The organism is Burkholderia sp. THE68 (genome assembly GCF_009938265.1).
Taxonomy (GTDB): domain Bacteria; phylum Pseudomonadota; class Gammaproteobacteria; order Burkholderiales; family Burkholderiaceae; genus Caballeronia.
This window is the reverse complement of record NZ_AP022318.1, coordinates 340580-455161: the sequence shown is the minus strand read 5'-3', so window position 1 is coordinate 455161 and position 114582 is coordinate 340580. Positions and strand designations below refer to the sequence as shown.

Sequence of the window (114582 nt, the reverse complement as noted above, 5' to 3'; positions counted from 1 at the left end):
ACAAGCCGATGCCGCCGCCGATCGCGAGGCCCGTCGCCGCCCGCATCAGCGACACGCCGATCGCGCTTTGCAACTCGCCATCGGCGATCAGTTCCTTGAGCGCGGCGACGATCACCGTCGGCGGCGGCAAGGTTTCAGGCGCGACGAGTTGCAGCGACGACGCGAGTTGCCATAGCACAACGAGAACGAGCGGCACGCCAACACGCAACCCGCGCGAGCGCAGCACGGACCATTGGAACGCCGTGCGGCGGAGCACGGCGCGCGTTGGCAGATCGATGAGCGCGCGCGGATCGCTGGCGCGGGCGACGGTGCTGGTGGTGCGATCTTGCGCCGCGCCGGGGTCGATTCCAAGCGTGGCCGACGGAAAGCGAGGGACGTTCATGGGCATTCGACGTAAATCGGAAAGGAGTGGAACGTCCGATGTTACGGTTGCCTGTCCTCGCATCAAACCAAGGCTTTGCGAGATGCTATGCGCGCCGCGCGTGATTTGGATTCCTGATATTCTAAAAAGGCGCGACCCGTGCGTGGGGCGCACCGCATCAGGCGCCCTGGTCGCGCTGACCCGCTTCAGTGCAGCGGCGATTCTCCGGGCAACTGGAATGCGTCGACGGTGTAGCCCATGTTGAAATAGCCCGCGCGTGCGTAGACGGAAATATGTTCGAGCTGTTCCGCGCGCGTGGATTCGTCCGGCACTGCTGTGTCATGAGTGAAGTGCTTACGCACGCGCCCCGCCGGGGCTGATAACGCCTGCCAGTAATGAGTCAGGAAGTGCGGCATGGCTCGCCTCCTCGATGCGTGGACAGGTCCAATCTAGTCCGTCAAAAAGGCGTGGGCAAACAAGCTTTTCTGCAATGCATTGCAGCGCGCGCACCGCCGTGAAGCATCAGGCCGCGTCGGTACTGCCGCGTATCGGGCGCGTGGCCTGCGACTGTTCCAGATGCCGCAGCAGCAGCGTGACCATCGCGACGACCGTGAACGCGAGAATCACGAAGAAAAGCGCGAGCGGCGCCAGGATCTGCACCGAAACGAAGCCCGCCAGCGCCATCATCACCGACGACACCAGTAACAGCGCGCAGCCCAGGATCGCCGCCGTGAGGCCCGCGATATGCGGGAAGAGCGAATTACCCTTCGCCATCAGCGTCGGGTACATCGCGCCGGCGCAGAAGCCCATCACGAGCACGGGCGCGGCAAGCGTCCAGATGGTCAGGCCGACCGTAAGCGAAAGCAGCAGCATGACGACCGATGCCCCCGCCATCACGCGCGCACCGATACGCAGCCGTTGCTCCGCACTCGGCAGACGCACGTGATAGATGCGGTTGGACAGGCCGCCGAGAAAGTACATCATGCCGATGGCAAGCGCGAGATAGCCGAAATAGGTCGGCGGCTTGTGCAGCGTGTTCTGCACCATGAAGGGGCCGACGATGTTGAACACGAGCAGAATGCTGTAGCACAAACCCTGCGCGAGAAAGCAACTCTGGAACACGCGGTTCGACAATATCTTGCCCGCGTTCGTCATCAGCGTGCGCAGTTCGAGATGCACGGGCTTCGGCAAGGTCTCGCGATAGCGCCACACGAGCGTCCACATCACGATCGAGTAGATCAGCAGGAACACCAGACACGCTTTCCAGCCGAACCACGTCTGAAGATGCGCGCCGATCACGGGCGCGACGATCGGCGCGAGTCCCCACGCGATCGCCATGTACGTGAATGCGTGCAGCAGCGCCTGGCCCTTGAACGAATCGGTGATGATGGTCTTCGCGAGCAGATTCGTCGCGGCAATGCCGAAGCCTTGCAGGCAACGCGCGAGCAGGAAGGTTTCAAGACTGGTCGCCGCGAGCGACAGCAGGCAGCCGAGCGTGAAGATGACCAGCCCGAAAGCCAGCACCTTCTTGCGTCCGTATGCATCGGCGATGGGGCCGAACACCAGCTGGCCGATCGCATAGGCGGCCATATAGCTGGACACGCTCGACTGGATCGCCTGGGGCGAGGTGGCGAAGTAACGCGCCATCGCGGGCAGCGCTGGCACGTAGATGTCGATGGCGAGTTGTCCGGCCGAAGCGAACAGGCAAACCAGAAACAAAAGGAAACGCGGAGAATTCTTCGAGGGATCGGTGTGGGTCATGACGACGATGAATGGACGGGTCCCGACGGTCTCCGCCGGGCCCGCACGGATGGCGGATTCATCGTATTGTGCCTGTCATCGCGCGGATCGGCATGAAGTCCACGTCACGGAAGCGTCACACGGTTCATGACATCAGCGTTGCGCCGGCGAGCTGAGAATGGGGTGCGACTGCCCCGGAATCGGCCGGCCGCGATTGTCGGTCGGCACGAGCTGCGTCTGGAACGCGACGAAAAGCGCTTGAAACTTGCCGTCCACTTCGACCATCACCGCGCCGTCCTGAAACACGCCGTTCTCGTTCGAGTGGTCTTTCACATGGGCGCCCTTGCCCGGTTTCGGGTTGCCCTGATTCATGTGCGTTTCGTGCAATCCGTTCTTGTCCGGTTCGAACAGGAAGCCGAAGCCGTAGACGGTGACGTCCTTCGCAGGCTTCCATCCGAGCCGGTTGTCGCTATAGCCGGGCGTCTTGTAGACGTAATCGATGCCGTCCGCCGACATATCGAGCTGCAACATCTCGTTGAGCAACGCATTGATATCGTTGCGCTCGGTCTTCGTGTCGAGCGCGATCGGGCGCATCGCGTTCAGATCGAGCAGGCGTTTGTCGTGCACGTAGTCGAGCTTCGGGAAGTTCGACATGGAAACGCCCACAGGCAGTTTGCCGAGATCGGCGGTCATCGGATGATCGAAGTACTGGTCCCAGAGATACAGCACGAGATAGCCCGCTGGCCCCGCCAGCGAGCTGTCCGATTTCACATTGGTGACAATGGCGAACGGCTTGCCGTTCGCGTCCTCGCTGACGATCACATAATGCGGATCGCCTTTATAGCCGTCGAGAAAAGGAACGCCGAGGCTGAGCTTGCCCTTGAAGAGAACGTATTCGTTGCGCGCCATGATGCTGCTCCGTGAAGTGAGCAATCATTTGATGCGGCCAGTGTGACACTTTTCCTGTCGATGGCCACGCATGAACACGCGGAACACGTATCGCCGAATGCGCAATCCGGGAAATGCCGCCGTCATCGAGCGCTCCACAATCCGGCAAGTGTTGAGTACACTTAGACGCGCTCGCAGGACGCGTCCTGCGCATTCATGAAAAGATCCAGATATTCGGAGCCAGTTTGAGGAAGCGAGCCACGGTCATCTGCCGACGAGGCAACCGGATTCTGCTGGTTGCACGACGCCGCGCCAAATGGGCGCTGCCCGGCGGCATGCTCAAGCGAGGCGAGCATTTGCCGGACGCCGCGCTACGTGAACTCAAGGAAGAGACGCGCCTTCTGGGCAAATCGGCGAAATTTCTGTTCCAGCATCGCGGAAGACAGAAGCATCATCACGTCTTTTTCTGCGACGTGCCCAAGAGCGCCAAGCCGCGCGCAAGCAATGAGATCCTTCGATGCCGATGGGTTCACGTCGCGGACATTCAGCGGATCGCCACCAGTGCGCCCACCAGGACGATCGTGAAAGCGCTCAACGGCAAGCGTTGAGCTTTTGTTCACGATAAGTCCTGACGGCGCGCACACCATCCATCGCGGCGCGCGCCGCGTGTGCGTTACTGACCGCCTTCCTGAATCGTCAGTACGTTCTTCACGGACGTGACGCCACTCACGCCCTTCGCGATCGAAGCGGCCTTGTCGATCTGCGTGCCGTCCGCGGCATGACCCGCGAGCGTGACGGCGCCGTTCTTCGCGATCACGTTGATGCCCACGGTATCGATGCCGCCCTTCTGAAGCGCCTGAGACACCTTCTTGCTAAGCGCACGGTTGGCCTTTCGAAGCGCCGATTTCGAGCTGCCCGCACTCGCCGATGGCGTGGCGGACGAAGTCGCAGCCGCATCGCTGGTTTGCGACCATGCGGCGACGGATGAGAAAACCGTCAACGCGACGGCTGCGAGTTTGAGCATATTGATCGTCTTCATCGCTTGCTCCAGTTTGGTGAATGTCGGCCGGGACATGGCGCCCCGAAGCATTCTAGTCGGCGCTGCGTCATAGCGCAGGGATTGTGCCGTTCATCTTGCGAACGCGCGCAATTCCGCAGGCGACAGAAACAGGTCGCCGTTATCCGCGAGCTTCCCGATCATGAAATCAATGAACGTTCGCACGCGCAGCGGCTGCTCGGTCCGATGGCGATAGTAGATGTAGATCGATTCGCGCTGGGTCAGATGCCGCGTGAGCAAAGGCACGAGCCGCCCCGCGCGGATATGCCCGACCGCCGAAAAACTCCCGAGCTGACCGATCGCGAGACCGGCTAGCACGGCATCGGCTTCCGCATCGATATCGTTGGCGCAGAGCGTCGCGGCGATCTCGCGATAGACGATCTCATCGCCGATCATGAATTCCCACGGCGCCTGCTTGCCCGTGTTCGCGCGGCGATATCCGGTGCAGCGGTGCGACGAGAGCGCCTCGACGGTACGCGGCGCGCCATGCCGTTCGATATACGCGGGCGACGCACACACGATCAGTTGTATCGGCGCGAGCCGCCGCGCAATCGCGCCGCCGGCGGGCGGCGAGCCGCCACGCAATCCGACATCGGCGCGTTCCTCGACGAGATCGGTGAAATGGTCGTCGAAACGCACGTCGAGCGCGACGTCGGGTTAGAGCGCGGCGAACTCGAGCACCGATGGCCAAAGCGCACGACCGAGCGCTTTCGGCGCGCTGATGCGCAGCGGACCGGCGATGTGCTCTTTCGCGCTGCGCGCATCCGCGATCGCCGAGGTGAGCATCGCGAGCGCCGGCTCGACATTCTGCAGGAGCCGTTGCCCTTCTTCGGTCAGGGAGAGCTTGCGCGTCGTGCGATGAAAGAGCCGCACGCCAAGCTCCTTTTCGAGCTGCATCACCGCGTGACTCGCGGCCTGCGGCGAAATCCCCTGATCAATGGCCGCACGCCGCAGATTGCCGAGCGTGGCGGCGCGCACGAAGATCGAAATCGCACGGACCTCGTTCATGGAGCGCCTCGATTCGCAAATTTAAGTTGATTATCAGTCTAGCGTTTGACGGCTAGTTCGTGCGAATCGGACAGCCTATGCTTCGTTTCACCTTCACCACCAACACAAACGGAGCACATCATGAGCAACGCCACTCAACAGCAATACAAGCGCGTCTGGTTCATCACGGGCGCATCGCGCGGTCTGGGCGCATTGATCGCCCAGGCGGCGCTGGACGACGGCAACGCAGTTGTCGCCGCAGGTCGCAACGTCGCGGCGATCGTCGAGCGTCTGGGCGAATCGCCCGCGCTGCTGCCGGTCGCGCTCGACGTCACGAACGAAGCGCAAGCGAAGGCCGCCGTGGATGCCGCCATCGCGAAGTTCGGCCGCATCGACGTGCTGGTCAACAACGCGGGCTTCGGGCTGCTCGCGGCCGTCGAGGAATCGAGCGACGCCGACGTGCGCCGCATGTTCGACACCAACGTCTTCGGCCTGCTCAACGTGACGCGCGCCGTGCTGCCCGTCATGCGCAAGCAGAAGAGCGGCCACGTCGTGAACATGTCGTCGATCGGCGGCTATCGCTCGGCAGCGGGCTTCGGCGTCTATTGCTCGACGAAGTTCGCGGTCGAAGGCATCACCGAGGCGATGCATGCGGAACTGGAGCCGCTCGGCATTCATGCGACCGTCGTCGAGCCGGGCTACTTCCGCACGGACTTTCTGGATGCGTCGTCGCTTCTCGTCGGCAAGGACATCATCGACGATTACGATGCGACCTCGGGCAGCGTGCGGCGCTTCGCCGTCGGCATGAATCACAATCAGCCGGGCGATCCCGCGAAGCTCGCGACCGCGCTCCTCACGCTCGCCGATGCACAAACGCCGCCGCTGCGCCTCGCGCTCGGCACCGACACGCTGAAGGCGATCGCGGAAAAGAACGCGTATGTCGCGGCGGAAACGGAAAGCTGGCGCGAGTTGTCCGCTTCGACGGACTTCGCGGTCTGATCGCTTGCACATAACGGCGCGACCATGTTCACCATAATCGCGCGTGCATGAATCAGGCGGCATAAGGCTTCAGCGACAGCATCGGTAGTGGCCCTGCGTTGACCATCGCAATATCCGTCCGTATATTGCGACGGCACAGGGCCACGACGAACACAAGATGCCCCCCACGCCAGAGGTCAAGCCGCACGATGTCCAGGGAAAGCATCGACTCGCACATGATTCGTGTGCTGCATACGCTCCTTACCGAGTCGAGCGTGTCGCGCGCAGCCAGTCTGCTCGGACAATCGCAGCCCACGGTGAGCATCGCACTGCGCCGCTTGCGTGAAATCACCGGCGACCCTTTGCTGGTGCGCAGCGGCAGCCGCATGGTGCCGACGAGTCACGCGCTCACGCTGATCGAGCCCGCCGCGCAGGCGCTCAGCAACATCGACGCGATCCTGCATCCGAACACCACGTTCGATCCCGTCACGAGCACGCGCACGTTTCGCATCGGCTCGCCGGATTATCTCGACGTGTTCTTCGTGCCCGCCGTCATCGATGCGTTTCATCAGGCCGCGCCGCTCGCGAAGCTCGAATTCAAGCATCTGATGATGGTCGACGGCGGCTATGAGAACGGCCTCGAAACGGGCCTGCTCGATCTCGTCATCGGCAACTGGCGAACGCCGCCGGAGCACTTGCATCTGCAGCCGCTGTGCAAGGACGAACTCGTGTGCCTGATGCGCGCGGATCATCCCGTCGGCACCGGCGAGCTCACGCGCGATGCGTACGAAAACGCCGAGCATCTTTCGGTCACGACCTATAACACGACCGCGTGGGGCACCATCGACACGGAACTCGCGCGCAACGGCCTCACGCGCACCGTGACGACCACGCTACCCTATTTCGGCATGGCGCCGTATGTGCTCGTGCGTTCCGATCTGCTCTTCACGACGACGCGCGCGCTCGCGTCGCACTATGCGCGCATTCTGCCGTTGCGCATCGAGCCGATTCCCGGTGCGACCAACGCGCTGACCTACTATCAGCTGTGGCACGAGAGAACGCATCGCAGCGCCGCGACGCGCTGGCTGCGCAAGCTCGTGACGACCGTTTCGCGCACGCTCGTAAGCGACATCGCATGAAAACAAAAAGACGCCGCGTGCGAAGCGCGGCGTCAATGCGTTCATTCGATGATGCAACGCGACAGGCTCTCATGGCGTCACCGTCGAACGCGACGCTGGTCGGTCAGATGCAAGCTGCGTCGTTATCGTTGTTTGACCGGTTCAGAAGGACCCCGCCGTCATCGCCTTGATGAGCGCGGCCTTGCCTTGCGTCGCCGCGCCGAGCAAAGCAAAGCCGAGCGCGCGCTTGTCGTCGGCGTGTTCGCACAGCGCGGCGAGGCCGTCGAGCGGATCGTCGCTTGCCGGAGCGAAACGCCATGTGCCGGTCTCGTTCGGCGGCACGACGACCGTCGGCGCCGCGGGCGATTTCACCGTGACCGGCATGACGGGAAAATCGACGCGCGTCGGCTCGCCGGCGAGCGTGCGAGCGAGGGCGCGCGCCGCATGCATGATCGGCAGGACATACGGCTGCACCTTGCCTTCGATCGCGGCGCAATCGCCCAATGCGTAGATATCGGGCGCGCTGGTGCGGCACCACGCGTCGGTGCGAATGCCGATGTCGATATCGAGTCCCGCCTGAGCCGCCAATGCCGTGCGCGGCGCAAGACCGATCGCCGACAGCACCACATCCGCGCCGATTACTTCGCCATTGTCGAGCGTGACGTCATACCCCGATGCGCGCTTGTCGACAGTCGCGACCGATTGCCCCAGCCGCAAGCGAATGCCATGACGATCGAACGCGCGCGCGAATGCATCGCCCGCCAGCTCGGGAAGCAATCGCGATAGCGGCGTGGCGGCGGGATCGATCAGCGTCACGTCGTAACCCGCGAGCGCGAGATCGTTGGCGAACTCGCATCCGATCAATCCCGCGCCGAGCAACGCGATCGATTTCGCGCCCTCGATGCGCGCCCGGAATCGCACGTAATCGTCGAGACTGTTCACCGAAAGCACGTCGGCCGCGCCATCGCCGACAAGCGGAATGCGGCGCGCGTCCGCGCCCAGCGCGAGCACGAGCTTCGCGTAACGAAGCGGCGCGCCGTTGATGATCACCTCATGCGCATCCACCGCAATGCGCTCAACTTTCCGATGCGCGATGATGCCCGCGTTCAGCTGCGCGCGCATCGCGCCGGCGTCGAACGTGACGAGTTCGTGCGGCGTTTTCTTCATCGCGAGCGCGTTGGACAGCGTCGGCTTCGAATAGAAATCGCCGGCATCCTCGCTGATGAGCACGATGGGCACGTTCCTGTCGAGCTTGCGCAATTCGCGCGCGACCGTATAACCGGCCATGCCCGTGCCGACGATAACCACGCGATCTTCGATATCAGTGCTCATGCCGTCACCGCCTGCATGTCGAAATCCTGCTTGCCGGTGCCGCAATCGGGGCACAGCCAGTCATCGGGCACGTCTTCCCAGCGCGTGCCCGCCACGATGCCCGCTTCGGGCAAGCCTTGCGACTCGTCGTAACGAAAACCGCAAATCACGCATTCCCAGATCTTCATGATGATGTGCTCCGTATGCGTTTCAGCGGACGTAATGCTGGCCGAGCCCGATCTCGGCGAGCGCGCGGCGATACGCACCCGACGAGCGATCGGCGAGGATCGGCGCTTCGGCGGCACGATCGATCGGCAAGTCTTCGGGACATTGCAGCTCGACGATCGCGCGGTCTTCTTCGAACACCTGCCGGTTGAACGCGTAGACATCGTCAAGCGGCAGATCCTTGTCGAAGTTGCGCGCGATCGGCACGAACAGGCGCGTGAGGCGCGCGGAAACCGGGCTTGCCGCGTTGAGGATCGCGAGACGTCCGCCTTCGGGAAACTGCACGGTGAGACGCGCGAAGAACGGCACATCGACTTCGAACACACGCCGCCACAGAAAGCCGTCGGGCGCGCGATGCTGCATCGACTTCGGGAAGTTGCTCACCGTGCTGACGTACTCCGCGCGCATGCCGTTGCCGCTCCGCTCGACCGTATAGCTCGGCACGACGGGATTGCCCCGGTCCGCGAAGCTGTGGTGATGAATCCAAGCGAAGTGCGCGACATCGATGAAGCCTTCGGTCTGACGTCCCGCCGATGCCTTGATGTCGATGGAAGGCGGCAGGATCTGCTGGAAGCCTTCGGTATTCCACGCGGGAAAGTCCGGCAGCGGTTGCGCGCCGCCGCCGAGCGAAACCCAGACGAGACCGTAGGCTTCCTGTGCGGCGTAGGTCGTCAGGCACAGGCGATCGGGAATCGGCCCGCCTTCCTGCGACGGGATGTGATTGCACTTGCCGTCGGCGCCGTACGAAAGGCCGTGATACGGGCACACGAGGTTGCCGTTCTCGACCCAGCCCTGACTCAAGGGCGCGCCGCGATGCGGGCACACGTCGCGTGCGGCCACGAGCGCGCCGTGCGAGCGGAACACTACGAGCGATTCATCGAGCAGTTGCGTTCTGAACGGCTTGTCCGCGATATCCGATGCGAACGCGACGGGATGCCAGTACTGGCTCAGGATTTCCCAATCGTGCTGATCGAACGTGCAGTTGCGAGGAAGGTTGGGTGCGCGCTGAAACGTGAGCGGCGCGACTGTGGGGGTCGCCATGTCGGTTGTCTCCAGTCTGCTGGATCTTGAAGCGGTCTTGCCCGATGCGACCGCGTGAAGACAACGATATCGGCGTGCGGCGTGTCGCCCAATCCCTCGGGCGACATTGAGTCTATGTTTCGAAGGCAATGGGACGCGACGACGCGATCACGTCGCCGGCGCGAATCGCATCGACGGTCGGCGTGCCGCACAGCACCATCGCGCGTTTCGCTTCGTCGAGCAGGATATCGACGGCGCGCAGCGCGCCTTCGTCGCCGCCCACGGCCGCGCCGAACAGCGCCGGCCGCCCGATCGCCGCGGCCTGCGCCCCGAGCGCCACCGCCTTGACGATATCCACGCCGCGCCGCACGCCCGAATCGATGATCAGCTCCACGCCGGAACCGAGCGCGCGACGCACCGCATGCAGTGATTCGAGACTCGACTGTGCGCCGTCGAGCTGACGCCCGCCGTGATTCGAAATCCAGAGCGCGTCGATGCCGAGCGATGCGAGCCGCGCCGCATCGGCGGGATGCTGCACGCCTTTGACGACGATGCGCTTGCCCCATTGATCGCGCAGGCGTGCGAGATCGTCAAAGGAAAACGCGGCGTCGAGCATCGTGCCGACTTTATGCGCGATCGTGAGTCCCGCGCCTTCGCCGGGATCGAGGTCGCGCACGTTCTCGAATTGCGGCGAGCCGTTGCGCGCGTAGTGCATCGTCCAGCGGGGATGACACAGCGCGTCGGCGACATGCGACGCTCGCAGCTTCAACGGAATCGCGATGCCGTTGCGCAGATCGCGCTCGCGCTTGCCGCCGACAGCCAGATCGACCGTGACGACGAGCGCCTCGAAGTCCGCGCCGCGCACGCGCTCGATCAGCTTGCGCATGAAGTCGCGGTCCTTCAGCGTGTAGAGCTGGAACCACAAACGGCCATCGACGTTGCGCGCGATCGTTTCGAGCGCGGTCGTGGACATCGTCGATTGCACGTAGGGAATACCGCGCGCGGCGGCGGCCTTCGCGATCGACAGATCCGCGCCGGGATGCGCAAGCGTGCACGAACCCATCGGCGCGATCAGCAATGGCGCATTGCTTCGTATGCCTAATATTGAGGTCGAAAGATCGGGCGCGGAGACATCGTTGAGCACGCGCGGCACCAGCGCGACGCGCTCGAACGCCGCGCGATTCGCCGCGAGCGTGATCTCGTCTTCCGCGCCGCCGTCGATGAACTCGAACACGAAGCGCGGCAACGCGCGACGCGCAAGCTCGCGCAGATCGGCGATCGACAGCGCGCGATCGAGCGAGAGCGTCATGCGTCGCGTACTTTGCCGGTGCGTGCGAGCCGCGTGGCGAGCGTCGAGAGCGCGTCATAGGCTTCGCGCGATACCGTGTCCCATTCGCCGATCGCCTGCGACTGTGCTTCGACCACCGCGCGGTCGCCACGCGCGGCGGGGCCGGTCAACGCATCCTTTGGCCCGAGCGCGACAATGTTCGCTGCCGCGTTGCGCGACAACGTATGCATCATGTCTTCGATGAGCGGTTGCGGAATGCCCGCGGCCTGCCACATCTCGACGGACATCGCCGCGAGTATCGGCAGAAAGTTCGACGCGACGACCGCCGCCGCGTGATACAGCGCCTTGCTGCCCGGTTCGATATCGAAGCAGCGCGCGCCGATGGCCGCGAGAATCTCGCTCCACGCGGCACGCGCGGCGCGGTCGCCTTCGAGTCCGACCGGCGTGCCTTCGAACTGGAACACGGCCGTGCCGGGATTGGCGAAGCTCAGCATCGGATGCGCGCTCGCGACGCTCCAGCCGATCGCGCGCAAGGGCGCGAGCGTATCGGTATCGAGCGCGCCGCTGCAATGCACGGCAATCGATGGCGCGTCGTCCTTGCGATGCCGCGCGAGCGTCTGCGCCACGTCCGCGATACGCATGTCGGGCACGGACAGCAGCCAGATATCGGCGGGTTGCATCGCCGCGATATCGTCGAGCGCGCGGCCCGCGCCGATGAAATCGACCGCATCACGCGCATGGGCGATATCGCTGTCGCATACATCGCCGATAGCGAGCACGCGATTCGCGACGATCAGATTGCCGAGCGTCGCACCGACGCGCCCCGCGCCGATGATGTTGAGCGTCGCCATCAGCCGTGCCTGATCGCGATGGTCTTCAGGCTCGTGAAGCCATACAGCGCTTCGAAGCCCTTCTCGCGTCCATGCCCGCTCGCCTTCACGCCGCCGAACGGCAACTCGACGCCGCCGCCCGCGCCGTAGTTGTTCACGAAGACCTGACCCGCCTGCAGCTTGCGCGCGAGACGCAGGCCGCGCGAACCATCGCGCGTCCACACGCCCGCGACGAGGCCGTAATTCGTGCCGTTGGCGAGCTTCACCGCTTCGGCTTCGTCATCGAAAGGCATCACCGCGAGCACCGGCCCGAACACTTCTTCCTGCGCGATGCGGCTTTGCGGCGGCACGTCGCGGAACAGGACCGCTTCGTGGAAGAAGCCGTTGCGCGACGCTTCCACCGCGATCTTCCCGCGCGCCGCCACGCGAATGCCTTCGCCTTCCGCCTGCTCGACCATGCTGCGCACGCGCGCCTGCTGCTTCGCGTTGACGAGCGGTCCCGTATCGAGGTCCATCGCGGGCGGACCGGAGCGCAGCGCTTCGAAACGTTGCGTCAGACGTTCGATCACGGTTTCGTAGATGCCGCGCTGAACCAGCAGACGGCTGCCCGCCGAACATGTTTGTCCGGCGTTCTGAATGATGGCGTTGAGAATGACGGGCAAGGCTTCGTCGAGATCGGCATCGTCGAATACGAGTTGCGGCGACTTGCCGCCGAGTTCGAGCACGCTCGGGCAATGGCGTTCCGCCGCCGTGCGTCCGACCAGCGCGCCCGTCGCGGTCGAGCCAGTGAACGAGATATGGCCGATGCCCTCGTTCGCCGACAACGCCGCGCCCGCCTCGCTGCCCAGACCCGTGACGACGTTGATCGCGCCCGCCGGAAAGCCGATATCGGCGGCGATTTCCGCGAGGCGCAGGATCGACAGGCTCGCGTCCTCGGCGGGCTTCACGACGCAGGCATTGCCCGCTGCGAGCGATGCGCCGACGCTGCGCCCGTAAATCTGCATCGGGTAATTCCACGGAATGATGTGCCCCGTCACGCCGATCGGCTCGCGCACCGTCAGCACGGTGAAGCCGGTCGTATAGGGCAGCGTTTCGCCATGCAGCTTGTCGACGCAGCCCGCGTAGTACTGTAGATAGCGCGCGAGCACGGCGGCATCGGTGCGCGCGGTCTTGAGCGCCTTGCCGGTGTCGCGCGCTTCGAGTTGCGCGAGTTCGTCGGCGTTCTCCAGCACCGCGGCGGCATACGCGAACAGCAGGTTTGCGCGCTCGACCGGCGAGAGCTTCGCCCACGGGCCGTCGAGCGCTTCGCCCATCGCGTTGCGCGCGGCGCTCACCGCGACATCGATATCAGCGGCATTGCCGCGCGCGATCGCCGCGAACGGCTCGCCCGTGCTCGGGTCGATGACATCGAGCGATTCGCCGTTATCGCCCGCGCGCCATGCGTTGCCGATGAAGTGACGATATTCCATGCTTACTCCGTGATCAGTGCGTGTTCCGTGACGGCCGCGGCGATCGCCGTGCCGACTTCGATGGTGTTCGCCGTGCCGCCCATGTCCGGCGTGCGCGGGCCGTTTTCGAGCACGCTTTCGATGGCTGCGACGATGGTCTTCGCCGCCGCTTCGTAGCGTGCCTCGCCACGGCCGAGATGCTGCAGCATCAGCGCCGCCGACCAGATCTGCCCGATCGGATTGGCGATGCCCTTGCCCGCGATATCCGGCGCCGAGCCGTGCACCGGCTCGAAGAGCGACGGAAAGCGCCGCTCCGGATTCAGGTTCGCCGAAGGCGCGATGCCGATGGTGCCGGTGCATGCGGGACCGAGGTCCGAAAGAATGTCGCCGAAGAGATTGGACGCGACCACGACATCGAAACGGTCCGGATGCTGCACGAAATGCGCGCACAGAATGTCGATGTGAAACTTGCGCGTCTCGATGTCCGGATAACGCTTTGCGGCTTCCGCGAGCCGTTCGTCCCAGTACGGCATGGTGATCGAGATGCCGTTCGATTTGGTCGCGGCGGTCAGTTGCTTCCTCGGGCGGCTCTGCGCGAGCTGGAACGCGAAGTCGAGAATGCGGTCGACGCCCGTGCGCGTGAACACCGACTGCTGCGTCGCGAACTCGCGCTCGGTGCCTTCGAACATGCGTCCGCCGACCGACGAATATTCGCCTTCGGTGTTCTCGCGCACGACCAGAAAGTCGATGTCACCGGGCTTGCGGCGCGCGAGTGGCGACGGCACGCCGGGCATCAGGCGCACCGGGCGCAGGTTCACGTACTGATCGAAGTCGCGGCGAATCCTGATGATCGATTCCCACACGGCCGTGTGGTCCGGCACGACGTCGGGCGTGCCGACCGCGCCGAAGAAGATCGCATCGTGCTTGCCGATCTGCCTGTCCCAGTCGGCGGGCATCATCGTGCCGTGCCGCACGTAGTGCTCGGTGCACCATGATGCGAATTCGTCGAAATCGAGCGCGATGTCGTAGCGCGCGGCGGCGGCCTTCAGCACGCGCAAACCTTCGACCATGACTTCCTTGCCGATGCCGTCGCCCGGAATGACGGCGATGTGATGCGTTGTTGCCATTGCGCTGTGTCTCCTGTTATTCGACGTGGACTGCCCGTCATACAGGAGGGAAATCTAGCCGACGCGTTGGCGCGGCGGAAGTGCGAATCCGGGAACAGGAGGCTTCGAATATCCGCAAGGGGTTCAGCCGGCGGAGCGTTCGCCGCCCGGCGCGACGAGCGATGCGGGCGCGAAGGCGCTCAGAAAATCGAACAGCTTGCGCGCGGGCAAGGGCGCCGCGCCGGCGCGAATCCCGACCGACATCACGCGCTCGGCCCACGGATTGGTCAGGCGGATGAAGCGCAGATGCATCGGCTCGCGAAAAAGCCGCACCGCGCCTTCGGGCAACACGCCGATGCCCTGCCCGGCCGCGATCAGCCTGCACATCGCCTCGAAGCTTTGCACCTGCACGCGAAAGCGGATGGTGCGGCCCGCGAGCGCGGCTTCCTTCACGAGCATGCGGGTGACCTCGGCTTTATCGTCGAGCCCGACGATATCGTGTTCGAGCAGCGCCGCGAACTCGATCTGCTCGCCCTGCAACACGTGATCCTCCGGCACGACGACGCTGATGCGATCCGCGCAATACGGCGCGAGACGAATGCCCTCCATGCCGACCTGCGAAGTCACCACGCCGACATCCGCGCGCCCCTCGCGCAAAGCCTGAAGAATGTCCATGCTGCGCAATTCGCTGATATGCAGCTTGATGTCCTGATAGCGCTGCGAGAACGCGCGCAGATGATCGGGCAAGTCCTGACTGATCGCGGAGATATTGGCGAAGATGCGTACGCGGCCAACCGAGCCTTTCGTGTAATCGGAGAGTTCGCTGTAGATCGCATCGGTCTTGAGCAGCAGTTCGGTGGCATGACGCGCGAGCGCCTCGCCCGCTGGCGTGGGCTCGACGCCCGCCGACGTGCGGTTCAGCAAGCCGACGCGGAAGTGATGTTCGAGCAGCGCGATGCGCCGGCTCGCCGTCGACAGCGACATATGCGATTGCTGCGCCGCCTTGGACAGACTGCCCATTTCGACTGCGCGCAGAAAAAGAGCCAGCGACGTGAGATCGAACAAAACCGGACGCTCCGTAAAAGATCATGCCGCGCAGTATGGCATCCGGGCGCGATCGGCGCGTCGCGGCGGGATACTGGAAAACCCTGACGTCGCGACGCGCGTGTTCGAACTATTCGAAAGCCCGCTTCAGCGATTTCGCATATCTCTCGCGCTCAGCAGCCGCTACATTTCCTCTGTCCCGCCGCGTCCTGCGCGAGTCGGTACGCAAAAAAACATATACGGAGACAGACGTGGAAATCGATGCGACCAGCATGCCCCAAGGCGCGGCATCGCCCGCCCCGTCACACGACGCCGCGACGGAGGACCGGATCTTCCGCCGCCTGGCGTTGCAGATCCTGCCGATTCTGATGTTCGCGTACATCACGTCGTATATCGACCGCGTGAACGTGAGCTTCGCAAAGCTGCAGATGGCGCAGCAACTCGGCTTTTCCGATGCCGTATTCGGCTTCGGCGCGGGCATCTTCTTTCTCGGCTATGTGGTTTTCGAAGTGCCGAGCAACATGATCCTGCAACGCGTCGGCGCGCGCAGATGGATCACGCGCATCATTCTGTCGTGGGGCATCGTCTCCGGCCTGACGGCCTTCGTCTCCACGCCGATGCAGTTCTACGTGATGCGCTGCCTGCTCGGCGTCGCGGAGGCGGGTTTCATTCCGGCGATCGTCTTTTATATCGGCCAGTCGTTTCCGCGCAACCGGCGCGCGCGCATCCTCAGCATGTTCTATGCGGCGCTCGCGCTCGCGGGTCTGATCGGCTCGCCGTTGACCGGCTTCATCATGCAGTACTTCGACGGCCTCATGCAGTTGCCCGGCTGGAAGTGGATCTTCATCGTCGAGGCGTTGCCCGCGTTTCTCGCGGCGGTCTACACCTGGAGAGGACTCGACGACGACGTCACGAAAAGCCCGCGCTACAGCGAAGCAGATCGCGCGTTCCTGTCCCGCGTGCTCGCCGAGGATCGCGCGGTGACGGCCGAATCGAATCACAAGGGCCTCTTTTCGAGCGCGCTCGTGTGGGCGTTCTGCCTGATCTATTTTCTCGATGTGTTCGGCATCTACGGCTACACCTTCTGGGCCCCGACGATGATCAAGTCGATGGGCATCTCCGGCGACTTCGCAATCGGCGCGCTCGCGGCGCTGCCCAACGCGGTCGCGGTCATCGTGATGGTGATGTTCGGCCGCAGCGCGGACCGGCGCGGCGAGCGGCGCTTGCACGTCGCGGCGCTGTTGCTGATGGGCGCGGTCGGCTTGTCGCTGTCCGTGCTCTGGCATGACAATCTGTGGCTCGGCATGATCGCGCTGTGCATCGCCAATGCGGGATTGCTGTCGTTTCCGCCGCTCTTCTGGAGCATGCCGACGGCCGTGCTCGGCCAGGCCGCGGCGGCGGTCGGCATCGCATGGATCAGCGCGTTCGGCAATCTCGGCGGCTTCTTCGGCCCATACGTGGTCGGCTTTCTGAAGCAGGCGTCGGGCGGCATGACGCTGCCGATCTTCTCGATGGTCGGCTGCCTCGCGCTCGGCATCGTTCTGACGATGTTGCTGCCGAAGCGGCTCGTGAACCGCTGAGCCTTTCTTGAACCAATACGACGACACGAAGAGACACAGCATGAAGCAGCGAATCGGCATGATCGGTATCGGCCTGATGGGGCACGGCATCGCACGCAATGTGATGAAGCATGGTTATCCGCTGACGGTGGTCGAGCATCCCGGCAATCAGCCGCTCGACGAACTGCGCGCGGGCGGCGTGAAGACCGTCGCGAATGGCGAGGCGCTTGCGCGTGAATCGGACATCGTCATTCTGTGCGTGACGGGTTCGCCGGAAGTCGAAGCGGTATTGACCGCGCCCGATGGCGTGCTCGCGGGGCTGCAGCCTGGAACGATCGTGATCGACTGCTCGACGGCCGTGCCCGCATCGACTGCGCGCATGGCGGCGCTCGTCGAGGAAGCGGGCGGCCTTTTCGTCGATGCGCCGATGACGCGTACCGCGAAGGAGGCGCATGAAGGGCGGCTGAATCTGCTGGTCGGCGCTTCAGCCGAATTGTTTGCGCGCATCGAGCCGTTGTTGCGCACGTATGCGGAAAACGTGACGCTCGTCGGCGGCCTCGGCGCGGGACACAGCATGAAGCTGCTGCACAACTTCGTGTCGCTCGGGACGATCGCGCTGATCTCCGAGGCGGCCGCGTGCGCGAAGCGCGCGGGCGTCGATGCGCAGACTTTCGTCGACGTGCTCGCGAAAGGCGGTGGCGGCGGCGCGGCGCTGGAGCGGCTGCGGCCGGCGCTCGTGGACGGCGATCCGTCGGGCATGCCGTTTCATATGTCGAACGCGCTGAAGGATCTCGGCTATTACGTGACGATGGCCGGTGATACGGATGCGGTCGATGCGATCGCTAGCGCCGTGCGAGGGACGTATGCGGATGCGGTCGAGCGAGGGGGGGCGCATCGGACGTTGCTGGAGTTGGCGCAGTTGCTGGGGTCTTGAAGCGCCATGGCGCGGTACGTCGAATCTATCGCATAGGTGAAGCACCGCGCTAACCGGATGGCCGCTGTTCGCCAAACGCGGCGCTCGAATGTCCGTGTGAGTCCGCCCTCCGCGCTCAGCTGGCGTCGCTCTGCATCATGTGCCCGGAAAGAGGCGCTCGAGTCCGCTCCCGACGCCCGAGCCACTGCGCAATCTCCCCGACGATCCCGCGCCGGAACAGCAGCACGCAGGCGACGAACATCACCCCGGTCACGATGCCGACCGATTCACCCAGCCCCTGAAACCACGCGATGCGCGTGAATTCCGCGAGCCACGTGCCGAACGCGGCGAGCCTCGTTTCGAGCCCGACGACGATCACCGCGCCGAGCGCCGGACCCAGCCGCGTGCCGAGACCGCCCAGCAGGGTCATGAGGATCACGGTGCCCGACATGGTCCAGTGCACGTCGGACAGCGTGGCGAAGCCGAGCACGAGCGTCTTCATCGCGCCCGCGAGACCCGCACATGCAGCCGATATGACGAACGCCAGCAGCTTGAAACGATCGACGTCGTAGCCGAGCGACACCGTGCGCGCCTCGTTCTCCTTCAGCGCGCCGAGGATCCGGCCAAACGGCGAATCGATCACGCGGCCGATGAACGCGAACGCCATCGCACCGATGGCGAGCACGACGTAGTAGAGCGTGAGGTCGTCGTCGAGCGGAAGCACGCCGAACAGGCGCCCGCGCGGCACACCCTGCATGCCGTCCTCGCCGCCCGTGAACGGCGCCTGAACGCAGAAGAAATAGATCATCTGCGCGAGCGCGAGCGTGGCCATCGCAAAGTAGATGCCCTTGCGCCGAATCGCGAGCAGACCCATCACCAGGCCGAGCGCGGCCCCGACGACCGCACCGAGCAGCAACGCGCCTTCGGGCGGCACGCCGTGATCGCGCAACGCGCTGCCCGCGACGTAGGCCGCGACGCCAAAGAATGCCGCATGACCGAACGACAGCAGGCCGACATAGCCGAGCAGCAGGTTCAGCGACGTGGCGAACAACGCGAAGCACATGAGCTTCATCATGAAGACCGGATAGGCGCCGAGCCATGGCGCGGCGGCGAGAACGGCCAAGCCGACGACGAATGCGAAGCGGTTATGCATGAGACACCTCATTTCGATTGACCGAACAGCCCGGCGGGACGCACGAGCAGAACCAGCGCCATGACGGCGAACACCACCGTCGCCGACGCCTCCGGATAGAACAGCTTCGTCAGGCTTTCGAGGACGCCGAGCGCGAGACTCGTCAGCACCGATCCGGCGATCGAGCCCATCCCGCCGATCACGACGATCGCGAACACGGTGATGATCACGCTCTGTCCCATCAGCGGCGACACCTGCATGACCGGCGCCGCGAGCACGCCCGCGAATGCGGCGATGGCGACGCCGAAGCCGTAGCTCAGCGACACCATGCGCGGCACGTCGACGCCGAACGCAGCGACGAGACGCGGATTCTCGGTCGCCGCGCGCAGCAGCGCGCCGAGTTGCGTGCGCTCGATCGCCCACCACGCCGTCCCGCATACGGCGAGCGATGCGACGACGACCCATGCGCGATACGCGGGAAGCATCATGAAGCCGAGATCGACGGCGCGCGCCAGACTGTCGGGCGCGGCGAACGACATTCCCGAGACGCCGTAGACGGAACGCGACAGTCCCTCGAAGATCAGTGTTACGCCGAGCGTGAGCAACAGCCCGTAAAGATGATCGAGCTTGTAAAGACGCCGCAGCATCGAACGCTCGACCGCCACGCCGACCGCGCCCACCGACAGCGGCGCGATGACCAGCATCAGCCAGTAATCGAAGCCGAAATAGTTCGTGCCCATCCATGCGAACAGCGCGCCCAGCATGAAGAACGCGCCGTGCGTGAAATTGATCACATTCAAGAGGCCGAAGATGAGAGACAGGCCGAGACTCAGCACGGCATAGAAGCAACCGTTCATCAGTCCGAGCACGAGTTGGCCAGATGCCGCCTGCAGCGGCATACCCAGGATTTCCATGACGTTTTCGCTCCGGTCAGATATTGAGCAGCGCTTGCAGCGTGGCCGCTTTTTCGGGAAGACGCGCCGCCTCGAAGGCATCGACGATGCGTCCGTGCTCCATCACGTAGAAGCGATCGGCGAGCGGCGCAGCAAAGCGAAAGTTCTGCTCGACGAGCAGAATCGTGAAGCCCCGCGACTTCAGCAGCCTGATGACGCGCGCGAGCGTCTGCACGATCACCGGCGCGAGCCCTTCGGAGATTTCATCGAGCAGAAGGATGCCGGCGCCGGTGCGCAGAATGCGCGCGATCGCGAGCATCTGCTGCTCACCGCCCGACAGACGCGTGCCCTGGCTCGTGCGACGCTCGGCCAGATTCGGGAACATCGCATAGATTTCTTCGAGCGGCATCGGCGTGCGCTTAGCATTCGGCAGACGCGGCGGCAGCAACAGATTCTCCTCGCACGACAGTCCTGCGAAGATGCCCCTCTCCTCCGGGCAATAGCCGACGCCGAGGCGCGCGACGTGCTGCGGCTCGCGGCCGATCGTCTCGCGGCCATCGATACGGATCGAGCCGCTGCGCAGATCGGTCAAGCCCATGATCGCCTTCAGCGTCGTGCTTCGGCCCGAGCCGTTGCGTCCGAGCAGCGTGACCACTTCCCCGCGTGCCGCACGCAGGTCCACGCCATGCAGGATGTGCGATTCGCCGTACCACGCTTCGAGGCCCGTGACACGCAACGCGTCCTCGCACGTCACGGTGTCGATGCCGCCATCATCCGGCGCTTCAATGTGCGAGCGATTCATTGTCGGTCCCCATGTACGCTTCCTTCACTTGCGGGTTCGCGGAGACGGCGGCGTAATCGCCTTCCGCCAGAATCTCGCCGCGCTGAAGCACCGTGATCGTGTCCGCGATGCTCGAGACCATCTTCATGTTGTGCTCGACCATCAGGATCGTCCTTCCGCTCGATACCTTCTTGATGAGCGCAGTCACGCGGTCGACGTCCTCGTGTCCCATGCCCTGCGTCGGCTCGTCGAGCAGCATCAGCACGGGATCCATCGCGAGTGTCGTGGCGATTTCGAGTGCGCGCTTATGGCCGTATGACAACTCGACGGTCTTCACATCAGCGTATGCAGCGAGGCCGACCTCGCCGAGCAGATCGAGTGCGCGTTCCCGCAGGCGCGTCAGCATCACGCTGCTCTTCCAGAAACAAAACGACACGCCGAGCGGCCGCTGCAAAGCGATGGTCACGTTCTCGACGGGCGTCAGATGAGGAAACACAGCCGAGATCTGGAACGAGCGGATCACGCCTTTGCGGGCGATCGCCGCGGGCGCCGCGCGCGTGATCTCGCGGCCGTCGAAAAAGATCTGGCCCGAAGTCGGCGTCAGGAACTTCGTCAGCAGGTTGAAGCACGTGGTCTTGCCCGCCCCGTTCGGCCCGATCAGCGCGTGTATCGCGCCTCGCCGCACGCGAAGATCGATGCCCTTGACGGCCGTGAAGCCGTTGAACTGCCTGGTTAAACCCTTCGTCTCCAGAATCATGTCTGCATGCGTCATCGCGCCCTCCTCAGCCCATTACCGGCAGCGTCTCGATCGCATATGCGTGCCGCAGCGTGCGCCCGAGCACCGGGTCTTCGAGCACTGTCTCGAAGCGCTGCGCCGAGCGAATCCCGCCGATCGCGGCAAGCGTCCCGCAGAGCATCGCGGTTCCATCGGCGAACTCGCCGCCGCGTTGCGCGAACTGATCGAGCAGGTCCTGCGGCGAGCGCATCGCGGTCACCTTGCCGTCCTGATAGAGCACGCGCTCACCGTCGATCGTCGCGTACGAACGCAGCAGCAACGCATCCCAGTGATCCGCCACGTCGCTCAGGCGCCAGAGCGTGCCTGAGCACGGCTTGTCGCACATCTGCTTCGACACGGTGATGCCATAGGCCTCGACCTGCCGATCCGTGTGATCCGAAGCAACGCCGACAAACACTTCGCCGCCGTCCTTCAGCAGCACGAATTCCGCTTCGCCGCTGCTCTGCTCGCCCGAGACCTGCATCGTCGATGCCGGCCCGAGGCGATCGGCCGCCACGCGATAAAACACCGGCGTATAGGCGGGCCGTTTGATGCCCAGTTCTTCGAGTTCGCGAATGTGCTTCTCCATCGCTTCGGTGTCGCGTCCGGTCCAGCCCGCGATGACGAGCGTGTCGATTGAAATGGCGCGCTCGAGACTGCCGTCGCGCGTTTCGATGTTGAATGTGATGGCTTTCATCATTGGCTCCGTTTATTTCGATGCAGCGACTTTGCCGCCGACCAGCGGGCATCGGCTCGCGCCGAGCGGCGCATAAGCGTCCTGCGCCGAAATGGTCTGCCTGATCGCGTAGTAATCCCAAGGCTTCTTCGATTGCTCCGGGCTCTTGACCTCGGCGATGTACATGTCGTGCACCATCAGCCCATCCGCGCGGATCACGCCATTGGTCGCGAAGAAGTCGTTGACGGGCGTCTTGCGCATCTGCGCGAGCACGGCGTCGGAGGCATCGGTGCCGCTCGCCTGCACGGCCTTCAGGTAATGCAACGTCGATGAATAGACGCCCGCCTGGATGAAGGTCGGCATGCGGCCTGTCTTCGCGTAGAAGCGCTGCGACCATGCGCGGCTCGCATCGTCGCGGTCCCAGTAGAACGGCGTCGTCAGCATCATGCCCTGCGCGGACTTGAGGCCGAGACTGTGAACATCGCTGATGAACATCTGCAGGCCCGCGATCTTCTGCTTGCCCGGCGCGTTGATGCCGAATTCACGCGCGGTCTTGATCGCGTTGACGGTATCGGCGCCCGCGTTGGCGAGGCCGATCACCTTCGCGTGCGAGGCCTGCGCCTGCAGCAGATTCGATGACAGGTCCGCGGCATGCATCGGATGCTTCGACTCGCCAAGCACCTTGCCGCCCGTCGCGTTCAACGCCGCCGCGGAATCGCTCTTCAGCGAAGCGCCAAGCGCATAGTCGACGGTCAGGAAGTACCACGAATCGTCTCCGGCGCGCGCCATCGCCTTGACGAGGCTCGTGGTCAGCGCGTAGGTGTCGTACGAATACTGGATCGTGTATGGCGAACACGCCTCGTTGCTGAGCTTGGTCGTGCCCGCGCCGCTCGCGATCGCGATCCTGTGTTTCTCCTTCGCCACGTTCGACACCGCAAGCGCGACGGACGACGGCAACAGGTCCTGCACCATGTCGACCTGCTGATTATCGAACCATTCCCGCGCGACGGTCGCAGCGACATCGGTCTTGTTCTGGTGATCCGCGCTGATCACCTTGACCGGCGCGCCGAGCACCTTGCCGCCGAAATCGTCGACGGCCATCTGCGCCGCCACGACCGAGCCCTTGCCGCCGATATCGGAAAAGATCGACGACATGTCGGTGAGCACGCCGATCTTCACCACGCCGTCGCTGATGCCTGCCGCGTTCGCCGTCATCGCAACGGCGGCGCACGCCGCGGTGCACGCGAGTTGTCTGTACATGGAAGTCTCCTGATATGTATTCTTGAAGCACGCCGCGTCATTGCGGACGCGCGACTGACTCGACACCGATACCCATCGCGAGCAACTGGCGATCGCTCATGTGCCTGCCCATCAACATCAGTCCCACGGGTGCGTCCCCGTTCGCGTGACACGGAATCGACAGCGCGCACAGATCGAGCATGTTGGCGATCGACGGATTGCGCAGCAGCAAGCGATTCGTCGACGTGTACGCGGGTTCCTCGTCGAGGTCCGCGATGCGCGGCGCGACTATCGGCACCGTCGGGCAGACGATGGCGTCGAAGGGACGCAACTCTTCGTCGGCCTGACGGCATAGCTGCGCACGCAACATCAGATTGCGCAGGTATTCGGCCGTGCTGTGCTCGCTACCGAGCCGGATGCGGGCGATCACGCGCGAGTCGTACGCGTCGGCATGACGCTTGATCAATCCGACGTGCCACGCCCATGCTTCGGCCGCGACGAGGCCGCCATGCTGGCCGATCGTCGCGAGGTGCTGCCAGCTGTCGAACGAGACTTCGCGCACGATCACACCCGCCGCCGTCAGACGTGCAATCGCGCGCTCGAACGTGGCGGCGACGTGTGCGTCCAGGTCATCGAGCACGATGTCCTTTGGTATCGCGAGCCGCAGACCGCTCAGCGGCAGCGGCAGGATGTCGGCGGGTTCCGTATGGCCCGCCATGATCGAATCGAGCGCGGCGCAGCACGCGACGCTGGGCGCCATGGACCCGATCGAGTCATAGCTCGACGACAACGGCACCGCGCCTGCGAGCGGGTTGCGCGCGGCTGTCGGCTTGAAGCCCGCGAGGCCGCACAACGCGGCGGGAATTCGGCACGAGCCGCCCGTATCCGAGCCGATCGCGGCAGCGGCCATGCCATCGGTTACCGACACCGCCGCGCCCGACGACGATCCGCCGGGAATCCGCCCGGCGCGCCGGTCGAACGGATTCGCGGGCGTCCCGTAATGCGGATTGATGCCGAGTCCCGAGTACGCGAACTCGGTCATGTTGGTGCGCCCGACGAACACCGCGCCCGCCGCACGCAATCTGCCGATCGCGACGGCGTCGCGCGTGGCGGCCCGCTCGGGAAGGACCCGGCTGCCGGCGCGCGTGATTTCGCCCTGCACGTCGAACAGATCCTTCACCGAGATTGGAATGCCCGAGAGCGGACCCGCGACACCATGGCGACGCAGTGCATCGCTCGCCTTCGCCTGGACTGGTGCTGCGGCACTCGCGCCGTGCGGAAACACGCGCTTTCCTTCGCCCGACTCACCGCCGATTCGTTCGATGCACGACGCGAGAAGCGACGCGGCATCGATACGGCCATCGACGAGTTGGGCACGCAATGAATCGAGAGCGGGCAACATGATCAGGCCGGATCGTAGTAGTGCACTTCGAGCAGCACGCAGCCGCCGTTCGACCTGAACGGGCCATGCCACGCGCCCGGCGGACGCACCGCGTACGTGTATCCTTCGAAGGGCTTGCCGCCCTCGCCTCTCTCGTCATTGCCGACCGTCAGATCGCCCTCGACGAGAAATACTTCCTCCCAGTAGTCGTGGACGAAGGGCTTCGTCGTGTACATCCCGGCGGGAAGGCGCAGCAATCGCGTGCGGCTGCCGCACTTGTTGTCGGTGTCGAGCGCGCCGGAAAGGATCAGCTCCTGTGCGCCGGAACCGGGCGCATAACCTTCCGGCAACTGCCAGCCGTCGGCCATGTCGAGTCCGTGGAACTCATCGTGAAGTTTGTTGATTGCCATGTGGTTCTCCTTTGGGGAAGCGTTGATTGCGTTGAGTCGTTCTCAGGCGGCCTGGCGCGTCTTCGCCAGTTCCGAATCGAGCGAATAGCTGGACAACATGGTGTCGACGAGACCGGTGGCACGGCGCCAGTCGTAGCTGCGATACGCATGACCCTTGGTCACGAAGGACGCGCCCGCATAGAACAACTCGTATTGGTTGTGACGCGAGGCGAACTCCGAGCCGACCGCGTCCCACGCGAGCTTGAAGAACTTCACGCGTTCCTCCGCGCTGCAGATGGGCGACTTCTGCGTCTTCTCGATGATGCGTGCGAGGTCCGGGTTCTCGAAGTCGTGCACGCTCGACGGCAGCATGATCATTCCGCCGCCCGCGAGTTCGCGCAGCGTGGTGAGGATCTTCGAATAGAGCTGCTGCGTAAGCACTTGCGAGCTGTACAGCATGTTTCGGTCGGGCACGTAGTAACCGTTGACGACACTGCCTTTCGCTTCCATGCCGTATACATACGCCTCGACCATCGACGCTTCCGATGCGAGCTGCCCCAGCGTCTCGCGCACTTGCGGAACCGCATTCGTGCCGTTGATTTCCGAAATCCTGAGACCGAGCCCGACGAGAAAACGCAGCTTCGTCATCAGGCGCACCTGACATTGATAGTTCTGGTAGACGTGCGCTGGTGTCACATGAAACTGCTTTGCGCACATCGACACATCGCCGGCGACGAAGATCCGCTCCCACGGCACCTTGACGTCGTCGAAGTACAGCACAGCGTCGTTCTCGTCATAGCGGCTCGACAGCGGGTTGTCGAAAACCGATTGCGCGTGTTCCTCGTACGACTTGCGCGACATCACCTTCATGCCCTTCGCGTTCATCGGAATCGCGAACGACAGCGCGTACATCTCGTCGCCTTCACGCAGCGGCTGAATGCAACTGCAGAAGACTTCGTTCGCCATGATGCCGCTCGTCGCGAGCATCTTCGCGCCTCGCACCGTGATGCCTTCCGCGTCCTGATCGACGATGCCCACCGCGAGATATTTGTCCTCCTGCTCATGCGCCGACTTCGACTGATTCGCCTGCGGATTGACGATCACGTAGGTCAGGAAGAGATCGTTGTCGCGGGCATACTTGTAGTAGTCGCGCAGCGCGCCGGCACGTGCCGGGTCGTATTGCTCGAACAGATCGATGCCCATGACCATGCCCGAGATGCACGACGCGACGTGATCCGGCGAGCGGCCCATGAATCCGAAGTGCAGTTCTGTCCACGCTTCGAGCGCGGAGCGGCGCTCGACCAGTTGCTCATACGACGTCGGCAGTTCCCAGATGCGGCTCACGCGATTGCCCGAATCCGGCGAAACGAAAGTCATCTTCTCGACGTTTTCCGGGCGCGCCTGATAGTCGTAAAGGTTCGCATAGCTGCGAATCGAATTGCGGAATGCGGGGTGCGCGGTGACATCGCCGACTGCCTTGCCGTCGAGATAAACCTGACGTCCGTCGCGCAATGACGCGATGTGTTGAGTGCCGTTCTTGATCATGGTGTTCTCCAGGATGAATTCGTCCGCCGTTTCAGGCCGACGCTGCGTGTACGCCGTTGAGCGTGTGATAGCGGCCGCCGAAGAAAATAAGCGGACGCCCTTGCGAGCGCATGCGATGACGCGTCACGCGGCCGACGAAGATCACGTGGTCACCGCCGTCGTATTGCGCGTAGGGCTCGCATTCGAAGGTTGCGAGGGTGTCGGGAAGCAGGACCGGTTCGTCGCCCGGCTCGTTTGCCGCATCGCGCCAGCCCCATTTGTCGCCGCTGGCCCTCGCGAAACGGTTCGACATGTCTTGCTGCGATTCTTCGAGCACGTTGACCGCGTAGCTGCCGGCCACGCACAGATCGGCGAGGCTGAGGCTGCGCCGGTCCACCGAAAACAGAATCAGCGGCGGATCGAGCGACACCGAATTGAACGACGCGACCGTCATGCCGATCGGCGCTCCTTCGCGCCTCGGCGCCGTGATGACCGCGACACCCGTCGCGAACATGGACAACGCGGACCGAAACTGACGCTGCACTTCCGGATCGCCGCTCTGCCGTACGATGCAATCACTCATCTCGTTCTCCTTCGCGCCGCGCCGCCGGCGACGCCTCTTCGGGGCACATCAATCATTGTTTTTTAGCTTTGTTACATAGCTTTTATTAAATGACAACAATCGGCGTCGTTCAAGCTATCGTTTACCCTCGTTAAAAAAGCTTTGTATGAAAGACAACCCTACCCGGAGAATGGGTGTTGGCCAGAGCACGCAAGTGTCCGGGCTACACTGCGGCCAACTTGCGCTACGCGACGCCTCGCGTTGAAGAAGGCACTGCACTGGAGAACGAACGATGAACTCACGCCCCATCTACATGGACTACAGCGCAACGACGCCCGTCGATCCGCGCGTGGTCGAAAAAATGGTTCCGTACCTTTACGAGCGCTTCGGCAATCCGGCATCGCGCAGCCACGGTTACGGCTGGGAAGCGGAAGAAGCGGTGGGAGCAGCGCGCCGCCATGTGGCCGCTCTGCTGCATGCGGACCCGCGCGAAATCGTCTGGACGTCAGGCGCGACCGAAGGGAACAATCTCGCGATCAAGGGTGCGGTGAACTTCTACAAGGCGCGGGGCCGTCACATCGTCACGGTGAAGACAGAGCACAAGGCGGTGCTGGATACGTGCCGCGAGCTGGAGCGGCAAGGGATCGACGTCACGTATCTGGACGTGGGACACGACGGATTGCTCGACGTCGCCACGGTGCGCGCAGCGCTACGCGCCGACACGGTCCTCGTGTCCGTCATGATGGTCAACAACGAAACCGGCGTGGTGCAGCCGATCGCCGAAATCGGCGCGATGTGCCGAGAAAAAGGCATCGTGTTTCATTGCGACGCAGTGCAGGCGGCAGGCAAGATTACCATCGATGTCGGCGCGCTCGACGTCGATCTGCTGACGGTCACCGCGCACAAGGTCTACGGTCCGAAAGGTATCGGCGCGCTGTATGTTCGGCGCAAGCCGCGCGTGCGGATCGAAGCGCAGATGCACGGCGGCGGTCACGAACGCGGCATGCGCTCGGGCACGCTGCCGACGCATCAGATCGTTGGCATGGGTGAAGCGTTCCGGCTCGCGAAGGAAGAGATGGAAGTGGAAAACCGGCGAGTCGGTGCGTTGCGCGACCGGCTGCTCGCGGGCCTCATGGAGCTGGATGAGGTCTACGTCAACGGCGACATGACGCAGCGCATCGCGCACAATCTGAACGTCAGCTTCGCCTTCGTCGAAGGCGAATCGCTCATCATGGGCATCAAGGGTGTCGCGGTGTCGTCGGGGTCGGCGTGCACGTCGGCGTCGCTGGAACCCTCATACGTGTTGCGCGCGCTCGGCCGCAGCGATGAACTGGCGCACAGCTCGATCCGCTTCACGCTCGGCCGCTTCACGACCGAGGCGGAAGTTGACGAAGTGATCCGCCAGGTTCAGGAGACCGTGATCAGGCTGCGCGCGCTGAGCCCGTTGTGGGACATGCATCTGGAAGGCGTCGACCTGAACACGATCCAGTGGGCCGAGCACTGATCATGCTGGCCGCGGCGCTGTCACGACTTTTCCTGCCGCGCGATCAGATGCGAGAGATCGAGCGTCGCGCGATCGCCATTGGCGACAAGCCGGTCGACGACCGAGCACAGCGCCTTGAACTCGGTCTTCGTCACGCCTTCGAACAGCACGTTGTTGATGCGCTGCTGCGTCGCGGCCAGTTCGCGAAGCAGCTTCGTCCCGGCCGATGTCACCGTGAGACGCAGCTTGCGTTTGTCGTCGGGGTCCGAGCGTTTATCGATGAAGCCAAGCTTCTTGAGCTTGCCCGTTTCGATCGTGACGAACGCGCCACTCAGATGGAGATGATCCGCCAGCCGGTTCACCGTCACCGCCTCGCCGTGCGAAAGATGCGCGACGGAAACGAGCAGCGAATACTGGATGCCGGTCAGGCCGATGAGCGTTCCGAAGCCGTCGCGCACGGACAGAAGCCGGGCAGCGAACGGCAGGAGACCGTTGATCAGATGGCGGAATTCCGTGTCCGCCCCGTCGACGAGACACGCTGGATTGGTAATCGTCAGAGCGGATTCGTCGTTCTGCTTCGGCATGACACTCAAACTCCCGGATGCTAATCCATTTACCTTTGTAAGATAATTATACGTCAAAGCTTGAAAAGGAGATTTTAGCCATGAACCCTGCGATATCGGCCTCTTCTGCCCGGTCGTTGCTCGAATGTTACGTCCGCGCGAAGGATCGGAACCGGCCCGAAATGATCCTGGACTGCTTCGCTGTCGACGCCGAACTGACGTTCGACATTGCGACTGACGCAATCGATTTTCCCCGCAGCGTGACCGGCGCAGCGGCGATCGCCAGGACGCTGGTCGCCGACTTCGGCGAGCGGTTCGAAAGTTGCCGGACTTATTACGTCTGTGCCGCGCCGCAAGTGGATGCCGACGGCATCTGCACGATGCCCTGGCTCGTCGCGATGCGACAGAAGGACAACGGCGCGCTGCGGCTTGGACGAGGCGAATATCGGTGGCGCATCGCGCGCATGGGCGATGGGTCCGACAGAATCGTCGGGCTGCACATCGCCATCGAGCGCATGGATACGATCGACGATCCGGGCTCGGCCACGCTTCGGTCCTTGCAGGACACGCTGAGCTATCCGTGGCTGACGCCGACGGAACTGTTGGCGCGAATGGACTCGTCGGCGTTGTTCGCGGGAATTGGACCAACGACCCGCATTCGCGGCGAGCCGGTCTCGGGGACTGGGAACATCGAAAAGCCCATGAGCTGACGACCGGTCTCAGACGTGAAGCAGACTGACGAACAGCGTTACCCAGCGGATCTTGATTCGCGGCTCATGGCTGACTACAGCGTATCCACAAGCGGTCTTCTGGAATCCGCGAAGAACTCGTAAAAATGTATGATCAGCCTGATTTCTGCAACCTCGATCTGTGACCTAAGATAGAAGGGCTTGCGCAAATGTATCCCGCTCGAAATGGGCGCGGATCGGAGCGCCCGGCCCTCGATGAGAAGCCGCACCCAACTATCCTCAAAAACCCCTCAGTCTGCACGACTGGATTTTATGTCGGGTTTTCAATTGGGCCGTGAGCCGTTTGTCTTCATCACAGGTCAGTGGTCGCAAAAGCAGGCGGGCAAGCTGTTCAAGCGATAGCCGGTTGCGCCCGGTACTCGCCACCTTTGGCCAGAATCGCCCAAACGATTCTGGCCATTTTGTTGGCAAGTGCGCAGGCGACGACATTGCTGTGACGGCGACGCAGCAGGGCTCGTAGCCAGCGACCGAGCGCGTCCGTTCGCCGCTCGGCAAACCGCATCACCGCGCGTGCGCCTTGGACCAGCAGGCTGCGCAACTGCTTGTTGCCGCGCTTCGAAATCCCTAGGAGGGTCGCTTGGCCACAGGTCAAATGCTGGCGCGGCACCAGTCCTAAGGAAGCAGCGAAGTCACGACCACACTTGAATGCACGCGCGTCGCCGGCCATGGCCAGCAAGCTGCTGGTGGTGACAGGACCGATTCCCGGAATCGTGAGCAGGCGCTGGCCGGCTTCATCTTCGAGCGTCTGCTGCTTGATTTGCGTCTCAAGCTCGACGATTTCCTGACTCCACCTTGCGTAGCGCTGATGCAAGCGCAGCAACAAGGCCACCATCGTGGGCGGCAATGCATGCCTAGGCTCATCCAGAAGCACCGGCAAGCGCGTGGTGGCCAGCGCGCCGATTGGCAGATCGATGCCGAATTCGAGCAGGAACGCATGAATCTGATTACTGGTTGCCTTGCGTTCGCGCACAAGTGATTCGCGCACCCGATCTAGCGCGAGCAGCGTCTGCTGTTCGGCTGTCTTGACGGCGACAAAGCGCATAGTGGACCGAGAGGCGGCTTCACAAATCGCTTCTGCGTCGGCGAAGTCAGTCTTGTTGCCCTTAACGAACGGCCGGACAAACTGCGACGCAATCAAGCGAACCTGATGCCCATACGACTGACCTTTGCGCCCCAGCCAATGCGCGCCAGCGCAAGCTTCCATCGCTAAAACAGCGGCGGGACACGTAGCCAAACATGCGTAGAGCTGCTTGCGCGTCATCTTCTTGCGCCAAATCTGCGTGCCGCGTGCGTCCTGCGCATGCGCATGCGCATGCGCGAAGAAGCAATGCTTGCCCAGATCAATACCGATGAGCGTCGCGTTGATCATGACGGCCTCCGGAAAAACGAGATGGCCCGATTAGCGTAAGCCGATCGGGCCATTTCGGTCAGGCTGACCATCTCATTAAAGCCGCTCCAGGGAGCGGCTTTCGACACCTGCGGCTAACGCCCCGTCAGTCATCAAGCAACGACAAATCCCTCACCGCGCCCTTGTCCGCCGACATCACCAGCTTCGCATACGCCTTCAGCGCCGCCGACACCTTACGCGGACGCGCCTTCACAGGCTTCCAGCCCTTCGCATTCTGCTCCTCGCGACGACGCGCGAGTTCTTCATCCGACAGCAGCACGTCGATCGTGCGATTGGGAATGTCGATACGAATCTTGTCGCCATCGCGCACGAGACCGATCGCGCCGCCCGCCGCCGCTTCGGGCGAACAATGGCCGATCGACAGGCCCGAGGTACCGCCCGAAAAACGTCCGTCGGTCAGGAGCGCGCACGCCTTGCCGAGACCCTTCGACTTGATATAGCTCGTCGGGTACAGCATTTCCTGCATGCCGGGGCCGCCCTTCGGACCTTCATAACGGACGATGACGACATCGCCAGCCTTGACCTTGTCGTTGAGAATGTTCTCGACGGCCTCATCCTGCGATTCCGTGACATGCGCCGTGCCTTCGAACACGAGGATGCTTTCATCGACGCCCGCGGTCTTCACGACGCAGCCATCCAGCGCGATATTGCCCCGCAGCACCGCGAGACCGCCTTCCTTCGAAAACGCATGCTCGTACGAACGGATGCAGCCTTCCGCACGGTCCGTGTCGAGGCTCGGCCAGCGCGTGTTCTGGCTGAACGCCGTTTGCGTCGGAATACCCGCGGGGCCGGCCATGTAGAAGGTCCGCACCGCTGCGTCCTCGGTGCGCTTGACGTCCCACTGATCGAGCGCGTCCTTGAGCGTCGGCGCGTGCACGGTCGGCACGTCGGTATGCAGCTTGCCCGCGCGATCCAGTTCGCCCAGGATCGCCATGATGCCGCCCGCGCGATGCACGTCCTCGATGTGATACTTGTTCGTGTTCGGCGCGACCTTGCACAACTGCGGCACGGTGCGCGACAGGCGATCGATGTCCGTCATCGAGAAGTCGATCTCGGCTTCGCGCGCGATGGCCAGCAGGTGCAGGATCGTGTTGGTCGAGCCGCCCATCGCAATGTCGAGCGTCATCGCATTTTCGAACGCCTTGAAGCCGACCGAGCGCGGCAGCACGCGCGCCTCTTCCTGCTCGTAGTAACGGCGCGCCAGCTCGACGATGCCGCGTCCCGCGCGCTTGAACAGCTGCTCGCGGTCGCCGTGCGTCGCGACGACGGTGCCGTTGCCGGGCAGCGAAAGGCCGAGCGCTTCGGTGAGGCAGTTCATCGAGTTGGCCGTGAACATGCCCGAGCACGAGCCGCAGGTCGGGCACGCGGAGCGTTCCACTTCGGCCACTTCGGCGTCGGAGTAGGACGCATCGGCGGCGATCACCATCGCATCGACGAGATCGAGCTTCTTCAGTTCGATCGCCTTGGTCTTCGGATTGGCGAGGCGCGTCTTGCCCGCTTCCATCGGACCGCCGGACACGAAGATCACGGGGATGTTCAGGCGCATCGCGGCCATCAGCATGCCGGGCGTGATCTTGTCGCAGTTCGAGATGCAGACCATGGCGTCGGCGCAGTGCGCGTTGACCATGTATTCGACCGAATCCGCGATGATGTCGCGGCTCGGCAGCGAATACAGCATGCCGTCGTGACCCATCGCGATGCCGTCATCGACGGCGATCGTGTTGAATTCCTTCGCCACGCCGCCCGCAGCCTCGATCTCGCGCGCGACGAGCTGGCCCAGGTCCTTCAGGTGCACGTGTCCCGGCACGAACTGGGTAAACGAATTGACGACGGCGATGATCGGCTTCGAGAAGTCTTCGTCTTTCATGCCGGTGGCGCGCCAGAGCGAGCGCGCCCCGGCCATGTTGCGGCCGGCGGTGGAGGTTTTGGAACGGTATGTGGGCATCGTGGTTGCTGTTGAAATGTCGCGGGGTCAGAGCGGGCCACGAGGGTAACGGCCCTTGCGCGCCGGGATCGGCGACCTTTTGGGTCGCTTTTGAGTCGGGAAGGCGCGAATTTTGGGATTATCCCATAACTGTTTCGTCCAATCCGCGCGCCGGCTTGGTCGAAGCACCGCGGATCAAGGCCGCAGAGGTCGCGATGGCCCGACGAGCGAGCGCCAGCGCGCCGCCAGTCGAAGTGCTCCGTCCAGCCAGACATTGCGGGCCGGCGACCCCCGCCCGGCTGAACGGCGCGCATCGAGTTCACACAATATGCGTTCTGGCGTCGTGAACCGGCCGGTCGTCTCGCTGACATACGTCGGGTAGAGAATCAGGGTCGCCGCAACCAGCATGTCGAGCGAGATGCGCCGTTCACGCCGCGCGACGCGATGCCGGTCGTCCGTGAGGCCCCAGCCCGCGTAAAACGGCAGCCCGTGCGCCGTCACCGGCTTGCCGTGCAGAAGTGCTTCAAAGCCCGCGAGCGACGTCATGACGTGCACTGCATCGACCTCGCGGATCACATCGATGATCGAATGATCGTGAAGCACTTCATCGCAAAGACGCGAGCTCTCGTGGCGCGGCACGGCGCCGGGACGCAAGCCCGCGACCACATCCGGATGAGGCTTGTAGACGATGTGGGCATCCGGTTCCTCACGCCGCACCGCTTCCAGAAAGGCAAGATTGGTTCTTATCTCCACGCCGCCATAGGTCAGCGACGCGTCGCCCTCGACCTGCCCGGCGACGAGCACGACGCGGCTCGCCGACGCCGGACGCCGCCACTGCGTGCCGCCCAGGTTGTACTTGGTGAGGCGCCGGGCAACGATGCTCTCGCGCAAACGCGCCGCACGTTCGAGCAGTGCCGAATCGAACTGCGCGTGCGAAAGAATATGCTCGATGCGCGACGCCGCTCGCGCGTCATAGTAGACACCACGATCATCGAGCACCCACGATGAAGGCTTGACGAGCGCCGCGCCCAGTCCGACCGAACGCACGAAGCCGTCTTCGACCCGGATGAGCATGCGGCCAACATCGGGCGAAGCGGTATCGACCGCCTTGCTCCCCCAGACGGCCAGCGCCTGCGCGCCGGCCGGTATTTTTCGGACGTGGCGCACGAACTTCACGTCGCTGCCACCGAAGAAGGCTCGGGCAATCGGCTTCTTCCATCGGGAGAATCCAAGCGCGTGAATGGTCTCAGGGAACCGCGCGCGCATCCGCCTCTGCAATGCGATGTGCTCGATCGCCGTCTCGACCTCGCAGCGCACGCCCTGCTCGGGATCGACATAACGGGGATACGCGACGAGCGCGGCGAACACCAGGTCCTCCAGCGTGACGACCCGGCGACGCTCAGGCGGGACAAGGGCGTCAGCGCTCAGACCCCAGCCCGCGTAGAACGGCATGCCGAAGGTGCGCACCGCGCGCCCCCAGAGGAGCGCCTCGAAGCCAATCTGCGAGCTGACCGCATAGACCGCCTTCGCGTGCTCGATAAGATCGGGCGCATGAATATGCTGCCCAAGGACCTCGACCCGCGACGCCATGCCCGGCGTAAGCGCATCAAAATGTCCGGCTTTGCGGCCCGCAAAGACATCCGGGTGAACCTTCAGAATGACCTTGCTGCCCGGATGTTCGTCGAGCGCGGCCTCGAGCATCTTCCTGAACGCGTCGGATGTCGCGAGCGCGCCGTCGATCGATGCGTCGCCGTTCGTCTGATCGGCCACGAGCACGTAATCGCGCTGCGCAATCACGCAGTCTCGAGCATGGTTGTATTTCGATAGCCGATGCGCGCGCCATGCGTCTATCAGTGCGCGGGTGCGATCGAGCGACTCATGTGGACACCCGGTTGCGATGAGCTGTTCCAGGCGCGAACTCTGCCGCGCGTCGTAATAGATGCCGATGTCGTCGATGGCGAGCGACAGCGCCTGCGTGTCCGTGCCATCCCCCGCTGATCGCAGGAAACCATCTTCGAGGAGCCAGCAGGGCAAACCGCTCTGCCCCGCCAGTTCCCGCGCAAGTTTCCCGCTGCGTTTATTGCCCCAGCCCGCAATCGCCGAATATCGTTCCGCGAGATCGCGTCGGAACCGGCGGAGAACGTCGACAGGCGCGCCAAGGTGCACGTCGATGAACTGACGGCTGACGATGCCAGCCGAAGTAACGGCGATATTCAAGCGATGATCATTCATCTTTATGGAGCGGAAGCCTTCTTGCAGCGATCAAACATGGCCATCGACGTCTACGAACGCCGAACCTGGATTCGGCGCGATCAGCATGGCATTGGGATGCCGGGCGGCGCCGTCATCATCGAATAATAGATAATCGCGCGCGGCCGGGCGACCGATGGTCTTTTCCGACGAAGTCTCGGCCGCGTTGCGGATCGACGCGCCGCCGTGCGTGCAGAGCGTCACGCCCGACATCTGACGTGCTGCAAGTGCAACATCGTCAGCAGCAAGTGCGCTGAAGGCACTCGCTTCGACTTCACGCCACAGGCGCTCGCGTGCCAGCGCCTCGTCGCCCGACCACCACTGGGCGAAAGCGAGCATCCGGGAAGCGTGACGGCGTTCCGACAACGACGCCGCCGCATGCTCCACCCTGCTCCACGTAGCCGCTGCGAGCGTCCAGTCCTCGCGTTCCGTCGCGACTTCACCCAAGGCTCGCATGACGGCGATATCGCCCGGCCTTCTCTCCAGCATGGCCGACAAAACGGTTTGCGCCTCTTCCGGTCGCTCATCGGCGCGCAACGCTTCGACGAGCTTCATCGAAGCGTCATTGTGCGCGGCTGAATCGTCCGGTGAAATCAGCGCGAGTACGCTGCGCCAGCCGTCGCATGCCACACTCCATCGTGATTCGGCAGATGCGATGGACGCGAACGCGCATACCGCCTCCAGATCGGCGGGCCGTTTTGCGATGAGTGCCGAAGCGAACAGATCGAGGCCTTTCAGCTTGCCGAGCGCTTGCCGCGCGATAACGAGGCCGCGAGCGACGCGGCCGAGCCGCGAACCGCAAGGCGTAGCGTCGGCCTTCGCGAATCCCTTTTCCGCGCTCAGGTAGTCGCAGATGGCGAGCGCCAGTTCAGCCGTTTCGAGATGAACGAAAACGTCGTCCGGATACATCGCTTGTGCCATGCCGAGAATCTGCTGCGCAGTCTCGATCTCGCCAAGCCGACGATGCATTGCGCACAGCGTCAGCGCAACGTCGAGTTCATGCGCCGATTCGCTGGCTTGAATGTCACCCAGGCTATCGACGAACATCGACGATGCTTCGTGTGCTTCCGTCCAGCGAACGTCACTCCACGTCTCCTGCTCGTCTGCGAGCGCATCGAATGCGGCCGCGCTGACTTCGCACAGCGGGGTAAGGCGCAGCGCTCGCATCCACGTGCCTCGCGCCATCATGAAATCGCCCTGCGCTTCGGAGAGCGCCGCCAGCGTCGCCATCGCGCGTCCGGTGGTTTCGGCATCGACATCGGGATGCGCCGAGCTGAGCACTGCGAGCGCGAAGCGTCGGGCGAGCGCGAAGTCGTGCATCTCGAATGCGGCGCGGCTCATGTGCGCGAACTCGGGCAGTGCGACGTGATCATCCGCCGGGCCGTCGAGCAGTTGCGCGGCATGCTTCAGCGCGTCGGCGTCGCGCTTCGCATGCATCAGCGCGCGAATCAGTTGATGCCGCGCGTGGACGGACACCTGCGCGTCATTCGCGTCATGCAGGTCCGAAACACAGGTGACGACGTGATCCCAGCGTGCAGCGGCTTCGTCCCAGTCCTCGAACATCGAAGCGATTTCGGCGTATTCGATCGCGGCCGCGATGTCCCTCTGCGGCCCGACGTTCGCGGTATCGAGGACACCTCGTGCCGCATGTGCGTCGCCGAGCCTGCGCCAAGCCTGCGAGCTGCGTAGCGCAGCCTGCGTCCGTTGCTCCGAAGTGAGTCCGCTCATCGCTTCGATGGATGCAGCCCGCTCAACGGCGACGCTCCACTTTTCCGCCGCAATCGCCTGTTCGAGACCTTCGATTGCCTGCTTCGCGGTGAGCGGAGATGCGACGGCGGGTTTGTCGAGCGCCGCGATCGCCTCGTAGGTGCGTTCGCAGTTGCGGCCATCGCGCAACGGCAGGAAAGCTTCGGCGCGAGCGTGATACTCGGGAGACATCTGGCCGCCGTTCGTGAGAATCGCGGATACTGCTTCGAGCACTTCTGCGCGCTGCTCGCATACCGGACCAAAACCGTCGGCGTCGAAGTCGAAATAGCCCTTCTTGACGATATGACTGCCTGAATACACTTCCGCACGATCGAACTGAAAATACACGATGGGCCGTCGCATCAGCGCAAACTCGAAGCCGACCGACGAGTAGTCCGTGATCATCACCGCTGCTGATTCGAATACATCCTGGATGCTACCGTCGTTATGCAATAAGAGTTCAACGTTGTCCGGAAGATCGAATAGATGACCGTAGGACTGCACGTTCGCATGAGGATAAAAAACGATGCGATATCCATGAGCCCGCGCCAGGTCAGAAAGCGCGTCGCTACGAAGCAAACCGTTCCATTCCTGGAAGTAGGTGCTCTCCGCGAAGTTCCGATTCATGTCCCGGCGAGACGTCCCAGGCACCGTTGCGCCCATCAAGGATTTGCGCCACGTCGGCATGACGAGCACGATTTTTTGTTGAAGAGGTGCACGGACGAGCCGGTCATGACGGGGAAATCCGCTCAATACCACTTCCCGAGTCGAGAACTTATATGGCGTTCCTGCACTCGCGATTGAGTCGAACTCGCGCGGAGCCGACGTCACGAGGCAATCGATCGCCTTGGAATTGAACCAGTCGGACATGTCGTGCATCGTCACCCCGTGTTGCAGGAAAGTCAGACGATAATCCAGACTTCCAAACAGCTTGGGCGACACCACGTTGAGAATGTACGCGTCGATGTGCGATGACGCGAAGTGCGAGCAATTCAGCATCAAAAGCTTATGCCGAAGCCCACCGAACGGGACGAGCCGAAACCCTTCGCGCTTGAGCCGCTTCCAATCATGCGATGAGCGCGCCAGCAGGAAAAAAGCATTGATCTCAGGCCGCGATTCTTGCAAGTACCGATACAAATGCTCGGCGTTATCGTCGGCCTGCACCTCGCGATCCATCAACGCCCACGCGCCCTGATATTTAGTCTGCACTGCTGGAAGTCTCGCCAGCCAACGGACGATCCGGGTAGTCAAACCCCGGCTTCCTGACGCATTGCGCCGGTCGGCCTCGAAATGTGCGCGGATTTCGACAGTCGCCAGCGATGCATATCGCTTGCCCTTGAGCGTTAAACGGACTTCCTCGCAATCGAGCATGACCGACAGGCTGGCGTGTTGCCGAAGAGGCAGCCAGACGATCCTCTCCTGCACGAAGGGTGAGCCGGCGAAAATGTGGCTGCGCGAAGTCGCAAATACAGGCGCGATCTCAACGCCGTTCAACCGGAACGATTCAAAGGCCGGCGCCGCCGCGAAGTATCTCAACTTGATCAGTTGACGGGCAAAGTCGACGCCGTCGACATAGACAATCTGATACTTCGGGTTTTCGCCCTTGAACATCGCCATCAGGCCGACTCGCTGCATGAACCAGATGCCACCCAGTTCGAATTTTTCGATCGTGTCCGTATCGATATGAGCGAAGATTTCGTGCAGCAACTCGACGAATCGCGTTCGTTGCTCGGCGCTCAGAAACGCCAGATGGTCGTCCTTGTTGACGAGACGCTTGAAGTACCAAATCAGGTGATAGAGCGCCACGCGTTGTACGAACACCGGCACGCCACCCGTTCGCTCAGACCAGCTGCGCATCAACGCAAGAACGCCATGCTCCAGCACGTCCGCGTAGAGACCTTCCTTTTCCCACGAGGTATCGAGTGTGGAGGAGCCGTCGGCGCGCTTGCGGTAATAGTATTTCGAGGCTTCGCAGAATACCGAGCGCCGATTTTCCGTGTGCAACAGGTAGCTGTTGACGAAGTGGGCGTCCTCGAAATTCGGCTTGATGCGCTCGTCGAACCTGACTTCATTGCGCCCGATCACTTCCGCGTCAAAAAATGCCGTCGGCGCGGACAGTTGAATGTGAGCCGTCGACTTCGAGAAGTCCACGATCTGCGTGCCTTTCGCGAACCGATACTTCAACGGATGCGTGTCGGAGATCCGTTTGCCCTGCATGAAGTAGAGGATCAAGTTACACGACACCATCGCCGGCGGCTGCTTCGCCGCCGCAATGACCTTGTCTACCTGCTCGAAGTAATCGGGCGAAACGAAGTCGTCCGGATCGATGAACGTGACCCAGCTTCCAGTCGCAAACTCGAGTCCGAGATTCCGCGCCGACGCCTGGCCACCGTTCTCCTTTCGCACATACTTGATGCTGTCCGGATACTTGCGCTGCCACTTCCTGATGATGCGCGCCGAGTCGTCCGGCGACCCATCGTCCACCATGACGAGTTCGATGCAATCCCGAAAGTCGAGCGTCTGTGCAACCAGACTGCGGAAATACTCATCGAGATACGGCGCGACGTTATACACGGCACTCACCACCGAATATCGCCGCGCGCTCTTCACCGACCCGGCCGCCGACGGTGTCTTGGAGTTGCCTCGTATCGCGGCAAGCTGGCGCTTGCGATTCTCGATGAAGTCATCGATGAACTTGCCCGGATCGCGGCGAAGCTTGCGAAATTTCTTTCCAAATGTACTCATGTGCGACTCGTGATTTGATGTGCGGCGACGCGGTTATCGGCTGCCAAAAGACACGCGCGTGTCTACGATGCGGGGTTCACCGCTTCAATAACTGCCGAGCAGAAACTTCAGCCGGCGCATGGGTGTATCGAGCCTGTCGGCATGGCCTGGCCGGTTGTCGAACAGCACCGAATAACGGTTCACGTCGACGTTGTAGCGCCGGCACATGTCCGACCATGCGCCGATTAGCGACAGATCGAACGAAGGCACGGGCGCGGTTGCAGTTACCGCCGCCGATGGCAACTGGTCGGCGAGCTTCTGCTTGAACCGGCTCGCATTGCGCGTGCGCGCCTCGTAGTAGATGTCCCGACGCGTCGAATGCCAAAGATGAAATGCCACCTGGCCGCGCAGGAGCGAAGGCAAGGCAAGGCGCGCGAGTTGTCCCCGGAACCCGGAAGCGAGCAGCGGAGCACGGGCGGGCGCGTCGATCAGCATCTCGTTCGAGCGGGGAATGGCGTCGTGAAGCCAGCCAAGACGAATCAGGAAGTCGAGATCTTCATAGCCATGACCACTGAAGTTACTGTCGAACGCACCGGCCCGGCGATAGTCCTCTGTGCGGAACACCGTGACCGAACTTGGAATCGCCATATGCAGGAACGGCGCGCGGCGAAAACGCAAATAGTCGTTCAGCAGAGTGTCCGGCATCACGCGATGGCGAACCAGATCGGCCGAGCCACGGCGCGACAGATACAGGCACGGCAATACCTGGAACGGCCTTTCGTTTGCGAGGACGGACGCACCGACGCTCGCGAGAACATCGCGGTCGACGTACACGTCGGCATCGAGCAAAAGCGTGAGCGGCGTCTTCACGTGTTCGATGGCTTCATTGCGCAGACGCGCCATGTTCACCTCGCCGTCATAGAACGTGCCGCTCACCAGCACCGCACCATGATGCGCACAGAGCCTCTTCAGGATTCGATCGCAGAGTCCGCCGCGATGATTGTGTCCGATGACGACGCGCAGCCCTTGCGCCTGTGCGCGAGCCAGCAGCCGGGCGACGCGTCTCAACAGATCCACGGGCCGGCGCGCGAGGTCGACGGGAACCAGCGCGGTGATCATTTCTCCGCCTCCGCCGATTCACGCGCGGCATGCTCCCCGAAGCGAAAGCCCAGGTTCGTGAGCACGCGGCGATAACCTTTGTCCGGCCCGCTTTCCGATACTTCCTTGCCACCGGGCGCGTGAGAGCGCAGGGGCGCGTCGAGCGAGTGTTGTTTGATCGCTAGCGCCAGCGTGCCTGTCTTCAACGCTTCCGGGTCGCAGACCTGACTGAGCGGAATCGGCTTCAACGCTTTGACCGCGACCGGTTCGAGCGCCGGGGCATAGCTGAAGGTCGCGGACCCGCCGCCGTCGAGGTTGATGGCGTCGGTCACGCCGCACGCTTGCATCACGCTCGCAAGCCCGTTGAGCGACAGACCTTTCGAATCCTGCCGGCGTCCCTCGACCATGACGATCACCAGACGTCCCGTGTCGCGCTGAGCGCCTACCGCGATGCGCGGCTCGAGATCGAGCGTCGGATTCACGTGAGCCTCGTCGACGAGCAGTTCCCGATGCACGACCGCGCCGTCTTTCCCGCGAATCCAGTCACCCGAAACGATCACATCGAAGCGGCTCGCGTCCACGTGATCCGCGTAGCCGATTGCCGGCGCGCCTTTCTTCCTGAGCGCGAGCACGGCCGGCGCATGACCCGCCAACGGCGGCAGGCTGGCCTGAAAGTCATAGGCTTTGTATGGATACGTCGCAGACTGGCACTCGGGAACGTCGTGCGCGGGCATCCAGAAGAATCCGGCGTTGATCGCGAGCAGCGCCCGGGTTCTCGCCTGCCACGCGAGCGTCGTCTCGCGATGAAGCGGCGCGCTTGCACCGCACGCTGCCTCATCCGGTTCGGTCGCGACAGGCACGACATCCGCCGCCATCTCGACGACAGCGACATAGCCCTTCACCGGCACCGTCCCTTCGCCGTTGTCATAGGTGCCTTCCAGCGTCCCGAGACCAAGCCCGCCCGCGCATGCCAGCGCAGGCAGCACTGCACAACACGCGGCCGAAATCCACCTTGCCCACTGCATCTCGTTTCCTCGCTCGTTGCTGGATAAATCTCGCATGCTCGCCATGGCGACTACGCGACGCGCTTACAACCCGAGCGCCACCTTCGCGCTGATCGCAATCTGATAAAGAATTTGCGCAATGTCCTTTACGAACTGACGCGTCTTGAAGTCGACCTTCGGCAACACGATGATCTGGTCGCCTGGCTTGATCGCCTTGTCGCGGCGCGCGTCTGCGAAGGTGCCGTCCAGGTGAGCGATGATCACGCGAGAGCCGTCCGCATCCTGCGAGTAACCACCGGCTTGCGCGATATAGTCGTCGACGGAAAAGCGATCATTGGCCGCGATCGTATTGGGGAACAGCACCTCTCCGCCCACGAGCACGAGACCGTCCTTCGCCGGGACGCGCAGCACGTCGCCGTTTTCCAGCAGCAAGTTGTCCCGCACCTCTCCCGTGCCGATCACGGTTTGTCCGGTCGGCTGAATCTTGCGGGCGCGATCGACCCATTGCAGCGCAAGCGCCGCTTCGTCCTTGCGCAAGCGTGCCTCTTCCTCCGTGCCGGAGCGCGCGGTCAATACCGCGGCTTCGAGATGTTGAAGTTCGGATTCGAGCAACTGCTTCTGACGTTGTTTGACGCTCATGCGGAACAGCTGCACGTCGTCCGTAGCGGACCTTTCGGTCATCTGTACTTGCGACAGCAACGCGCCGAGGCGCGTGCCATAAGGCAGCACGTACTCCTGCTGGCCGCGATGCTCGCCCTCCACCCGTACGGTGATCGTGCCGGGCTGTTTGTCAGCGGTGAATTCGATCTGATCGCCGTTGTGCAGCAAGACCGAAGGGCCATCGGCGAGCGGAAAGTAGTCGACGTTGAGCGTGGTGCCGCCGTTGCGCGTCACACGCACGTGCGTGGCCGCCGCGTCCGGCTTCGCGGCCGAAGCGATCTGCGTGAGCGTCGTTGAGGTCCCGGTAAATTCGAAGCGGCGTGCGCTCGACGCGAGCCCCGTCACGCTGACGGTGCTGTGACGCGGCCCGACGAAAATTACGTCGCCATCGGCAAGCGGCGGCGAGCCGAGATCACCGCGCAGGAGAAAGTCATAGAGGTTGAACGTGCCGCGCACGACGCTGCCACGCTTGACCTGCACATCGAGGAAGGAGCCTCGATCCGGATCGATGCCGCCCGCTTCGTCGAGATATCGAAGAATCGTGTCGCTCGACGTGCCGTCGTACATGCCCGGATGCCGCACGAAACCCGCGACATAGACGCGCACCGGTTGCGCCGCCTGAAGATCCACGTAGATGGACACGCGACTGCTGAACACACGGCGCAGCGCGCTCGTGACCGCCGCCTGCAGGTCGCGGTTGGACACGCCCACGACTCGAAGCGGACCGGCATGCGGCAGAAAGATCGAACCTTGGGAATCGACCGTCAGCACCGCGTCGAAGTCGAAGCCGCCCCACATGCGCAAGCGGATTCGATCGCCGATGGAGATCGAGTAATCGCCGTTGAAGGTGACGGACTTGCCGCGTGCGAACGCGCCGGTGAAGAGTTGCGCGCCGAACACGTCGCTGGCGGAGTTGGCGGCGTAATCGTCGCGCTGTGTCAGCGTCAGAAGGGGCGTCGCGTTATCGGGCAATGCGGGATCGCCAGGCGTGGCGCGCGGATCGTCGAAGAATGGCCGGCCGCTCATCGAAGCATTCGGACCGCCGATCGGGCCCGCTGTCATCGCGCTCGATGCCCCGTTACCCATGCCGCGGCTGAAACCGTCCGCGGGACTCGATGCACTCGCGGCCGACGTGCGCTGCGCATAGACAGACTGAAGCGCGACATCGGTCCCCGCCAGCGAATCCGAACGCGCGGCAAAAGCGCTCAACGCAACCGACGACAACACACCTACTGCAAAGACACGAAACATGACTTCAATCCCGATGGTCGCGAATGATCGCGCCGAGCAAAAAGATGACACCCGCGATCAGCACCGACACCACCGCGAACACAATCACGCTGTATAGCCGCCGCGGCTCGAGCGATTCCTGCGGCAGGTTGGCGGACTGGAGAATGGAGACGCTCTTGATCTTGCGGGTGGCCTCGACGCGCGCCTTTTCGAGCGCGACGAGCGCCGTCTTGTAGACGTCCTCCATGAAGACGGCCTCCGCCTGAAGCCGCTCCTGCTGCTCCACGAGCGCATTGAGCGGATCGCCCTTGCGCGATGCGAGACGGCCCTGCTCGGTTGCAATCTGACGCTGAATGGCGGCGACCTGTGAATCGATCTCGATCATGTCCGGCGCATTGGCCGTGAGATACCCCTCCATTGCGTGCTTCTTCGCGGTGAGGTCGGCGCGTTCGGCTTCGAGACGCGCGACGACTTCCGACACGCTCTGAACCGTCGCCGTCGGCGACACGAGGCCATTGCGGTTCTGAAATTCGAGCAATTTTTTACGCGCGGCCGTCATGCGGTCGCGAATCGTCACCAGTTGCTTTTCGATGAACGAAACCTGTTCTTCCGCGAGCTGATTGTCCTCACGGTTCATATCGGCTTCGCCCTCGCTGACGAGCGCCTGGGCGAGCGCCTGCGCCATTTGCGGCGTATAGCCCTGCGCCCGCACGACGAGCAGCTGACTGTAATCGTCGTAGGTCGCCGACACGCGCGAGAGGTAGTACCTGTAGAAACGCTCATCGGCGGCGTCGCGGTCCCACAGGCGCGAGAACAGATCGCGTCGGGAGTCGCTGAAGTGCTCACGCAAATGAAGCTTCTTGTCCAGCCGCCGCATCATGTCGACCGACAGCATCCGGTCCCTGAATAGAAGCAGATCGCGCGACTCGCTCGAACCCGAGATGACGGAGAGCAGGTCGCCCGACGGTCCGCGCGCTACCGAGTCGGTGCGCGCCACGACGACGTGCATCTCCGATACATAGCGGTCCGACGCGATGCACCCCCAGTAGAGCGAAGCACCGAGGATGGCGATCAGTACAAGCAGTTTCAGCCAGTGACGTCGCCAGGTGCGCACACTGGCCGTCGCGAGCGGAAATGTCTGCGTCACGCGCAGAAGAACATGGGAAGGGTAGAGCTTCATCGAGTGATACTTTCTTTATAGCGTGCGAGGGCCTCGTCGAGATCCTCGAACCAATGCACCTGGCCTTGGTTCACCCAGATGGCGCTGTCACAGAAATTCTTGAGCGTGGACTCGTCATGCGAAACCATCACGAGACCGGCTCGCGATGCGAGGTCACGAAATGCGTCGCGCGACTTCTTGCGGAACGCCGCGTCACCGACCGACGTAAGCTCGTCGACGAGATACAGGTCGAAATCAAATGCAAGCGACACAGCGAACGCAAGGCGGGATCGCATGCCGGAGGACATCGCCTTCACCGGCTTTTCGATGCCGGCCCCCAGTTCCGAGAACTCGCGCACGAACGCAAGCTTCTCTGGCAACTGACTCTCCGGCACGCCGTGCAGCCGCGCGATGAACTTCGCGTTTTGCGTGCCCGACAAGGAACCCTGGAAGCCGCCGGACAGCCCGAGTGGCCAGGACACGCGGCAAGTCCGCCTGATCGTGCCGCGCGTCGGACGATCCATGCCGCCAAGAAGATTGAGCAGGGTCGTTTTGCCCGCGCCGTTTCGCCCAATGACTGCGAGTTTCGCGTGGCTTGGAATCTCGAGGTTCACGCCGTCGAGCACAAGCTCGTTACCGCGATGGCTGCGATATCGCTTCACCAGGTCCTTCACGACGATCATCTTTCCACCAGCCTCCGACCAAATCGCGCATGCAGAAACAAGCCGGTGACGACCAGCACGAGCGACCAGATTCCGAGATAGGCCGGACTCACGAGATCCGGCTCGTGATAAGCCTCGAAGAAACCGGCTCGCATCATTTCGATACCGCTTACGATCGGGTTCAGGAAGAACATCGGACGAACGGAAGCGGGAATCCAGGATGACGGATAGAGCGTCGCCGACATGTAGTAGATCGGCCCGAAGCACATCTTGATGATCTGCCCCATCTCCGGAACGAGTTTCGCGCTGGCCGAGAAGGTCAGGGCCAGTCCGAGACCGAACGACCACAGCATGAAAAACGCGCCCAGCACTTTCAAGGGATCGTTCATCGAGGTGTCGACGCCGAAGAGGCTGCATCCCACGATCAACAGCGCGCAGATGATCAGATAGAGAAAACCCTCAAGGAACGCGCGAGCCAATACCGTATCGATCGCCTTGATCTGTCGATACGAAAACAGCGCCATGTTCGCGGAGATCGCGTCCATGCCACGTGTGGCGACGCTACGCATCATGAAGAACGCCAGCACGCCGACCCCGATGAACAGCGGCGCGTTGATGCCGGGAATCAGGTGATGCTGGATGAGCCCATGCCAGAGCATCAGGAAGACCACGTGCTCGCCGGGTTCCAGCAAGAGCCAGATCCACGCACCGCGTTCCAGCGAAATTCGCGTGACTGCTTCGCGCAGGACGAGTGCATAGAGCACCGACCGCATCACGCTCAATGAGGAGCGCTGCGATCTCAACGGCGTGCTGTCAGACATCGCTTGCCGTTTCTTGTGAGTCGGACTTCCGCCGCGCAAGCTCCGTTGAGGCCGTGCCGCGCGACGATCCGGACGCTAGCGCGCTCGCCGGGCTATCGAAATGAAAAAAGCCGCCCGATGCTTCAATTGCGTGCTGCACTTGGATGCCGATCACCGAATGGAGCGACTGCGCAGAGCACCCGCCGAGTCCCGGAAGCACACTTCCGTTACAGATATATGAATAAAACAAACGCAGGCGAAATATACCTCAGAACCTAAACATCCACTTACAAATTGTGTGACCTTTCGGTCAGCTTTATCATTTTCACAACACTGCCTACAATTCTTTCGGCAAAGATTTAACATGCGGCCGCATTGCGCACGAAGTCGAGCGGCGAAATCACCGTTTCGTGCGGTCATCTTGTCCAGGACGAGACACCGAATCAATGCAGGCACGGAACCACAAGCAAGGCCCATAACCTCGGCTCATGAACAGCCAAACGCGATACCGAAGGCTTGACCAACTGAGCCGATACGAGAATCTTCTACTGCTCCAAGGCCCGAACGGCCCGTTTTTTCGACGGCTCGCTCTTCGCCTGGCCGGACTGGGCGCGCGTATCACCAAGGTCAACTTCAATGGTGGGGATTCGATCTTCTACAGGGATGCGTCCGCGATTCACTATCGCGGCACCCGCGAGGAATGGGCCGCGTTCGTCCGTCATCTGATCCTCGAACGAGAAATCAAAGCCGTCGTTCTGTTCGGACAATGGCGTGCAATGCACCGGACGGCCGTAGGCATTGCGCGTGAGCTGGGCGTGAAGGTTTTCGTATTCGAAGAAGGTTATGCGCGTCCGTGGTGGATCACGCTCGAGGAAGGCGGCGTGAACGACGCGTCTGATCTCATCAACGTGATCCCGAAGTCGCTTCCAGTCTTTCCGCAAATTGCGCGGCCCCAGCGGTTTCGTTTCGCCTTCAGCCGAATGGCGCTCTATTCGCTCACCTACTTCGCGTTCGGAACGCTGGCGAGAAGGCGGTATCCGCATTACGAACATCACAAGCCTTTCCGGCCGCGCGATACCCTGCTCTGGGCTCGGTCCGCCTATCTCAAGGCAAAGCATCATTTCGGAGAGAAGCGCACGCTTGGCTCGCTCATGGATCCCTATGGGCCGGACTTCTTTCTCGTTCCGCTTCAGATCAACACCGATGCTCAAATCGTGCACGCGAGCAACTGGAGCGGGAATCGCGAATTCGTCGAAGCGACCATTCGCTCGTTTGCGCGGCACGCGGCGTCGACGGACATGCTCGTGTTCAAACACCACCCGCTCGAACGCGGACTCGCGGACTATGCTGCGCTGATTCGATCGGTCGCAGCGGATGAGAACGTGGCGCAACGCGTACTCTATGTCCATGGCGGTCACGTGCCGTCGCTCCTCAAGCGCAGCAAGGGCGTAGTGACCGTCAACTCGACAGCGGGCCTGCAGGCGCTTTATCACGGAACGCCGCTTTGCGTGACAGGAACGGCGTTTTACGCGCGGCCGGCACTCGTTCATGCATTCGAACCCGACAAGTTCTGGCAGGCACCAGTCGAACCGAATCGATCGAGCTTCACGCGCTTTTACCGCTACATGATGCACACGACGCAGATCAACGCTTCGTTTTACGCGTCGGACGATCTCGGACCGTCGGGCCTCGTGCAAAGAACCATGCGGGTCGCAACGAGGCTTGCGGGATCGGCTGCCGTGTTGGCCGTCTTCGATTCCGGAGGCGCGCTTGCCGCGACGAAAGTATTCGCCACATGGCTCGTGCGCGCGTTCCGGACGCTGAATTGAGTCTGTGCCTTCACCGGGGTAGGAGATGTGCGCTACGACGGGAATCGGCGTCTTCTAGCCCTCCTCCACACCGCCGCTTCGCCTTGCCGCATCCACCAACGCACGGATGGCCCAACGCTTTACCTTGCGCGTGCGCGCATCATTGAGTTGCAGCACGTCCTTGCAGACCAACATTGCTTCGGTGCCAATCACGAGCGCGAGCGCCTGAGTCAACGTATCGAGCGCAGCGGGTTTGAACTGATCGTGCGCGGGCTCCAGCGCCGCCTCGATCAACGGCGTGCGGCGATTCTGCCGCAACGGAATGTCGTCTCCTGCTTCGCCCTTCGCCACACGCTCCAGCGAATGCGCGAGCATCATGCGCAGCGGCACTTCGTTGGCAAGAATCATGTCGTGAAGCGCCGCATCGACACGCAGCAAACGCGCGACGGGATCACTCGAAGCGCGCGCAGGAAAGAGCTTGCCGGCATCGGGCGTAGCGACGTCGAGCGATGCTTCCAGCAGGAGCGCATCGACACTCGGGAAATGCCGATACGCCGTCGCACGCGACACCATCGCTTCAGCGGCGACCTCCTCCAGACTCGGCTTGTGCCCTTGCTTCATGAGCCGCGATGCCGCCTGCAGCAGATCCTTGCGCGTGCGCTGCTTCTGATTGCCGCGCGTTCTCGTGACCGGATCTGCCATGTCAGGCCTGCGGTAACTGACCGATGATCGCGGCGAGATCGACCCATACGTTCTCTCGCCTGATCTGACCGCCCTCGCTGAACTCGACGACATGCAGCATGCGGAATTCCAGCGGACGCCCACGGCCTTCGAGACCGAACGGCCTGCCCGGCGCCTTGCCGCGCCACAATGATTCGTCGATGACGAAGCCATCGCCATAAAGACGGCGCAAGCACTCGACCCGGCTCTCCGACAGATCGGCGAACAACGCTTCGTAGAACGGCCGCGCGCCCTCGCGTCCATGCGCCGGACCTGCCGGCCAGCCCACGACATCGTGCTCGACCTCCTCCGTAAGCGTCGCGAGCACGCCTTCGACATCGTCGTGGCGCTCGAAGCCGAAGTGCTCGTCGATCTTTCGGTCCATCTCCACTGGAGTCAGCGTCATGATTGCCTCCTTGCGTGCGCGATACTTTCCGATTCATTCTAGTGAGACAACAGTCTCATTACAAGATCGAAATATCGGCACCCGAAGCCAATGCTTAGCTATGCAATCACTTCACTGCGCGGCGAATCTTCATGGATAAAAAAATGGCGCGGTCTCTTTCGAGGCCGCGCCATTTCTTCATTCGATCCGGGAATCAGACAGCCCGCCGCACCATCAATTCCTTGATCTTGCCGATCGCCTTGGTCGGATTGAGCCCCTTGGGGCACACGTCGACGCAATTCATGATCGTATGGCAACGGAACAGACGATACGGATCTTCCAGGTTGTCGAGCCGTTCGCCCGTCGCCTGATCGCGGCTGTCCGCAATGAAGCGATAGGCTTGCAGCAGGCCCGCCGGTCCCACGAACTTGTCCGGGTTCCACCAGAAGCTCGGGCACGACGTCGAGCAGCTCGCGCACAGAATGCACTCGTAGAGACCATCGAGTTCGTCGCGCTCCACCGGCGATTGCAGACGCTCTTTCTCGGGCGGCGGCGTATCGTTGATCAGATACGGCTTGATCGAATGATACTGGTTGAAGAACTGCGTGAAATCGCAGATCAGGTCGCGCACCACCGGCAGACCCGGCAGCGGACGCAGCACAATTCGCTGCGGCAGTTCATTCAGGTTCGTCAGGCACGCGAGGCCGTTCTTGCCGTTGATGTTCATCGCGTCCGAACCGCACACGCCCTCGCGGCACGAACGACGGAACGACAGCGTCTCATCCACCGACTTCAGCTTCACCAGCGCGTCCAGCAACATGCGCTCGTGCTCGAGTTCGAGCTCATAGGTCTGCATGCGCGGCGCCGCGTCCTTGTCCGGATCGTAGCGATAGACTTCAAAAATTCTCTTTGCCATTTCTCTATCCTCGTGCGCTTAGAAGGTACGCGCCTTCGGCGGCACCGATTCGACCGTCAGCGGCTTCATCTGCACCGGCTTGTAATCCAGCCGATCGCCCTCGCTGAACCACAGCGTGTGACGCATCCAGTTCTCGTCGTCGCGATGTTCGTAGTCGCTGTGCGCGTGCGCGCCGCGGCTTTCCTTGCGCGCTTCGGCCGACACCATCGTCGCGCGCGCCACTTCGATCAGGTTCGCCAGCTCCAGCGCCTCGACCTTGGCCGTGTTGAACACCTTCGACTTGTCCTTCAGATGCACGTGCTTCACGCGCTCGGCCAGCTCCGCGATCTTGCCCACGCCCTCTTCCAGCAGCTTCGAGGTGCGGAACACGCCCGCGTGCGCCTGCATCGACGCGCGGATGTCGCCCGCGATGTCCTGCGTGTATTCGCCCGAGGTGGACTTCTCCAGCACCGCGAGACGTTCCATCGCGAAGTCGGCGGCATCGGCCGGCAGCGGCTTGTGCTCCTTCAGTTCTTTCGCGTGCTTGATGATGTGATTGCCCGCGGCGCGCCCGAACACCACCAGATCGAGCAGCGAGTTCGTGCCCAGACGGTTCGCGCCGTGCACCGAAACGCACGAGCATTCGCCCACTGCGTAGAAACCGTTGACCGGATCGTCGTAGCCCTTCGCGGTGCCCACGACCTGACCGTGCATGTTCGTCGGAATACCGCCCATCTGATAGTGGATGGTCGGCACCACCGGAATCGGCTCCTTGATGCAGTCGACGTTGGCGAACTTCAGCGCGATCTCGCGAATCGACGGCAGACGCTTCATGATCGTCTCCGCGCCGATGTGCGACAGGTCCAGCAGCACGTGATCCTTGTTCGGACCCACGCCGCGGCCTTCCTTGATCTCCTGGTCCATCGAGCGCGAAACGAAGTCGCGCGGCGCGAGGTCCTTCAGCGTCGGCGCGTAGCGTTCCATGAAGCGATCGCCGTTGGAGTTGCGCAGAATGCCGCCTTCGCCGCGCACGCCTTCGGTGATCAGCACGCCCGCGCCCGCCACGCCCGTCGGGTGGAACTGCCAGAACTCCATGTCCTGCAGCGCGATGCCCGAGCGCGCGGCCATGCCGAGGCCATCGCCCGTATTGATGAACGCATTCGTCGATGCCGCGAAGATGCGACCCGCGCCGCCCGTGGCGAACAGCGTGGTCTTGCCTTCGAGGATATAGACCTCGCCCGTTTCCATTTCGAGCGCGGTGACGCCGAGCACGTCGCCATCGGCGTCGCGGATCAGATCCAGCGCCATCCATTCGACGAAGAAGTGCGTTTTAGCCGCGACGTTCTGCTGGTACAGCGTGTGCAGCAAGGCGTGGCCGGTACGGTCGGCGGCAGCACAGGCGCGCTGCACCGGCTTCTCGCCGTAGTTCGCGGTGTGACCGCCGAACGGACGCTGATAGATCGTGCCATCGGCGTTGCGGTCGAACGGCATGCCCATGTGTTCGAGCTCGTACACCGCATTGGGCGCTTCACGGCACATGAACTCGATCGCATCCTGGTCGCCGAGCCAGTCGGAGCCCTTGATGGTGTCGTAGAAGTGATAGTGCCAGTTGTCTTCGCTCATGTTGCCAAGCGAAGCGCCGATGCCGCCTTGTGCAGCCACCGTATGCGAGCGCGTCGGAAACACCTTCGAGAGCACCGCGACGGAAAGCCCCGCGCGCGCGAGCTGCAGCGATGCGCGCATGCCCGATCCGCCCGCACCGACGATGACCACGTCAAAGCGACGACGCGGCAGGGAAGTCTTGATTGCAGCCATGTTCTTTAAACTCTCCAGAGAATCTGTGCGGCGTAGCCGGCGCATCCGATCAGCCACAGGATGGTCAGCACCTGCAGCAGCAGGCGCACGCCCATGGGCTTCACGTAGTCCATCCAGATGTCACGAATGCCGACCCACGCGTGATAGAAGAGGCAAAGCAAGGCCACGAAAGTCGCAAGCTTCATCCACTGGGTCGCGAAAATGCCGGCCCAGCCTTCATAGGAGAAGTTATGCGCGCCGAAGAACCAGAACAGCAGAATGACGGTATAGATGGCCATCACGACCGCGGTGACGCGTTGCGCGAGCCAGTCGCGCAGACCGTAGTGAGCGCCGACGACCAGGCGCTTCGGACCAACTCGATTTTGCGTTGCCATGTTTAGAACACTCCGAAGATCTTGAGAGCCATCGCGAGCGTGAGCAACAGCGAAACGATCAGCACGATGAGCGCGGTCTGCCTGCCGCCTTCCTTGTTCACCGCGACGTGGGTGTCGAGCAGCAAAAAGCGAATGCCCGCGCAGAAGTGATGCAGATACGCCCACGACAGCACGAGCGTGATGATCTTGACGATGGGGTTGGCGAGAAAGCCCTTGAACGCGTCGAAGGAGATTTCCGACGTGAGGCTCTGATCGAGCAGATACAGGATAAACGGCAGACACACGAAGAGCAGCAAGCCGCTCACGCGATGCAGGATGGATACTTTCCCTGCCAGCGGCAAGCGATACTTCGCGAGTTGGCCGATTCCGATGTTCCGGTATTCCGGCCTGGGTTTTTTCATTGCTTCAGCCACGTTAGACCCCTTCCCAATCTGATTGACGATTTTCGCGCGTCGTCGATGCTCGACACGGGCGCGACTCGTCCAGCCTGATCCGCCTCGAAAAGCGCCCGGCGATGGTTTTGTGGAGAAGTTTTTAACCCGCGCACTGCGCGATAGCGGTATTTTGTCGCGCGATTGATATACTGTCCAATATCTATCTCGTCTTTCTGAAATATCTTTTACAGATATCGCATGGAACTGCGCCATATCCGCTATTTTCTGGCCGTCGCCGAAGAGCGCAACGTGACGCGCGCGGCCGAGCGACTCGGTATCGGCCAGCCGCCGTTGAGCCAGCAAATTCACGCGCTCGAAGATGAACTGGGCGTGCGGCTCTTTCGGCGCACCGGGCACGGCGTCGTGCTGACGGAAGCCGGCGAAGCGTTCGCCGTCGATGCCAAGCGCCTCATGACCGACGCGCGCCTCGCCATCGAAAAGGCGCAGAGCGCGGGACGCGGCGAGATCGGGCAGCTCAATATCGGCTTCACGGGTTCAGCGGCGTTCAATCCGGTCGTGTCGAAACTCATCCGATCGTATCGTCAGGCGTATCCGAACGTCACGCTAACGCTCACCGAAGGCAACACGGCGCAACTGCTCGCCCATCTCGACGCGGGCCGCGTCGACGTTGCGTTCGTTCGCCTCGGCAGCCAGTCGCCTGCCGGCGTGCAGATTCATCACATCGCGATCGAGCCGATGAAAATCGTGCTGCCCGCCACGCACAGCCTCGGCCGAAAACGCAAGGTCCCGCTCGCGGCGCTGGCCGACGATCCCTTCGTGATGCTGCCGCGCGAAGCGAGCCCGACCTTGCACGACGTCATCATCGGCGCGTGCCGTGAAGCGGGATTCGAGCCGATCGCCGGGCAGCAGGCACCGCAGCTTTCCTCAGTCGTGAATCTGGTCGCGGCGGAGTTCGGGGTATCGCTGGTGCCGGCGTCCGTGTGTCAGATCCAGGTCGACGGCGTCGCCTACACCGATGCCCTCGGCAGCGCCATCACGATTCGTCTGGCGCTCGCCTCGCGCATCGACGCGACTGCCGCCAAGACCGCCAACTTTCTCGACATCGCGCGGCAAGTCGTTACGTCATCGGCGTGACATTGTCATCAGAACAAGCGCGCATTGCATTCGACGCATTTTCGTCCAACACTTCAGTTCGCAAGAATAGCGTCGAGAAGGCCGAATCCCGTTAGATCGAGGAGCAAGGTCATGCGCGAAGAATTGAAGCATCCGCTGCAATGCACGCCCGCGTGCCGCCGGGGTTTTCTCAAATCGATTGCATCCGCGACGATCGCCGGGCTCGCCGCGCCGCCGTTGCTCATGGCGTCCGCGCATGCCGACGCGTTGACGCACGCGCAGCGCGACAGCATGACGCCCGAGCAGATCATCCAGTTGATGAAGCACGGCAACGAGCGCTTTCAGAAAGGCGAGCGCAAGGATCGCAATTATCTGCGCGAGCAGAAAGCGAGCGCGAAAGGCCAGTATCCCGCGGCCGTGCTGCTCAGTTGCATCGACTCGCGCGCGCCTGCCGAAGTCATCATGGATCTGGGTATCGGCGATATCTTCAATTGCCGCATCGCGGGCAATATCGAAAACGACGATATTCTCGGCAGCATGGAATTCGCGTGCAAGCTGATGGGCGCGAAGGTCGTGCTCGTGATGGGACACACGTCGTGCGGCGCGATCAAAGGCGCGATCGCCAATGCGGAACTTGGTCATCTCACGGGCCTGCTCGCGCGCATCAAGCCCGCTGTCGATGCAACGCAATACGACGGCGAACGCTCCGCGACCAACTACACATTCGTCGATAAGGTGGCGCGCAAGAACGTCGAGCTGACCATCGCGCAGATTCGCCGCGATAGCGCAGTGCTGAGCGAGATGGAAAGCCAGCACGCGATCAAGATCGCCGGCGCGATGTACAACCTCGGCACCGGCGCCGTGGACTTCTACGGCGCCTAGCTTTCGACGCGCTCGCGAACCTCGTTCTGCTTCGTCACGACGCCGCGAGCCGCCGCCGTCCAATAGTCGGTCCGCACGCCGATATCCTCGGAAACGAACGGTCCGCCGCGCGTCGACCGGTAGTGCGCGAGCGCCTTGTACACGAGACGTTGGCCGATCAGCAGAATCGGCACGTTGAGCAGCACCATCACGATGTTCATCAGATCGGACAGCGCCCACAGGTTCGGCAATTCGAGCCCCGCGAGCACGGTCAGCGCGCCGAACGGCACGAACACCAGCGAACCCACGACGCGAATGCCGGTGATGAAGCCGCGACTGCGCGAAATGAAGTTCGCCGATATCTCCGCGAACGAGATCATGCCGAGCAGCGTGGTGAACGCGAAGAGCCCGTAGCACACGCACATCACGATCTTGACGACATGCGCGACCGAAACGGGCACGAGCGTTTCGACCGAAGCCAGATAGACCGTGATCTTCGATGCTCTGACCGATTCCCATGCCTGCCCGTCGACGGTGCCGGTCCACACGTGCGCCATCACGACGATGAAGCCGGTCATCGTGCAGATGACCATCGTGTCGAAGAACACGCCGAGACTCTGCACGAAACCCTGCTCGCAGGGATGATCGTTGTCGGCGATGGCGGCGGCCATCGTGATGGTGCCCTGGCCCGCTTCGTTCGACATCAGCCCGCGTTTGACGCCTTGCGCGAGCGCGGTGCCGATCGCGCCGCCGAAGAGCGCATGCGGCGCAAACGCACCGACGACCACCTCATGAAAGAAGTACGGAATCAGCGGCAGATTGATCAGGATGATGACGAACGACATCAGGCAGAACAGCGTCGCCTTGATGGGCACGAGCACATCGGTATAGGCGGTGACGCGGCGAATGCCGCCCATGATGATGAACGCGCACGCCGCGACGAGTACGACGGCGATGACGTAGTACACCGTCGACTGACGCGCGAGGTGCGTGCCGCTCACGGTGTCGGCAATGGTGCCGATCGCGGTGAACACGTTGAACGTTTGCGGCGGCACGTTGAAAAGCGCGTACACGATGAACACGAGCGACAGAAACGTGCCGACGATGCGCCTGTCGCCGAGAATGCGCCGTCCATAGAAAGGCAGGCCGCCGACGAACTCGTCGTGCTTCTTCTCCTTGAAGAGCTGCGCTAGCGTGGATTCCATGAATGCGGTGGCCATGCCGAAGAACGCGGCGACCCACATCCAGAACAACGCGCCCGGCCCACCGACGGAAATCGCGCCGGTGATGCCGACGATGTTGCCCGGCCCCGCGCGCATCGCGAGCCCGAGCATGAACGACGCGAGCGCGCTGACGCCGGTATTCGACGACTGCCGCCGCAGCATGATGCGTATGATCTTGCCGACGTTCATCGTCTGGATGAAGCGCGTTCGGATGGTGAAGTGAATGCCCACGCCGACGAGCAGAAGAATCGCGAACGAGAACTGCCCGAGCACGGGAATGCGCGCATAGGCCTTGAAATTGGTGGGGAAATCCCACAAGAAATCCGAGACGGGCGCAATGAAGGCAAACAATGCATTCACGGATTGGAAGAGACTTTCCACGCGGGGCGTTCCTTTCGTGCTTCGACCTGTTTCGAACAGGCGTTCGGAATGTTAAGAAACCAGCGTTCTTTCAGGCTGGCGCTCGTGCCTGCGCGGGCACGAAAACGAATGAGGCAGCGATTATACGTTTCCGGGCAAACCATCCTCCTATCGCCGATGGCGAAGCCGAAACGGGTGTCGGCGAAGAAGACAGTTAGTTGCGACGCGACGTCATGCTCAACTCATTCTTTTCTCGCACAATCTCGTGCATAACGCGTCTGGAGAACGAGATGGCAGAACGAATCGCCAAACTTCTCGCCGTGGCTTCGATGGCTTTGCTCGCCTCGCTCGTCAGTTTCGGCAATCTGACGGACTACGGCAGCAACCTGCAATTCGTCGAACACGTCCTGAGGATGGACACGACCTTTCCCGGCAACGCCAACATGTATCGCGCGATCACGTCGCCGATGCTTCAGCATCTCGGCTATGACGTGATCATTTTTCTCGAGACGGTCACGGCTCTGCTTTGCTGGGCAGGCGTCGTCGCGATGTGGCGCGCGCTGCGCGAGGAGAATGCAGTGTTCGCGCGCGCCAAGCGCTGGGCGATCGCGGGCCTTACGCTTGGCTATCTCACGTGGCAGGTCTGCTTCATGACGATCGGCGGCGAATGGTTCGGCATGTGGCAATCGCAGCAATGGAACGGCACGGAGAGCGCGTTTCGCTTCTTCATGACCTTTCTGGTGATATTGATCTTCGTGTCGCGCGCTGAATCGCGTCCTTGACGACGATCAGCGCGATCGATGCGCCTCAATTCAACGCCACCGCAGCCGCCGCCCCCACCGGCGACCCTTCGATCTGCACCGACTCTTTCCCATCGGGACCCACCGGCACATCCCCGACGAGCGTCGTGCGATACAACTGCCTGTCGAAATCGAGATCGAAGATATCCGTGGGTGCGAGATGCGCGGTCGTACGGTTATCCCAGAACGCGATGCTGCCCGGCTCCCACTTGAAGCGCACCGTGAATTCCGGCCGCGTCACGTGCTCCCATAGCAATTCGAGCAACACCTGGCTCTCGCGCGGCGCCAGTCCCGCGATGTGCTTGAGAAAGCCCGGACTCACATACAGTGCGCGCTCGCCGGTCTCGGGATGCACGCGCACGAGCGGATGCTCGCTCACGAGCGTGTGATCCTTCACGGCTTTCGCGAACGCATCGGTGCCACTCGCGCCTTGCGGCGGCGCGAAGCGATGCACGCCGCGCAAACCATCGACGAAAGCGCGCAGCGGGGCGGACAGCTTCTCGTACGCAATCACCAGATTGGTCCATTGCGTGTCGCCGCCATAAGGGGGAATCGTCACACCACGCAGAATCGATGCGAACGGCGGATTCACCGCCGCGGTGACATCCGTGTGCCAGCCGGTCCAGGGACGCAACAGCGCCTGACCTTCGAAACGCGTGGCCTTGCGGAACTTCGAGATTGAATAGATCTCGGGATGCCCGTCGACATGACCGAACACCGGATGCCCGACCGTGAGCTGGCCAAATTGCGCCGAGAACGCGATGTGCTGCTCGTGACTCAGAAACTGCTCGCGAAAGAAGATCACGCGCCATTTGAGCAGCGCGGCGCGGATCGCGCCGACCTGTGCGGAAGTCAAGGGACGCGTGAGATCGACGCCGCCGATCTCCGCGCCGATATGCGCCGAAAGCGGACTGATGGTCAATTCTGCTTCGGTTTCGATGGCTGCGGCGTTCACTCTGGACTCCTTTATATTTTGATCAAATAAGAGGCACATTCAGCTGCCCTGCGCGTTCGCACCGTCGGCGAAAAAGTAATCGCGCCACGATTTCGGCTCGTGACGGATCACGCCGACTTTGTGCAAAAACGTGCCGAGTTGCAGCGTGTTTTGCGGCGTCGTCGCGAAGCTGGCTTCCTTATCGCTCAGAATACGCTCGACGAACGCGGGCGAGAGCTTCGAGCCATCCTGACGAATGTAGATGGCCGCGGCCTGCGCCTTGTCCTTCTCGACGAGTCTCGCGGCATCTTCGAGCGCCGCGCGCACCGCCGCATAGGTCTTCGGATTGTCCTTGCGCCATGCGTCCGAGGTCACGGCGACGCTGCCCGTCGACGGTCCGCCCAGTATCTCGGTGGAACTGGTCACCTTGTGAATCTTCGGGTCTTCGAGTTCCTGATACTGATAAGGCGCGTTGGAGAAATGGAGGTTGATGACCGAGTTGCCCGATAGCATCGCGGTCGTCGCATCGGCGTGCGGCATGTTGACTTCGAAGCGGTCGAGACGCGCATAGTTCGCGTCACCAAACGCTCTCGCCGATGCCATCTGCAGCAGACGCCCCTGTTGCGACACCGCGACCGACACTACAGCGATGCGATCCTTCTCGCCGATATCCGTGATGTTGCGAATGCGCGGATCGTTCGTCACGAGATACACCGGCACCGCGCTTTGCGCCGCGATCGCGCGAAAATCCTGACGCCCGCGCGTGCGGTCCCAGATCGTCATCAAAGGCCCGATGCCGATAGTCGCGATATCCGCCGCGCCCGACAGCAGCGCGTCGTTCACCGCCGCGCCGCCCGAGAGCGTATTCCATTGCACGTCGATATCGAGGCCCGAGCGCGCGCCCGCTTTCTCGATGAGCTTCTGATCCTTCGCCACCTTCAGCAGAAGCGAGCCGATGCCGTATTGATCGACGATCTTCACCTTGCCCTCCGCATGCGCGCGATGAGCCGGCAAGGCAAATGCCGCCATCAACGCGAACACGGCGAAGAGGCGCTCCAAGGATGGTGTCGTCGTCATGCGGGGATATCGTGGGGAGAGCGGCAGCAGGCAATCAATGTACTAGCCGCTTCCTCACACGCGAACGAAGAAATCCCGATACGGATAGCTTGGTTCGCGATAAGCGCCGGGAGGCGCTCACGACGATTCGATGCACTGCGCCGTCTCGCCAGGCGCAGTGCGGTAAAACATGCTTACCAGTGGTAGTTCATGCCGGCGAACACCTGACGTCCATAGCCGAACGCGCACCAGCTGCCGTAATAGCACGACGCGACATATTCCTTGTTGAAGAGGTTCTGCGCATTCACGTAGAGTTCCACGCCCTTGAACTGCGGATTCGCGCGGCCGAGGTCGTAGCGCAACGTGGCGTCGACGAGGAAGAAGCTCGATACCTTGAACGTATTGTCGCTGTTATACGTCGTGCCGGTGTAGCGTCCGCCCGCGCCCATCGAGAGACCGGCGAGCGGCCCGCGATTGAGCGTGTAATACGCCCACAACGAAGCCTGATTCGACGGAACCGCCGGCAGGAACTTGCCATCCAGACCGCTGTTGTCCTTCGTGTACTTCGTGTTCAGGTACGTGTAGCTCGCGGTGACGTTCAGCGAATCCGTGAGGCTCGCCTTCGCTTCGAGTTCGAGGCCAAGCGAACGCGCTTCACCGACCGCCGACGAGAACGCCGGGTTGTCCGCGTTCACGGTCAGGAGGTTCTTGCGCGTCAGGTCGAATATCGCCGCCGAGAAGAACGCGTTGTAGCCCTTCGGCGCGAACTTCACGCCAAGCTCATACTGACGGCCACGCTCCGGCTGGAACTGATTGCCGTTGATGTCCGTGCCCGCTTGCGGCGTGAACGACTCGGTGTAGCTGAAGTACGGCGCGATGCCGCTGTCGAACACGTATGACAGACCGGCACGCCACGTGAGTGCGCGGTTGAACTGATGCGACACGATGTTGTACGTCTCGTTGTCCGAGTCACTGCTCGCCCAGTCGCCGCGCGCGCCGAGCGTCAGGATCACGTTGCCCCAGCGCGCCTGGTCCTGCGCATAGACGCCGTATTGCGTGCCGCTCACGGTCTGGTGATACCGGTCGGGCGGCGTCACCGCCTGGTTGTAATTCGGCGCGAACATGTCGAGCGTCGGTCCCACGCCGAAGCCCGCGTCGAAGTTGCTCGCGTAGTGCTGGTAGTCGAAGCCGAACAGCACCGCGTGATCGATCGATCCGGTCGAGAAGTTGCCTTCGAGTTGATTGTCGAGGCTGATCGTGTTGAGGTTGTCCTTCGACGCCGCCGTGCCACGGTCGAGCGTGCGCAGGTCGTCCTCGAGATTGCTTGCATAGACGCTCTTGTAGTCCTGCGCGAGATGCAGCAGGCGGGCGTTCGAGCGGAACGTCCACGCGTTGGTGAGCTTGCGTTCGAACTTGTAGCCGATCGCTTCCTGCACGCGATTGAAGCTCTCGAAATTGTGATCGCCGTCGTAGAAGTCGCTGGGCAGCTTGCCGTTCGGGTTGTAGAGCACCGTGCCTTGTGGCGGCACGCTGCCGTAGGACGTGCTGCGCGGATCGCGCTGATACAGGCCGTAGAGCGTGAGCGAGGTCTTGTTGTCAGGGCGCCACGTGAACGACGGCGCGATCGCGATGCGCTTGTTCATCGTCGATTGCACTTGTCCGTCTTCGGAGCGCGCCAGCGCGGTGATGCGATACAGATAGCGGTCATCGCCCGCGATCGGCCCGGAGAAATCGAAGGTCGCCTGCTTGTGCGCGTAGTTGCCGAACTCGACGCCCACTTCGTGCAGCGGCACGACCGTCGGCATCTTGCTTTCCTGATCGAGCAGGCCGCCCGCGGCCGCCTGACCGTAGAGCACGGAAACCGGGCCCTTCAGCACTTCGATGCGCTCCATCATGAACGGATCGAGTTGCGGCACCGCGTACCACGCGTTGTCGAGCAGCTTGAGACCGTTCCAGTATTTGTCGGCGTCGAAGCCGCGGACCTTCAGCATGTCATAACGCGACGCGATGCCGCCGCGCGTCTCGGGCGTCACGCCCGACACGTAGCGCACCGCCGCGTTGAGCGTCTGCGCGTTCTGCTGATCCATCTGGTCACGCGTGACGACCGAGACGGACTGCGGCGTTTCGAGCAGCGAAGCGGTGTTCTTCAGCGCGGTCGATTCCTTCGCGACATAGCCTTTCGTCGGACCATAAGGCTCATCGACGTTTTGCGCTGTGACTTTCACTGCCGGCAGCGTGCTTTCGGCCGATGCGGACGCATCGGCCGCCGCGGAGTCCGTCGATTGCGCGTAGGCGAGCGGCGCAACCGCGAACAACAGCAGGGTCGCCAGTTTCAAGGGCCGCATCGCGACCGGGCTCGTCGTTCCAGATTTCATGCTCAATTCTCGTTGGATGTCGTTGCGTGTGTGAATGCGAATCGTTATTATTTGCGGTCGAATTGTGACCGGACGTTTTGTCTTTGTAAAGAAATGATTCGAGCGCGTTGGTCCGAAAGTGACACAATCCGCCGAAAGCAGAATGAAATTTATTGGGGCGCGACGTGGCGCGGGCGCGCAGTGACTACCATGAAAGCGGGTCGCCGCCGTGAGCATCGGCTCCGACATGGAACGCACACGCGAGGTCACACCCATGAACTCTTCTCTTTCTTCCACCGGCGCGTACGTGCTCGGCCATGCCGATCTGGAAGTGCAGCGCCTCGAAAACCAGGCGCGTTTCATCGGCGATCTGACCGAGGAAATCCTGCGACGCGCGGGTCTCGCGCCCGGTATGCGCGTGCTCGATCTGGGCTGCGGCACGGGCGATGTCTCGTTGCTGGCTGCGTCGCTGGTCGGGCCGGACGGCTCGGTGCTCGGCATCGATCAGGCGCCGGGCGTCATCGACAAGGCGCGCGAGCGAGCAGAGCGCGCGGGCATCGGCAACGTGCGTTTCGAGGTCGCGAGCATGGCGGATTTCGATCTCGTCATGCCCGTCGATGCGGTCATCGGCCGTCTTATCCTGCTGCATCTGCCCGATCCCGCCGCGACGTTGCGCCGCCTCGCCGCGCAGGCGGGCGCGGGTACGCTCTTCGTGTTCCATGAGATGGACATGAGCACGGCGCGTTCGATGCCCGAGTCGCCGATATGCGCGCAAGGCATGCGCTGGATCATGGAGACGTTTGCGCGCGCCGGCGTCGAGACCGACATGGGATCGAAGCTGTATTCGACGTTTCGTCGCGCCGGACTTCCCGGCCCGCAGATGCTGCTTTCCGCGCGTATCGAAGGCGGGCCTGACTCGTTCGCGTATCAGTATCTGGCTGAAGTGCTGCGCACGCTGCTGCCGCTCGCCGAGCGGTTTGGCGTCGCGAGCGCGGATGAAGTCGGCATCGATACGCTGGCCGCGCGGTTGCGCGATGAGATCGTCGCGCTCGATGGCGTCATTCAGCCGCCTGCTTTCATCGGCGCGTGGGTGCGAGTGGTCTAGCCAGCCGCTTTCTTCTTCCCTTTCGCCTGATTGAATTCGATCGCCGCGCGCACGAGATTCTTCAACGCGCGCGCGTCGATCTTGTCGCCTTCGAAGAAATCGATCGCGCGCCGCGCATTGCCTTCGAGGCCTGCATTGAAGAGTTTGGCGGGATCGGGAAGGCTCGCGCCATAGGCGAACGTCAGCTTGACTTTCCCCTTGTGAGCATTTGCCACCGCGATCATGCCATCGCGGTACCACACCGGGCTGCCCATGTACTTCCACTCCTCGACGATCCCATCATCCGCCGCGAGAATGATCTTGCGCACATTGGCGAAGGTCTCGCCGCGCCAGTCCGCAATGCCCGCGATCAATGCGTCGATTCGTTCCGATGGGTTCATGTGGTCCTCTCGTTATGGTTCCGTTCCCGCGCCGACAATCTAGCGCATGAGACCCGGATTGCCTATCGTGAGTTGCAGTCGATGAGCCTGATCCAGATGAAAGATGAACGACGGTCGCGAGCGAATCAGCAAAGTCCGCACCTCCGCGCTGCGCGCCGTGCGAATGTAGTCGTCGACGGTATTGACCAGCTTCTGCAGAAACGCGACCTCGCGATCGAGATACGCTTCATCGAAATCATAGGTTCCGGTTTCTTCGAGATTCGCGATGTCATCGATGCCTTGCTTCGTCAGCGCATCGCTCGCCGCGCTGCGTTGCGGCTGCGTGCCGACCCGCTGCGTCAGTGCGGCGATTTCCTGATTGACCTGCGCATGCTCTGAAACGAGCCGCCTCGCGAACACCTCAAGACTTTTGGAGCGCGTCCTGCGTAAGGCCAGATTGCCCGCGGCGATTTCCGCCTGATTGGCGACGAACACGACGCCGAGCATCTGTTCATCGGACAACGGCCGATCCTGCCCCTGCACGCGAATCGTCCACGCCAGAAGCAACAGCAGGGCCGCTGCGATACGCATGCATTTCATCGGTGCCCCCCGATTTCGTCGATGCCAATGACTTTACTCCACGCGCGCCTTCGCCCAATCAGCCTTGCGCGCCAGCGTGATGAACGCCGCAAGATAGTCGATACCGGCATCGATTTCGCGCGTGCCGAGAAAGATCCGCTTGGCGATGCCCTTTCTGCCGAGCTTGAGCACGGCGAGCGGCATGCGCTCCGCGTATTCTTCCGCGAGCCAGCGCGGCAGCGCCGCGACGCCACGGCCGCTCGCGACCATCTGCATCATGATGTCGGTCGTCTCGATCACCTTGTGGCGCTTCGGCACCACATTCGCGGGCGTCAGGAACTGCGTGTAGATGTCGAGGCGATCGGTTTCGACCGGATACGTGATGAGCACTTCCTGCGAAACCTGCGCGGGCGTGACGTATGAAACGGCCGCGAGCGCGTGGTCTTCGGGCACGACGAGCACCTGCTCGTAATCGAACACGGGCGTGAAACGCAGGCCCGGCTTCTTCAGCGGATCGGGCGTCACGAGCACATCGATGTCGTAGCCGAACAGCGCACCGATGCCGCCGAACTGAAAGCGCTGCTTCACGTCGACATCGACATCGGGCCAGCGCGCGAGATACGGCGACACGACCTTGAGCAACCACTGATAGCACGGGTGACACTCCATGCCGATGCGCAAGGTGCCGCGCTCGCCTTCGGCATATTGCTTCATGCGCGTTTCCGCCAGTTCGAATTGCGGCAGCATCCGGTTCGCGAGACCGAGCAAATACTGACCGGCCTGCGTGAGCCGCATGCTGCGCCCCTCGCGCGTCCAGACCGGCGTGCCCAGTTGCTGCTCCAGCTTCTTCACGGTATGACTCAGCGCCGATTGCGTGAGATTGAGCACTTCGGCGGCAGCGGTCAGCGAGCCCTGTCGCTCGACTTCTCTCACGACCATCAGATGCGCGCGTTCGAGCATCGGTTTCTCCATGAAGAAAGTTAATCGATGCATGAAATTAAACCATTTTTATTCATGCATCGAAAATTCTATCATCCCAGTCACTCACTCTCATTTCTACAAGAACTCGCACGATGGTCACGACACATAACCTGGGTTTCCCGCGCATCGGCGCGCAACGCGAACTGAAGTTCGCCCTCGAAAACTACTGGAAGAGCCAGTCATCGCGCGACGAACTGAAGGCCGTCGGCGCGCGCTTGCGCGAACGGCACTGGAAGGATCAGGCGCATCTCGATCTCGTGCCGGCGGGCGATTTCGCCTTCTACGATCAGGTGCTCGACATGAGCTTCACGCTCGGCAATTTGCCCGAGCGCGTGCGCGGTTTTCACGGCGACGCGCTCGACAATTATTTCCGTGTAGCGCGCGGACGCTCGGCCGGAAGCGCCGAAGAACATGCGGCGTGCTGCGGCGGCGTGGCCGCGGGCGAGATGACGAAGTGGTTCGACACCAACTATCACTACATTGTCCCCGAGTTCGATGCGGCGACGCAGTTCAGGCTCGATACGTCGCGTCTCATCGAGCAGCTCGGCGAAGCGCGCGCGCTCGGCGTGAACGCGAAGCCCGTCATCATCGGGCCGGTGACGTATCTGTGGCTCGGCAAGACGAAGGACGACTCGGACAAGCTCGCGCTGCTGCCGCGCCTGCTGCCCGTTTATGCGGCGTTACTCGATCACTTCGCGGCGCTCGGCATCGAGTGGGTACAGATCGATGAACCCGCGCTCGTCACCGAACTCGATACGCGCTGGCGCGATGCCTTCATCACCGCCTACGAAGCGCTCTCGGCGCGCCGCGTGCGCCTGCTGCTCGCGACTTACTTCGGCCCGTTGCAGGAGAACCTCGATTTCGCATGCAAGCTGCCGGTGGACGGCTTGCATATCGATGCGATCAACGCGCGCGATGAAGCGCTCGCCGCGGCGTCGCTGTTGCCGGATACGTCGGTGCTGTCGGTCGGGCCGATCAACGGGCGCAATATCTGGAAGACCGATCTGAACGCCGCGCTCGACTGGCTCGAACCGCTGCATGCGTCGCTGGGCGCGCGGCTCTGGCTCGCGCCATCGTGCTCGTTGCTGCATACGCCCGTCGATCTGGCGAGCGAAGACAAGCTCGACGCCGAGATCAAATCGTGGCTCGCCTTCGCGCTGCAAAAGCTCGACGAACTGAGCGTGCTCGCGCGCGCATTGAACGAGGGCCGCGCCGCCGTCGCCGACGCGCTTGCGCTCAACGCTTCGGCCATCGAAAGCCGCCGCACTTCAGCGCGCGTGCATAACCCTGCGGTAAAGGCGGCGATAGCGGAGCTCGACGCGGCGCTCGGCCAGCGCGCGAACGCCTATGAAGTACGCGCGGTCAAGCAGGCCGCGATGCTCGATCTGCCGGCTTATCCGACAACGACGATCGGCTCGTTCCCGCAAACCAACGAGATCCGTCAGGCGCGCAGCCAGTTCAGGAAAGGCGAACTCGATGCAGCCGCCTACAAGGCCGCGATGGAACGCGAGATCACGCGCGCCGTGAAGGAACAGGAAGCGCTCGGACTCGATGTGCTCGTGCATGGCGAAGCCGAACGCAACGACATGGTCGAATACTTCGGCGAGCAACTCGATGGATACGCGTTCAGTCAGTTCGGCTGGGTGCAGTCGTACGGCTCGCGCTGCGTGAAGCCGCCGATTCTCTTCGGCGACATCAGCCGCCCGAAGGCGATGACGGTCGAATGGACCAGCTACGCGCAGGCGCAAACGAAGAAGCCGATGAAAGGCATGCTGACGGGTCCGGTCACAATCCTCAACTGGTCCTTCGTACGCGACGATCAACCGCGTTCGGTGTCGTGCCAGCAACTCGCGCTCGCGATCCGCGAGGAAGTGCTCGACCTGGAAAAGGCCGGCGTGCGCGTTATTCAGATCGACGAAGCCGCGCTGCGGGAAGGCCTGCCGCTGCGCCGCGCGCAATGGAACGACTATCTGCGCTGGGCGGTGGAATCGTTCCGCATCACCGCTAACGGTGTACAGGACGAAACGCAGATTCATACGCACATGTGCTATTCGGAATTCAACGACATCATCGCGTCGATCGCGGATATGGACGCCGACGTCATCACGATCGAAACCTCGCGTTCCGACATGGAACTGCTCGATGCCTTCGACGATTTCAACTATCCGAATCAGATCGGGCCGGGCGTGTACGACATCCATTCGCCCAATATCCCGAGCGAAGCGCATATCGTCGATCTGATGAAGAAGGCGGCGCAGCGCATTCCGGGCGAGCGCCTGTGGGTGAATCCGGACTGCGGACTCAAGACGCGTCAATGGGACGAAGTAATTCCCGCGCTTCGAAACATGGTCGCGGCGGCGCACGCGTTGCGCGCAGCGACGTGATGGTGTTTCAGACGGTCAGCGTATTGCGGCCTGCGAGCTTCGCACGATACAGCGCGACGTCTGCGCGTTGCAGCGCATCGTGGAAGCCTGTCTCGTTCGCCGCGATCTGCGACACACCGATGCTCGTCGTCCATTCCGGCATGCCTTGCGTGTAGGTGCGGCAAGCGGCGTGGATCTGGTTCGCGCAGACCTGCGCATCCGCTGCGCGCGCCGCCGGGAGAATGGCGACGAACTCGTCGCCGCCGAGCCGGCCGAACTCGCCGCCCAGCGATTCGACTTCCGCGCCCGCGAGCCGCGCCAGTTCGATCAGCACGTTGTCGCCCGCGAGGTGACCGTGGCGGTCGTTGATTTCCTTGAAGTGATCGAGGTCGATCGCGAGCACGGTCGCGCCCGGCGCGGCGAGGCGCATCGCGTGGCGATTGAATCCGGCGCGGTTCCACACGCCCGTCAGCGGGTCGCGCCGCGCAGCATCGCGCAGACGTCGTTGCGCGCGCTCGGCGGGAATCGCGAGCAGGCCGAGATTGAGCACGCCCAGCAGCAACTGATCCGAGAGCATCGGAATCAGCGCAAGGTAATTGATGCCTGGTCCGGCCCACGCATAGGCCGCGAGCGTTACCGCATAACCTGGCAGATAGCCCAGCATCGCCAGGCCCGCGATGCGTCGCGCGCGACTGTTCTCGCGCCCGCCGCTCGACCACAGCGTGAGGCCGGTGATCGCGGCCGAGATCGCGACGCCGATCGTATCGCCCGCGTGCGTCAATGCCGAAACGATCGGACCATGACCGCCGATCCATGTCGGCAAAATATGCAACGCCGCACCGCCGGCGACAGGCGCAAGCATCCATCTGCGCCACGGCGGCTTGCCGTCGAATGATCGCAGGCCCGAAATGATCAGCATATTGGTGGCCGCGAGCGCACCGAGCAACGACGCGACGAGCACGAGATTGCCGCGGGCGAGTTCAAAGCCGATCAGCACGGCCGCATACAGGAACGCGCTCGCCGACCAGTGCACGAAATGCCGCTCGATTCGGCGGCCGAAGCGCACCAGCGCGAAGACGAGACCGAACGCGGTGCTCGCGAGCACGCTGCAAAGGCGAAGTGTTTCTGTGTCAGGTGTGTGGAACATGGAAAGCGTACGCGACGGCGCACGGCGCATCGGCGACAAACGGCCGTATCATACCTTTCGCTTTCGAAGGCTGCGAAAACGGCACGCTTGTGTCATCGGCACGGGCGCGCCAAAACTTTAGTCCCGCTCGCGCCGTGCGGCATACGCCTTGCTCGCCGGTTGGAGTGTTCGCACAGCCATAACGGAAAGGAGCCACGCATCATGAAACTCTATTACTCGCCCGGCGCGTGCAGTCTCGCCGATCACATCGCGATGCATGAAGCAGGCATGGATTTCGATCGCGTAAAGGTCGATTTCAAGACCCGGCTCACCGAAGACGGAAAGCCGTTCGACGACATCAATCCGAAGGGCTATGTGCCTGTGCTCGAGTTCGACGACGGCAAACGCCTCACCGAGAACATCGCGATTCTTTCGTGGGTCGCGCAGAAAGCGCCTTCGCTCGCGCCATCGGGCGAAGACGGCAGCCTGCGCCTGCTCGAAACGCTCGCGTTCATTTCAACCGAGATCCACAAGCAGTTTGGCCGCGTGTTCAGGCCGTCTTCCGATGCGGAAGCCACGGCGGCTCGCGAGAAGATCGGCCAGCGGTTCGCGCTCATCGCGAAGATGATGCGCGGCGATTATCTGTTCGGCGACAAAATGAGCGTCGCGGATGCTTATCTTTTCACGATGCTTACATGGGCGCGGAAGATGAGCGTCGATACCCCCGCCGAGCTTCAGGCGTTCTACGCGCGCATGCGCGAGCGGCCCGCCGTAAAGCTCGCGTTCGAGCACGAAGGACTCGAATGATCAGATGACGCGGCGCGCGAACGATCGTTCTAAACAATCATCTCCGCCTCGGCTCGCGCGGTGAGTGGTTTGATACGGAATCCCTATCAAATCCCTCGCCGCATTCCCATTCGCCGACGTCACTCGCATTTCATCGGTAATCGAAGGTAAGCGTTGCTTACACATGCTCACGTCGTTTAATAACGTGATTGCGTAAAGTCCCGGCAACGAAATCAACCCTTTGAGGAAACCCATGAAGAAGAGTCGAATCGTCGCCGCGCTTGTTTGTGCGAGTATCGGACTGATGGCCGGTGCGGCCTTCGCACAGCCCGCGCCGGGCGGCCCGGACGCGTATCACGACACGAATCGTGGACCCGGCGGCCCTGGCGGTCCCGGTGCCCCCGGCCACGCCCCCGCGATGAACGATCACAACGGTCCGCGCCCGCCCGAGCATGCGAACGATGAATCGCGCCATCCGGACTGGCGCAAGGGCGAGCGTCTCTCGTCCGATTACCGCAATCGTCAATACGTCGTCGACGACTGGCACGGCCACGGCCTGCGCCAGCCGCCGCGCGGCTATCAGTGGGTCGGCGTGGGGGCGGATTATCTGCTGGTCGCGGTGGCGTCGGGCGTCATTGCGCAAGTCGTGATGTCGCAATAGCGAAGGCATTAAAGTCTGGCTTGCTCCCGCCGTTATATCGAATCAGGTCGATGGGCCCAAGGTGGCCCGGCCGCGATTCAACGTAACGTAAGAGTGAGCCATGCCCGATGTCCGTCTTTGGAATGCAAGCACCGATATCGGGCGATACCGCTTCTATTTCGCGTCGATGATCCTGCTGGTGGCCATCGTCATCGTGGTGAGGCCGACGCCTCTCGCCTTCCCGCTCGACGACGCCTACATCACGATTCACAACGCGCAGGCGCTGCTGTCCGGCACGGACCGGAACTACGGCGTGTCGCCGCTGATCGGAGCGACGAGCGAGATTCATCTGCTGCTCGTGACGGCGATGATGTCGCTGACCCAGCCGCTCACCGCGAGCTTTCTCGTCGATATCGCGGCCGCGCTTCTTTATGCAATCGGGCTCGCGCGCATCGCGTTTCAGTTGGGCGCGTCGTATTTCGTCGCGGCGCTCTTCGTCGCGCTCGGCCTGCTGACCGGCTACGCGCCGTATCAGCTTCTCAACGGGCTGGAAACAGGGCTCGCGATGGCAGCGGTCACGTGGGCCTTGTCCTTCGCGTTGAATCCATCGCTGTCTGTCGCCCTGCCGATTCTTTGCGGGCTGCTTCCATTCGTGCGCCCCGAACTGGGCGCGTTGTCCTGCGTCCTCCTCGCGCGACAGACATGGCTGCGCATTCGACTCGGCGAACGCGCGCACGCGGCGCGCGATGGCGCGATAGCGCTGTGCGTCGCAATGCCTTTTCTCATCTGGATGTGGTGGTCCGTCGGATCGCCGATCTCGCAGACCGCATCGGCCAAGCAATGGTTCTTCGCCGAACAGGGCGCGCCGTGGAAGGCGAAATCGGCCGTGATGCTCGGCGGATTCGCGCAGGCCGGATTGCTGCCGCTCGTGGGCATTGCGTGCCTTGCGCATCGGTCGAGACTGTGGAAGCCGGTCTGCGTCTATATTTTCGCGCTGCTCGTCGCATGGTTCGCATTCTTTCCGAGCGGCGTCACGCACAATTTCTCGCGTTATCTGTACGTCTTGTTGCCCGCCTTGCTGTGCGTGACGCTCGATTACCTGAGGACATCGCGGCTAGCCGTGCCATGGTTGATCGTCTTGACGGGCTGGCTTGCGCTCAGCTTGCCGGGCGCATGGCGCGCCTATCAATCCGGCGACCACTTCACCGATGGCGAGCTGACATCGCTCGCGCAATGGCTGAATACGAATCTGCCCGCCCGTTCGAAAATCCTGGTCCATGACGCCGGATATCTCGCTTACGCGACGCCCTTTCAGCTTGTCGATGTCGTCGGCCTGAAAACGCCGCAAAGCATGGCCTTTCATCGCGCGTGCACGGCGCCGACGAATGGCCGCGACCGGCAATCGGCCGTTTCGGCGATTGCAACGACTTCAGGTGTTCGATATGCAGTCGTGCTTCACGACGCACAAGGCTATTGGTACGCGCTGAAACACGATCTCGACGCCACCGGCTGGACCTTGCGTGAACTGCGCGCACCGTTGGAACCAAACGGATACGGGGTCTATGCGCTGACGCCGCCGACCGCGACCACTCACGCATGCGATCTTCCTGGCCGTGCCGTCGCGACCGTTTCACACGCGCCATAGTTCTTTAATAGGAAGCGGAAAAAGAAAAGCCCGCCGGTTGCGGTGGCGGGCAAATTGCGCTTAACGAGAGGGGATCGAAGCGCACTTCCAACACAATTCACTTCGGTTGAAGTCGATAATTCAACCACACGCTCAGGCAGTCACGCCTTTCTGCGGATCATGTCGGGCGGAGCAGTTCGTTCCAACGGCTTGCCCGGCCGATCCGGCGCGGTGACTGTCTGATCGAAGATGAAGCCCATTGCGATGTTCTCGGTGTTCCTGGAGCCACAGGCGGGACAGGTGTTGTCTTCGAGCGCATCGTCGGAGTAAATGAGCTTGTTGCATGCCGCACACCGTATGAGCATTTGCACTCCCGAATTCGCCAGAATGATCCTTAATTTATATGTCATAAAAGGGCGTTCAGCCAGGGCTCTGACGCCATGCTTTTACGAGCACCGAACGAACTGCATCGTCAAATCCTATTCAGATGCCGCTCGTTTGAAGCACGCGTAGCAAACGTCGAGCCTGGACGCGGCCCTATCGTTCAGCGCGGATTGGCCGCGACGAAGTTCTTGACTGCCGCATAGGTCGGCTTCTTCGTCATGCCGTCATCCAGCATGACGCCGTATGGACCTTGCCCGGTCGGCGGATCGTCGTACAGCTCATAGACTTGAAGCGACTGAATGTTGTATTGCGGCGCGATCGCAAGCAGCGCGCCCATCATGTTGTTCGCCATGAATGTGGCCGCTTGGTCCGGCGTGCCGGGGAAGTTTGGACGCATGCCCACTTCGTTGATCCAGATCGGCTTGCCGAACGACTGAAGCGTGCCGATCACGTTATAGCAACCCGTCCCGCCGCATGCGTTGCGGATGTCGCCCTGCTCCGAATACCAGTGCCACCCGGTGATGTCCCAGGTGACGGCCGGATGGCCGCTCGTGCCGTCCGGCTGCGTGCCATTCGCGAGCATCACGTCGAAGCCGTAGTGCATCCACGTATTGCCGCCGATGATGATCTTGCCGGCGGGATCGACCGACTTGATGCCCGCAATCAGACCTCGAATGATGCCGCGCGCCTGCTGAAAGCAATCGTTCTCGTAGTCGGTGCTGCGCACTCCGTCGACCCAGCCGACCAAACATTGCGGCGCGAGTTCGTTGGAGACTTCGTAGTAGGCGTAATGCTGCACGTTGACGATCTGCTGAGCGAGCGTGTAGCTGGCCTGATAGGCCGCGTCCTCGTCGGGGAAGACGAGCGATTGCAGGATCACGGGATACACCGTCACACCGGACTTCGCCATCATCTGCGCCACGCTCGCGAGCTTTTGCGCGCCGGCCACACTGTTCACGTCATTGCGATACAACGTGACGTTGAGGTCCTTCAGTTGCGCAAGCTGCTGTCCGGGCGTGGAGGTTACATAAGGGCCCGCTATGTTGATATGGCCGTTCATGCCGTAGAAGATGCTGCCAGAAGGAGCGATCACGGGAATTGGGGTGTCGGCTGCGGCCGTTCCACTCGCCGTGGTCGGGCTCGATGCGGCGGCAGGCGCCGACGCGCCGCCGTCCGGCGTCGCCGCAGGCGACGTGCCCGTGGCAGGTGTCGTCGAAGAACTCGACTGCGACCCGCCGGAAGCTACCGTGCCACCATCGCTGCCACCACCGCCGTCGCACGCCGTTAGCACGAAGGCGACCGCGAGCGCAGGCAATATCGGGGGCCATCGTGAAGAAAGGAAACGGCGAGCCTCGGAGGAAAGAGTTGAAATGAATTCAACCATGGCGCTATCGGAATACTCAATTCGCCATCAGGCACGCGATTCATTGCTGAAAGAGAAACGCCGGCTTGAGCAATGACGCGCCGTCAGTAAGCATTCGGACACCGCGGCCGATGACACGCGGACGCGGCCCGTTTCGATGCAATTGATGACGATCGGAATTTTGTAGCCGGCGTGAAAACGCAATCGGCATACCTGTCGTAAATACGTCAGTACATCATAACGTCAGTACCGGAATATTCAAGCGCCGAGAGCATATCTACAAAAATGCCAATCGATTCCGCTTGATTGTTTCGACAGACGAAACCTGTGCGTGACTTTCACGCACCGTCACTCGTGCGGCCGGACAGCCGGTGAATTTCGCTTCGGAAACCTTACTTTTCTGAAGAAAAACGCTGCCGTCATCGCCCCGCGCCGCGGTTATTTGGTTTCTAGTTCGCGTAGCGCGGCATGAATAAACGGATCAGCGGCGCGCTTCAGTCGCCATTCTCACCGCGAGGCCGGCGAGCACCGTACCCATCAGCCAGCGCTGCATCAGCAGCCATGCGGGCTTGCGGGCGAGAAACAGCGCGATCGATCCGGCCGTCATCGCGACCGTCGAATTGACCGTGATGCTCAGCATGATCTGCACGATGCCGAAGACGAGCGACTGCCCGAGCACGCTGCCGTTCGACGGATCGATGAACTGCGGCAGCAGCGACAGATACAGCACGGCGATCTTGGGATTCAGCAGGTTCGTGACGAAGCCCATCGTGAAGAGCTTGCGCGGGCTGTCGATGGGCAAATCGCGCACCTGAAACGGCGAGCGCCCGCCCGGCTTCACCGCCTGCCACGCGAGATACAACAGATAGAGCGCGCCACCGAAGCGCAACGCGTCGTAGGCGAAGGGAACCGCGATCAGCAGCGCGGTGATGCCGAACGCCGCGCACAACATGTAGAACACGAAGCCGAGCGCGACGCCGCCCAGCGAGATGAGTCCCGCCGTGCGGCCCTGGCAGATCGAGCGCGAAATCAGGTAGACCATGTTCGGCCCCGGCGTGAGCGCCATGCCGAGCGCGACGAGGGCGAATGCGAGCAGTTGCGGTGTGTGAGGCATCGAGAACTCCAGCGCGAAATGGTCGCGCCATTCTCCTGCCGAATGATTCACCATGCCAGATACACAATCCGCACGGCCCGTCGATACACTTGATCGAAGCCGGCAAACGCCCTGCACGAAACAGGGCGCAGCGCCGCCCGCATCAACGCATGCCGCCGCTTGCGATGAGATGTTCGCCGGTCATCCAGCGCGCATCGTCCGAGGCGAGGAACACCGCGATCGATGCGATGTCGTCCGGCTGGCCGAGGCGTCCAAGCGGCGTCTGCGCGAGCGCGGACGTTTCGAAATCGGAACCGATGATGCCCGTGCTGTGCGTGCCTTCGGTCACGACCATGCCGGGATTGATCGAGTTCACGCGGATCTTTCTCGCGCCGAGTTCGCGCGCGAGTACGCCCGTGATCGCATCGACGGCACCCTTCGTGCCGCTGTAGACCGCGCTCGCCGGCGGCGTGATGCGGGTCACCACCGAACTCACATTGATGACGCTCGCGCCCTCGCCGAAGTGCTTCGCGGCGGCTTGCGTCGTCAGCAAGGTGCCGAGCACGTTGATATTGAATTGCTTATGAAAATGCTCTTCGGTGATTTCCTCTAGCGTCGCAAATTCGTAGACGCCCGAGTTATTGACGAGGATATCGAGGCGTCCATACGTTTCGACCGCCGCATTCACAATGCCTTGTGCATCGGCGGCCTTCGAGACATCGCCGCCGACCGCGATCGCCTTGCCGTTCGCCGCGGTGATGTCCGCCACGACCGCGTCCGCGCCCGCCTTGCTGCTCGCATAGTTGACGACGACCGACGCGCCCTCCGCCGCGAGCGCCTTTGCAATCGCCGCTCCGATGCCTTTCGATGCGCCCGTGACGACCGCCACCTTGCCTGCGAGTTTGCTCATGATCGATTCCTTGAAGAGATTGTTTAATTCACTGATAGACCGGTTGCGTATCGAACGAAACCGGCGTGACAGCGCTCAATGTAGACATCCGATCGAGCGCGATAAAGCAGCGTAGAGTGAAAAGACTTGCGGTCTCAGGCGAATAATCGAATGCAGGGGCAACGCATGAACACGAATATACTTCGCACGGACACGAATTTCGCCGGTCAGATCCCCGAGCTTTACGACCAGTTGCTCGTGCCGATGCTCTTCGCACCCTATGCGGAAGATATCGCGCAACGCGTCGCGGCGCACGATCCATCGCGCGTTTTGGAAACCGCCGCGGGCACCGGCGCCGTCACGCGGTCCATCGCGCGTGCGTTGCAGACGCATGTCGATATCGTCGCGACGGACCTGAATCAGGCGATGCTCGATCGCGCCGCCCTGACTAACATCGACAGGCCCGTTACGTGGCGGCAGGCGGATGCGTTGCAATTGCCTTTCGACGATGCAAGCTTCGATATCGTCGTCTGTCAGTTCGGTGCAATGTTCTTCCCGGACAAGCCGGCCGCTTTCGTCGAGGCGCGTCGCGTGTTGCGGCCCGGCGGCACGCTGCTGTTCAATGTGTGGGACCGTATCGAAGAAAACGAGTTTGCCGGCACGATAACCGACGCGCTCGGCACGCTCTTTCCAGCTGATCCGCCGCTTTTCATGAAACGCACGCCGCACGGTTATTTCGATCAAGAAGCGATTGCACGCGATCTCACAGCCGCAGGTTTCGATGCAGAACCGCAATTCGAAAGGGTAACGCGACGCAGCCGCGCGGCATCGGCGGAACTGGCCGCCATCGCGTACTGTCAGGGCACGCCCTTGCGCAACGAGATCGAATCGCGCGCGGGCGCGAGCCTCGACGAAGCGACCTCGGCAAGCGCCGCGGCCATCGCGGCGCGCTTCGGTTCAGGGCCGGTCGATGGACACATTCAGGCCCACGTGATCGCCGTGCAGCGCTGACCTGAGCCACGCCATCAGCGAGTCGGGTGCACAACGCGCGCTCCTGAAGCCTATATGCCCGTCCGGACGTACGGCCCACGCCATGCCGTTCTTCGCGCCGAACGCATCGACGAACGCGCCCGCGTCATCGCTGAGCGTTCGATACGCTTCCCGCGCGGGCTCGAATGACGCCGCGTGCGCGAGCTTCGGCGACACGATCAGCACCGCGCTCGCCGCCGTGCCGAGCGCGCCGCGCCACGCGTCGACGGCCGCATCGAACGTGGCGACGCGAGCGCCATCGACATCGTCGTCGAGATAGCCGACGAGCGTGTGACGCCCGCGCCCGAGATGTTCCTGCAGGCGTTGCGCATGGCCGACGAACGCCTGCACGAGACCGCCGACCTCCGGCACGCGATCGCCGGGCGCGGGCAATTCGGCCGCCATGTCCGCGCATTCATCGGCGACGATAGCACTGCTGCCGCGATAGCCCACGAGCAATTGCGTCTCGCGCATCGCGGGCTTGATCTCGCCGTGCGCGAGAACCGTGTTCAACGCACGGCTCGTCGCTTCGACGACATCGAGCCCGACCGGCCGGCGCTCCGCTTCATAACTGTCGAGCAGCGCTTCGCTGGCGACGCCGCGCGCGACCAGCGCGAGTTTCCACGCGAGATTGTGCGCGTCCTGCAGGCCGGTGTTCATGCCCTGCCCGCCGACCGGCGGATGGATATGCGCGGCGTCGCCCGCAAGGAACACGCGCCCGTGCGAATAGTGCTGCGCGATGCGGTGACTCACGCGATACACCGACGACCAGCGCATCGACGAAAGCCGCGTTCCCTTGGGCAGGATCGGCAGCATGATGCGCTCGATCTCCGCGAAATCGGGCGTGGAGTTCAACGTGTGGCGGGCGGCATCGTCGGCGAGCAGGACCATCGACAGGCGATAGCGGCGCGCCGAGCCGCGCACCGGCAACGCCGCAAGCGTGGTCGATCCGGCATCGCCCTCGCCCGTCACGTTGAAGCGATACATGCGCCCGCGCGGCAGATTCCATTCGACGTCGACATCGGCGAGCATGAAGGTCTGCGGATACTGATCGCCTTCGTAGGCGACGTTCAACTGACGCCGCACCGTGCTGCGCGCGCCATCGCAACCGACGAGCCAGCGGCAGCGGATCGTGCGGCTCTCGCCACATGCGTCCTGGATGCGCGCATCGATGAAGTCGGCGGACACGGTGAAGTCGGCGAGCGTCGCGCCATATTCGACGTGCCCGCCGTGACGCGCGAGCGCCGCTTCCAGAATGCGCTCGGTTTCGAACTGCGCGAGCGCCAGCGCGCCATACGGCAGCCCTCCGCGCGGAACCTCCGCGCTGAATGCGGGCGCGCCGTCCTGAAAGGTGTCGGCGCCGGTGAGCCAGACGCCCGCGTCGATCGCCTCGCGCACGATACCGAGGTCCTCGAAAATCTCCAGCGTGCGCGCCGTGACGCCGAGCGCCTTCACGAAGAAGACGCGCTCGTCATGCGCGTCGATCACGCGCACTTTCACGCCGTCGCGGCGCAGTTCGGCGGCAAGCATCAGGCCGACGGGGCCCGCGCCGGCGATCAGCACATCTGTCGTGTCGAACATGATGCGATTTCTCCCGAGGAAACCGTTGGATGCGTGGGCGCGTGACGAGATCGTCGGCTGCCGTCAGGGAGAATAACCGTTCAGTGCGCGCTTGTGGCGCTTCAGCCGGCGAGCGGCCCGAGATGCAGGCCGATCACGCAGCCCGCGACGATCACGGCGAGCACGGTCGCGGAGATCGTCGCGTAGAGGATGTTTCGCTGCCGCGCGAACACACCGAGCATCAGCACGACGCGCAGCACCGGCAGCAGAATGAACAGCGCGACGCCCGCGGTCAGCGCCTTCGTGCCGAAGATTAGTCCCGCGCCGGTAAGCAGGCACGCGGCCCATGTGCCGCACTGAAGAAATCCGGCGAGCAGGCGATCCAGCGAGGCGGACGCGTGATGTTTCGTCATTCGGCATGCACCAGAGCATCGATGCCGAGACCGTGCATGACCATCTGGCACGCGACGAGCAGCAGCATCGACAGAAAGAGCAGGCGCAGGCGCTCGCTGCGCACTTTCATGAGCACGCGCGCGCCCACGATTGCGCCGATCACCGAGCCGAGCGCGACCGGCCCGGCAATCGCGCTGACGATCTCGCCGCGCAGAAAATACGCGCTCGCGCTCGCGGCGGCCGTCACGCCGATCATGAAGTTGGACGTCGCGGTCGAGACCTTGATCGGCAGGCGCAGCGCGTTGTCCATCGCCGGAATCTTGAGGATGCCGCTGCCGATGCCGAGCAGCGCCGATACGAGTCCGGCCACGTACATCAACGTGAGACCGACGGGTACGCCCCGCACTTCATAGGCGACCTCGCGACGCAGAGCGACCGGGATAACTCGAATGGAGATCGAGCGCGGCGGCGAGCCCCTGTGCCGGCGCGGTGCGCGACAGACTGGCCGGATCTTCGCGACGAATGAACATCTGCCACGCCGACACCAGCAGCACGCCCGCGAACAGAAAATCCAGCGCTGCAACCGGGACGATGCCCGCGAGCATCACGCCTGTCAGCGCGCCGAGCGTCGTGCCCGTTTCGAGAACCACGGCGAGCCGCACGTTCGTCAGGCCGCCGCGCAGAAACGCCGCGGCGCCGCCGCACGAACACGCGATCACCGACACGATGCTCGTGCCGATTGCCGTGTGCATGTCGATGTGGAAGAACATCGTCAGGATGGGCACGATGAACAGACCGCTCGCCATGCCCAGCATGCCGCCCGCCGCGCTCGCGGCGAACCCCGCGCAGAAGAGCCAGCAGGTTGCTTCGAAGCTCATTGGATCGGCCTCGTTCGAAGATCGGCATATGCTTAATATAACATGTTATGACGTATTGAAAAAGCCGGAAGCAAGGTCCGCCGATCGTCTCGCGCTATGATTGCCCCTTGCACGATGACAACTACAGCCGAACATGGCCCGACGAAGCAAACAGGAAGACACGCAAGCGGAGAACCTCGACACCACGGACGAAGACGCATCATCCGGCGGGGGCTCGACGTATCTCGTGCCGGGACTCGAACGAGGCCTGCGCATTCTGGCTGAATTCTCGGCACGTGAGCCGGTGCTGGGCGCGCCGGAGTTGTCACGACGCATCGGCATTCCGCGCACGACGACGTTTCGTCTGCTGCAAACGCTCGAATCGCTTGGCTTTCTGGAGCGCGTGAACGGCGATCGCAATTTCCGGTTGGGCGTGGCCGTGTTGCGGCTCGGCTTCGAATATGTGAACTCGTTGGAACTGACGGATCTCGGCACGCCGATTCTCGAACGCCTACGTGATGCAACCGGTCTTTCCACGCATCTTCTGATTCGCGATCAGCGCGATGTCGTGTTCGTCGCGAAGGCGCAAAGTCACGAGCCGATGTTCAGTTCGGTGAAGGTGCATGTCGGCACGCGGCTACCCGCTCACGCAACCGTGCATGGCCATGTGCTGATGGGCGATTTATCGCTCGCCGCGCTCAAGGCGCTCTATCCCGAGGGGCAACTCGAAAAGTACACGGAGCGCACGCCCGCCACCGTCGACGAACTCTACGAACGCGTGCAGGAATGCGCAGCGCTCGGCTATGGGCTGAGCGAAGCGTCGTTCGAGCGCGGGATTTCCGTCGTCACCGCGCCGGTGCGCGATCATTCCGGCGCGATCGTCGCTGCGGTGGCTGCGACCGTGCCGCGCTCGGATATCGGCGCCAATGACGAGAAAGCGCAACTCGTCGAAACGATCTGCGCCGCCGCGATGGAACTCTCGACGCGGCTCAACTATCGCGCGTCGTCGGACGATCCCACCGTGGCCCTCGCCGCGCGCAGGATGCCCGCCTAAAACGAGTGATGAATGCCCGCAAGCACGATGACCTGATTCGCTGTACTCGAAACACCCGCCGTGAAAAACGCCGCCTTCGCACCGCCGGTCGCGTGCTCGTAAAGCGCGTTCACATAGAGCTGTGTCGACTTCGACAGCATATAGATATCGCCGATTTCGAACTGCGTCCAGCGGCCGCCCGCGAACGTCGTCGTCGCCGCGCCGCCGGCGATCCAGTTCCACGCCACCGGCTTGAAGGTCACGCCCGCGTCGTATGACTGGAACGTGTCCGACTGGCCGTTCGATTGCAGCTTCACGCGCGTATAGAGACCATGCACGACGAACTTGCCGATCTCATACGATGCCCCCGCGCCCATCTCTTCCTGCTTGTCCGCCATGTAGGTCGCCGCGGGCTGGCCCTGGAACGTCGTGAGGCCGGTCGTCGCGATCGCGGGCGTGCGGTTGTGCTCGTTCGAATACGTCGCCGCCGCCTTGAACGGCCCGTTCGCATACGTGATGCCGAAGCCGTAGTTGCGGCCGGTCGAGAAGTTCGTCGTATTGCCGAGGCCCATCATCGCGCCGGCGGAAAAGCCGTAGAAGCTCGCTGAGCGGAACTTGACGGAGTTGTCATAGGGCACGACGCCGGTGTCCGCCAACTGGTCGATGTTGCCCGGATGGAACGCGTACCAGCTCGCCGCAAGATAAGCGGTCGAAAGCGGCCCGAGCATGTCGAAACTGAACGGCGTCTGATGGCCGAGCGTCAACGTGCCGACGTTCTCCTGTTCCAGCCCGAGATACGCCTGACGATTCCATAGCGTGCCGGCCTTCGCGAAGTTGCCGCTGTTCGTATAGAAGCCGTTCTCGAGTTGCGCGACGGTCTTCAGCCCGCCGCCCAGATCCTCGACGACGCGAAAGCCCCAGCGGTCGGGCTGCATGTTGCCCTGCTCCTCCATCCACTTCGGATGGCCACCGACGTTGTTGATATATGCGATGCCGGCATCGAGGCTGCCGTAGAGCGTGACTGTGCTCTGCGCGGCCGCGCCGGTCGCGACCCCGGCTCCGATGAGTCCCGCTGCAATGATGTGCTTCACCCTTCGTTCTCCTAACCGTGTGATTCAAGGGCGGGCCCTGCCCGCTTTTCCTGTTGCAGTCGTGGTGCCTCTATTGCGCTTTGCTCCGGAGGCCGTCCGTTGATCGCTCGTTATGTTCCATATATGGATCAACGTACTGCCTATGGAAAGTATAGTGAGGTTTCCTGCGCCAAAACAATAAATTTGGGATGACTTCGGGTAGACCCCGAGTACGCCCCGCAACGCGCGCAGCAAGTCAAAAAAAGCTTACGAATCAATGTCGAACGGACGTTCTTACGTCTGATGAAACGCGTCGCTCCACTTTTAAACGTCGGGTATTCAGTGTTTTCACCTAGATATCGCGATTTTTATTTTCCCGGCCTCAGACCACTCCTATAATGCCCATACACGAACTGCTGTTCCTTTAGTGGAACGCAGACGAACCAGAGGAAAGGGTGAAAGATGTCTGAACAATGGCGCTGCGCCGGGCATGCCGGCGATCTGTCGGAGGACGCACCGATCGAATTCAAGCTCGATGACGGCGCGGAAATCGGTATCTACAAAGTGGGCGACGAGCTGTACGCGCTCGAGAACGTCTGCCCGCACGCATATGCATTGCTGACGCAGGGTTTCGTCGATGGCGACACCGTCGAATGCCCGCTGCATGAAGCGGTGTTTCACATCCCCACGGGCAAATGCCTGAAAGAGCCCGGCGGCCGCGACCTGAAGACGTATTCGGTGCGCCTTGCCGGCGAAGAAATCCAGATCAAGGTGGCGTGACATGGAAAAAGTCGTGAACTTCAACCCGAATCTCAAGCCGTGGCTCGCGCCGCAGCCGAACAACGTCGCGGGCAAAGGCGTGATCGAGAAGCCGGGTGAAACCGAAAACTTCATCTGGCAGACGCGCCGTGCCGAGCCGACGCAATACGAAAACGACTTCGGCGATGCGCTCGAACGCGTCTTCGAAGCGGGCGCGCTGGAACTGGAGCAAGTGGTCGCGGGCTTGAACAAGGACGGCTTCCGCACGCCGGAAGGCACCGCATGGACCGCCGACCGTCTCGCCGCCGAACTTCGCACGCTCGCTGAATAAAGAAGGAGCACTTCCCCATGACGTCCCCTCAGCAATCCACAAGGATCGCCGCCGATCCCGTTCAGGCTTATCTCGATCGCGGCTTGCGCAACTACTGGTATCCCGTCGCGCCGAGCTGGCAAGTGGCGAATGCGCCCATCGGCCTGACGCGCCTCGGCGATCAGATCGTGCTCTGGCGCGACCACGAAGGCAAAGTGCACGCGCTCGAAGACCGCTGCCCGCATCGCGGCGCGCGTCTGTCGCTCGGCTGGAACCTCGGCGGCAGCGTCGCGTGCTGGTATCACGGCATCGAAATTGACGGCAGCGGCACCGTGCAGAAAGTGCCCGCCGTGTCGGCGTGTCCGCTCGAAGGCCAGAAGTGCGTGAAGTCGTATCCCGTCGAAGAACACGCGGGCGCGATCTTCCTCTGGTTCGGCGATGACGCCAACAAGGAACCCGCGCCGCTCGTGCTGCCGGAAGAGCTCGTCGGCGACGAATACGCGAGCTTCCTGTGCATGTCGCACTGGAAGTGCAATTACCAGTACGCGATCGACAACGTGATGGACCCGATGCACGGCGCGTATCTGCACGCGACATCGCACTCGATGGCCGAAGGCGACAAGCAGGCGGACATGCGCGTGCGCAAGACCGATACCGGTCTGATGTTCGAGAAGGTCAATCAGCGCGACGTGAACTTCGATTGGGTCGAGCTCGGCGAAACCGGCTGCCTGTGGATGCGTCTCGCGATTCCGTACAAGAAGAAGTTCGGTCCGGGCGGCAACTTCGGGATCATCGGCTTCGCGACGCCCGTCGATGAAGACAATTGCCAGGTCTATTTCTGGCGCACGCGCAAGGTGTCCGGCTGGCAGCGCGATGCATGGCGCTTCCTGTATCGCAATCGTCTCGAAGGGCTGCACTGGGCCGTGCTGGAGCAAGACCGCTACGTGCTCGAAAGCCTCGCGCCGAACGCGCGCAATCACGAATTCCTCTATCAGCACGATGTCGGCATGACGCGTGTGCGTCGTATGCTGAAGCAGCGCGCGCAACAGCATCTCGCCGCGCTCGAAGCGCTGCCGAAGAACACGGAGCACGCTCATGCGTGATGCGTCGAATGCGCTCAACGGCCGCCGCGTGCTCGTGACCGGCGGCGCTCGCGGACTCGGAGCGGCGTTCGTGAAGGCGCTCGTCGAGAGCGGCGCCCGCGTCGCGTTCGGCGACGTGCTGCATGCGGAAGGCGAAGCGCTCGCGCGTGAACTGCCGAATGCGTACTTCTTCCCGCTCGATCTGAATGAGCCGCAGAGCATCTCCGGGTTTGTCGAAGCAAGCGTCAAAGCGCTGGGCGGTCTCGACGGCCTCATCAACAACGCAGCGATCACGAACTCGGGCGGCAAGTCCGCCGATGAACTCACGCCGCAAACGTGGGATGCCGTGATGAACGTCAACGTGCGCGGCGCGTGGCTGATGAGCGTCGCGTGCCTGCCGCATCTGAAGGAGTCGGGACGCGGCGCGATCGTGAACATCGCATCGGATACGGCCTTGTGGGGCGCGCCGAAGCTGCTCGCCTATGTCGCGAGCAAGGGCGCGGTGATCGCGATGACGCGTTCGCTCGCCCGCGAGTTCGGCACGAGCAACGTGACCGTCAACGCAATCGCGCCCGGCCTCACCGAAGTGGAAGCCACCGCCTACGTGCCCGCCGAGCGGCACGAGTATTACCTCAAAGGCCGCGCACTGACGCGCGCGCAAGTGCCCGACGACGTGAACGGCCCCGCGCTGTTCCTGCTCTCGGACGCCGCGCGTTTCGTGACGGGCCAGTTGCTGCCGGTGAACGGCGGCTTCGTGATGAATTGATTCGCTCTACATATAACCTGGAGAAGGCAATGGCCGATGCAGACATCGAACGCAAATCGTGGGACCAGCCCGCCGACGCGAGCTTCGATCAATGGATGGACTCGCGCGTCGCGCGCCTCGAAACGCGCCGCTACGACTGGGACGCGCTCAAGTTCCAGGCCGACTACGACCCGAAATATCGCCGCGCGCAGATGCGCTATGTCGGCACGGGCGGCACCGGCGTCGCGAAGGACATGAACACGGTCCCCTCGGGCAGCTTCACGTTTTCGACGATGGTCATTCCCGCCGGCAACATCGGGCCGAGCCACATTCATATCGACGTCGAAGAAATTTTCTTCGTGTTGCGCGGCAAAATGAAAGTGATCTGCGAGAAAGACGGACAAACGTGGGAAGCCGTGCTCGGCGAGCGCGATCTCATCTCCGTGCCGCCGGGCGTGTATCGCACGGAGATCAACATCGGCGAGGAAGACGCGCTGATGTGCGTGATGCTCGGCGCATCGAAGCCGATCACGCCGACGTATCCGCCGGATTCGCCGCTGGCGAATCTCAAGCGCTGAGGCTGCGATGTACATCGAGACGCTCGCCTCGTTCGCCGATATGCGGATCGACACCGCGCACGGCATCACGGGTTATCGCGAAGCAGGTGCAATGCACCTGCGCACCCTGCCCGTCGTGTTGCTGCATGGGATCGGCTCGGGCGCGGCGTCGTGGGTGCGGCAACTCGACGTGCTCGGTGCGAAGCGTCGCGTGCTCGCGTGGGATGCGCCGGGATATGGCGCGTCCACTCGCGTGACGAGTGAATCGCCGATGGCATGCGATTACGCGATCGCACTGTCAGCGTGGCTCGATGCGCTGGGCGTCACGCGCTGCGTGCTCGTCGGTCATTCGCTGGGCGCGATCATCGCGGGTTCGTTCGCCGCCGACATGCCCGAGCGCGTCGCGGGCCTGTTGCTGATATCTCCCGCGGCGGGTTATGGCGCTGCATCGAAGGACGTGCGCGAGTCCAGACGCGACGCACGTTTGAAGATGCTCGCCGAACTCGGCCCGCAACGACTCGCGCAAGAACGCAGCGCGAACATGGTCTCGCAATACGCCGATGAAACCGCACGCGAATGGGTGCGCTGGAACATGGCGCGCATCGTGCCCGAGGGCTACGCGCAAGCGACGCATCTGCTCGCGAACGCGCATCTCGCAGCGGATATCGCGCGCTTTCACGGACGTATCGCGGTGGCGGTGGGCGCAGAAGACACGATCACGCCGCCCGACGCTTGCGCACCCATCGCGCAGGCCGCGCACGTCAGCCTGCAAGTGATTCCGCGTGCCGGACATGCGGGCTATGTCGAATCGCCCGCTGCCTACACGGCGCTGATCGATGCGTTTTGCCAGGGCATCGAATGTCACATGAACGACGGAGTAACACCATGACATCACTCGCCCCAGAAGAAGCCGACAAGAGCGAGCCGACTTATATCGTGCCGGGCCTCGAACGCGGACTGAAGATTCTTACCGAGTTCTCGCCGCGCGAACCCGTGCTCGGCGCGCCCGAATTGTCGCGGCGTCTCGGCATTCCACGCACGACGGTTTTCCGTCTGCTTCAGACACTCGAATCGCTCGGCTTTCTGGAACGCGCGGACAAGGACCGCAACTATCGCCTCGGCGTCGCGGTGCTGCGTCTCGGCTTCGAATACCTGAGTTCGCTCGAACTGACCGATCTCGGCCTGCCGATCATCGAAGCGTTGCGCGATGCGACCGGCCTCACGAGTCACATCCTCATTCGCGATGGCCGCGACGTCGTGTTCGTCGCGAAGGCGCAGAGTCACGCGCCGATCTTCAGCTCGGTGAAGGTGAACGTCGGCACGCGACTGCCCGCGCATGCGACCACGCATGGTCATGTATTGATGGGCGATCTCTCGCTCGATGAACTGCGCGTGCTCTATCCGGAACAACCTCTGGAGCGCTTCACGAAGTCGACGCCCGAAACCGTGGAAGAACTTTACGAACGCGTGAAGGAAGACGCCGAACGCGGCTATGCGACGAGTCAATCGTCGTTCGAGCGCGGCATTTCGGTCGTCACCGCGCCGGTTCGCAACGACACGGGGCGCATCGTCGCCGTCATCACGACGACGATCCCGCGTCCCGAGATCGACGCCGCGCTGCTCGAAAGCGGCCTCATCGACAAAGTTCGCGAAGCCGCCGACGCGCTCTCCATGCGTCTCAACTATCGTCCGGCCGCGCGTGCTTCAGCGTCGAGCCGCTATATGAAGTCTCTGGGGTTGCAATGATTCAGATCGATCTTTCAGGGCAAGTTGCGGCCGTGACCGGCGGTTCGTCGGGCATCGGCTTCGCGACGGCGCGTTTGTTTTTGCAAGCGGGCGCATCAGTGGCCATTTGCGGACGCAACGGCGAACGGCTCGAAGCCGCGCACGCCGCGCTCGCGAAGGAATTCCCGCAAGCGCAATTGCTCGCTTCACGTTGCGATGTGCTCGATGAGAGCCAGGTGAACGCCTTCGCCTCACGCGTGATAGAGCGCTTCGGCCGCGTCGACATGCTGGTGAACAACGCGGGACAAGGCCGCGTGTCCACCTTCGCCGATACCACCGACGACGCCTGGCGCGACGAACTGGAGCTGAAGTACTTCAGCATCATCCGCCCGACGCGCGCCTTTCTGCCGATGCTGAAGGATGCGCCATCGCCCGCGATCGTCTGCGTGAACTCACTGCTCGCGTTGCAGCCGGAGCCGCACATGGTCGCGACTTCATCGGCGCGAGCAGGCGTGCTGAGCCTCGTGAAATCGCTCGCAACCGAACTCGCGCCGCAACGCATCCGCGTGAATTCGATTCTGATCGGCATCGTCGAATCGGGGCAGTGGAAGCGTCGCTACCAGGACTATTTCCAGCAAGCACAAGAGCCGCGCCAGAGCTGGCAGCAATGGACCGCCGAGCTCGCGCGCAAGAAAAACATTCCGCTCGGCCGCTTCGGCTTGCCCGAAGAAGCGGCTCAGGCGCTCTTTTATCTCGCAACAACGCTGTCGTCGTACACGACCGGCAGCCATATCGATGTTTCCGGAGGCTTTGCTCGTCATGTCTAAGAAAACCACGGTCGGCGAACTGATCGCCGCGTTCCTCGAACAATGCGGTGTACGCACGGCGTTCGGCGTGATCTCGATTCACAACATGCCGATCCTCGATGCGATCGGCCGTCGCGGCAATATCCGCTATGTCGGCGCGCGTGGCGAAGCGGGCGCATTGAATATGGCCGATGGCCTCGCCCGGGTCTCGGGCGAACTCGGCGTCGCGTTCACGTCGACGGGCACTGCCGCCGGCAACGCGGCCGGCGCGATGGTCGAAGCCCTGACCGCCGGCACGGCGCTGCTGCATGTCACGGGCCAGATCGAAACCGAATATCTCGATCAGGATCTCGCGTATATCCATGAAGCGCCCGATCAACTGTCGATGCTGCAATCGATCTCGAAGGCCGCGTTCCGCGTGCGTACCGTCGACACCGCGTTGCCGACGATCCGCGAAGCCGTGCGCGTCGCGCTGACCGCGCCTGCGGGTCCGGTAAGCGTCGAGATTCCGATCGACATTCAGGCCGCAGAAATCGAATGGCCCGCCGATCTGGCAGCGCCGCATGTCGGTGTGCTCACGCATGACAGCCTGCGCGTGAAGCAACTCGCCGATGCGCTGACGAACGCGAAGCGCCCGCTGCTGTGGCTGGGTGGCGGCACGCGTCATGCGAAGAGCGCGGTCGAGCGTCTGGTGAAGCTCGGCTTCGGCGTGGTGACGAGCGTGCAAGGACGCGGCGTGCTGCCGGAAGATCATCCCGCGACGCTCGGCGCGTTCAACGTGCATCCGTCGGTCGAGGCGTTCTACAAGACCTGCGATGCGCTGGTGGTCGTCGGCTCGCGTCTGCGTGGCAACGAAACGCTCAAGTACAAGCTCGCGCTGCCGCAACCGCTCTATCGTGTCGACGCCGATGCGCTCGCCGACAACCGTGGCTATCGCAATGACCTCTTCGTGCATGGCGACGCCTCACGCGTGCTCGATGAACTCGCGACGCTGCTCGAAGGCCGCATCCGCGTCGATCCGGCGTTCGCGGGCGAGCTCGCCGCGGCGCGCGAAACGGCGGTCGCGGAAGTAGCGAAGGGACTGGGACCGTACAAGCGCCTCGTCGATTCGCTGCAACGCGCGGTCGGCCGTGACTACAACTGGGTGCGCGACGTCACGATCTCGAACAGCACGTGGGGCAATCGCCTGTTGAAGATCTTCAATCCGCGCGCGGGCGTGCATGCGCTCGGCGGCGGCATCGGCCAGGGCATGCAGATGGCGATCGGCGCGGCGCTCTCGGGCGCGGCGAAGAAGACCGTCGCGCTCGTCGGCGATGGCGGTCTGATGGTCAACGTCGGCGAACTCGCCACCGCCGTGCAGGAAAAAGCGAACGTGATGATCGTGCTGATGAATGATCAATGCTATGGCGTGATCCGCAACATTCAGGACGCGCAATATGGCGGACGCCGCATGTTCGTCGATCTGCATCAGCCGGATTTCGCGCAGTTCTGCGCGAGCCTCGGTCTCGCGCATCGCCGCATCACGTCGCTCGATCAGGCCGATGACATCGTGCGCGAAGGACTCGCCATCGACGGTCCGGTGCTCGTCGAAGTGGACATGCTGTCGGTCGGCTCGTTCGCGACCGCGTTCGCTGGACCGCCGGTGAAGAAGGAAGAGCCGAAGGAGCCGGAATATGCGTGATCCCCGTCATGCACAGCATGCGATCGACATCGCGATGATCGGCTTCGGCGCGATCGGCTCGGCGGTGTTTCGCGCAGTCGATCGCGATCCGCTCGTGCGCATCTCGCATGTGATCGTGCCGGAACGTGATCGCGCTCATGTGCGCTCGGTGCTCGGCGATGACGTCGATGTCGTGTCGCACGTCGATGCGCTTGCGAGTCATCCCGAGTTCGCGCTCGAATGCGCGGGCCATGCGGCGCTCGTCGATCATGTCGTGCCTTTGCTCAAGTCGGGCACGGACTGCGCGGTCGCGTCGATCGGCGCGCTGTCCGAAGCCGGTCTGCTCGATGCGCTCTCCAGTGCCGCCGATGAAGGCGCGGCCACCATCACGCTGCTGTCCGGCGCGATCGGCGGCGTCGATGCGCTCGCCGCAGCGAAAGAAGGCGGCCTCGACGACGTGCAGTACACCGGCCGCAAGCCGCCGCTCGGCTGGCTCGGCACGCCCGCGGAGAACGTCTGCGATCTGCGGTCGCTGACCGAAGAAAGAGTCATCTTCGAAGGGACCGCACGCGATGCCGCGCGGCTCTATCCGAAGAACGCGAACGTCGCGGCGACCATCGCGCTGGCCGGACTCGGTCTCGACGGCACGCGTGTGCGCCTGATCGCCGATCCGGCTGTCGAGCGCAACGTGCATCGCATCGTCGCGCGCGGCGCGTTCGGCGAGATGTCGCTCGAAATGTGCGGCAAGCCGTTGCCGTCGAATCCCAAGACATCCGCGCTCACTGCGTTCAGCGCGATACGTGCGTTGCGCAATCGCGCCGCGCGCTGCGTCATCTGAAGGAGCTTCAGGAACAATGAATCATCCCGACACTTCGCTCGTCACGTCCGGCGATATCTATCTCGGCGGCGAATGGCGCCAGGGGCGCGGCAATCAGTACGCGAGCATCTATCCCGCCGATCAAAGCGTCAACGCGGAGATCAGCACGGCCAACGCCGACGATGCGCGCGAAGCCGTCGAAATCGCGGATCGCGCTTACAGGAAGGCCGATTGGGCCGGATTGAAGCCGCATCAGCGCGCCGCCATTCTGCATCGCATCGCGAATCTGATCGAAGCGCGTCACGAAGCGCTCGCGCAATTGCAGCGGCGCGACAACGGCAAGCCGATCAGCGAAACGCGCGCGCTCGTCGCGAGCGCGGCGAGCACGTTCCGCTACTTCGCGTCGTGCCTCGAAACGCTCGAAGAAGAACTCACGCCCTCGCGCGGCGACTATCTGACGATGAGCGTGCACGAGCCGCTCGGCGTCATCGCTGCGATCACGCCGTGGAACTCGCCGATCGCATCGGATGCGCAGAAGCTCGCGCCCGCGCTCGCCGCAGGTAATGCGGTCGTGCTGAAGCCCGCTGAAGTGACGCCGCTCGCATCGCTCGCACTTGCGCGCATCTGCGAGGAAGCGGGCGTGCCGAAGGGCGTCGTCAGCGTGCTGCCCGGCAAAGGCTCCGTCATTGGCGATGCGCTCGTGCGCCACCCACTCGTGAAAAAGGTCGCGTTCACGGGCGGCACCGAAGTCGGTCGCGGCATCGCGCGACTCGCCGCGGAAAAGCTGATGCCGGTATCGCTCGAACTCGGCGGCAAGTCGCCGACCATCGTGTATGCCGACGCCGATCTCGATCACGCGGTCAACGGCGTGCTGTACGGCATCTTCAGTTCGTCGGGCGAATCGTGCATCGCGGGATCGCGCCTGTTCGTCGAGCGTACCGTGTATGCCGAATTCATGGCGCGGCTCGTCGACGGCGCGCGCAAGCTGCGCGTCGGCGATCCGACGCGCGAGAACACGCAGATGGGCCCGCTCATCACGGGGCAGCATCGCGAAAGCATCGAACGTTACGTCGCGCTCGGTCTCGACGAAGGCGGCACGCTGCTGTGCGGCGGTGAACGTCCCAGCGGCGAGGGCCGCGAGAAAGGCTTCTTCTTTCTGCCGACGATCATCGAAGGCCTCACCAACGATGCGCGCATGTGCCAGGAAGAGATCTTCGGCCCGGTGCTGGCCGCCCTGCCCTTCGACGACGAAGCCGCGTTGCTCGCACAGGCGAACGACAGCGTGTTCGGCCTTGCCGCCGGCATCTGGACGCGCGACTACAAGCGCGCATGGAGCACGGCGCGCGCTTTGAACACCGGCACGGTCTGGATCAACACGTACAAGCAGTTTTCGATTTCCACACCCTTCGGCGGCTGGAAGGACAGCGGCATGGGCCGCGAGAAAGGCCGCCTGGGCCTGCGCGAATACATGCAGCAAAAGAGCCTGTACTGGGGCTTGAACGACGCCCCGCTGCCTTGGGCGAACTGAAGGAGTGGCCATGACGATTCTTGGCATTGAACGCATCACCTACGGCGTGACCGATCTCGACACGTGCCGGCGCTTTTTCGCAGACTGGGGTCTGAAGGAAGTCGCGCACGACGAAACGCGCGCGCGTTTCGAGACGCTGAACGGCTGCGAAGTGCTGCTCGCGCTCGCGAACGATCCCGCGCTCCCGCCCGCGTTCGAAGGCGGTCCGACGCTGCGCGAAGTGACGTGGGGCGTCGCGACGCGCGCCGAACTCGATGCGCTGCGCGGACGTTTCGCGGGTCAGCCCGGTCACATCGAAACGGATGACGCGGTCGGCTGCATCGATCCGAACGGCATGGCGATTCGCGTCGAAGTGACGAAGAAGCGCGATATCGATGTGAAAGGCTCGCCTTCGAACGTGTGGGGACAAACGCTGCGCGTCGATACGCCGAGTCCCGTGTACGAACGCGCCGAACCGGTCGAAGTGGGACACGTCGTGTTCTTCACGAACTGCGTCGCGGAGCAGGAGAAGTTCTATCACGAGCTGCTCGGCTTCGAGACCTCCGACCGCTATCCGGGCCGCGGCGCGTTCATGCGCTGCGCGCCGCACGGCGGTCATCACGATCTGTTCCTGCTGCAATTGCCCGATGGCAAGCGCGGTCTGAATCACGTCGCGTTCACCGTGCGCGATATCCACGAAGTGTTCGGCGGCGGCCTGCATATCAGCCGCTGCGGCTGGACCACGCAACTCGGACCGGGACGTCATCCGGTGTCGTCGGCGTACTTCTGGTACTTCAAGAATCCGGCGGGCGGTCTCATCGAGTATTACGCCGATGAAGACGTGCTCACGCCCGAGTGGCAACCGCGCGAATTCGAACCAGGTCCGACCGTGTTCGCCGAATGGGCCGTCGATGGCGGTCTCGATGGCAACACGCGCCGCCAGAAAGACGCGAAGGCGCCCGAAGGCAATTTCATGACGGAGCGTAAAAATGGCTGATCTTCAGACAGTCGTGGTGATCGGCGGCGGACAGGCGGCCGGATGGATCGTGAAGACGCTCCGCAAGGAAGGCTTCGATGGCCGCCTCGTGATGATCGCCGATGAAATCCATCTTCCCTACGAACGCCCGCCGCTGTCTAAAGCGGTGCTCGCGGGCGAAGCGGATATCGACACCGTACGTATCGTCGATAACGACGCGTTCGCCGAATTGAACGTCGAAGCGTGGCAGCCGGAATGCGCGGCATCGATCGACCGCGACGCACGCATCGTGCGCACCGCGAGCGGACGCGAAGTGCATTACGACCGCCTCGTCATCGCGACGGGCGGCGCGGCGCGGCGTCTTCCCGATGCGCTCGTGAAAACGTCTCACCTCGCCTATCTGCGCACGCTCGACGATGCGATGTTGATCGGCAAGCGTCTGCGCGAAAGCCATAGCAAGCGTCTCGTCGTGATCGGCGGAGGATGGATCGGCCTCGAAGTCGCGGCGACCGCGAAGAAGCTCGGCGTCGACGTGACGGTGATCGAAGGCGCGCCGCGTCTGTGCGGACGTTCGGTGCCCGAAAGCGTATCCGATTTTCTGCTGAAGCTGCATCGCGATAACGGCGTCGATGTGCGGCTGAACGCGTCGCTCGTATCGCTCGAAGACTTCGGCAATGGCGTGCGCGCGCAACTCGCCGACGGCACGACGCTCGACGCCGACTTCGCCGTCGCGGGCATCGGCCTCGCGCCGCATACGGCAATCGCGGAACGCGCGGGCATCGACGTGAACGACGGCATCGTCGTCGATGAATTCGGCGCGACGAACGATGCACATGTGTTCGCTTGCGGCGATGTCGCCAATCATCCGAACGCGTGGCTGAAGCGCCGCGTGCGCCTCGAATCGTGGGCGAACGCGCAGAACCAGGCGATCGCGACGGCGCGCGCGGTGCTCGGCGCGCGCACGCCGTATGCGGAGATTCCATGGTTCTGGTCGGATCAGTACGACGTGAACCTGCAGATTCTCGGCGACATTCCGCCGGGCGCGACGCCGATCGTTCGCGGCGATCTGGAGGCACGGCGCGCGTCGTTGTTCTTCCTCGATGGCGACGCATTGCGCGGCGTCATCGCGATCAACGCGACGCGCGATCTCAAGGTCGCGAAGAAATGGATGAGCCAGGGACGCGCGGTCGATATCGCGGCCCTCGCGGATACGGCGAAAGCACTCGCATAACACACAGACGGGAGCAGGCATGAGGAGCATGGGCAATACAGTCGTCCAACACGGCGGCACTGCGACAACCGTCGCCGACGCGGCCGCTGCCGCTCACGCGGTCACGAAGGGATCGATCATCGCGCGCATCGAAAGGCTGCCCGCCAACGCGATGCAGGTGCGCGCGCGTATCCTGATCGGCGCGGCGACGTTCTTCGATGGCTTCGACGTCATCGTCATCGCGGCCACGCTGCCGTTGCTGATCCAGAAATGGGGACTCACGCCGGCACAGGTAGGCTTTTTGATCGCGTCCGGATCGATCGGACAACTGATCGGTGCGTTCCTGTTTCCGTCGCTTGCGGAACGCTTCGGGCGCGTGCGCTCGATCGCGTGGAGCTCGGGCATCATCGGTCTCACGAGCATTGCGTGTGGCTTCGCGCCTTCGTTCGCGGTGTTCGTCGCGTTGCGGATCGTGCAGGGACTCGGGCTCGGCGGCGAGTTGCCCGTTGCGGCGACTTATATCAACGAGATCACGCGCGCGCACGGACGCGGGCGTTTCGTGCTGTTGTATGAGATCGTGTTTCCGATCGGCCTGCTCGCGTCGAATGCGCTCGGCGCGTGGATCGTGCCGCGCTTCGGCTGGGAAGTGATGTACTTCATCGGCGGCGTGCCGCTCGTGCTGTTCTTCCTGTTGCGCGTGCTGGTGCCGGAATCGCCGCGCTGGCTCGGCGAACGCGGTCGCATGCGCGAAGCCGGCGATGCGCTCGCCGCATTCGAAGCGACGGTCAAGCAACCGTTGCCGCCGCTCGGCAATCTCGCCGACTTCGAAGCGATGGCGAACCGACATCCGAAGCGCCGCCGCCTCGATCTGATCGGCCCGGCGTATCTGAAGCGCACGATTGCGGTCGCGCTTCTGTGGATGACGTGCGGCGTGCTTCAGTATGGTCTTTCGACATGGCTGCCTACGATCTACCAGACCGTCTATCACACGCCCCTGCAACTCGCGCTGAATCTCGCGGTGGCGGCGTCCGTGCTCGGCGTGATCGGCTCGCTGACCTGCGCGTTGATCGTCGATAAAGTCGGGCGCAAGCCGGTCATCAACTGGTCGTTCGTGTTGTGCGCGGTGTCGCTGGTATGCGCGGGCGTGTGCGTCACGCAGTCCGTGTACGTGGTCGCGACCTTCTGTGCGCTCGCGCTCGGGTTCATGGCGTGCGGCTTCATCACCGCGTATGTCTATACGCCCGAGCTCTATCCGACGAGCATTCGCGCGTTCGGCTGCGGCCTCGGTGGAGCATGGCTCAAGATCGCGGCGATCTTCGCGCCGGCGCTGGTCGGCAAGACGTTGATGGGCGGGAATATGAACATCGCGTTCTATGCGCTCGCGGCGGTGCCGCTGGTTGCGGCGGTCGCGGTGCATTACATGGGCATCGAGACGAAAGGCAAGGTGCTGGAGCAACTCGAAGTTTGATGTGTTTGATCAGGCACCAGCGGTGCCTGATCCTTGGCGTTACTGGAATTTCACCGGGACAGGCCGCGTCAAGAGATCGACATAGAACTTGAAGAATCGATCGTTATCGTAGCGCGTGACGTAGGTGATCTTTTGCGGTGATGCGCCCGCCGCCTGCGCATCCGGATAGACCTTCACGTGTCCCTGATCTTCGCCGGGCGTCGTATCGATATCGAGGTACGCGCTCTGCGTCTGCGTCGCGTAGGTCGGGTCGAGGAAGTAACCGATCGTCAGCGTGTCGTAGATATCGGTGTTCGTTGCGAAGGCGCCCGCGTTCGCGATTGCATAGACCTTCGTCACCGCCGTCTGTCCTGTCGGCGGATTGACGATCTGGTTATAGACCGACTCCGTCAATGGCACGGTGTTGGTGACGTCGAGCGGAATGACCCTCTGCGGGATCGACGTTTGTAAAAGCGTTCGCACGGCGACCGGATCGAACCACCAGTTCAGTTCGCCGACTGCGTTTGCGTTGCCCGGCACGTTCATCGCACCGCCCATGTAGACAATGCCCTTGATGAGTGGAACGATCTCCGGCGCTTTTAGCACGGCGGTCGCGAGATTGGTCGGCGGCCCGACTTCGATGATCGTCACCTGGTTCGGATAGTGCTTGATCGTGTCGATGATGAAGTCGGCGGCGCTCTGGCTCTGCAGCTTTGCGGATGTTGCGAAGCCGTCGGGTGGCGCGGTCAGTTGCGCTTGTGTGCTCGGCTCGGGACGCATCCATGCGCCGAAGTAGCCGTTCGGATTCGCGCTCTGCTGGGCGCGGATACTCGCGACGTCGTATTGCAAGGGGTAATTTGCACCGGCGTACACGCCGATCCTGTCCTGCACGCCCATGCGTTCGACAGCCTTCAGCGCGTCGGCCTCTTCTTGCAGGAGCCAGTCATTACCGGTCACGACGCACAGGCCGAGCAGATTGACCTTGCCTTCGGCCATCAGTTGCGTGGACATGGCGAAGAGCTGGCCGTCGTCGCCCATCGTGTTGAAGTCCGAATCGATGATGATCTTCGGCGCGCTGGAATAGGCGGGTTGATCGTCGTCGGAGCCGCCGCAGCCGGCGAGCACGCCGACGATGACGAGGGGAAGGATCAGGAATGCCGCGCTGCAGCGTCGCATGGTGTTGTCTCCCGAATCGATTGTAGTAAGTGCGCCGTTGGTTGGGCGTAATTCATTCTACGATCGATCGGGTGAAGGCGTTCTTCGCTCTCGAAACAAAAAAACACCGAGGCACCCATCAAGCCGCCCCTGCATTTCAATCACACCCTAGCGTAAGAAAATCAGCTCTTCGCCTTCGGCATCTGCGACACCAGCGACAAGCCGATATCCATCCCTTCCACCTGGAAGTGCGGCACGATGAACAGCTTGATGCGGAAGAACCCGGGGTTGTCCTCGATGTCCTCGACCATCACCTTCGCCTCACGCAGCGGGTGCGATGCCTGAAGCTCGTCGCCCGGATCCTTCATCTCGGTGACGAGGCTCTTGATCCAGTTATTCAGCTCAAGCTCCAGCAGACGGCGATCCTTGGTCGTGCCGATGTTCTCGCGCTGAATCAGCTTGAGATAGTGGGCGATGCGCGACAGCAGGAAGATGTACGGCAGGCGCGCGTTGATGCGGCTGTTCGCGGTCGCTTCCTTGGTTTCGTAGAGCGCGGGCTTCTGCGTCGAGCTCGCCGAGAAGAAGCACGCGAAATCGTGGTTCTTGTAGAACGAGAGCGGAATGAAGCCGAGATTCGCGAATTCGAATTCCCGCGTTTCGGGAATCAGCACCTCGGTCGGAATCTTCGGCTGCACGCCCGTGCCGAGGTCATACAGGTGCACCGGAAGATCTTCGACCTTGCCGCCCGCCTGCGGACCGCGAATCTGCACGCACCAGCCGTTGTTCACGAAGCTGCGCGTAATGTTCGCGGCGAACGCGAACGACGCGTTCACCCACAGATAGCGATCGTGGTCCGGGCCCTTCACCTGCTCTTCGTAGTTGAACGCGCGCACGGGCGTCGTGTCCTTGCCGTACGGCAGGCGGCCGAGCACGCGCGGCATCACGAGGCCGACATAGCGTGAATCGTCCGTATCGCGGAAGCTTTTCCACTTGATGTACTCGGCGCGGTCGAAGTAGTTGCCGATATCCTGAATGGCCGCGACTTCTTCCATCGACTTCTTGCCGAAGAAGGCCGCGCCCACCGAGCCGATGAACGGCATATGCGCCGCCGCCGCCACCTTCGAGATATTGCGCAGCAACGCCACGTCCTGCGGCGAATTGGCGAATTCGAAGTCGCTGACCAGCGCGCTGATCGGCTGGCCGCCCGGCGTGTCGTATTCTTCGATGTACGTGAGGCGATACAGTCCGCTCTGGATCAGTTCCGGCGCGTCCTCGAAGTCACGCACGAGCGCATCCTTCGATATGTCCAGCACTTCGATGCGCGCGTTCTTGCGGAAATCCGTGCGCGACACGAGCATTTTCAGGCCGCGCCAGCGGCCTTCCAGCGCCTGGAACTCGGGGTTGTGCATGACCGCGTCGAGCTGACGGCTGATCTGGCGATCGAGCTGACCGATGAAGAAATCGAGCAGCGACTTGTCGAGGCGATCCACCGGCTTGCTCGTCTGCGCGACGAGATCGAGGAAGGCGCCCATGCCGCGCGCGAGGCGCTCGTCGGCCGACGCTTCGGAAAGCATGTCGCTGTCGCGGAATGCTTCGAGCGGGCGCGCCTGCGATACCGGGCTGAGATTGATCTTGCCGCACAGCGACGCGTACACGCTGTCGCCATACGTCTCTTGCGCGGCGTCGAGCACGAGGGTTTCGCATGCCGTACTCGCGCTAGCTTCTTTCTTGTTCATTGATTGTCCTGTCTGGGAAGCGTGTCGGTTGAAGGCTGAAGAAAGCTCAGGCGTGTCCCTCGGGCTGCGTCGCCGCCGTGGCGATCTGCGAGAGTTCGCCGCGCAGCTTGTCCGAAAGTTCCTTGTTCTTCAGGATCTTTTCGAACTCGCGGCGGAACGTGCTGTTGTCCAGCAGGTTCGATTTCAGGTCGCGCAGCAGGTTGCGCACCGCGAGAAGCGCCTGCAATTCCGGAATCTGACGCGCCACCTGCTCCGGCTCGAAGTCCTTGATCGAGCGGAACGAGAGATTCACCGGCATCTCCGAGCCGTCGCTCGCGAGCGTGTTCTCGGCGGTGAACTTCAGGTCCGGGGCGTAATCGGCCAGAACCGCGTCGAAATTGTTCTTGTCGATGTTGACCTTCTTGCGCTCCGAGAGCGGCGCCTGCTCGCGGCCCGCGCTGAAGTCGCCCGCCACGAGGAGCTTGAGCGGCAATTCGACCTTCTTTTGCGCGCCGCCGGTATGCAAATCGAGTGTGATCGAGACACGGCTTTTGGGAATCTCTCTCTGGAAGCTATCCATCAATAATCCTTAATAACTTTATGAGCTGCATCTCGATATTGAGATGCGGGACCAATCTTTCAGCGCATGCCCGAATGGCTTGCAGGCAGCCAGACTCTATGAACGTCATTAGGGACGTATTAGAACAGGTTTCCTGTCGATAAAAAAGCATTCTCAGTTTGCCCAAATATTTTGCAAATCCAATCTTTGGATGTTCGCCGACTTTGATAAACAATGACTTTTTGACCGTGAGGCACGACTTTTCTACCAGCCCTCACTCGCGCGCGATCCGAATCACGACATTAATTCACACATATGAAAGCTTGCGTGCCATCTTGAAAATAGTCCATTCGCTGCCGGCACACGGCAAGCTCTTGCTATCACTCGATTTAAGCCCTTTGATCGCGTGTCAGAGTCTTTTCATCGGGTAGGTATACGAATTAAATTACCGTCTATAGAATCTCGTCCCCAATACGAACCAATAAAGAAATCGAAACATTCATGCGGATCGATCAACCGCTTTGGCATCTCACGCAGCCGACATCCGTGCCGGGTGTCTCGCTCGCACTCTACGCGGTGCCGCGCTCATGAACGTGCTGTCTTCGACCACCGATCGCACGCCCCTTGTCGAACGGGCGCCAGGCGTTGCGTCCGCGCACGCGAGCGGCATCCGCGATCTGCTTCGCGACACCGCGCTGTTCGTCGCGAACCTGTCGGCGGGCGGCGCCGCCGAAAACTTCACCGTCCTGCGTGCGCGTTGCACGTCGATGCTCGCGGACTTCGACGCGTCGCTCGATCGACGGGGCTATCCGGAGGATGTGCGCGAGGACGCGCTGAAAGCGCAGTGCGCGCTGCTCGACGAAACGGCGCTGCAATGGCTCTCCGCTGAGGACAGGCCGCAGTGGTCCGCGCAGCCGCTACAGGTGGAGACGTTCAGGCTGCACGATGCCGGCGAACGCGTGTTCGAGCGGCTGGAGCAGCGCATGCGCGAGCGCTCGCCGCAGGTCGATCTGCTCGAATGCTACGCGGCGATCCTCGGTCTCGGATTCGTTGGCCGTTACGCGGTCAACGGCGAGAATCAACGTCAGACGCTCATCGCGGAGTTGAATGCGCTGATCGATCGTCTTCGTCCCGAAGGCGAGCGCGCGTTGATCTCGGACCGGCCGGGCCGCCGCTTCGGCGACTGGTTCCAGCGCGTTTCGCCGTGGGCGATCGCGGGAATCGGCTGCGCTGTCGCGCTCGTCACGTGGCTCATCTGGCATGCCGCGCTCGATGTGCAGCTCGCCGCGTTGATCCCGAAAGCCGTGAAGCCGTGAGCGCCATGAAAACGTTGGGTTATCCGGCGCGCACGATCATCGTCTTTGCGACGCTCCTCGCGCTCGCCGTACACTGGTTCGTGCAGCCGTTCCGCAAGGAATGGCTGTGGCTCTCCACGCTCGGCATGCTGCTCGTCGCGGCGGGGCTCGTCGGCTGGCGCACGCGGCAACTGTCGCGCGCACGCGAGCGTCGCGCGCCCATCCTGAAAGCGCTCGGCGTCGCGACCGTCGACATTCCTCTGGACCTGCGCACGCGCATGCCGCTCGTGCTCGTGACGGGCGACGCGCTCGGCGCGCTGTTCGATCATGGTGCGCGCGAGCCGCGTCTCGTATTCATCGGTGATGGCGCGATCTGGCTGCGCGTCGATCGGCCCGCCGATCTGCTCGAAGTCGCGCTGGCGATGCGTCAGTGGCGCGACGGCCAGCCGCCCGATGGCGTCGTGCTGAGCATCGCGCCCGCACTGTACGCCGATGCCGACACGCTCTCGCAGCGTCTGCGCCTGGTGCGTCAGGCGTTCGCCGATGCGTCGCGGATCGTCAGTGCGCGCGTGCCCGGCTATGTCGCCGTGTACCAGCGGCTGACGCGGCGCGAGCCTCGCGACGCGAATGCCGCGCGGCAATGGCATTGCGTCTCGGCGAGTGCGCCGATCATCGACGCGCAGCGCTTCGAAGCCGTCCTCCGCCACGCCGAAGCCGACGCGCGCCATCACGCCGACGCGCCCTACGCGGCCGCTCATGCCGCCGCGCTCGCATCGATCATCGGCTGGACGCAGCGTGTCGTGTTCGGCGCGCTCACCGATCCGCGCCAGCCTGCGACGCCGTGGATGCTGTATGGCGCGGGCTGGATCGATTGCGGGCCCGCGAGCGACGCTGCGAAGCCCTGGGAGCAGGTCGTGCAGTCGCAGACGCGCATCGCCCCCGCAAGCGTCGCCGCGACGCCCGCGCCGTGGCCGCTGCCGCAGCCGCTGATCGAAGCGATGCCGCGCCGCGCCACCATGTCGCCGCGCGTGGCCGCGCTGGGACATGCCATCGGCATCGCGGCGCTGGCGGCCGCCGCCGCGTTCCTCGGCGCGGGGCGACACAATGCTGAACTGCTCGAACGCGTTCACGCGGATCTGGACCGCTACGCGTCGATCACGCCGGATCACGACGCCGCCCGGCGCGACGCGCTCCAGGCGCTGGTCGCGGATCGCGACGAACTGGATCGATACGCGCGCACCGGCGTGCCGCTCAGACTCTCATTCGGGCTGTATCACGGCGCGCTACTGCTGCCCCCGTTGAATGCGGCGATCGCGACTTATCAGCCGCCGCCGCCCCCGCCCGCCGTGATCACGCTCGACAGCATGTCGCTGTTCGACAGCGGACGTGCGCAACTGAAGCCCGGCTCCACGCGCACGCTCGTCGAAGCAGTCGAGATGATCCGCGCGCATCCCGGCAAACGGATACTCGTGGCGGGCTACACCGACAACGCGGGCAATGCCGCCAGCAACCTGAAGCTATCGAGCGCACGCGCGGCGGCGCTGCGCGACTGGCTGATCGAAGCCTCAGGCATCGCGGCCACGCAATTCGCGATTCAGGGCTACGGCGACACCCGCCCGATCGCGGGCAACGACACGCCCGAGGGCCGCGCGAAGAACCGCCGCGTGGAAATCACGCTGGTGCCCGACACCAGACAATAGCGCGAACCAGCATCGCAATCGAATCCCCGGGGTTTCGACTCCGGGATCTTGTCGCTCAGGAATAGTCCTGGGCATTGCTTGGCAGTACCAAAGAGGAGCAGTAAATGGCAATTCCCGCATATATGTGGCTCAAGGATGACGGCGGCGCCGACATCAAGGGTTCCGTCACGGTGCAAAGCCGCGAAGGCAGCGTCGAGATCGTCGCGTTCGATTACGGCGTGCACATCCCGACCGATGGCAACACCGGCAAGCTGACCGGCACGCGCGTTCACGCGCCGGTCACGCTGACCAAGGAAACCGATGCGTCGACGCCGTACCTGTACAAGGCAGTGACGAGCGGTCAGACGCTGAAGTCGGTCGAGATCAAGTGGTACAAGATCGACGACGCGGGCAAGGAGAAGGAATACTTCAACACTAAGCTCGACAACGTCAAGATCGTCGCCGTGCGTCCAAAGATGCTCGACATCAAGAATCCCGACTACGAGAAGCACAACCATCTGGAAGAAGTCGAACTGCGCTACGAACAGATCACCTGGTCGTACAAGGACGGCAACATCATCCACAAGGACACGTGGAACGAGCGCACCTAAGCGTCTCATGACGACGTAAGCCGTCGAAGCCGGTCCGCCTCGCGGACCGGCTTTCTCCCTGAAGATCACCCACCCTCGCTTTCATTCCCTTCGTCACCGGATTTTCTATGATCACGCGCGATTCCACCCATCTGCTTCGCCGGCTCAACCCGCACTGCGCCCGCACGCTCGAAGCGGCCGCGAGTCTGTGCCAGACGCGCCTTGCCGACGAAATCACCGTCGAGCACTGGATGCTGAAGCTGATCGAGGCGGACGAAGGGGACATCCCGGCGATCCTGCGCCACTATGAAATCGATGTCGACGCTATCTGGAACGCCCTGCTCGCCGCGATCGATCGTCTGCCGCGCAATCTGCGCGGCATGCCTTCGCTGTCGATCCAGCTCGCGAGCGTGTTGCAGAGCGCGTGGGATCTCGCATCGCGCGAGGATATCGACGGCACGATCCGCTCGGCGCATCTGCTGCGCGCGATCATCGCCGCGCCGCACGTGATGCGAACGGAGGACGCATGGCCGCTCTTCTCGCTGTCGGGCGCGCAGATCGAGCGCGTGCTGCCGCGTCTCGGCCGCGCATCGTGCGAGAACGCGCCGGGGCAGGAAGACGAAGCCGATGAAGCCAGCGAAGCCGCGGCCGAAAACGGGTCCGCGCCCGTGAAGCAGGCGCCCGCCCGCTCGACCGAAGGTGAAGCGCTCGCACGTTTCGCCATCGATCTGACGGAGAAGGCGCGTCGCGGCGAGATCGATCCGGTGTTCGGCCGCGATCGCGAAATCCAGCAGATGGTCGATGTGCTCGTGCGCCGTCGCAAGAACAACCCGATCCTCGTCGGCGAGCCGGGCGTCGGCAAGACGGCGCTGGTCGAAGGGCTCGCGCTGCGCATCGCCGAAGGCAGCGTGCCGTCGCTGCTGCGCGAGGTTCGCATTCTCACGCTCGATCTCGGCCTGCTGCAGGCCGGCGCGGGCGTGAAGGGCGAGTTCGAGCAGCGCCTGAAGAACGTGATCGACGAAGTGAAGGCGTCGGCAACGCCGATCGTGCTATTCATCGACGAAGCGCACACGCTGATCGGCGCGGGCAATTCGGCGGGCGGCTCGGATGCGGCCAACCTGCTGAAACCCGCGCTCGCGCGCGGCGAACTGCGCACCATCGCCGCCACGACATGGACGGAATACAAGGAATACTTCGAACGCGACGCAGCGCTCGAACGGCGCTTTCAGATGGTCAAGGTCGAAGAGCCGGACGACGACGCAGCCTGCCTCATGCTGCGCGGTCTCGCCGCGCGCTATGCGCGGCATCACGGCGTGCATATCCGCGACGAAGCGCTCGTCGCGGCCGTCAAGCTCTCGCGCCGCTACATCCCTGCGCGCCAGTTGCCGGACAAGGCCGTCGATCTGATCGACACCGCCGCCGCGCGCGTACGCATGGGACTCGATACGCCGCCCGCCGAACTGCAGCGCGCCCGCGCGGCCGTGGCTGCGCTGGAACTGGAGCGCGCGACGCTCGATGCGGACGAACGCGCTGGCATCGACGATGCCGTCGCGCGCCGCGACGCGCTCGAAAGCGCGATCACGCAGGCCAGTCAGGAACGCGCGGCGATTCAGGCACGTTACGAAAGCGAACTGTCGCTGGTGCGCGCGCTGCTCGAACAACGCGGCGACGGCCAGACGAAGCCCGATGCGAACGCTTTTGCCTCAGCGCGGCATGCACTCGCCGAAACACAAGGCAAGACGCCGCTGATCTTCGCCGATGTCGATGCGCAAGCCATCGCGCGCGTGGTCGCCGAATGGACCGGCGTGCCGGTGGGCAATCTCGTCGAAGACGAACTGCTGAATCTGCTCACGCTGGAAGATCAGTTGCGAAAGCGCGTGGTCGCGCAGAACGATGCGCTCGGCATGCTCGCGCAAAGCCTGCGCACCGCGAAGGCGGGCCTCAAGAGCGAGCACGCGCCGCTTGGCGTGTTCCTGCTGACGGGCACCTCGGGCGTCGGCAAGACAGAGACGGCGCTCGCGCTCGCCGATGTGCTGTTCGGCGGCGAAGCCGCGCTCACGACCATCAACATGTCGGAGTATCAGGAGGCGCACACGGTATCGCAACTGAAGGGATCGCCGCCGGGTTATGTCGGCTATGGACGCGGCGGCATTCTCACCGAAGCGGTGCGCCAGCGCCCTTATAGCATCGTGCTGCTCGATGAAGTCGAGAAGGCGCATCGCGACGTGCTCGACATGTTCTATCAGGTATTCGACCGCGGCTCGATGCGCGATGGCGAAGGCCGCGAAATCGACTTCCGCAACTGCGTGATCCTGATGACGTCGAATCTCGGCAGCGAACAGATTCACGACGCGACTACGGATACGCCTGACATCGCGCACGCGGCGCTGCTCGACGCCATTCATGATCCGCTCGTGAAGCACTTCCAGCCCGCGTTGCTCGCGCGCTTCCAGACGCTCGTCTACCGGCCGCTGGATGTGAGCGCGCTCGGCAATATCGTGCGTCTGAAGATCGGCAAGATCGCCGATCGTCTGAAGCGTCAGCATGATGTCGCGCTGGCCTGCGACGAATCGCTGATCGCTTCGCTAGCCGAGTTGTGTTTGTCGCGCGATTCGGGTGCGCGCAACATCGACGCGTTCCTCGATCAGCGCATCCTGCCAGCGGTCTCGCGTGAGTTGCTCACGCGCATGGCGAGCGGCGCCGCGCCTGCGGCGATTAATCTCGCGCAATCGGAAGAAGGTAATCTGACGATCGAGTTCATCGATCGCGCGGCCACGGTCTGAAGCAACTGCGAGGGGCGGATCGGAAACCCGCCCCTCGCTCAGCCGCCCTCGCTATTTGTGCCAGTTGCCCGCCCCGCCCGCGAACGCCGGCACGCCCACTTCCTCACGATTTTGCGCCTCGCGCGCCTCATCGGCCTCCACCGTCTTGCTCGTATCGATGAAAAGCGCCGCGAACGCGCCGACCGCGAGCAACCCCGCCGAGATCGTGAACGGCAGGTCATAGCTGCCCGTCTGCTGGATCAGATAACCGAACGCGACCGGCGACACCATCCCCGCGATGCCGAAGCCGGTGTTCATCATGCCGCCCGCCGTGCCCGCATATTTGCCCGCGATATCGAGCGGCAAGGTCCACAACACCGGATTCGTGATCTCGAGAAAGAAGAACGAACCGGTCAGGAACCACACCGCCGCGATCGGGCTCGGCGCGTTGACCATCGGCAGCAGGAAGGCCAGCGACCCGCCCATGCCGACGACCAGAATGCTGCAACGCGCGAGCCGCAACCGGCCCGTCATGCGATAGATGCGGTCCGATATCACGCCGCCGAGCGTATCGCCGATCACGCCCGCAAGCAGCGGCAACGCGGTGAACAGCGCGAGATGCTTCAGATCGAAACCGCGCGCTTCCTTCAGATACGAAGGCAGCCACGTCAGATACACCCACAGCAGCCAGCCGTAGCAGAAGTCGACGAAGGTCACGAGCCACATGCGATGAATCAGCTTGCGCCACGGCGTCGGGTTCTTGCTCGCGCGCGCGCATTCTCCCGCGCGATAGCCGATTTCCGCGATCTCCTCCGGCGTCACCCGGCGGTTCCCATCGGGTGAGTTACTGAACACGAAGAAGTACAGCACCGTCCACGCAAGGCTCGCGATGCCGAGCAGGATGAAGGCCTCGCGCCAGCCGCTCGCCGCGACCACCGCGAGCACCAGCGGCGGCGTCACCGCGCCGCCCAGCCGCGCGAAGCTATGCGTGATGCCCTGCGCGAAACCACGCTCGCGCACCGGCATCCAGAACGTGAACGCACGCGTCGCGGTCGGGAATGCGCCGCCCTCGCCGATGCCGAGCGCGATACGCAACAGCACGAGCACCCCGATGCTGCCCGCGAAGCCCGTCGCGAGCGTCGCCGCGCCCCAGATCAGCGAGAGCACGGTCAGCACGAGCTTCGGCCCGAAGCGATCCGCGAGCCATCCGCCGATGATCTGCATCACCGCATACGGATACGCGAACGCGGAGAACACGAGCCCGAGCTGCATGGACGTCAAACCCATTTCCTGGCGAATCAACGGTCCCGCGACGGCAATGTTCACTCTGTCGATGTACGAGATAAAGTACATCAGACACATCACGCCGAGAATGATATGGCGCGTCTTCACGCGCTGACGATGCCTGTTCATGCTGTCTCCTGTGTCCATCTTATGTGGAATGGTCAAGCCTGCGAATCCGCGCCGCCGGTTCCTCCGGCTACGGGCTCTGCACGAGCTTCAGGCGCTGCACCTTGCCTGAGGGGCCGCGCGGCAACGCATCGGTGAAGCGGAATTCGCGCGGCGTCTTGTAGCGGCCGAGTTCGCGCAGGCAATGTGCGCGCAACTCCGTCACATCGATCGGCACGCCGTCGCTCGCCACGATGTACGCGACGATGTCCTGTCCGTAGGCCGGATCGGGCACGCCCACAGCCGCCGCTTCGAGCACGCCCGGATGACGCAGCAGCGCCTCGTCGATCTCGCGCGGCGCGATGTTCTCGCCGCCCTTGATGATCAGTTCCTTCGCACGCCCGTTGATGTAGAAGAAGCCCGCATCGTCTCGAAAGCCGAGGTCGCCGGTACGCAACCAGCCGTCGGCGGTGAAGGCATTGCGGGTTTCGTCGGGGCGCTTGTAGTAACCGCTCATCAGCTGCTCGCCGCGCAGCACCAGCTCGCCGGTCTCATGCGCCGCGCATTCGCGTCCTTCGAGATCGACGATCATCGCTGCGCCGCCCGACGGCAGGCCGATGCTGCCGAGTCTCCGTTTGGTCATATCGTACGGATTGCTGAATGCAGGTGCGGCGGTCTCCGTCATCCCCATCGTTTCGATCACGCCGATGCCGAAGCGCTCCTCGAATGCGCGATGATGATCGGCCGGCAACGCCGCCGATGCACTGCGGCAGAACTTCAGCGCGGAAAGATCGCAGCCGTGCACGCTCTCGCCATTGAGCAGATAGGCGACGATGGTTGGCACCACGTTGATCCATGTACAGCCGTGAAGCGATGCCTCGCTCCAGAACGTGCGCGCCGAGAAACGTGGCGTCATCACCGCCGAGCCACCGTGCCAGAGCGGCGTCAACAGCGCGACGACGAGACCGTTGATGTGATAGAGCGGCAGCGACACGAGCACGCGATCGTCTTCGTTCAGGCGATGCTCCGCGCTGATGTTGCGCATGTTCGCGAGCAGGCTGCGATGACTCAGCAGCACGCCTTTGGGCGCGCCCGTCGTGCCCGATGTGTACATGAGCAGCGCGGTATCGCCGGGACGCATCGCGCCCGCGTCGCTCGACACGATGTGCGTGCCGGGCGTTTCATCGCGCACGAGCGGAATCGGGGGCGTGGGCAGTGTCGGGATATCGGGTAAGTCGTTCGCGTCGGGCGATGTACGCACCACCGCGATCTCACGCGTCATGCCTTCTCGACGCAACACATCGATGGCATCGGCGATGGTGTCGCAGGTATCGTCGGCGACGAAGATCGCACGCGTATCCGAGTGCTCGACGATATAGCGCACCTGCGAAGGCTGACTCAACAGATTCAGCGGATTCGCCACCAGCCCGCTGTACATCGCCGCGAGCAGCAGACGCGCGGTCTGAATGCCGTTGCACATGAAGACGGACACGACATCGCCCGGGCGCAACCCGGCTGCATGGAAGCGCGCTTCGAGGGCGATGCAGTCATCGCGCAATGCGCCGAAGGTCAGCGCGTCTTCCTGTGTGGTGGACAGCAGGAACGTCTTGTCGTGCGCGTATTCGGCGCGGGTATCGATCAACGCGCGCAAGGTCGGCGCATCGAGCGGCGCGCGGCGAGGCGCGACGATGGGGTCGGCCAGCGCGCTCATCGTCCGACCCTCCGGAAGTAGTCGCCGAGCAGCGCGTCGACTTCGGGCACGCGCTCCGCGATGCGATACGCCACGCGCGTGATGTTCAGGTATTGCCGATAGCCGAGATTCGACGAGAAGTTATTGCCGCCCCAGGTGCCGCAGCCCATCGAGAGCGAGAACGGGAGGCCGTTGTCGAAATTGCCGCCGGTCGCGAGGCAGTGCGCCTGATCGACGATCACGCGCGCGACCGGCAACTGCGTACCGAGCCTGACGGCGAGCGCATCGTCGGCGCCGTGCACGCCGACCGAATGGCCCGCGCCCATGTAGCCGTAGATGCCGCGCACGATGTCGATGGCCGCGTCCACGTCGCGCGCGCGATAGACCGCCAGCACGGGCGAGAGCTTTTCGCCGGAGAACGGATGCTCGAGCCCGTAGCCGCTCTCCTCGACCATCAGGAACTTAGGCTCCCGCGCGGCGATATCGTCGAGTCCGGCTTCGCGCGCGATGGCCGCCGCCGAACGCGCCGTGCAGCGCGCCGAGAGCTTGCCGCCGTGCCACATCGCCGCCTGCAATCGCGCCTTCTGCGCGGCATCGAGCAGCACGCCGCCCTGCTTCGTCAAGGCATCGAGCATGCGCGCGTAAATCGCTTCCTCGATCACGACGCTGTTCTCCGACGAACAGCTCGTCGCGTTGTCGAAGGTCTTGGACACCGCGATCTTGCGCGCCGCATCATCGGGATGCGCGCTCGCCGTGACGATCGATGCGACATTGCCCGCGCCCACGCCGAAAGCCGGCGTGCCGCTCGTATAGGCCATGCGCACATTGGCCTGCGAGCCGGTCGCGACGACGAGATCCGCGAACTTCATCAGCGCGGCGGTGGCCGCCTTGCCGATCGGCTGCGGCAGCATCTGCACGAGATCGGGATCGAGACCCGCCTTCGCGAACTCCGCATGAATGAAGCCGATCAGCAACGCGCACGACGAATAGCCCTTCGGCGAAGGCGCGACGATCACCGCGTTGCCGCATTTGAGCGCGTTGATGATCTTGTTGGCGGGCGTCGCGCCGGGATTGGTCGATGGCGTGATCGCCGCGACCACACCGACCGCGCGCGCGATCTCGACGATGCCGTGTTCCTCGTCGCGCGCGATCACGCCGGTCGTCGCGACGCCGTGAAGATCGCGCAGCAGACCGAGCGTCTTGCGATGGTTCTTGCGGAACTTGTCGTCGGCGTTGCCGAGGCCCGTGTCGCGCACCGCGAGTTCCGCCAGTTGCCGGTTGCGCTGCGGCTCCATGATCGCCCACGCGGCGGCGGCCGCCGCGATATCGAGTGTCTCCTGCCCCGCCTGCGCGAAGTGCTGCTGCGCAGCGCGCGCTCGCGTCACGAGCGCTTCGACGATGCGTTCGACGTCGGCTTGCTGTGGGTCAGGCGCGTTGTCGCGGGAACGCGCGAGCGTCGCGCCGCTTGCCATGTCATTCATGCGATGAACCTCGGCTGGTGAAAGATTGAAGGTGTTATCCAATCTAGTCAGCCGCGCTCATCGCGCGGTCCCGTTTTCTGGACTAACGCATACAGCCAAACAGTCAGCATCGGAAAATCAGGATTTCGGGACTTTCCAGAGTCCCGAAAACCGCCGTTTTCGACGCACAATTAAATGGAAGCGAAAAGTATGTAGACGGAGACAAGCAACGTGACATCGAATCAATCGAATGCCGCCGCAGTGCGCGCGTTTCGCGTGCTCGAAGCACTTGCCGAAGCGAACCGCCCGCTCTCGATGACCGAACTCGTCGATGCGCTCGGCCTGCCCAAGCAGACGGTGCATCGCATTCTCGTGCAACTGATGGATGCCTGGCTCGTCACGCGCGGCGCCAGCGACAAGCTCTACGAATGCTCGGCGCGCGTGCGCTCGCTCGCCATCAACGTGCTGATGCATGCGGGGCCCGCCGCGGCGCGTCATGCGCTGCTGGAACAGCTCGTCGCACGCGTCGGCGAGACCTGCAACCTGACGATGCTCGCGGGCAACGACGTGGTGTATGTGGATCGCGTCGAGACCGGCTGGCCGCTGCGCATGCACCTGCAGCCGGGCTCACATGTGCCGCTGCATTGCTCGGCGAGCGGCAAGCTGCTGTTGAGTTTTCTGCCGAAGGAACGCCGCGAACGGATGATCGAGCGCCTGCCGTTGCGTTCATACTCCGAGCGCACCATCACCGATCGCGATGCATTACGCCGCGAGCTTGCGTTGACGCGCCGCCGCATGCTGGCGATCAACAATCAGGAGCATTTGCAGGGACTCGTTGCGATCGCGGTGCCGGTGATGCTGGACCGCAACCGCGCGTGCGCCGCGATTGCGATTCAGGCGCCGGTCGGGCGTGTTGCGCTGGATCAACTGCTCGCCTTCGAACCCGATCTGCGCCGCACCGCCGAGGAAACCGCCAGAACTTTCAAGGAATGACAGCCGGTTTGCGATGCAGCAAACCGGCTGTCCGTTACTTCGACGCTCAACGTTCGACGGCCTGCAGATGCTGCGCCGAATGATCCTCTGATTCGATCTCGACCTCCTTGCGGCCGCGCTTGAACACGATATACGCGACGATCAGAATGCCGAGACTCGCGACACCCAGCCACAGCGGCTTGCGCTGATCGGGGATGAAGGCCATCGCGACGAGAATCGCGCTCATGCCGAAGATCGCGAGCCAGGTGAGATAGGGAAATCCCCACATACGCACGCGCAGATCGTTGGCTTCGAAACTCGTCATGCGGGCGCGCAGACGCAACTGCGAGAACGCGATCAGCAGGTACACGAAGATCGCCACCGTGCCGTATGAATTGACGAGGAACGCGAACACCGTATCCGGCGAGATATACGACATCACCACCGACACATAGCCGAACACGGTGCCGAGCAGAATGGCGCGCGTCGGCACGCCGCGCTTGTTCACCTTTGCGAGGCCGAGCGGCGCATCACCGTGACGGGTCAGCGCGAACAACATGCGCGAAGCCGCATACAGGCCCGAATTCAGCGCGGAGAGCACGGCGGTCAGCACGATCGCGTTCATCACGTTGGCGGCGGCGGGCATGCCCATCACTTCGAGCGCACTCACGTAGGGCGTCGCCATCTGATGCGAATTCCACGGCACCAGCGCGACGACGAGTGCCACCGAGCCGACGTAGAACACGAGCACACGCGTGATCACCGAATTGGTCGCCTTCGCGACGGCCTTGGCGGGCTCCTTCGCCTCGGCCGCCGCGATCGTGACGATCTCCGCGCCGAAGTAGAAGCCTGTCGCGGCGACCGCTCCTGTCATCACTGGCCCGATGCCGTTGGGCATGAAGCCGCCATGTCCGAGGAAGGTCGTGGCGACGTCGGTCGTGTGCATCGACGCGGGCCAGAAACCGCAGACATACAGGCCGCCGAGAAACAGGAACACGATGATCGCGCCGACCTTGATCGACGAGAACCAGAACTCGAACTCGCCGTAGCTGCCGACCGAAATCAGGTTGGTCAACGTGAGCACGACGAGCAGCACGAGACTGATGATCCATGAAGGCACATCGGGTATCCAGAACTGCACGAGCTTCGCGCCCGCGACCGCTTCGAGCGCGATCACGATGACCCAGAAGTACCAGTACATCCAGCCCGTCAGAAAGCCGGCGAGACGGCCCGGTCCGCGCTGCGTTTTAAAGGCCAGCCGCGCATATTCATAGAACGAGCCGACGGCGGGCATCGCGCACGCCATCTCGCCGAGCATGCGCATGACGAGCACCACGAGGCCGCCCGTGATGAGAAACGAGAGAATCGCGGCGGGCCCGGCCTGCTGGATCACCACACCGCTGCCGACGAAAAGTCCGGCGCCTATGACGCCGCCCAATGCGATCATCGTCATGTGGCGCTGCTTGAGGCCACATTTGAGATCGCCCTGATCCGTGTTCGAGTGCATGTCGTCTCCTGATTTGCTTGTGTCGGTTCTGCGTTCGCCCGCCGGTTCATTGCCCGCGGGTCGAGGCGCCTTCATTCAGTCACGCGATGGCCGGACGATCCTTGCGATACGCATTCTTCACCGCGATCCTGCCGTTCCTGAACGTGAAGACGTCCACCATGCGCGCTTCGATGCGCGAGCCGTCCGCCTTGGTGCCGCGAAACGTCGATTCCGATACGCCGCGCTCGCCGCTCACGAAATGTTCGCCGTCTTGCCACGACGCATCGGGAAAGGTTTCCCACGCGAGCGTGAAGCCCTTGCGCACTTCGTCGCGGCCCTCGAAGGTGCGGCCCAATGCGCCGGGTCCAGCCACGCCGTGAAAGACGCATTCGTCCGCCATGCAGTTCATCAATGCATCGATGTCGTGGCGGTTCCATGCATCGTTGAAGGACTCCAGCAGGCGGAGGTAGTCCTGATTCGTTTGAGTGCTCATGTGTCGATATTGTCAGTGTGTTGCGAAAGGGTTCAACCGGGTCTAGCGCTTCTCGTCCTGCGCCAGATACTTGTGATACAGAAACCGTTGGCCGACCCGGCGGAATGGCGCGAAGCCTTTCCACCGCACCATGCCCATCACGTTCGGATATTCGAGCGCGGAGTCGTAGATCGGCAGATCGTCGCGGCTGTGCTGCCATTTGCCCGCGATGCGCTCGGCCATGCGCCGCCCCGCATGCGCGGAGAACGACACGCCATTGCCGCCATATCCCACCGCATAGAAGATGCTCTGCTGCGGATCGGGCTGCGCGACGCGCGGCATCATGTCGTGACTCACATCGACCCAGCCCCACCACGAGTAATCGATGCGAATGCCCTTCAACGAAGGAAACTTGCGATGCAAACCTTCGATGAGCACGTCCATATGCCGGGGGTTCGCAGCGTCCGCGCCGGTGATCGCACTGCGGCTGCCGATCTGCACGCGGTTATCCGGCAGCAGGCGATAGTAGAAACGCAGCGTGCGCGTATCGGTGATGACCTGGCGCGTGCGAAAACCCGTCGATGCCAGTTCGTCCTGCGTGAGCGGACGCGTGACGAGCGAGTTGGAAAGGATCGGCATGATCTTCGCGGAAAGCGTGCGATGCATGTCGTTGCGCGTATAGCCACCGGTCGCGAATGCCACCGCCTTCGCGCGAATCACGCCGCGCGGCGTGCGTACGTGATGCACGCCGCGAATCGTCTCGACGTCGAGCACGGGCGTGCCCGGATGCACCTTCACGCCGAGCGAGCGCGCCATGCGCAGATAGCCGAACGCGAGCTTGAGCGGATGCACGCCGATGCCATCGGGTTCGAGCAGCGCGCCGCAGCTTTCGCGATCGTCGACATACGATTGCGCGACGTCCTTCGCGCTCAGCATGCGCGTGTCGTAGCCGAACACATCGCGCATCACGCGGCATTCGTTGGTGAGGAAATCCAGTTTGCGCGGACGGTGCGCGATGTAAAGATGCCCGCCCGGCTGCGCATCGCACGCGAATTCGCCTATCAACTGCCGGAACGTGTCGAAGCCTTCGCGAATTTCGGCGTCGAGCTTGAGCGCCGTCTGCTTGCCCCAGCGCTCGACCCATTGCGAGCGGTACAGCCTGCCGCTCGCGTTCTGCCCCTGCCCGCCGTTGCGGCTCGTGCAGCCCCAGGCGGTGCGGTTCGCATCGACGATCATCGCGCGGATGCCGTGCTCGCGTGCCAGAAAGAGCGCGGTCGAAAGGCCGGTGAATCCCGCGCCGACGATCAGTACGTCGACATCGGCATCGCCGGGCAAGGGTCCGTCGTCTTCGGGCGGCGCGCCTGCCGTCGCGACCCAATAGGTGGGCGCGTAGTCCATCGGCTGACGGCCGATGGGCGAGACGAGCGGGTCGTAGAGCGGATCGTATGGGGCGCACGCGCCTCGAAGGGCCGGCGCAGCGTAATCGAGAGTAGCCACCGATAACTCCTTGGAAAGTAGCTCCATGTTGCACCGAACTCCGCAGCGCGCTTAGTGCCACGCCGGAACCATCGTTAGTGCCAGGACGCGGGTTTCACTGGCACGTCACTGGCCCCAGCGATTGGTCCTTTCTGGCACTACGGCCGGCCATTTTTGTAAGGCCATACTGAGCCGCATCCCTTTTTGCCCGCGCATGCCCGTCCCGCGCGGCGCCCATGATCCTGCGGAGTGACCCATGCTGAAACTCTTGATCGGACTCGGTTTGCCGTTTGTCGGCGTCATCGGACTGCTGCCGTGGGCGGCGTCGAACGATTTTTATGTGCTCGGCGTTCCGTTTATCTACGCGTGGATATTCGGCTGGTTCGTGCTGACGTCCGTTTGCCTCCAGCTTTGCTGGATTCTGTTCGACAAAAAAGCGGAACAGCGCGAAGCGCGCGGCGCATAAAGGAGACTTTCGACATGGCTTCCACGGTATTTCTGGGCTTCATCGCGCTGTCGCTGTGGCTCGCGTTGCGCGCGGGCAAAGGGCGCGGCTCGCAAAGCGTGCACGATTTCTTTGTCGCATCGCGTCAATTCGGCGCGTGGCTCGTGTTCTTTCTCGCGGCGGGCGAGATCTACAGCATCGGCACGATGGTGGGCTTCCCCGGCGGCATCTATGCGAAAGGGCCGACCTACGGCGTCTGGTTCCTCGGCTATATCCTGCTCGCGTATCCGATCGGCTATTTCATCGGACCGAAAATCTGGGAGGCGGGCAAGCGCTATAACGCCATCACCCTGCCCGACCTGTTCAAGGGGCACTTCGGGAGCCGCACGCTCGAACTGATCGTCGCCATATCCGCGCTCGTCTTTCTGCTGCCGTGGGGACAGTTGCAGTTCACCGGTCTAGTCGCCGCGCTCAAGGGCCTCGGCTGGAACGTGAATCCGGTCGTCCTCATCATGATCTCGGCGCTGCTCGCGTTCGCGTATATCGCGATCGCCGGCGTGCGCGCATCGGCGTATATCGCGATTCTGAAGGACCTTCTGATGGTCGCGGCGATCGTCATCACGGGCATCGCGGTGGCCTGGGAAGCGGGCGTCGAGCCGGTGTTCAGGGCCGCGAGCCAGCATGTATCGAACGCGATGAGCACGCATCAGCTCACGTTCTCGATGAGCACGATGCTGTTCCAGTCGCTCGGCTTCTACGTGATGCCGTTTGCGATCCAGAACTTCTTCACCGCGAAGAGCGCGAACACGATCCGCCGCTCGCAG

General features: G+C 62.9%; 106 protein-coding genes and 1 pseudogene (2 of these 107 only partly in view). 40 read left to right on the top strand and 67 right to left on the bottom strand.

Annotation, left to right across the window (positions count from 1 at the left end; translation table 11 throughout):
- From BTHE68_RS28030 to BTHE68_RS37020, 5 genes are all read right to left on the bottom strand, one after another.
- A protein-coding gene (locus BTHE68_RS28030; protein ID WP_162069559.1) for an ABC transporter permease crosses the window boundary here: on the bottom strand, positions 1 to 382 show its beginning. It extends 536 nt beyond the left edge of the window; 382 of the gene's 918 nt are visible here — the first part of the coding sequence; it begins with the start codon at positions 380 to 382; its stop codon lies off the left edge, out of view.
- 185 nt (positions 383 to 567) lie between these two features.
- Positions 568 to 777 (bottom strand): hypothetical protein, encoded by a 210-nt coding sequence (locus BTHE68_RS28025; protein WP_162069558.1) that lies wholly within the window; start codon positions 775 to 777, stop codon positions 568 to 570.
- A gap of 106 nt (positions 778 to 883) precedes the next feature.
- Positions 884 to 2122: a multidrug effflux MFS transporter gene (locus tag BTHE68_RS28020; RefSeq protein WP_162069557.1), complete on the bottom strand. Its 1239-nt coding sequence runs from the start codon at positions 2120 to 2122 to the stop codon at positions 884 to 886.
- A gap of 132 nt (positions 2123 to 2254) precedes the next feature.
- On the bottom strand, positions 2255 to 3010 hold the full coding sequence (locus BTHE68_RS28015; RefSeq protein ID WP_174258127.1) for a DUF2278 family protein: 756 nt from the start codon (positions 3008 to 3010) through the stop codon (positions 2255 to 2257).
- Positions 3011 to 3171: 161 nt separating this feature from the next.
- Positions 3172 to 3345 (bottom strand): hypothetical protein, encoded by a 174-nt coding sequence (locus BTHE68_RS37020; RefSeq protein WP_232078162.1) that lies wholly within the window; start codon positions 3343 to 3345, stop codon positions 3172 to 3174.
- On the opposite strand from BTHE68_RS37020, the gene BTHE68_RS28010 reads away from it, so the two are divergent.
- Positions 3277 to 3597, top strand: a complete 321-nt coding sequence (locus BTHE68_RS28010; protein ID WP_232078157.1) for an NUDIX hydrolase — start codon at positions 3277 to 3279, stop codon at positions 3595 to 3597. The genes BTHE68_RS37020 and BTHE68_RS28010 overlap by 69 nt on opposite strands.
- 65 nt (positions 3598 to 3662) lie before the next feature.
- Here BTHE68_RS28010 and BTHE68_RS28005 read toward each other — a convergent pair whose 3' ends face one another.
- Both BTHE68_RS28005 and BTHE68_RS28000 read right to left on the bottom strand, forming a co-directional pair.
- Complete coding sequence (locus BTHE68_RS28005) at positions 3663 to 4028, bottom strand: BON domain-containing protein (protein WP_162069555.1); 366 nt, start codon at positions 4026 to 4028, stop codon at positions 3663 to 3665.
- 90 nt (positions 4029 to 4118) lie between these two features.
- Positions 4119 to 5054 (bottom strand): annotated as a pseudogene (locus BTHE68_RS28000) (LysR family transcriptional regulator).
- A 120-nt stretch (positions 5055 to 5174) separates the two neighbouring features.
- On the opposite strand from BTHE68_RS28000, the gene BTHE68_RS27995 reads away from it, so the two are divergent.
- Together BTHE68_RS27995 and BTHE68_RS27990 are read left to right on the top strand one after the other, a co-directional pair.
- On the top strand, positions 5175 to 6032 hold the full coding sequence (locus tag BTHE68_RS27995; RefSeq protein WP_162069554.1) for an oxidoreductase: 858 nt from the start codon (positions 5175 to 5177) through the stop codon (positions 6030 to 6032).
- Positions 6033 to 6220: 188 nt separating this feature from the next.
- The gene (locus BTHE68_RS27990; RefSeq protein WP_162069553.1) at positions 6221 to 7150 is read left to right on the top strand and encodes a LysR family transcriptional regulator; all 930 of its coding nucleotides are present in this window, start codon (positions 6221 to 6223) and stop codon (positions 7148 to 7150) included.
- 141 nt (positions 7151 to 7291) lie between these two features.
- Here BTHE68_RS27990 and BTHE68_RS27985 read toward each other — a convergent pair whose 3' ends face one another.
- From BTHE68_RS27985 to BTHE68_RS27950, 8 genes are all read right to left on the bottom strand, one after another.
- Complete coding sequence (locus BTHE68_RS27985) at positions 7292 to 8461, bottom strand: NAD(P)/FAD-dependent oxidoreductase (RefSeq protein WP_162069552.1); 1170 nt, start codon at positions 8459 to 8461, stop codon at positions 7292 to 7294.
- Entirely contained in the window at positions 8458 to 8628 is a 171-nt protein-coding gene (locus tag BTHE68_RS27980) for a rubredoxin (RefSeq protein ID WP_162069551.1), read from the bottom strand. Before BTHE68_RS27980 ends, BTHE68_RS27985 begins: the two co-directional genes overlap by 4 nt.
- Before the next feature lie 22 nt (positions 8629 to 8650).
- Positions 8651 to 9706: a Rieske 2Fe-2S domain-containing protein gene (locus BTHE68_RS27975; RefSeq protein WP_162069550.1), complete on the bottom strand. Its 1056-nt coding sequence runs from the start codon at positions 9704 to 9706 to the stop codon at positions 8651 to 8653.
- A 112-nt stretch (positions 9707 to 9818) separates the two neighbouring features.
- Complete coding sequence (locus tag BTHE68_RS27970) at positions 9819 to 10994, bottom strand: alpha-hydroxy acid oxidase (RefSeq protein WP_162069549.1); 1176 nt, start codon at positions 10992 to 10994, stop codon at positions 9819 to 9821.
- Entirely contained in the window at positions 10991 to 11824 is an 834-nt protein-coding gene (locus tag BTHE68_RS27965; RefSeq protein WP_162069548.1) for a Rossmann-like and DUF2520 domain-containing protein, read from the bottom strand. The genes BTHE68_RS27970 and BTHE68_RS27965 overlap by 4 nt, the downstream gene beginning before the upstream one ends.
- Complete coding sequence (locus tag BTHE68_RS27960) at positions 11824 to 13272, bottom strand: aldehyde dehydrogenase family protein (RefSeq protein WP_162069547.1); 1449 nt, start codon at positions 13270 to 13272, stop codon at positions 11824 to 11826. Before BTHE68_RS27960 ends, BTHE68_RS27965 begins: the two co-directional genes overlap by 1 nt.
- Before the next feature lie 2 nt (positions 13273 to 13274).
- Positions 13275 to 14378, bottom strand: coding sequence for a tartrate dehydrogenase (locus tag BTHE68_RS27955; RefSeq protein ID WP_162069546.1), 1104 nt, complete (start codon positions 14376 to 14378; stop codon positions 13275 to 13277).
- A gap of 123 nt (positions 14379 to 14501) precedes the next feature.
- A complete protein-coding gene (locus BTHE68_RS27950; RefSeq protein WP_061178007.1) occupies positions 14502 to 15422 on the bottom strand; it encodes a LysR family transcriptional regulator in 921 nt (306 codons plus the stop codon).
- A 230-nt stretch (positions 15423 to 15652) separates the two neighbouring features.
- Here BTHE68_RS27950 and BTHE68_RS27945 point away from each other — a divergent pair, with 230 nt between their 5' ends.
- Both BTHE68_RS27945 and BTHE68_RS27940 read left to right on the top strand, forming a co-directional pair.
- Positions 15653 to 16981: an MFS transporter gene (locus tag BTHE68_RS27945; RefSeq protein ID WP_162069545.1), complete on the top strand. Its 1329-nt coding sequence runs from the start codon at positions 15653 to 15655 to the stop codon at positions 16979 to 16981.
- Positions 16982 to 17021: 40 nt separating this feature from the next.
- Complete coding sequence (locus tag BTHE68_RS27940; RefSeq protein WP_162069544.1) at positions 17022 to 17894, top strand: NAD(P)-dependent oxidoreductase; 873 nt, start codon at positions 17022 to 17024, stop codon at positions 17892 to 17894.
- Positions 17895 to 18009: 115 nt separating this feature from the next.
- Here BTHE68_RS27940 and BTHE68_RS27935 read toward each other — a convergent pair whose 3' ends face one another.
- From BTHE68_RS27935 to BTHE68_RS27890, 10 genes are read right to left on the bottom strand one after another with little or no spacing between them, the layout of a single operon-like run.
- Positions 18010 to 19026, bottom strand: a complete 1017-nt coding sequence (locus BTHE68_RS27935) for a branched-chain amino acid ABC transporter permease (protein ID WP_162069543.1) — start codon at positions 19024 to 19026, stop codon at positions 18010 to 18012.
- A gap of 8 nt (positions 19027 to 19034) precedes the next feature.
- Complete coding sequence (locus tag BTHE68_RS27930) at positions 19035 to 19919, bottom strand: branched-chain amino acid ABC transporter permease (protein ID WP_162069542.1); 885 nt, start codon at positions 19917 to 19919, stop codon at positions 19035 to 19037.
- Between the two features lie 16 nt (positions 19920 to 19935).
- A complete protein-coding gene (locus BTHE68_RS27925; RefSeq protein WP_162069541.1) occupies positions 19936 to 20700 on the bottom strand; it encodes an ABC transporter ATP-binding protein in 765 nt (254 codons plus the stop codon).
- Positions 20681 to 21451 carry an ABC transporter ATP-binding protein gene (locus tag BTHE68_RS27920; protein ID WP_162069540.1) on the bottom strand — a complete coding sequence of 257 codons (771 nt, stop codon included), beginning with the start codon at positions 21449 to 21451 and terminating at the stop codon, positions 20681 to 20683. The genes BTHE68_RS27925 and BTHE68_RS27920 overlap by 20 nt, the downstream gene beginning before the upstream one ends.
- Positions 21452 to 21461: 10 nt before the next feature.
- Positions 21462 to 22151, bottom strand: coding sequence for a DUF2848 domain-containing protein (locus BTHE68_RS27915; RefSeq protein WP_162069725.1), 690 nt, complete (start codon positions 22149 to 22151; stop codon positions 21462 to 21464).
- Between the two features lie 12 nt (positions 22152 to 22163).
- Positions 22164 to 23390 (bottom strand): ABC transporter substrate-binding protein, encoded by a 1227-nt coding sequence (locus tag BTHE68_RS27910; RefSeq protein WP_162069539.1) that lies wholly within the window; start codon positions 23388 to 23390, stop codon positions 22164 to 22166.
- A gap of 37 nt (positions 23391 to 23427) precedes the next feature.
- Positions 23428 to 24771 carry an amidase gene (locus tag BTHE68_RS27905; RefSeq protein ID WP_162069538.1) on the bottom strand — a complete coding sequence of 448 codons (1344 nt, stop codon included), beginning with the start codon at positions 24769 to 24771 and terminating at the stop codon, positions 23428 to 23430.
- A 2-nt stretch (positions 24772 to 24773) separates the two neighbouring features.
- Positions 24774 to 25160: a cupin gene (locus BTHE68_RS27900; protein ID WP_162069537.1), complete on the bottom strand. Its 387-nt coding sequence runs from the start codon at positions 25158 to 25160 to the stop codon at positions 24774 to 24776.
- 42 nt (positions 25161 to 25202) lie between these two features.
- Entirely contained in the window at positions 25203 to 26684 is a 1482-nt protein-coding gene (locus tag BTHE68_RS27895; RefSeq protein ID WP_162069536.1) for a 4-hydroxyphenylacetate 3-hydroxylase family protein, read from the bottom strand.
- A gap of 31 nt (positions 26685 to 26715) precedes the next feature.
- On the bottom strand, positions 26716 to 27246 hold the full coding sequence (locus tag BTHE68_RS27890; protein WP_162069535.1) for a flavin reductase family protein: 531 nt from the start codon (positions 27244 to 27246) through the stop codon (positions 26716 to 26718).
- Between the two features lie 271 nt (positions 27247 to 27517).
- On the opposite strand from BTHE68_RS27890, the gene BTHE68_RS27885 reads away from it, so the two are divergent.
- Positions 27518 to 28729: an IscS subfamily cysteine desulfurase gene (locus BTHE68_RS27885; RefSeq protein WP_162069534.1), complete on the top strand. Its 1212-nt coding sequence runs from the start codon at positions 27518 to 27520 to the stop codon at positions 28727 to 28729.
- 20 nt (positions 28730 to 28749) lie between these two features.
- Here BTHE68_RS27885 and BTHE68_RS27880 read toward each other — a convergent pair whose 3' ends face one another.
- Positions 28750 to 29292 carry a MarR family winged helix-turn-helix transcriptional regulator gene (locus BTHE68_RS27880; RefSeq protein WP_162069533.1) on the bottom strand — a complete coding sequence of 181 codons (543 nt, stop codon included), beginning with the start codon at positions 29290 to 29292 and terminating at the stop codon, positions 28750 to 28752.
- Positions 29293 to 29372: 80 nt separating this feature from the next.
- On the opposite strand from BTHE68_RS27880, the gene BTHE68_RS27875 reads away from it, so the two are divergent.
- Entirely contained in the window at positions 29373 to 29981 is a 609-nt protein-coding gene (locus tag BTHE68_RS27875; RefSeq protein ID WP_162069532.1) for a nuclear transport factor 2 family protein, read from the top strand.
- A 370-nt stretch (positions 29982 to 30351) separates the two neighbouring features.
- On the opposite strand, the gene BTHE68_RS27870 is transcribed toward BTHE68_RS27875, so the two are convergent.
- The 10 genes from BTHE68_RS27870 to BTHE68_RS27825 all read right to left on the bottom strand — a co-directional run bounded on the left by BTHE68_RS27870 (position 30352) and on the right by BTHE68_RS27825 (position 46706).
- Positions 30352 to 31389 carry an IS110 family RNA-guided transposase gene (locus BTHE68_RS27870; RefSeq protein WP_162069531.1) on the bottom strand — a complete coding sequence of 346 codons (1038 nt, stop codon included), beginning with the start codon at positions 31387 to 31389 and terminating at the stop codon, positions 30352 to 30354.
- 124 nt (positions 31390 to 31513) lie between these two features.
- Positions 31514 to 33373: a dihydroxy-acid dehydratase gene (gene ilvD / locus BTHE68_RS27865; protein ID WP_162069530.1), complete on the bottom strand. Its 1860-nt coding sequence runs from the start codon at positions 33371 to 33373 to the stop codon at positions 31514 to 31516.
- Between the two features lie 174 nt (positions 33374 to 33547).
- Positions 33548 to 35584 (bottom strand): capsule polysaccharide biogenesis protein, encoded by a 2037-nt coding sequence (locus BTHE68_RS27860; RefSeq protein ID WP_232078116.1) that lies wholly within the window; start codon positions 35582 to 35584, stop codon positions 33548 to 33550.
- A 30-nt stretch (positions 35585 to 35614) separates the two neighbouring features.
- Positions 35615 to 40093, bottom strand: coding sequence for a CDP-glycerol glycerophosphotransferase family protein (locus BTHE68_RS27855; protein ID WP_162069528.1), 4479 nt, complete (start codon positions 40091 to 40093; stop codon positions 35615 to 35617).
- Between the two features lie 84 nt (positions 40094 to 40177).
- Entirely contained in the window at positions 40178 to 41191 is a 1014-nt protein-coding gene (locus tag BTHE68_RS27850; protein ID WP_162069527.1) for a hypothetical protein, read from the bottom strand.
- The gene (locus BTHE68_RS27845; RefSeq protein ID WP_162069526.1) at positions 41188 to 42195 is read right to left on the bottom strand and encodes a phosphodiester glycosidase family protein; all 1008 of its coding nucleotides are present in this window, start codon (positions 42193 to 42195) and stop codon (positions 41188 to 41190) included. The genes BTHE68_RS27850 and BTHE68_RS27845 overlap by 4 nt, the downstream gene beginning before the upstream one ends.
- 63 nt (positions 42196 to 42258) lie before the next feature.
- On the bottom strand, positions 42259 to 44085 hold the full coding sequence (locus tag BTHE68_RS27840) for a polysaccharide biosynthesis/export family protein (protein WP_232078115.1): 1827 nt from the start codon (positions 44083 to 44085) through the stop codon (positions 42259 to 42261).
- A gap of 4 nt (positions 44086 to 44089) precedes the next feature.
- Positions 44090 to 45244 (bottom strand): KpsE/RkpR family capsule polysaccharide export protein, encoded by a 1155-nt coding sequence (locus BTHE68_RS27835; protein WP_232078114.1) that lies wholly within the window; start codon positions 45242 to 45244, stop codon positions 44090 to 44092.
- Positions 45241 to 45906: an ABC transporter ATP-binding protein gene (locus BTHE68_RS27830; protein ID WP_162069525.1), complete on the bottom strand. Its 666-nt coding sequence runs from the start codon at positions 45904 to 45906 to the stop codon at positions 45241 to 45243. The genes BTHE68_RS27835 and BTHE68_RS27830 overlap by 4 nt, the downstream gene beginning before the upstream one ends.
- Positions 45903 to 46706 (bottom strand): ABC transporter permease, encoded by an 804-nt coding sequence (locus tag BTHE68_RS27825; RefSeq protein ID WP_232078113.1) that lies wholly within the window; start codon positions 46704 to 46706, stop codon positions 45903 to 45905. Before BTHE68_RS27825 ends, BTHE68_RS27830 begins: the two co-directional genes overlap by 4 nt.
- Before the next feature lie 467 nt (positions 46707 to 47173).
- Between BTHE68_RS27825 and BTHE68_RS27815 the strand changes: the two genes are divergently transcribed.
- Entirely contained in the window at positions 47174 to 48514 is a 1341-nt protein-coding gene (locus BTHE68_RS27815; protein ID WP_353622667.1) for a capsule polysaccharide biogenesis protein, read from the top strand.
- A gap of 54 nt (positions 48515 to 48568) precedes the next feature.
- On the opposite strand, the gene BTHE68_RS27810 is transcribed toward BTHE68_RS27815, so the two are convergent.
- From BTHE68_RS27810 to sdhC, 6 genes are all read right to left on the bottom strand, one after another.
- Positions 48569 to 49195 carry a TetR/AcrR family transcriptional regulator gene (locus tag BTHE68_RS27810; RefSeq protein ID WP_162069522.1) on the bottom strand — a complete coding sequence of 209 codons (627 nt, stop codon included), beginning with the start codon at positions 49193 to 49195 and terminating at the stop codon, positions 48569 to 48571.
- 1 nt (position 49196) lies between these two features.
- The gene (locus BTHE68_RS27805) at positions 49197 to 49619 is read right to left on the bottom strand and encodes an ester cyclase (RefSeq protein ID WP_162069521.1); all 423 of its coding nucleotides are present in this window, start codon (positions 49617 to 49619) and stop codon (positions 49197 to 49199) included.
- A 193-nt stretch (positions 49620 to 49812) separates the two neighbouring features.
- Positions 49813 to 50514, bottom strand: coding sequence for a succinate dehydrogenase iron-sulfur subunit (locus tag BTHE68_RS27800; protein WP_162066993.1), 702 nt, complete (start codon positions 50512 to 50514; stop codon positions 49813 to 49815).
- A gap of 18 nt (positions 50515 to 50532) precedes the next feature.
- Positions 50533 to 52308, bottom strand: a complete 1776-nt coding sequence (gene sdhA / locus BTHE68_RS27795) for a succinate dehydrogenase flavoprotein subunit (RefSeq protein ID WP_162066992.1) — start codon at positions 52306 to 52308, stop codon at positions 50533 to 50535.
- A 5-nt stretch (positions 52309 to 52313) separates the two neighbouring features.
- Positions 52314 to 52682: a succinate dehydrogenase, hydrophobic membrane anchor protein gene (gene sdhD / locus BTHE68_RS27790; RefSeq protein WP_061180612.1), complete on the bottom strand. Its 369-nt coding sequence runs from the start codon at positions 52680 to 52682 to the stop codon at positions 52314 to 52316.
- 2 nt (positions 52683 to 52684) lie between these two features.
- Positions 52685 to 53095 carry a succinate dehydrogenase, cytochrome b556 subunit gene (gene sdhC, locus BTHE68_RS27785; RefSeq protein ID WP_162069520.1) on the bottom strand — a complete coding sequence of 137 codons (411 nt, stop codon included), beginning with the start codon at positions 53093 to 53095 and terminating at the stop codon, positions 52685 to 52687.
- 219 nt (positions 53096 to 53314) lie between these two features.
- Between sdhC and BTHE68_RS27780 the strand changes: the two genes are divergently transcribed.
- A complete protein-coding gene (locus tag BTHE68_RS27780) occupies positions 53315 to 54211 on the top strand; it encodes a LysR family transcriptional regulator (RefSeq protein WP_162069519.1) in 897 nt (298 codons plus the stop codon).
- Between the two features lie 111 nt (positions 54212 to 54322).
- Complete coding sequence (locus BTHE68_RS27775; protein WP_162069518.1) at positions 54323 to 55072, top strand: carbonic anhydrase family protein; 750 nt, start codon at positions 54323 to 54325, stop codon at positions 55070 to 55072.
- On the opposite strand, the gene BTHE68_RS27770 is transcribed toward BTHE68_RS27775, so the two are convergent.
- The gene (locus tag BTHE68_RS27770; protein ID WP_162069517.1) at positions 55069 to 56655 is read right to left on the bottom strand and encodes an alanine/glycine:cation symporter family protein; all 1587 of its coding nucleotides are present in this window, start codon (positions 56653 to 56655) and stop codon (positions 55069 to 55071) included. The genes BTHE68_RS27775 and BTHE68_RS27770 overlap by 4 nt on opposite strands.
- Before the next feature lie 269 nt (positions 56656 to 56924).
- Between BTHE68_RS27770 and BTHE68_RS27765 the strand changes: the two genes are divergently transcribed.
- A complete protein-coding gene (locus tag BTHE68_RS27765; protein ID WP_162069516.1) occupies positions 56925 to 57416 on the top strand; it encodes a DUF2165 family protein in 492 nt (163 codons plus the stop codon).
- A 25-nt stretch (positions 57417 to 57441) separates the two neighbouring features.
- On the opposite strand, the gene BTHE68_RS27760 is transcribed toward BTHE68_RS27765, so the two are convergent.
- From BTHE68_RS27760 to BTHE68_RS27750, 3 genes are all read right to left on the bottom strand, one after another.
- The gene (locus BTHE68_RS27760; RefSeq protein ID WP_162069515.1) at positions 57442 to 58389 is read right to left on the bottom strand and encodes a TauD/TfdA dioxygenase family protein; all 948 of its coding nucleotides are present in this window, start codon (positions 58387 to 58389) and stop codon (positions 57442 to 57444) included.
- A 39-nt stretch (positions 58390 to 58428) separates the two neighbouring features.
- The gene (locus BTHE68_RS27755; protein WP_162069514.1) at positions 58429 to 59445 is read right to left on the bottom strand and encodes an ABC transporter substrate-binding protein; all 1017 of its coding nucleotides are present in this window, start codon (positions 59443 to 59445) and stop codon (positions 58429 to 58431) included.
- A 173-nt stretch (positions 59446 to 59618) separates the two neighbouring features.
- Positions 59619 to 61799: a TonB-dependent siderophore receptor gene (locus tag BTHE68_RS27750; protein WP_162069513.1), complete on the bottom strand. Its 2181-nt coding sequence runs from the start codon at positions 61797 to 61799 to the stop codon at positions 59619 to 59621.
- Positions 61800 to 62052: 253 nt separating this feature from the next.
- Here BTHE68_RS27750 and BTHE68_RS27745 point away from each other — a divergent pair, with 253 nt between their 5' ends.
- The gene (locus BTHE68_RS27745) at positions 62053 to 62883 is read left to right on the top strand and encodes a class I SAM-dependent methyltransferase (RefSeq protein WP_162069512.1); all 831 of its coding nucleotides are present in this window, start codon (positions 62053 to 62055) and stop codon (positions 62881 to 62883) included.
- On the opposite strand, the gene BTHE68_RS27740 is transcribed toward BTHE68_RS27745, so the two are convergent.
- The 3 genes from BTHE68_RS27740 to BTHE68_RS27730 are packed head-to-tail and all read right to left on the bottom strand — an operon-like array spanning position 62880 to position 64781.
- Complete coding sequence (locus BTHE68_RS27740; RefSeq protein WP_162069511.1) at positions 62880 to 63263, bottom strand: DUF1801 domain-containing protein; 384 nt, start codon at positions 63261 to 63263, stop codon at positions 62880 to 62882. The two genes, BTHE68_RS27745 and BTHE68_RS27740, sit on opposite strands and share 4 nt — an antisense overlap.
- Positions 63264 to 63302: 39 nt before the next feature.
- The gene (locus tag BTHE68_RS27735) at positions 63303 to 63833 is read right to left on the bottom strand and encodes a DUF4142 domain-containing protein (RefSeq protein ID WP_353622666.1); all 531 of its coding nucleotides are present in this window, start codon (positions 63831 to 63833) and stop codon (positions 63303 to 63305) included.
- A 42-nt stretch (positions 63834 to 63875) separates the two neighbouring features.
- On the bottom strand, positions 63876 to 64781 hold the full coding sequence (locus tag BTHE68_RS27730) for a LysR family transcriptional regulator (RefSeq protein WP_162069509.1): 906 nt from the start codon (positions 64779 to 64781) through the stop codon (positions 63876 to 63878).
- Between the two features lie 113 nt (positions 64782 to 64894).
- Here BTHE68_RS27730 and metE point away from each other — a divergent pair, with 113 nt between their 5' ends.
- Positions 64895 to 67186 (top strand): 5-methyltetrahydropteroyltriglutamate--homocysteine S-methyltransferase, encoded by a 2292-nt coding sequence (gene metE, locus BTHE68_RS27725; protein WP_162069508.1) that lies wholly within the window; start codon positions 64895 to 64897, stop codon positions 67184 to 67186.
- A 7-nt stretch (positions 67187 to 67193) separates the two neighbouring features.
- Here the strand turns inward: metE and BTHE68_RS27720 are convergent, their stop codons facing one another.
- Positions 67194 to 68312, bottom strand: a complete 1119-nt coding sequence (locus BTHE68_RS27720) for a GGDEF domain-containing protein (protein ID WP_162069507.1) — start codon at positions 68310 to 68312, stop codon at positions 67194 to 67196.
- A 201-nt stretch (positions 68313 to 68513) separates the two neighbouring features.
- Between BTHE68_RS27720 and BTHE68_RS27715 the strand changes: the two genes are divergently transcribed.
- The 3 genes from BTHE68_RS27715 to BTHE68_RS27705 all read left to right on the top strand — a co-directional run bounded on the left by BTHE68_RS27715 (position 68514) and on the right by BTHE68_RS27705 (position 71362).
- Positions 68514 to 69098, top strand: a complete 585-nt coding sequence (locus BTHE68_RS27715) for a glutathione binding-like protein (protein ID WP_162069506.1) — start codon at positions 68514 to 68516, stop codon at positions 69096 to 69098.
- Between the two features lie 232 nt (positions 69099 to 69330).
- Positions 69331 to 69738 (top strand): RcnB family protein, encoded by a 408-nt coding sequence (locus BTHE68_RS27710; RefSeq protein ID WP_162069505.1) that lies wholly within the window; start codon positions 69331 to 69333, stop codon positions 69736 to 69738.
- 100 nt (positions 69739 to 69838) lie between these two features.
- The gene (locus BTHE68_RS27705; RefSeq protein WP_162069504.1) at positions 69839 to 71362 is read left to right on the top strand and encodes a DUF8728 domain-containing protein; all 1524 of its coding nucleotides are present in this window, start codon (positions 69839 to 69841) and stop codon (positions 71360 to 71362) included.
- 523 nt (positions 71363 to 71885) lie between these two features.
- On the opposite strand, the gene BTHE68_RS27700 is transcribed toward BTHE68_RS27705, so the two are convergent.
- Positions 71886 to 72818: a lipopolysaccharide biosynthesis protein gene (locus BTHE68_RS27700; RefSeq protein WP_232078112.1), complete on the bottom strand. Its 933-nt coding sequence runs from the start codon at positions 72816 to 72818 to the stop codon at positions 71886 to 71888.
- Between BTHE68_RS27700 and BTHE68_RS37015 the strand changes: the two genes are divergently transcribed.
- Positions 72796 to 73185, top strand: coding sequence for a hypothetical protein (locus BTHE68_RS37015; protein WP_162069503.1), 390 nt, complete (start codon positions 72796 to 72798; stop codon positions 73183 to 73185). The two genes, BTHE68_RS27700 and BTHE68_RS37015, sit on opposite strands and share 23 nt — an antisense overlap.
- A gap of 384 nt (positions 73186 to 73569) precedes the next feature.
- Here the strand turns inward: BTHE68_RS37015 and BTHE68_RS27690 are convergent, their stop codons facing one another.
- Complete coding sequence (locus BTHE68_RS27690; RefSeq protein ID WP_162069502.1) at positions 73570 to 74202, bottom strand: LysE family translocator; 633 nt, start codon at positions 74200 to 74202, stop codon at positions 73570 to 73572.
- A gap of 142 nt (positions 74203 to 74344) precedes the next feature.
- Entirely contained in the window at positions 74345 to 75091 is a 747-nt protein-coding gene (locus BTHE68_RS27685) for a glucose 1-dehydrogenase (protein ID WP_162069501.1), read from the bottom strand.
- Positions 75092 to 75256: 165 nt separating this feature from the next.
- On the opposite strand from BTHE68_RS27685, the gene BTHE68_RS27680 reads away from it, so the two are divergent.
- Positions 75257 to 76081, top strand: a complete 825-nt coding sequence (locus tag BTHE68_RS27680; RefSeq protein ID WP_162069500.1) for a class I SAM-dependent methyltransferase — start codon at positions 75257 to 75259, stop codon at positions 76079 to 76081.
- On the opposite strand, the gene BTHE68_RS27675 is transcribed toward BTHE68_RS27680, so the two are convergent.
- The 4 genes from BTHE68_RS27675 to BTHE68_RS37360 all read right to left on the bottom strand — a co-directional run bounded on the left by BTHE68_RS27675 (position 76028) and on the right by BTHE68_RS37360 (position 78930).
- A complete protein-coding gene (locus tag BTHE68_RS27675; RefSeq protein WP_162069499.1) occupies positions 76028 to 77680 on the bottom strand; it encodes an FAD-dependent monooxygenase in 1653 nt (550 codons plus the stop codon). The genes BTHE68_RS27680 and BTHE68_RS27675 overlap by 54 nt on opposite strands.
- 101 nt (positions 77681 to 77781) lie before the next feature.
- A complete protein-coding gene (locus tag BTHE68_RS27670) occupies positions 77782 to 78072 on the bottom strand; it encodes a DUF1634 domain-containing protein (RefSeq protein WP_162069498.1) in 291 nt (96 codons plus the stop codon).
- Positions 78069 to 78458: a sulfite exporter TauE/SafE family protein gene (locus BTHE68_RS37365; protein WP_502710611.1), complete on the bottom strand. Its 390-nt coding sequence runs from the start codon at positions 78456 to 78458 to the stop codon at positions 78069 to 78071. Before BTHE68_RS37365 ends, BTHE68_RS27670 begins: the two co-directional genes overlap by 4 nt.
- Before the next feature lies 1 nt (position 78459).
- Positions 78460 to 78930: a sulfite exporter TauE/SafE family protein gene (locus BTHE68_RS37360; protein ID WP_502710610.1), complete on the bottom strand. Its 471-nt coding sequence runs from the start codon at positions 78928 to 78930 to the stop codon at positions 78460 to 78462.
- 133 nt (positions 78931 to 79063) lie between these two features.
- Here BTHE68_RS37360 and BTHE68_RS27660 point away from each other — a divergent pair, with 133 nt between their 5' ends.
- A complete protein-coding gene (locus BTHE68_RS27660; protein ID WP_162069497.1) occupies positions 79064 to 79963 on the top strand; it encodes an IclR family transcriptional regulator in 900 nt (299 codons plus the stop codon).
- On the opposite strand, the gene BTHE68_RS27655 is transcribed toward BTHE68_RS27660, so the two are convergent.
- Positions 79960 to 81033 (bottom strand): porin, encoded by a 1074-nt coding sequence (locus BTHE68_RS27655; RefSeq protein ID WP_162069496.1) that lies wholly within the window; start codon positions 81031 to 81033, stop codon positions 79960 to 79962. The two genes, BTHE68_RS27660 and BTHE68_RS27655, sit on opposite strands and share 4 nt — an antisense overlap.
- A 441-nt stretch (positions 81034 to 81474) precedes the next feature.
- Between BTHE68_RS27655 and BTHE68_RS27650 the strand changes: the two genes are divergently transcribed.
- Genes BTHE68_RS27650 through BTHE68_RS27585 form a run of 14 tightly spaced genes read left to right on the top strand, consistent with a single transcriptional unit; the run spans position 81475 to position 94634 of the window.
- On the top strand, positions 81475 to 81792 hold the full coding sequence (locus BTHE68_RS27650; RefSeq protein WP_035500201.1) for a non-heme iron oxygenase ferredoxin subunit: 318 nt from the start codon (positions 81475 to 81477) through the stop codon (positions 81790 to 81792).
- Position 81793: 1 nt separating this feature from the next.
- Positions 81794 to 82102 (top strand): recombinase-like helix-turn-helix domain-containing protein, encoded by a 309-nt coding sequence (locus tag BTHE68_RS27645; RefSeq protein WP_061177006.1) that lies wholly within the window; start codon positions 81794 to 81796, stop codon positions 82100 to 82102.
- A 17-nt stretch (positions 82103 to 82119) separates the two neighbouring features.
- Positions 82120 to 83184 (top strand): aromatic ring-hydroxylating dioxygenase subunit alpha, encoded by a 1065-nt coding sequence (locus tag BTHE68_RS27640; RefSeq protein ID WP_162069495.1) that lies wholly within the window; start codon positions 82120 to 82122, stop codon positions 83182 to 83184.
- On the top strand, positions 83177 to 83929 hold the full coding sequence (locus tag BTHE68_RS27635) for an SDR family oxidoreductase (protein WP_162069494.1): 753 nt from the start codon (positions 83177 to 83179) through the stop codon (positions 83927 to 83929). The genes BTHE68_RS27640 and BTHE68_RS27635 overlap by 8 nt, the downstream gene beginning before the upstream one ends.
- Positions 83930 to 83958: 29 nt before the next feature.
- Entirely contained in the window at positions 83959 to 84486 is a 528-nt protein-coding gene (locus BTHE68_RS27630) for a cupin domain-containing protein (RefSeq protein ID WP_162069493.1), read from the top strand.
- Between the two features lie 7 nt (positions 84487 to 84493).
- A complete protein-coding gene (locus tag BTHE68_RS27625; protein WP_162069492.1) occupies positions 84494 to 85354 on the top strand; it encodes an alpha/beta fold hydrolase in 861 nt (286 codons plus the stop codon).
- Positions 85351 to 86211 (top strand): IclR family transcriptional regulator, encoded by an 861-nt coding sequence (locus BTHE68_RS27620; RefSeq protein ID WP_162069491.1) that lies wholly within the window; start codon positions 85351 to 85353, stop codon positions 86209 to 86211. The genes BTHE68_RS27625 and BTHE68_RS27620 overlap by 4 nt, the downstream gene beginning before the upstream one ends.
- Positions 86208 to 87017, top strand: coding sequence for an SDR family oxidoreductase (locus BTHE68_RS27615; protein WP_162069490.1), 810 nt, complete (start codon positions 86208 to 86210; stop codon positions 87015 to 87017). The genes BTHE68_RS27620 and BTHE68_RS27615 overlap by 4 nt, the downstream gene beginning before the upstream one ends.
- Complete coding sequence (locus tag BTHE68_RS27610) at positions 87010 to 88677, top strand: thiamine pyrophosphate-binding protein (protein ID WP_162069489.1); 1668 nt, start codon at positions 87010 to 87012, stop codon at positions 88675 to 88677. Before BTHE68_RS27615 ends, BTHE68_RS27610 begins: the two co-directional genes overlap by 8 nt.
- Positions 88670 to 89494 carry an aspartate dehydrogenase gene (locus BTHE68_RS27605; RefSeq protein WP_162069488.1) on the top strand — a complete coding sequence of 275 codons (825 nt, stop codon included), beginning with the start codon at positions 88670 to 88672 and terminating at the stop codon, positions 89492 to 89494. The genes BTHE68_RS27610 and BTHE68_RS27605 overlap by 8 nt, the downstream gene beginning before the upstream one ends.
- A gap of 16 nt (positions 89495 to 89510) precedes the next feature.
- Positions 89511 to 91001, top strand: a complete 1491-nt coding sequence (locus tag BTHE68_RS27600) for an aldehyde dehydrogenase (protein ID WP_162069487.1) — start codon at positions 89511 to 89513, stop codon at positions 90999 to 91001.
- A 10-nt stretch (positions 91002 to 91011) separates the two neighbouring features.
- The gene (locus BTHE68_RS27595) at positions 91012 to 91977 is read left to right on the top strand and encodes a VOC family protein (protein WP_162069486.1); all 966 of its coding nucleotides are present in this window, start codon (positions 91012 to 91014) and stop codon (positions 91975 to 91977) included.
- A complete protein-coding gene (locus BTHE68_RS27590) occupies positions 91970 to 93187 on the top strand; it encodes an NAD(P)/FAD-dependent oxidoreductase (RefSeq protein WP_162069485.1) in 1218 nt (405 codons plus the stop codon). The genes BTHE68_RS27595 and BTHE68_RS27590 overlap by 8 nt, the downstream gene beginning before the upstream one ends.
- Positions 93188 to 93206: 19 nt before the next feature.
- Positions 93207 to 94634, top strand: coding sequence for an MFS transporter (locus BTHE68_RS27585; protein ID WP_502710609.1), 1428 nt, complete (start codon positions 93207 to 93209; stop codon positions 94632 to 94634).
- A 39-nt stretch (positions 94635 to 94673) separates the two neighbouring features.
- On the opposite strand, the gene BTHE68_RS27580 is transcribed toward BTHE68_RS27585, so the two are convergent.
- The 3 genes from BTHE68_RS27580 to tssB all read right to left on the bottom strand — a co-directional run bounded on the left by BTHE68_RS27580 (position 94674) and on the right by tssB (position 98063).
- Positions 94674 to 95789 carry a nucleoside hydrolase gene (locus BTHE68_RS27580; protein WP_162069483.1) on the bottom strand — a complete coding sequence of 372 codons (1116 nt, stop codon included), beginning with the start codon at positions 95787 to 95789 and terminating at the stop codon, positions 94674 to 94676.
- A gap of 161 nt (positions 95790 to 95950) precedes the next feature.
- Positions 95951 to 97504, bottom strand: a complete 1554-nt coding sequence (gene tssC / locus BTHE68_RS27575) for a type VI secretion system contractile sheath large subunit (protein ID WP_174258125.1) — start codon at positions 97502 to 97504, stop codon at positions 95951 to 95953.
- 46 nt (positions 97505 to 97550) lie between these two features.
- Positions 97551 to 98063 (bottom strand): type VI secretion system contractile sheath small subunit, encoded by a 513-nt coding sequence (gene tssB / locus BTHE68_RS27570; protein ID WP_162069482.1) that lies wholly within the window; start codon positions 98061 to 98063, stop codon positions 97551 to 97553.
- Positions 98064 to 98629: 566 nt separating this feature from the next.
- Between tssB and BTHE68_RS27565 the strand changes: the two genes are divergently transcribed.
- The 4 genes from BTHE68_RS27565 (at position 98630) to tssH (ending at position 104389) form a co-directional block, all read left to right on the top strand.
- Entirely contained in the window at positions 98630 to 99358 is a 729-nt protein-coding gene (locus BTHE68_RS27565; protein WP_162069481.1) for a DotU family type IV/VI secretion system protein, read from the top strand.
- 5 nt (positions 99359 to 99363) lie between these two features.
- The gene (locus tag BTHE68_RS27560; protein WP_162069480.1) at positions 99364 to 101037 is read left to right on the top strand and encodes an OmpA family protein; all 1674 of its coding nucleotides are present in this window, start codon (positions 99364 to 99366) and stop codon (positions 101035 to 101037) included.
- Positions 101038 to 101141: 104 nt separating this feature from the next.
- Positions 101142 to 101627, top strand: coding sequence for an Hcp family type VI secretion system effector (locus BTHE68_RS27555; RefSeq protein WP_162069479.1), 486 nt, complete (start codon positions 101142 to 101144; stop codon positions 101625 to 101627).
- Between the two features lie 107 nt (positions 101628 to 101734).
- Positions 101735 to 104389: a type VI secretion system ATPase TssH gene (gene tssH, locus BTHE68_RS27550; RefSeq protein WP_162069478.1), complete on the top strand. Its 2655-nt coding sequence runs from the start codon at positions 101735 to 101737 to the stop codon at positions 104387 to 104389.
- A gap of 51 nt (positions 104390 to 104440) precedes the next feature.
- Here the strand turns inward: tssH and BTHE68_RS27545 are convergent, their stop codons facing one another.
- The 3 genes from BTHE68_RS27545 to sauS all read right to left on the bottom strand — a co-directional run bounded on the left by BTHE68_RS27545 (position 104441) and on the right by sauS (position 108928).
- Positions 104441 to 105781, bottom strand: a complete 1341-nt coding sequence (locus BTHE68_RS27545) for an MFS transporter (RefSeq protein ID WP_162069477.1) — start codon at positions 105779 to 105781, stop codon at positions 104441 to 104443.
- A 67-nt stretch (positions 105782 to 105848) separates the two neighbouring features.
- On the bottom strand, positions 105849 to 107468 hold the full coding sequence (locus BTHE68_RS27540; protein ID WP_162069476.1) for an AMP-binding protein: 1620 nt from the start codon (positions 107466 to 107468) through the stop codon (positions 105849 to 105851).
- The gene (gene sauS / locus BTHE68_RS27535; protein ID WP_162069475.1) at positions 107465 to 108928 is read right to left on the bottom strand and encodes an acylating sulfoacetaldehyde dehydrogenase; all 1464 of its coding nucleotides are present in this window, start codon (positions 108926 to 108928) and stop codon (positions 107465 to 107467) included. Before sauS ends, BTHE68_RS27540 begins: the two co-directional genes overlap by 4 nt.
- 210 nt (positions 108929 to 109138) lie before the next feature.
- Between sauS and BTHE68_RS27530 the strand changes: the two genes are divergently transcribed.
- The gene (locus tag BTHE68_RS27530; RefSeq protein ID WP_061176990.1) at positions 109139 to 109900 is read left to right on the top strand and encodes an IclR family transcriptional regulator; all 762 of its coding nucleotides are present in this window, start codon (positions 109139 to 109141) and stop codon (positions 109898 to 109900) included.
- A gap of 46 nt (positions 109901 to 109946) precedes the next feature.
- Here the strand turns inward: BTHE68_RS27530 and BTHE68_RS27525 are convergent, their stop codons facing one another.
- The 3 genes from BTHE68_RS27525 to BTHE68_RS27515 all read right to left on the bottom strand — a co-directional run bounded on the left by BTHE68_RS27525 (position 109947) and on the right by BTHE68_RS27515 (position 113334).
- Positions 109947 to 111386: an amino acid permease gene (locus BTHE68_RS27525; RefSeq protein WP_162069474.1), complete on the bottom strand. Its 1440-nt coding sequence runs from the start codon at positions 111384 to 111386 to the stop codon at positions 109947 to 109949.
- Positions 111387 to 111465: 79 nt separating this feature from the next.
- On the bottom strand, positions 111466 to 111858 hold the full coding sequence (locus BTHE68_RS27520; protein WP_162069473.1) for a nuclear transport factor 2 family protein: 393 nt from the start codon (positions 111856 to 111858) through the stop codon (positions 111466 to 111468).
- Positions 111859 to 111900: 42 nt separating this feature from the next.
- Complete coding sequence (locus BTHE68_RS27515; protein WP_162069472.1) at positions 111901 to 113334, bottom strand: NAD(P)/FAD-dependent oxidoreductase; 1434 nt, start codon at positions 113332 to 113334, stop codon at positions 111901 to 111903.
- A 235-nt stretch (positions 113335 to 113569) separates the two neighbouring features.
- On the opposite strand from BTHE68_RS27515, the gene BTHE68_RS27510 reads away from it, so the two are divergent.
- Both BTHE68_RS27510 and BTHE68_RS27505 read left to right on the top strand, forming a co-directional pair.
- Entirely contained in the window at positions 113570 to 113779 is a 210-nt protein-coding gene (locus BTHE68_RS27510) for a DUF3311 domain-containing protein (RefSeq protein WP_162069471.1), read from the top strand.
- 14 nt (positions 113780 to 113793) lie between these two features.
- Positions 113794 to 114582 carry the 5' portion of a sodium:solute symporter family protein gene (locus BTHE68_RS27505; RefSeq protein WP_162069470.1) on the top strand. Its footprint extends 615 nt past the window's final position, so only the first 789 of its 1404 coding nucleotides appear in the window; the start codon lies at positions 113794 to 113796; its stop codon lies off the right edge, out of view.

Bases quoted from the DNA above. Each gene is read 5' to 3' on its own strand.
- BTHE68_RS28025 (WP_162069558.1), bottom strand. From the start codon at position 777: ATGCCGCACTTCCTGACTCATTACTGGCAGGCGTTATCAGCCCCGGCG.
- BTHE68_RS28020 (WP_162069557.1), bottom strand. From the start codon at position 2,122: ATGACCCACACCGATCCCTCGAAGAATTCTCCGCGTTTCCTTTTGTTT.
- BTHE68_RS28015 (WP_174258127.1), bottom strand. From the start codon at position 3,010: ATGGCGCGCAACGAATACGTTCTCTTCAAGGGCAAGCTCAGCCTCGGC.
- BTHE68_RS37020 (WP_232078162.1), bottom strand. From the start codon at position 3,345: ATGCTCGCCTCGCTTGAGCATGCCGCCGGGCAGCGCCCATTTGGCGCG.
- BTHE68_RS28005 (WP_162069555.1), bottom strand. From the start codon at position 4,028: ATGAAGACGATCAATATGCTCAAACTCGCAGCCGTCGCGTTGACGGTT.
- BTHE68_RS27995 (WP_162069554.1), top strand. From the start codon at position 5,175: ATGAGCAACGCCACTCAACAGCAATACAAGCGCGTCTGGTTCATCACG.
- BTHE68_RS27990 (WP_162069553.1), top strand. From the start codon at position 6,221: ATGTCCAGGGAAAGCATCGACTCGCACATGATTCGTGTGCTGCATACG.
- BTHE68_RS27985 (WP_162069552.1), bottom strand. From the start codon at position 8,461: ATGAGCACTGATATCGAAGATCGCGTGGTTATCGTCGGCACGGGCATG.
- BTHE68_RS27980 (WP_162069551.1), bottom strand. From the start codon at position 8,628: ATGAAGATCTGGGAATGCGTGATTTGCGGTTTTCGTTACGACGAGTCG.
- BTHE68_RS27975 (WP_162069550.1), bottom strand. From the start codon at position 9,706: ATGGCGACCCCCACAGTCGCGCCGCTCACGTTTCAGCGCGCACCCAAC.
- BTHE68_RS27970 (WP_162069549.1), bottom strand. From the start codon at position 10,994: ATGACGCTCTCGCTCGATCGCGCGCTGTCGATCGCCGATCTGCGCGAG.
- BTHE68_RS27965 (WP_162069548.1), bottom strand. From the start codon at position 11,824: ATGGCGACGCTCAACATCATCGGCGCGGGGCGCGTCGGTGCGACGCTC.
- BTHE68_RS27960 (WP_162069547.1), bottom strand. From the start codon at position 13,272: ATGGAATATCGTCACTTCATCGGCAACGCATGGCGCGCGGGCGATAAC.
- BTHE68_RS27955 (WP_162069546.1), bottom strand. From the start codon at position 14,378: ATGGCAACAACGCATCACATCGCCGTCATTCCGGGCGACGGCATCGGC.
- BTHE68_RS27940 (WP_162069544.1), top strand. From the start codon at position 17,022: ATGAAGCAGCGAATCGGCATGATCGGTATCGGCCTGATGGGGCACGGC.
- BTHE68_RS27935 (WP_162069543.1), bottom strand. From the start codon at position 19,026: ATGCATAACCGCTTCGCATTCGTCGTCGGCTTGGCCGTTCTCGCCGCC.
- BTHE68_RS27930 (WP_162069542.1), bottom strand. From the start codon at position 19,919: ATGGAAATCCTGGGTATGCCGCTGCAGGCGGCATCTGGCCAACTCGTG.
- BTHE68_RS27925 (WP_162069541.1), bottom strand. From the start codon at position 20,700: ATGAATCGCTCGCACATTGAAGCGCCGGATGATGGCGGCATCGACACC.
- BTHE68_RS27920 (WP_162069540.1), bottom strand. From the start codon at position 21,451: ATGACGCATGCAGACATGATTCTGGAGACGAAGGGTTTAACCAGGCAG.
- BTHE68_RS27915 (WP_162069725.1), bottom strand. From the start codon at position 22,151: ATGAAAGCCATCACATTCAACATCGAAACGCGCGACGGCAGTCTCGAG.
- BTHE68_RS27910 (WP_162069539.1), bottom strand. From the start codon at position 23,390: ATGTACAGACAACTCGCGTGCACCGCGGCGTGCGCCGCCGTTGCGATG.
- BTHE68_RS27905 (WP_162069538.1), bottom strand. From the start codon at position 24,771: ATGTTGCCCGCTCTCGATTCATTGCGTGCCCAACTCGTCGATGGCCGT.
- BTHE68_RS27900 (WP_162069537.1), bottom strand. From the start codon at position 25,160: ATGGCAATCAACAAACTTCACGATGAGTTCCACGGACTCGACATGGCC.
- BTHE68_RS27895 (WP_162069536.1), bottom strand. From the start codon at position 26,684: ATGATCAAGAACGGCACTCAACACATCGCGTCATTGCGCGACGGACGT.
- BTHE68_RS27890 (WP_162069535.1), bottom strand. From the start codon at position 27,246: ATGAGTGATTGCATCGTACGGCAGAGCGGCGATCCGGAAGTGCAGCGT.
- BTHE68_RS27885 (WP_162069534.1), top strand. From the start codon at position 27,518: ATGAACTCACGCCCCATCTACATGGACTACAGCGCAACGACGCCCGTC.
- BTHE68_RS27880 (WP_162069533.1), bottom strand. From the start codon at position 29,292: ATGCCGAAGCAGAACGACGAATCCGCTCTGACGATTACCAATCCAGCG.
- BTHE68_RS27875 (WP_162069532.1), top strand. From the start codon at position 29,373: ATGAACCCTGCGATATCGGCCTCTTCTGCCCGGTCGTTGCTCGAATGT.
- BTHE68_RS27870 (WP_162069531.1), bottom strand. From the start codon at position 31,389: ATGATCAACGCGACGCTCATCGGTATTGATCTGGGCAAGCATTGCTTC.
- ilvD (WP_162069530.1), bottom strand. From the start codon at position 33,373: ATGCCCACATACCGTTCCAAAACCTCCACCGCCGGCCGCAACATGGCC.
- BTHE68_RS27860 (WP_232078116.1), bottom strand. From the start codon at position 35,584: ATGAATGATCATCGCTTGAATATCGCCGTTACTTCGGCTGGCATCGTC.
- BTHE68_RS27855 (WP_162069528.1), bottom strand. From the start codon at position 40,093: ATGAGTACATTTGGAAAGAAATTTCGCAAGCTTCGCCGCGATCCGGGC.
- BTHE68_RS27850 (WP_162069527.1), bottom strand. From the start codon at position 41,191: ATGATCACCGCGCTGGTTCCCGTCGACCTCGCGCGCCGGCCCGTGGAT.
- BTHE68_RS27845 (WP_162069526.1), bottom strand. From the start codon at position 42,195: ATGCAGTGGGCAAGGTGGATTTCGGCCGCGTGTTGTGCAGTGCTGCCT.
- BTHE68_RS27840 (WP_232078115.1), bottom strand. From the start codon at position 44,085: ATGTTTCGTGTCTTTGCAGTAGGTGTGTTGTCGTCGGTTGCGTTGAGC.
- BTHE68_RS27835 (WP_232078114.1), bottom strand. From the start codon at position 45,244: ATGAAGCTCTACCCTTCCCATGTTCTTCTGCGCGTGACGCAGACATTT.
- BTHE68_RS27830 (WP_162069525.1), bottom strand. From the start codon at position 45,906: ATGATCGTCGTGAAGGACCTGGTGAAGCGATATCGCAGCCATCGCGGT.
- BTHE68_RS27825 (WP_232078113.1), bottom strand. From the start codon at position 46,706: ATGTCTGACAGCACGCCGTTGAGATCGCAGCGCTCCTCATTGAGCGTG.
- BTHE68_RS27815 (WP_353622667.1), top strand. From the start codon at position 47,174: ATGAACAGCCAAACGCGATACCGAAGGCTTGACCAACTGAGCCGATAC.
- BTHE68_RS27810 (WP_162069522.1), bottom strand. From the start codon at position 49,195: ATGGCAGATCCGGTCACGAGAACGCGCGGCAATCAGAAGCAGCGCACG.
- BTHE68_RS27805 (WP_162069521.1), bottom strand. From the start codon at position 49,619: ATGACGCTGACTCCAGTGGAGATGGACCGAAAGATCGACGAGCACTTC.
- BTHE68_RS27800 (WP_162066993.1), bottom strand. From the start codon at position 50,514: ATGGCAAAGAGAATTTTTGAAGTCTATCGCTACGATCCGGACAAGGAC.
- sdhA (WP_162066992.1), bottom strand. From the start codon at position 52,308: ATGGCTGCAATCAAGACTTCCCTGCCGCGTCGTCGCTTTGACGTGGTC.
- sdhD (WP_061180612.1), bottom strand. From the start codon at position 52,682: ATGGCAACGCAAAATCGAGTTGGTCCGAAGCGCCTGGTCGTCGGCGCT.
- BTHE68_RS27780 (WP_162069519.1), top strand. From the start codon at position 53,315: ATGGAACTGCGCCATATCCGCTATTTTCTGGCCGTCGCCGAAGAGCGC.
- BTHE68_RS27775 (WP_162069518.1), top strand. From the start codon at position 54,323: ATGCGCGAAGAATTGAAGCATCCGCTGCAATGCACGCCCGCGTGCCGC.
- BTHE68_RS27765 (WP_162069516.1), top strand. From the start codon at position 56,925: ATGGCAGAACGAATCGCCAAACTTCTCGCCGTGGCTTCGATGGCTTTG.
- BTHE68_RS27755 (WP_162069514.1), bottom strand. From the start codon at position 59,445: ATGACGACGACACCATCCTTGGAGCGCCTCTTCGCCGTGTTCGCGTTG.
- BTHE68_RS27750 (WP_162069513.1), bottom strand. From the start codon at position 61,799: ATGAAATCTGGAACGACGAGCCCGGTCGCGATGCGGCCCTTGAAACTG.
- BTHE68_RS27745 (WP_162069512.1), top strand. From the start codon at position 62,053: ATGAACTCTTCTCTTTCTTCCACCGGCGCGTACGTGCTCGGCCATGCC.
- BTHE68_RS27740 (WP_162069511.1), bottom strand. From the start codon at position 63,263: ATGAACCCATCGGAACGAATCGACGCATTGATCGCGGGCATTGCGGAC.
- BTHE68_RS27735 (WP_353622666.1), bottom strand. From the start codon at position 63,833: ATGCGTATCGCAGCGGCCCTGCTGTTGCTTCTGGCGTGGACGATTCGC.
- BTHE68_RS27730 (WP_162069509.1), bottom strand. From the start codon at position 64,781: ATGCTCGAACGCGCGCATCTGATGGTCGTGAGAGAAGTCGAGCGACAG.
- metE (WP_162069508.1), top strand. From the start codon at position 64,895: ATGGTCACGACACATAACCTGGGTTTCCCGCGCATCGGCGCGCAACGC.
- BTHE68_RS27720 (WP_162069507.1), bottom strand. From the start codon at position 68,312: ATGTTCCACACACCTGACACAGAAACACTTCGCCTTTGCAGCGTGCTC.
- BTHE68_RS27715 (WP_162069506.1), top strand. From the start codon at position 68,514: ATGAAACTCTATTACTCGCCCGGCGCGTGCAGTCTCGCCGATCACATC.
- BTHE68_RS27710 (WP_162069505.1), top strand. From the start codon at position 69,331: ATGAAGAAGAGTCGAATCGTCGCCGCGCTTGTTTGTGCGAGTATCGGA.
- BTHE68_RS27705 (WP_162069504.1), top strand. From the start codon at position 69,839: ATGCCCGATGTCCGTCTTTGGAATGCAAGCACCGATATCGGGCGATAC.
- BTHE68_RS37015 (WP_162069503.1), top strand. From the start codon at position 72,796: ATGCTGCCAGAAGGAGCGATCACGGGAATTGGGGTGTCGGCTGCGGCC.
- BTHE68_RS27690 (WP_162069502.1), bottom strand. From the start codon at position 74,202: ATGCCTCACACACCGCAACTGCTCGCATTCGCCCTCGTCGCGCTCGGC.
- BTHE68_RS27685 (WP_162069501.1), bottom strand. From the start codon at position 75,091: ATGAGCAAACTCGCAGGCAAGGTGGCGGTCGTCACGGGCGCATCGAAA.
- BTHE68_RS27680 (WP_162069500.1), top strand. From the start codon at position 75,257: ATGAACACGAATATACTTCGCACGGACACGAATTTCGCCGGTCAGATC.
- BTHE68_RS27675 (WP_162069499.1), bottom strand. From the start codon at position 77,680: ATGTTCGACACGACAGATGTGCTGATCGCCGGCGCGGGCCCCGTCGGC.
- BTHE68_RS27670 (WP_162069498.1), bottom strand. From the start codon at position 78,072: ATGACGAAACATCACGCGTCCGCCTCGCTGGATCGCCTGCTCGCCGGA.
- BTHE68_RS37360 (WP_502710610.1), bottom strand. From the start codon at position 78,930: ATGAGCTTCGAAGCAACCTGCTGGCTCTTCTGCGCGGGGTTCGCCGCG.
- BTHE68_RS27660 (WP_162069497.1), top strand. From the start codon at position 79,064: ATGGCCCGACGAAGCAAACAGGAAGACACGCAAGCGGAGAACCTCGAC.
- BTHE68_RS27650 (WP_035500201.1), top strand. From the start codon at position 81,475: ATGTCTGAACAATGGCGCTGCGCCGGGCATGCCGGCGATCTGTCGGAG.
- BTHE68_RS27645 (WP_061177006.1), top strand. From the start codon at position 81,794: ATGGAAAAAGTCGTGAACTTCAACCCGAATCTCAAGCCGTGGCTCGCG.
- BTHE68_RS27640 (WP_162069495.1), top strand. From the start codon at position 82,120: ATGACGTCCCCTCAGCAATCCACAAGGATCGCCGCCGATCCCGTTCAG.
- BTHE68_RS27635 (WP_162069494.1), top strand. From the start codon at position 83,177: ATGCGTGATGCGTCGAATGCGCTCAACGGCCGCCGCGTGCTCGTGACC.
- BTHE68_RS27630 (WP_162069493.1), top strand. From the start codon at position 83,959: ATGGCCGATGCAGACATCGAACGCAAATCGTGGGACCAGCCCGCCGAC.
- BTHE68_RS27625 (WP_162069492.1), top strand. From the start codon at position 84,494: ATGTACATCGAGACGCTCGCCTCGTTCGCCGATATGCGGATCGACACC.
- BTHE68_RS27620 (WP_162069491.1), top strand. From the start codon at position 85,351: ATGACATCACTCGCCCCAGAAGAAGCCGACAAGAGCGAGCCGACTTAT.
- BTHE68_RS27615 (WP_162069490.1), top strand. From the start codon at position 86,208: ATGATTCAGATCGATCTTTCAGGGCAAGTTGCGGCCGTGACCGGCGGT.
- BTHE68_RS27610 (WP_162069489.1), top strand. From the start codon at position 87,010: ATGTCTAAGAAAACCACGGTCGGCGAACTGATCGCCGCGTTCCTCGAA.
- BTHE68_RS27605 (WP_162069488.1), top strand. From the start codon at position 88,670: ATGCGTGATCCCCGTCATGCACAGCATGCGATCGACATCGCGATGATC.
- BTHE68_RS27600 (WP_162069487.1), top strand. From the start codon at position 89,511: ATGAATCATCCCGACACTTCGCTCGTCACGTCCGGCGATATCTATCTC.
- BTHE68_RS27595 (WP_162069486.1), top strand. From the start codon at position 91,012: ATGACGATTCTTGGCATTGAACGCATCACCTACGGCGTGACCGATCTC.
- BTHE68_RS27590 (WP_162069485.1), top strand. From the start codon at position 91,970: ATGGCTGATCTTCAGACAGTCGTGGTGATCGGCGGCGGACAGGCGGCC.
- BTHE68_RS27585 (WP_502710609.1), top strand. From the start codon at position 93,207: ATGAGGAGCATGGGCAATACAGTCGTCCAACACGGCGGCACTGCGACA.
- BTHE68_RS27580 (WP_162069483.1), bottom strand. From the start codon at position 95,789: ATGCGACGCTGCAGCGCGGCATTCCTGATCCTTCCCCTCGTCATCGTC.
- tssC (WP_174258125.1), bottom strand. From the start codon at position 97,504: ATGAACAAGAAAGAAGCTAGCGCGAGTACGGCATGCGAAACCCTCGTG.
- tssB (WP_162069482.1), bottom strand. From the start codon at position 98,063: ATGGATAGCTTCCAGAGAGAGATTCCCAAAAGCCGTGTCTCGATCACA.
- BTHE68_RS27565 (WP_162069481.1), top strand. From the start codon at position 98,630: ATGAACGTGCTGTCTTCGACCACCGATCGCACGCCCCTTGTCGAACGG.
- BTHE68_RS27560 (WP_162069480.1), top strand. From the start codon at position 99,364: ATGAAAACGTTGGGTTATCCGGCGCGCACGATCATCGTCTTTGCGACG.
- BTHE68_RS27555 (WP_162069479.1), top strand. From the start codon at position 101,142: ATGGCAATTCCCGCATATATGTGGCTCAAGGATGACGGCGGCGCCGAC.
- tssH (WP_162069478.1), top strand. From the start codon at position 101,735: ATGATCACGCGCGATTCCACCCATCTGCTTCGCCGGCTCAACCCGCAC.
- BTHE68_RS27545 (WP_162069477.1), bottom strand. From the start codon at position 105,781: ATGAACAGGCATCGTCAGCGCGTGAAGACGCGCCATATCATTCTCGGC.
- BTHE68_RS27540 (WP_162069476.1), bottom strand. From the start codon at position 107,468: ATGAGCGCGCTGGCCGACCCCATCGTCGCGCCTCGCCGCGCGCCGCTC.
- sauS (WP_162069475.1), bottom strand. From the start codon at position 108,928: ATGAATGACATGGCAAGCGGCGCGACGCTCGCGCGTTCCCGCGACAAC.
- BTHE68_RS27525 (WP_162069474.1), bottom strand. From the start codon at position 111,386: ATGCACTCGAACACGGATCAGGGCGATCTCAAATGTGGCCTCAAGCAG.
- BTHE68_RS27520 (WP_162069473.1), bottom strand. From the start codon at position 111,858: ATGAGCACTCAAACGAATCAGGACTACCTCCGCCTGCTGGAGTCCTTC.
- BTHE68_RS27510 (WP_162069471.1), top strand. From the start codon at position 113,570: ATGCTGAAACTCTTGATCGGACTCGGTTTGCCGTTTGTCGGCGTCATC.